Source organism: Methylocystis sp. NC52PC (genome assembly GCF_055698645.1).
The window spans coordinates 3,175,016-3,284,844 of the sequence record NZ_CP170127.1 but is presented as its reverse complement, the minus strand read 5'-3'; the positions used below and the strand labels follow the sequence as shown (position 1 = coordinate 3,284,844).

The following is a 109,829-nucleotide window of genomic DNA, read 5'->3' as shown; positions in this document are numbered from 1 at the left end:
CGGCCCGATCACGTTCAGCCGCACCAGCAGCACCGACAGGATGGCCACCGTCGCCGCAAAAACGGCGACGCTTTGGCTCCACAGGGCGGCGCGCGACCATGGCTCCGGCGGAAGGGTGCGACGCATGGACGTTAACGGCCTCGCTCATTCGCCGCGATGCGGCAGTCGGCGCATTTTTCGCCAAACCACAGGAGAAATGCAACGTGTCGCGCCGCCTCCTGAAAAACAACCAGCGCGTTAGCGCGGCGTTAAGCAAATGTGGCGAATTTGAGAAGGTGCATTTTGCTGTAGCAGCGTCCGCGTAGAGGTCCGTAATGTCGGAAGCAATCCCAGTCGAGTTGAACGAACCGCAAGCCGGCGGCCATCCCCATGATCTCCTCGCGCGGCTCTATCGCGAGATCGGCGTTTCCGCCGTCGCCGCCGCACTCGAAGCCGCGCAATTCTCCGACCCCGCCGGCGACTCGCAAGACGACGACGCCTGGGCGGCGCTTGGCGGCGAGATCGCAGCCTGAGACTGACCCCTCCGACCTGACCTTTGCCTTTTGGGTGTGAATGGGACCGCCGCGCTCTCTTGCGTCGCGATCGTCTTGTTTTCACCTCGGCGTCACGCGCTCTCGCGTGACGCCGAAGGAATGGCCCACGGCCTTCTCGCCGCCGATCGCCTTCCCGGACGACCACGCCTTGGCGTCGCTGCTTCCTATATGATGAGAAGCGCGCCCCGAGGAGAACGCATGCGCAAGATCATTTTGACGCTCGCCGCCGCGAGCGTTCTATCGTCACTTGGCGACGCCGGGGTCGCCGGCGAAAGGCGGCGCGCGGCGACCAGGACCGGGCGGGATGTCGGCTATTTCTCGAATGACCTCACCGGCACTGGCGGGACCAAGATCCCGCTGCGCGACTACCCGGGGTCCGCGACGGTCATTACGCGCCAGATGATGGACGATATTCAGGCCCGAAGCCTCTGCGACGCGCTACGCCTCGCGCCAGGGGTCACGGTCGGCAACTGCTGGTGATTTTAACTTATCTGGAAGGACGAGGCCGCAGCGCAGCCTTGTCGATAAAGAGAAAAGCGCGGCGAACCGCACTTTTCTCGGATTGGCGTCCTTACTCGATGATGCTGGCGACGACGCCCGCGCCGACCGTGCGGCCGCCTTCGCGGATGGCGAAGCGCAGCTTCTCCTCCATGGCGATCGGCACGATCAGGCTCACTTCCATCGTGACGTTGTCGCCCGGCATCACCATCTCGACGCCCTCGGGGAGCGTCACGATGCCGGTCACGTCCGTCGTGCGGAAGTAGAACTGCGGACGATAGTTGGTGAAGAACGGCGTGTGGCGGCCGCCCTCTTCCTTCGTCAGAATATAGGCCTCGGCCTTGAACTTGGTGTGCGGCTTCACCGAACCCGGCTTGCACAGCACCTGGCCGCGCTCCACGTCCTCGCGCTTCGTGCCGCGCAGCAGGCAGCCGACGTTGTCGCCCGCCTCGCCCTGATCGAGCAGCTTGCGGAACATCTCGACGCCCGTCACCGTCGTCTTCGTCGTCGGACGAATGCCGACGATCTCGACTTCCTCGCCGACCTTGACCACGCCGCGCTCGATGCGGCCCGTCACCACCGTGCCGCGGCCCGAAATCGAGAACACGTCTTCAACCGGCATCAGGAACGGCTGATCCTTCGGACGCTCCGGCTGCGGAATATAGCGGTCGACTTCCTGCATCAGCTTCAGGATCGCGTCATGGCCGATCTCGGGGGTCTTGCCCTCGAGCGCCGCCAGCGCCGATCCCTTGACGATCGGAATGTCGTCGCCGGGGAACTCGTACTTGGACAGCAGCTCCCGCACTTCGAGCTCGACGAGCTCGAGAAGCTCCGGATCGTCGACCATGTCGACCTTGTTCAGGAACACCACCAGCGCCGGCACGCCGACCTGACGGGCGAGCAGAATGTGCTCGCGGGTCTGCGGCATCGGGCCGTCGGCGGCGGACACGACGAGGATCGCGCCGTCCATCTGCGCCGCGCCGGTGATCATGTTCTTCACATAGTCGGCGTGGCCGGGGCAGTCGACGTGGGCGTAGTGGCGGTTCTGCGTCTCATATTCGACGTGCGCCGTCGAAATGGTGATGCCGCGCGCCTTCTCTTCCGGAGCCTTGTCGATCTGGTCATAGGCCGTAAACGTCGCGCCGCCCGTCTCCGCCAGAACCTTGGTGATCGCCGCCGTCAAAGACGTCTTGCCATGATCGACGTGGCCGATCGTCCCGATGTTGCAGTGCGGCTTCGTGCGTGAGAATTTTTCCTTGGCCATGGTCCCGTTCCAGTGAGGCGGGTCCACTACCCGCGCGCGGGCGTGCCTTTACGGCGGATGGAGAAATTCTGCAAGGGGCGTTCGAGTGTGTGACGAGGGGGTGAAATCACCCCCTACCCCCTCTCCCCGCTTGCGGGGAGAGGGTTGGGGTGAGGGGCCTGGGGCCTCTTTGCATCTTCTGGAGGATTGTATGCGCGGCCTGCGACTTCATGAAAGAACGCGCGCACGTGAACTCAGGCGCGCCCAGACGCCCGCCGAAGAGCGCCTCTGGAACAAATTGCGCGGGCGCCGGCTGGGCGGGTTCAAATTTGTCCGGCAAGCGCCCATTGGGCCGTTCTTCGCCGATTTTCTTTGCAGGGAGCAAGGATTAGTCGTCGAGATCGACGGCGCCACCCATTCGACCGACGAAGAGCTACAAAGAGACGCACGAAGGAGCGCGTTCATCGAAGCCCTGGGCTACCGAATTCTTCGCTTTCCGAACGCTGACGTTTTCGAGAATCTCGATGGGGTGTGTGAGACGATCCTTTTGATGCTCTGAAAATCTGTAACTCACCCCCTGGCCCCTCACCCTGCCCTCTCCCCGCAAGCGGGGAGAGGGTTCTCGTCCCCCTCTCCCCGCTTGCGGGGAGAGGGTTGGGGTGAGGGGCTGGGGCCTCTACGCTCTTGGATGACAATGCGAGTGGTCTGGCAAACTGGGTCGGCCAATGGGTTGAGAGGTCTGTGACTCACGCCTTGGCCCACTCCCCACTGCGGGGCGAAATCACTCAGCCTCGTCCCCCTCGTCCTCCGCTTCGCCCACATCCCCGATATGCTCGACCGACACCACGCGCTCGTCCTCGGCCGTGTTGAAGACGATCACGCCCTGCGTGCCGCGGCCGGCGATGCGGATGCCGTCGACCGAACAGCGGATCAGCTGGCCGCCGTCGGTGACGAGCATGATCTCGTCGCCCTGCTCCACCGGGAATGACGCGACGAGCTTGCCGTTGCGGGCGTTGACCGCCATGGCGACGATGCCTTTGCCGCCGCGTCCGGTGATGCGGTATTCGTACGACGACGTTCGTTTGCCAAAGCCGTTTTCCGAAACCGTCAGAATGATCTGCTCGGCCGCCTGCATCTCGTAGAAGCGCGCCTCCGAGAGTTCGACGGACGTCCCGGCGTCTTCCGTGTCGGCCCCCGTCTCCGGCGCGACGTCCTCGCCCATGCGGCGACGCAGGGCGCTGGCCTTTTTCAAATAAGCGCCGCGCTCGTCGCCGCTCGCCTCGAAATGCTTGAGGATCGACAGCGAGATCACCTTGTCGCCGGCGCCGAGCGATACGCCGCGCACGCCCATCGAGGTGCGGCCCTGGAAGACGCGCACCTCCGGCACGGCGAAACGAATGCACTGGCCGTCGCGCGTCGTCAGCAGAATGTCGTCGGCCTCGGTCGCCGTGGCCACGTCGACGATCGCCTCCCCGGCGTCGAGCTTCATGGCGATGAGGCCGTTGCGGCGCACGTCGACGAAATCGGAGAGCTTGTTGCGCCGCACCGTGCCGCCGGTCGTGGCGAAGATGACGTCGAGCGTCGACCAGCTCTCTTCATCCTCGGGCAACGGCATGATGGTGGTGATGCGCTCGTTCTGCTCCAGCGGCAGCATATTGACGAGCGCCTTGCCGCGCGCCTGCGGCGCCGCCAGCGGCAGGCGCCACACCTTCTCTTTATAGGCCTTGCCGAGCGAGGAGAAGAACAGCACCGGCGTATGCGTATTGGCGACGAACAGCCGATGGACGAAATCCTCCTCCTTCGTCTGCATCCCGGAGCGGCCCTTGCCGCCGCGCCTTTGCGCGCGATAGGTCGAGAGCGGCACCCGCTTGATGTAGCCGGCGTGCGAGACGGTCACGACCATGTCCTCGCGGGCGATGAGGTCCTCGTCCTCGACCTCGCCGTCGGCTTCGATGATCTGCGTGCGGCGCGGCGTGGCGTACGCCTCCTTCACCGCCAGCATCTCGTCCTTGACGATGCCGAAGAGCTTTTCGCGCGAGCCGAGAATCTCGAGATATTCCGCGATTTCCGCCGCGAGCTTGTTCAACGCCTCGGCGATCTCCTCGCGGCCGAGCGCTGTGAGACGCTGCAGGCGCAGGTCGAGAATGGCGCGCGCCTGCGCCTCGGAGAGACGGATCGTGCCGTCGTGGGAAAGCTTGTGGCGCGGATCGGCGATGAGTTCGACGAGCGGCGCCATGTCCTTCGCCGGCCAGTCACGCGCCATCAGCGCTTCGCGCGCCGCCGCGGCGTCGGGCGAATTGCGAATCAGGCGGATGACTTCGTCGATATTCGCCACTGCAATGGCGAGGCCGACCTGCAGATGCGCGTTGTCGCGCGCCTTGGCGAGGCGGAACTTGGTGCGGCGCGTGACGACCGTCTCGCGGAAGTCGATGAAAGCGCGCAGCACGTCGGTGAGCGTGAGCAACTCCGGGCGCCCGCCGTTGAGCGCGATCATATTGACCGCGAAGCTCGACTGCAGCGCGGTGTGGCGCCAGAGCTGGTTCAAGACCACGTCGGCGACCGCCTCGCGCTTCAACTCGACGACGATGCGCATGCCGTCGCGGTCGGACTCGTCGCGCAGATCCGAGATGCCCTCGATCTTCTTTTCCTTGACGAGCTCGGCAATGCGCTCGATGAGCGCCGCCTTGTTCACCTGATAAGGAATTTCCGTAAAAATGATCGCTTCGCGCTCTTTGCGCAATGTTTCGATGTCCGCCTTGGCGCGCATGATGATCGAGCCGCGGCCTGTGGCGTAGGCGTTGCGGATGCCGCCGCGGCCGAGGATCGTCGCCGCCGTCGGGAAGTCTGGCCCCGGCACGATCTCCATAAGCTCCGCGACCGTCATGTCGGGACGGTCGATCAATGCGATCGCCGCGTCGATGACTTCGCCCAAGTTATGCGGCGGGATATTCGTCGCCATGCCGACGGCGATGCCGCCCGCGCCGTTGACCAGAAGATTGGGGAAACGCGCCGGCAGGACCGTCGGCTCGTGCTCCTTGCCGTCATAGTTCGGCTGGAAGTCGACCGTGCCCTCGTCGATGTCCTCGAGCAGCGCGAGAGCGGGCTTGGCGAGACGCGACTCGGTGTAGCGCATGGCCGCCGGCGGATCGTTGTCGACCGAGCCGAAATTGCCCTGCCCGTCGACGAGCATGAGCCGCATCGAAAAGGGCTGCGCCATGCGCACCAAAGCGTCATAGATCGCGGCGTCGCCATGCGGGTGATATTTACCCATGACGTCGCCGACGACGCGCGCGGACTTCACATAGGGCTTGTCCGGCGTAATGCCGTTTTCATGCATCGAGAACAGAATGCGCCGATGCACGGGCTTGAGGCCGTCGCGCACGTCCGGCAGCGCGCGGCTCACGATCACGCTCATCGCGTAATCGAGATAGCTGCGCTTCATCTCGTCGGCGATGGATACGGGCCTGATGTCTGAACCGGGCTTGTCGGAACCGTCTTTTTTCGTGTCGTCGTCGGCCAAGGGCGCGCCAATCCGAGTGAATTTCAGCCTCTCGATCCTATAGGCGATTCTCGGCGCCCGCGCCAGTTTCTGAGAGGAAAGAACAGCAAATAAAAGCAATAAGTTAGGAAAATGGCGGTCAAAGCGGAGCTTTGGGCGCCGATCTGTGCCCGCGCTTTCTCTCGGGACGCCGCTCGTGGGGAAATGGACGGATTGTTGCGGGCGCGGTCCGGGGCCGTTCCTCCCGCCGGCCCCGCCTCCTTCGCCGCCGCCTCAGATTGAAGCGCAACGCTCTGATAAGGCGAGGGAAAGCCTCTCGAGCGAGGCCCCCCTCCGCAACGGCGTCACGTCGGAAGCGCCATGGTCTTGATTTACGCCATGGCCCGCCGGGCGCGGGCGGCGGCGATGGCCGCAGAGGCGGCGGCGTCGCCCGGCTCGATCAGGCTGAAATCTTCCTGGTCGACAGTCGGCGACGCGGGCGCGCGAGACGTGGTCGAGAAGTCGTCCGCCTCGCGGGCCGCCTGCGACGAGAACGGCGTCGTCATCTCCGCTTCGCCGGCGCCCTGCAGCGTCGCGTCGGCCGCGTCTCCCTCGTTGCTGTCGAGGATCACAGCGTTCAGATCGAAGTCTTCGGCGAGCGCCGGCGCGGCCCCGCCCATTCGTCGCCGCCGCAAGGCCCGCGCCGGGTCAACGGCGGGCGGCGGCGGTTCTTGCGGCCGGCGCATGCGGAGGGCGAATTTCCGAAGCACGGAAACCGGCTCCTTTGCGCCGTCGGCCGCGCCCTGGCTCCGCGTTTGCGGGCCGGAAGCTTCCGCCGCCAGGGCGGCGACAGTCGATGCGTCTTCCTGCTGCGCTGGCGTGGCCGCGGACGGGCGCGCAATTCTACGCGCAAGCCGCGCATGCAGCGTCGGCAGCAGGCGGGCGACAAGCGACGCAGGCGCGGCCGAGGGAGGCGCGCTCTTGACCTCTTGTGGGCGTTCGGTCGCGGGGTCGGAGGGTTGACCCTGACGCGAGCGTTTCGCGCGCATATAGAGAAGCAGCGCCCCGACGCCGATGAGCGGCAAATAGATCGTAATGAACTGGTCGAAGACCGACGTCTCGTTCGCCGCAGCCGCCGGCTCCGCCGGCTCGGGCGTCCTGGCGCTGACGTCGTGAATGAGCAGATCGGCGGCGCGATAGGGCGCGACCTTGTCGCCCGCAGCGTCGAAATCGTCGTAGCTGTCGTCGTGATTGAAGACGATCGTGCCGGCCAACGCCCTGATTTCGTTCTTGAGACGCTCCGCCTTCTCCGCCCCCTCGACCAGTCCGATCTTGATGGCCCCTGAGCGCCCCAACGCCCAGGCCTCGCAATGGAAGAACCGGTTGGGCGCGTTCGGCCCCTCGGCCGCGACCGCCACGCAGGCGGAAAGGCGGCGCTTCGCGTCGAGGGCCGGCGGCTCGAGCCAGCCCTCGAGCGTCACGGCGGGCTGCCCTGTGGCGGCGCGTTTGGCGTTTACCGCCGGCAGGCTGTCTCTGAAGGCCGCGAGCGCCCTCTCCGGGTCGAGCGACCCGGGGTCCCCAATCTCGATATGGCCATCGTCGAGAAGTTCGACCGGGGCCAACCAATCGAGCGCGCCGCTGGCCGGGGCGACAATCCCCTGCATGCCGCCTCGCCAGTCGAGGCCGACCTCCGCCGCGAGTTTGCGGGCGGCGTCCAGCGGGATGAAAATCCGGCCCGCCGGCAGCCACAGCGTCGCGCGGTCGGCGATCCGCGCCTCAACCGGGCCGACGAGGCCCTCGGCGAGAATCGCAGCGATACGCGCATCGGCGGGCGACTCGGCGGCCGGTTCGGCCGCAGCGGCCGTCTCGCGCGCAGGTTCGGCGGCGGGAGGCGCCGCATCGGCGACGGGGTCGAGCAGCGGAACGAGAGACGGCGCGTCGCCGCTTTGCAGCCCCGCCGACAAACTGAGCGTGCGCGCCGGCGCATTCGGCTCCTGGACGGCGATTCGAGCATTGAGCGCCACAGTTGGCAGGTCGCCGGATGCGGGGCCGCTGGTCGACGCCTCGGGACCCTTTGCGGCGAGTGCGACGGGCGACGGCGCAGATGGGTCCGACCCTGCCGCCGCGACAGTCTGCGGCTGCGGCGGCTGTGGCTCCGCCGGATTTGCAGCGGCGGACGTCGGCTGAGCCGCAACCGCCGCGGGCGGAACCGTCGGCCCCGCCTCGACGGCGGGCGACGCGCCCTTGTTCGCGAGGGCCGGCTTTTTCACGGGCGCGGCGGCGCCGGTCAGCGGCTTCAAAGGCGGCATGACAAAAACGAGGTCGTTGGCCTCCCGCGCCTGCCCCGCCGCCGCAAATGCGGCGAGAGCGGCGAGGAGAGCAAGGCTCGACGCGACGGCAGGCGGTTTGCTGAAAGACATTGGCGGCTCCACGCATAAACGCATGGCGGGAGCTTTGCCGTTGGTTACTGAAAAAAATGCTATTTACTCGACCGCCCGGCCGACAACGCGGCGGCAGGGTTAACGCCCTGTTGTCGCCGTCGACGACTGCGGCGAGAGGCGCTAGGCGGCGCCCAGAGCGGCTGGGTCAGCCGCTTTCAGCTCGACGCTTTCACCGCAGCCGCAGGCAGACGTCTGATTTGGATTTTCGAAGACGAAGGTAGAGGAAAACTGCGTGGTCTTCACGTCCATGCGCGTGCCCAGCAAATACAGCACCGCAGCGCCGTCGACGATTACGCGGCCTCCCTCGAATTCGATGACTTCGTCTCCCTTTTGCGGCTCGGCGAGGTCCATCTTGTAGGACATCCCCGCGCAGCCGCCCTTTTCGACTGAAATGCGCAGCCCGGCGCCCGGGTCGGCGTTGGCCAGAAGACCGCGCACGCGCTCGGCGGCGGCGGGACTGACTGTCATGACATCCAGTTTTGGCAGGGCCATTGCAGTTTTCTTCCTTCTCTCAATAATTCGCCCAGAGCCCTGGGGTCGCCAGTTCGACCAGATGGCCGTCTGGGTCGCGGAAATACAGGCTCTCGCCGCCGCGCGGCCATTTCATCCGCGCTTCTATCTCGACGCCGCATTCGGCCAGTCGCGCTTCCCACCCGGGCAAATCCGCCGCCTCCACCGAAAAGGCGAGATGCAGCGGCCCGCTCCCGTCATGTGGCGGGATGCGCCCGCCGGGAAGCTCCACCGCCTCCAGCGTTCCGCCGCGACGGAAGAGCAGCAGCACGCTCGCCGGCCCGCAGTCGAGCGCCCACATGCGGCTGTCCTGCGTCATGGGCTCGAGCCCGAGCGCCTCGCCGTAGAAGCGCCCGGCGCGGGCGAGATCGTCGACGTAAAGCGCCGTCTCCAGAACTTTGGGCCTTCTCTGCGGGACGCGCTGCATGGCGCCCTCCTCTCACCACATGTCGAGCGCCACTCGCGCCTCGTCCGACATCCGGCTTTGGTCCCATGGCGGATTGAACACCATGTTGACCTTGACGTCGCTGACGCCCGGCACGGCGCTCACCGCGTTCTTCACCCATATGGGCATTTCGCCGGCGACGGGACACCCCGGCGCCGTCAGCGTCATGTCGATCTCGACAACGCCGTCCTCCGAAATGTCGACGCGGTAAACCAGGCCGAGCTCATAAATGTCGGCGGGGATTTCGGGATCGTACACGGTCTTGAGCGCCTTGATGACGTCGTTGGTCAGGCGCTCGTTCTCCATGGCCTCGGCGGCGTCGCTGGTCTCCGCCGCGCTTTGCGTCCCGCTGGTGTTGAGAGCTTCGCTCATCAGCAAGAGAACCTCCTCACGCGAAAAGTTTTTGAGCTTTTAGCAAAGCCTCTGCCAACCGGTCGATCTCCTCGCGCGTGTTGTAGAGCGCGAAGGAGGCGCGGCATGTCGACGTGACGCCGTAATGCGTCAAGAGCGGCATGGCGCAATGCGTTCCGGCCCGCACGGCGACGCCGGATCGATCGATAATCGTCGCAATATCATGGGCATGGGCGGAAGCCATCTCGAAGGCCACGATCGGCCCCTTGTCGGGCGCGGCGCCAAAAATGCGCAGTCCGTCGATCTCGCCGAGGCGGCTCTGTGCATAAGCGGTGAGCTGCGCCTCATGAGCGCGGATGGCGCTCTTGCCGATCTTCTCGACATAATCGAGCGCCGCGCCGAGGCCGACCGCCTGCGCGATCGGCGGCGTGCCCGCTTCGAAGCGGTGCGGCGGCGCGTTATAAGTCACCGTCTCGCGGGTGACCGTCTCGATCATCTCGCCGCCGCCAGCGTAGGGAGGCAAATTCTCGAGCCATTTCCTCTTGCCGTAAAGGGCGCCGATCCCCGTCGGCCCGTAGAGCTTGTGGCCGGTGAGGATATAAAAATCCACGTCGAGCGCCTGCACGTCGACGTCGAGATGCACGGCCCCTTGCGAACCGTCCACGCAGATAGGGACGCCGTGCGCATGGGCGATGCGGGCGATCTGGGCGATCGGCGTCGGCGTCGCCAACACATTGGACATATGCGTCACCGAAACGATCTTGGTGCGCTCGGTGAACATCTTCTCGAAGGCGTCGAGATCGATCACGCCGTCGTCGTCCGGCTCGATCCATTTGATCACGGCGCCCTTGCGCTCGCGCAGGAAATGCCAGGGGACGATGTTGGAATGATGCTCCATCAGCGAGAGAATGATCTCGTCGCCTTCGCCGATATGCGGCAGCGCGTAGGAAGCCGCGACGAGATTCAGCGCCTCCGTCGCGCCTCTGGTGAAGATGATTTCGTCCGTGGACTCGGCGTTGAGGAAGCGCCGCACCGTCTCGCGCGCGCCCTCATAGCCCTCGGTCGCGGCGTTGGCGAGATAATGCAGGCCGCGATGCACGTTGGCGTATTCGTGTTCGTAGAAATGCGTCAGCCGCTCGATCACCGCGCGCGGCTTCTGCGCCGAGGCGGCGTTGTCGAGATAGGCCAGCGGCTTCCCGTAGGGACGCTCGGCGAGGATCGGGAAATCCGCGCGGATCGCCTCGACGTCATAGACCTTGAAGGGCGCGTTCTCGTTCATGCCGATCTCCCGGCAAGCCAGGCCGACACGCGCGCCGAGAGGAATTCGAGCAGCGCGAGATTTTCGAGCCCGGAGAAGGCTTCATTGGCGAAGCCCTCGATCAACAGCGACTCCGCCTCGCGACGGGGCACGCCGCGCGCCATGAGATAGAACAGCTGGTCGCGGTCGAGCCGGCCGCAGGTCGCGCCATGGCCGCACTGCACGTCGTCGGCGAAGATTTCGAGCTCCGGCTTGTTGTTCATCGTGGCGCCGTCGGTCAGGAGCAGCGCCTTCGACTGCATGGCGCCATCGGTTTTTTGCGCATGCGGCCGCACGACGACCTTACCCTGGAAGACGCCCGTTCCCTGTTCGTCGAGGATGTAGCGAAACCGCTCGCGGCTCGCGCCATGGGGCAGCGCGTGATCGACGACGAGCGTCGTGTCGACATGCTGGCGCCCGCGCGCCAGCGTCGCGCCGTTGAGGGAGACCTTCGCCTGCTCGCCGTCGAGCCGCGCGAAAATCTGCCGTCGCAACAGGCCCGCGCCTTCGAGAAGCGCATAAGAGGCGAGCGTCGCGCCCGCGTCGAGATGGGCGATCAGACTCATCACCCGCACGAGCGCGTCGCTCTTTCCGGTCGCATGCGTGACCAGATCGACCGTGGCCCCCAACGCAAGGCGCAGGATCAGCGCCTGATTGTCCTGCGCGGGCCCGGGGCCAAGCGCGCCGGCGCTCTCGACGATGGTCGCTTTGGCGTCCTTGCCGACGACGATGAGCGAGCGCGAGAAGCTCGATTGCGCCGTCTCGCCCGAGACCAGATTCGTCAATTCGATCGGCTTCGCCACCGTTACGCCGGCTGGGATGCGCAGGACGACGCCGTCCTGCATCAGCGCCGCGTTGAGCGCGACCATGGCGTCGTCGGCCTGCACGTCGGCGCTGGCGATCAGCGCCATCAGGCCTGGCGCGCCCTGGGCCAAGGCCTCTCGCAGCGGCTGCGCCTTGACGCCTTGCGGAAGCGCGGCGAGGTCGGAGAGGTCGGGACGGAAGGCGCCGTCGAGCGTGACGAGGCGGATCGTGTCCTGAGTGCGCGCGATTGGCGGCGCGCCGCCGACGCCGGGCGCAATGGGGGCGGGCTTTGCAAGCGCCGCTTTGAGATCGGTGTAATGCCAGGACTCCACGCGGCGGTTCGGCAGCCCCATGCGGGAGAAGCTCTCCCAGGCCGCTTCGCGAAAGGCGCTCGCCCCTTTGGCCTTCATCTCCTCGAAAAGCGAAGCGAAGGCGGCGTCGGTCTCTGTCGCGAGTTTGATCATGCGCCTACGCCGCCTCTTCGGCCAGATATTCGTGATAGCCGCGCTCTTCGAGCTCCAGCGCCAGCTCCGGCCCGCCCGAGCGCTGGATGACGCCCTTGGCCATGACATGCACCGTGTCGGGTTTAATGTAATCGAGCAGCCGCTGGTAATGGGTGATGACGAGGAAGGAGCGCTGCGGCGACCGCAGCGCATTGACGCCCTCCGAGACGACGCGCAGCGCGTCGATGTCGAGGCCGGAGTCGGTCTCGTCGAGAATGCCGACGGAAGGCTCGAGCAGCGCCATCTGCAGCACTTCCATGCGCTTCTTCTCTCCGCCGGAGAAGCCGGAATTGAGCGGCCGGCGCAGCATCTCCTGCGACACGCCGAGCTTCGCCGCGGCGTCACGCACGCGCTTCATGAAATCCGGCGTCTGCAATTCCGCCTCGCCGCGCGAGTGGCGCTGGGCGTTCATCGCCGCCTTGAGGAAAGTCATGGTGGCGACGCCGGGAATTTCGACCGGATACTGGAAGGCGAGAAACAGCCCTCGCGCCGCGCGCTCATGCGGTTCGAGCTCGAGGATGTTCTCGCCATTGAGCAGCACTTCGCCGTTGGTGATTTCATAGCCTTCGCGGCCTGCAATCACATAGGAGAGCGTCGACTTGCCGGTGCCGTTCGGTCCCATGATGGCGGCGACCTCGCCGTCCTTTACGGTGAGCGTCAGGCCCTTGAGAATCTCTCGGTCGCCGACCGAAACGTGGAGGTTTTTGATTTCGAGCATCTTCACGGCCTATTTTTCCTGGGGGCCAGCGTTGCTGACCATTCTTCGCTGACCATTCTTCACCACTTTTCGAGCAACCGGCTTACATCGCTCTTTAACCGTTCAATGTGTTCCTGGCGCCTGCACGCGTCGCCGCTCGGTGGGGATGCAATCGCGCCCGAGGCGGTCGGCTAACGAAACCGCGTTGCCGCGGAACTCAGCGTCTCGAACTCCAGAAACCGCGCTTTCAGGACGTGATCTGGAGGCAGCATATCGGCAAGCTGACGAATATTGTGCGTGGGGCCAACGGGCACGCCTTCCGCCTCCAGAACAGCACGCAGCAATTTCTCCACGCATTGTTACTGAAAGTAAGCCGCCTGCCGAGGCAACCTTGCGAGCAGCATGCCTGCCGCTCCAAACTCCTCCTCGGCGAGGGAGAGAAATGAAGCGATGCGTCGCCGCCGTTGCGCTTCTGCACTCATGGCGCACTGGCGTCATAGAGCTTCCTTCCCTGGCCGATGATGTGCGAAACAAACGAAGTGGGAAGTTCCGCGCCATCGTCAAAGTCTTCTGCGGAACACGGAACCACGTCGCAACCGACGCCCGAACCGGCCAGAGTCGCATCGACCAATTCGTAATCGTCCGAGCCGAAAGCGCCGCCGCGTTTCGCCACGACGAGAAGGTCGAAATCGCTATCGGGCCGCGCATCTCCACGCGCCCGACTGCCGAAAAGCCAGATTTCCTTCGGATCGAGCGCATCTCGCAGGCGAGCGACAATCGCCGCGAGAGCTGCGTCTTCGTTTGAAAAAACGCCGTGGTTCGGCCGCACGCGCATCACCCCACGCTCCCCTCAAGCGAGATCGAAATCAGCTTCTGCGCTTCGACTGCAAATTCCATCGGCAATTGCTGCAGCACGTCGCGCACGAAGCCGTTGACGATCAGCGCCGTCGCCTCTTCCGCCGACAGCCCGCGCTGCATCGCGTAGAAGAGCTGATCCTCGGAAATCTTCGAGGTCGTCGCCTCGTGCTCGAACTGCGCGCTCGGATTCTTCGACTCGATGTAGGGGACGGTATGCGCGCCACAGTCGTGGCCGATCAGCAGACTGTCGCATTGGGTGAAGTTGCGCGCGCCTTCCGCCTTGCGATGCGCCGAGACCTGCCCGCGATAGGTGTTCTGCGACTTGCCGGCCGAAATGCCTTTGGAGACGATGCGGCTCTTCGTATTACGGCCGAGGTGGATCATCTTTGTGCCGCTGTCGACCTGCTGATGGCCGTTCGACACGGCGATGGAATAGAACTCGCCCTGCGAGCCGTCGCCGCGCAGAATGCAGGACGGATATTTCCAGGTGATCGCCGAGCCCGTCTCCACCTGCGTCCAGGAGATGTGCGAATTGCGCCCGCGGCAGTCGCCGCGCTTGGTGACGAAATTATAGATGCCGCCCCTGCCCTCGCTGTCGCCCGGATACCAGTTCTGCACGGTCGAATATTTGATTTCCGCGTCGTCGAGCGCGACCAGCTCCACGACGGCGGCGTGCAACTGGTTCTCGTCGCGCTTGGGCGCCGTGCAGCCTTCGAGATAGCTCACATAGGAGCCTTCGTCGGCGATGATCAGCGTGCGCTCGAACTGCCCCGTCTTCTGCTCGTTGATGCGGAAGTAGGTGGAGAGCTCCATCGGACAGCGCACGCCCTTCGGCACATAGACGAAGGAGCCGTCGGAGAAGACGGCGCTGTTCAGCGTCGCGTAGAAATTATCGGTCACCGGGACGACCGAGCCGAGATATTTGCGCACCAGCTCGGGATGCGTCTGCACGGCCTCGGAGATCGGGCAGAAGATCACGCCCGCCTTAGCCAGCTCCTCCTTGAACGTCGTCGCCACCGAAACTGAGTCGAACACCGCGTCGACCGCCACTTTGCGCGTCTCGACGCCGGCGAGAATCTCCTGCTCGCGCAACGGAATGCCGAGCTTCTCATAGGTGCGCAACAGTTCGGGATCGACCTCGTCGAGCGACTTCGGACCCGGCGTCGATTTCGGCGCCGCGTAATAGTAGAGGTCCTGGTAGTCGATCGGCGGATAATTGACCCGCGCCCAGTTGGGCTCGCGCATGGTCAGCCAGCGGCGGTAAGCCTCGAGGCGCCATTCGGTCAGCCACTCGGGTTCGTTCTTCTTGGCGGAGATGAAGCGAACAATTTCTTCGCTCAGGCCCTTGGGCGCCTTCTCCGACTCGATATCGGTCGTAAACCCATACTTATAAGCGTCGACGTCGATTTCCTCGACGCGCGCAACGGTCTCCTGACGAGCCGCCATTTTCTCTTTCTCCTCGTCACGACGGGTTCAAGGCCCGCCGGCCGATCAGGTTCCGCCTCTTTTCAGGCGACGGAACGCCGCGACCTGATACGGTCCACGACTTCCGCAAGAACCATTCCAAACTGTTTTACATCCTCGTCGCGCGTAGACCAACCCAGACTGACGCGCAACGCCTCTTTTTCTTGCGCCCCCATCGCGGCGAGCACATGCGACTCGCGCACCTTGCCCGACGAGCAGGCCGAGCCGCTCGACACGGCGACGCCGGAAAGATCGAGCGCCATCAACAACGTATGTGCCGGCATGCCCGGTATCGCGAAGGCCGAGACGCAAGCCGCTCGCGGCGACCCGCGTCCGAAGAAGCGCGCCTGCGGGGCGATTGCGGCGACGCGCTCTTCCAAACGGTCGCGCAGCGGCCCGAGCCTCGCGGTTTCCGCCTCCCGCGACGTCAGCGCAGCCTCGAAAGCCGCCGCGAATCCGGTGATTGCGGGGACGTTCTCAGTCCCAGCGCGCCGGCCGAACTCCTGTCCTCCGCCGCGCAGCAGCGTTTCTCCTATGTGGAGATCATCTTGCGCCGCCGCAAGCGCCCCCGCCCCGGCGGGACCGCCGAGCTTGTGTGAGGAAAAGAACAAGAAATCGGATTGGGTTGTCGTGAATGTCGTCTCGATTCGGCCAATCGCCTGGGTGGCGTCGCAGACGACGAGCCCGCCCGCGGCATGGACCCGCGCGGCCGCCTCGCGAACCGGCTGAATGACGCCCGTTTCATTGTTTACCGCCTGAAGCGCGAGCATGAGTCGCCTGCCGGCATGGCGCGCCAGCGCCGCCTCGAGCGCCGGCAGAGACAGGGCGCCTTCAGGCGTGAACGCGACGCGCTCGATTGCGCCGGCCGCGAACCGTCCCCCCTGCAACACCGCCGGGTGCTCCCCCGCCCCGAGCAGCGCGACCTCGATCGGGCCTCCTTCCTTACCGCGATGCAACATCGGCGAGAGAACGAGAGTCGCGGCCTCCGTCGCGCCGCTGGTGAAGGTCACATTGCGCGCCGCGGTCCCGAGGCCCTTGGCGATCGTCGCGCGCGCCTGCTCCAGAACCCCTTTCGCCGCCCGCCCCTCGGCGTGAACGGCGGAGGCGTTGCCCGGCCCCTCCATCGCCGCCAGCATCGCCGCCCGCGCCTCGGGGCGCAGCGGCGAGGTGGCGTTATGGTCGAGGTAGATCCGATTGCTTGACATAGAGCAGATTTACGCTTTCCCGGTCCTCAGCGGGAGGGGTCGGCGGGTCATTTCCCCGCGCGGCGTCCAAATCCTCCGCCCCAGCCAGAATCCGAAACGCTGCGCCAGCAGCGCGAGCCCCAGCAGCGCGCCGATAAGCGCAAAGATCGCCTCGATCGCGGCGCTGGCGAGCCCGGCGAAGACCAGCGCCCCGCGCCCGAGCGTCGCAAGGATCGCCCGCGTCGCGCCGCCCCGCGCCGCCGCAAGACGCGCGGCCTTGCGCAGCTCTGCGCCATTTTCGGCGACAGCCACAACGTCCTTCACGCCCCGCGCGCCGGCGCGGCGATAGATCGTGGCGGCGTCCTCGCCGAGCGCGCGAAAGCTCGCCAGCGCGCCGGGACGCAAGACCCTGGCCGCGGCGGCGCGGGCGGCGGCGAGGTCGAAGCGGGCGGCGGCCCCCAATCCGGCCGTCAGCGCCTCGCGATCCACGGCCTTGCCGGCGGCGGCGGTCAACGATTTCGCGAGCGGCGCCGACAGGCGGCCGGCCTTCTGGGCGCCCTTGACGAGGGTGACGCCGGAGCGCGCCGGCAGCAAGGCGCCCACGCTCGACCATGTGGCGGCCGAGAGCGCGAGCCCCGCCGCCGCCAGGCCGACGACGAGTTCGTCCGCCTGTTCGCCGCGCCGGACCTTCTCGGCCTCGCTCAAGAGATCGCGCAGATCGCCGTAGCCGGTGAGGTCGCCGGCGAGCGCCCCGGCGAAGGCTGCGCCCGTGTCGCGCGACCCGTGCAGAAAGCCTTGCGCGAAATCCTCTGCGGCGGTCTCGCCCGCCTTGGCGCGCAGCGCCTCGAGCCGCGCCTGCTGCTCCGCCGTCGCCGACAGGCCGCGCATGCGGCCGAGCGTCACGAAGCTCTCGGCGAGGTCGGCGTCGCCAGCGGAAAGCGCCGCATCGAGCCCGGCCGAGAATCGCGACGGCGTCAGCGTCTGATCGAGCCGCGCGTCGGAGAGCGCGACGGGATCCTCTTTCCCGGCGGCAATGCGGAGCCCGTCATAGGCGGGCGCGACGTTCTTCGCCGCGAACCACAGGAGAATTGCGGCGAGAGCCAGGAAGACAGACGTGCGCGCGCGCGCCGGAGCAAGGGTCATAAGCGAGATGTAGGCGCGCCGGCGGCGCAGCGGGAGATGCGGCGAATCCGCGCCCGACGCAAACGCTGCTTCGCGTCGAATTCCCTTGCATTTCACTCGGTCAAGCGTGTTAAGAAGCCGGCCTGCCCGTTTCCACAGGGATTTCCCATGCCCGAAGTCATCTTCACCGGTCCGGCCGGCAGGCTCGAAGGCCGCTTCCATCAGTCCGCCACGCGGGGCGCGCCGATTGCGATCATCCTGCACCCGCATCCGCAGTTCGGCGGGACGATGAACAATCAGATTGTCTATCATCTCTACTATGCCTTCGCGGAGCGCGGCTTTTCGGTGCTGCGGTTCAACTTCCGCGGCGTTGGTCGATCGCAGGGCGCCTTCGACCATGGTTCCGGCGAATTATCGGACGCCGCCGCCGCGCTCGATTGGGCGCAGGCGGTGAACCCCGAAGCGCGCGCCTGCTGGATCGCCGGCGTCTCCTTCGGCTCGTGGATCGGCATGCAGCTTCTCATGCGCCGGCCGGAGATCGAGGGCTTCGTCTCGGTCGCGCCGCCGGCTAATCGGTTCGACTTTTCCTTCCTCGCCCCCTGCCCCTCGTCGGGCCTTTTCATCCACGGCGATCAGGACCGCGTCGCGCCGCTGAAGGAAGTGACCGGGCTGATCGAGAAGCTCAAGACGCAGAAGGGCATCGTCATCGAGCACGCGGTCGTCGAGGGCGCGAACCACTTCTTCGAGAACAAGGTCGAGCCGCTCATCGCCCATGTCGACGCCTATCTCGACAGGCGGCTGGGCAATCCGCCGCGGATCCAGATCCCCGCGCGCGGCGATTGAGCCTCGGTTTTTATCCTCTCTCCCCGCCGGCGGGGAGAGAGGGGCCGCGCCCCAGTCGCGGCGCAATTTCCGTGTCGACCACCGCCTCGGTCAGCCCTTCGTAGGTTGACCATTCTATGATGGGTCCCGGCCCGATCACAAAGGTCGCGGGCACGCCGCGCGCGCCCAACGCACGCTGAAGATAGGTCTCCGTATCCGCCCCGACCGCGGCGAAGGGATTGCCGTATTTCGCGAGAAAATAACGCGCGCGCGCCGGCGGGTCCTTGACGTCCACCCCGTAGATGGGGGCGAGATTGCGCTTCGCCAGCGCCATGAGATGCTTGTGCTCGTCCCGGCAGGTCGGGCACCAGGACGCCCAGAAGTTCAAAAGGCAGCGCTTGCCGGCAAGATTGGCGCTTGAGAGGCCCGGCAGCGGTTTGCCGCTGGCGTCCAGCAAGCCCTCGACCGGCGGCAGTTCGAAACGCGCGAGCGAGAACGGGTTGAAGAGCCGCGCCGTCATGTCCTTCTTCTTCCAGACATGTTCGACGACGGCGCCGCCGGCGCCCAAGCCCATGACGCCCATCGCTCCCAGAACAAGGCTGCGCCTTGTGGCGAACCATTCGACCTTCTTGGGCGCGTCTGCGGAGGCGGTCATCGGCAATGCTCACAGCATTTTGCCTGAGGCTTAGCCGGTAAGACCTAAGAAATTCCTATCACATGCTCGTGGCGGACTCATTGGCGGGCCGCGCCAGCCGCCCGCCGGGCATGGGCTCCGGCGCGCCGGTCGTCGTCGGGAAGGTGATCGGCAGCCCTTGCAGCATGCGCGCGGCGAGATAGGCGAAAGCCTGCGCCTCCATCGAGTCCGCCGACCAGCCGACGGCGTCGGCGGTCGTGACCTTGCACGGCAGGCGCATCACCAGTTCGCGCACGAGGATCGGATTGCGCGCGCCGCCGCCGCAGACGATCAGCAATTGCGGCTGCGTCGGCAGATGCGGGAAGAGCCGCAGCACCGATGCCGCCGTGAAGGCGGTGAGCGTCGCGGCGGCGTCCTCGGTCGGAAGCTTGGCGATCGGGTCGAGCGAAAATGCGTTGCGGTCCAGCGACTTTGGCGGGGGCTGATCGAAGAAGGGATGGGCGAGCATGCGCAGCAGCGCCGCCTCATTGACCCGCCCGCGCGCCGCCATATGGCCATCGCGGTCGATCGGCGCGCCGGTGCGTTGGAGCATGAGGTCGTCGATCAGCGCATTGCCGGGGCCGGTGTCGCAGGCGATCGGCGGCTCGCCGTCCGCGATGTAGGTCACATTGGCGACGCCGCCGATATTGAGCAGCGCGACCTCGCCTTTCATGCCGCCGCCCAAGACCAGAGCCCGGTGAAACACCGGCACGATCGGCGCCCCCTCGCCGCCCGCGGCGATGTCGGCGGCGCGGAAGTCATAGGCCACGTCGACGCCCAGCCGATCGGCGAGCGCCTGTCCGTCGCCGATCTGGATCGTGAGCTTCTGCTTGGGCTTGTGCAGTACGGTCTGGCCGTGGAATCCCACGATGTCGATCGAGCCCGGCTCGAGCGCATTGTCGCGCAGGAAAGTCTCGACCGCCTCCGCGTGCCGGTCCGTCACCATGCGCTCGGCGAAGGCGAGAACGCCCGGCCGCGCGTCGCGGTCCTCCAGGGTCGCGGCTTCCGCGAGGGCGTTGCGCAGCAGCGCGCGATCCGCGTCATTATAGGGGCAATGCCCCGTCGGCCCAAAGGACACCGCCGCGTCGCCGTCCGTCTCGATGAGCGCGACGTCGACGCCGTCCATCGAGGTGCCGGACATGAGGCCGATGGCGCGATAGGTGGGCAAGGGCGAATCTCCCGGGAAACGGGAGCACAATAGCAGGATGGGCCGCCCCTTACCTCCCCTTGTGCGGGGTTCCGGGGAGAGGCGTATTGCCGGGCGTTTGAATAGCGCCGATGCAGCGCTCATCCCTCCCCTTTACGGGGAGGGTGGCCCCGCCGTCAGGCGGGGTCGGGTGGGGTAAGCCCCAGCCACAGTCTGGCGGCGGAACCCCACCCGGCGGCGCGGCCTTAGGCCGCCGACCTCCCCGTAAAGGGAAGGCATTGCGCAGACACAGATGGCCGCTTTTCCTGAAACGCTGCGCAATCTCGGCGCTCAGCTCTGATGCGGCCCGAGCATCTCCTTGATGGCCGCCTCGATGCGCCGCCAGGTGGTCGCCTCGTCGGCTTTTCCCTGCTCTTCGAGAGCGCGCGCCTTCTGCGCCGCCTCAGCGGCGGCTTTGGGCCCATGCGCCTGAAACAATTGGCGGGCGAAATCGGCGACTTCCACTCCTTGCATGGCGATGCTCCATCTTCCCCTCGCGCCCCCTGTCCATATAGGGCGCGAGCGTGAGGAGAAGCCCGCCGGCGGGCTTTACCGCTTGCCTTCCCACGCCCAGGCTGTGACCACGACGCTCAGCAGGGCGAGCATCGCCCAGAGGCCGAGCCCCAGCGGCGCGGTCTCGACGCCGACGAGCGTCGAGGCCCCGGTCTGGCGGATGCCGATCCAGTCCGCGCCGCCATAGCGGCTGGCGTCGGTCATCTCCACGATGCGCGGCAGGGTCACGGCGTCGCTGCTCTTGCTCAGCCGCCGCACCGTGCCGCCCGTCGCCTCGGCGAGCGGCTGGAGTTTCTCCGTGGTCGAAGCCACCTCGCGGAATTCGCGCGGGTTCGCGGGCCCGACGTTGACGAGCGCCGTCAGCCCGTCGCTCTCGAAGCGCCACAGGCCCATTTCCTTGGCGTCGAGCTGCGCGCGCCACAGGCCCGGCTCGCTCTGGCGCAGCGTCAGCTGCTGCGTTGCGCCCGAGGGCGCGGTCGCCCTCACCGGCGCCGCTTCGTCCTTTAAGCTCTGGCGCTCGATCGTCACGTCGCGGCCCCGCGCCTGCGCGCGGAGCGCCTCTTCTTCGAGGTCCGGCTGCTTCATCAGCCAATGGGCGAGGCGGCGCGTGAGGTCGGCGTTGGGGCCGCCGCCGTCGAAGCCGCGCGCCCACAGCCAGATCTGGTCGGAGAGCAGCAGCGCCACCCTTCCCTTGCCTTCATGCGAGAGCACGAGCAGCGGTTTATCGCGCGCGCCGGAGAGGATCGAATTGCCCTTGAGCACGTCGGCGTCGACCTGCCGGAACCATTCGCCCCATTGCGGCGGATCGGCTTTCGCGCCCGGCAGCCCGCGCGTGACGGGATGCTTCTCGCCGTCCTTGCTCACGCGCGCCTTGAACGGCTGTTCGTAAAGCGCCCCATCGGGGCGCGCGGGCAGGATGTTTTCGAGCGGCGAGTAATAGAGCCCCTGAGCCGTGGCGTAATCCGGCCCTACCGCGGCCAGGAAGGCTCCGCCGTTTTCGACGAAGCGCGCGATATTGTCGAAGTAGATCGACGGCAGCAGCGTCTGGTTCGAATAGCGGTCGAAGATGATGAGGTCGAATTCATTGATCTTGCGGCCGAAGAGATCCGCGGTCGGGAAGGCGATGAGCGACAGTTCGGACGCCGGCGTCACGTCGAGCTTTTCCGGCGGGCGCAAAATCGTGAAATGGACCAGTTCGACGTTGGCGTCGGCGCGCAATAGATTGCGCCAGCTGCGCTCGCCGGGATGGGGCTCGCCGGAGACCAGCAGAACCTTCAGCCGGTCGCGCACGCCTTCGATCGACAGGACGGCCTTGTTGTCGGCGAGGGTGATCTCGCCCGGCGCCGGCGGGACTTCCAGTTCGACGATATTGGCGCCGCCGTGGGTGATCTTGACCGGGATGTTGACGACGTCGCCCGGCACGGGGCTATAGGTCGGGAGCTGTTCGCCGTCGCGGCGCACGGTGATCGGCGCGCGCGCGCCGTCGCCGCCGGTGTCGACGACGCGGGCGCGGACCGTCTGCTCCTTGCCGACGATGCCGAAACGCGGGGCCTCGACAAGTTCGATACGGCGGTCGCGCTCGCCCTCGCGGCCAGTGATCAGCGCATGCACCGGCGCCCGGAAGCCGAGGGCCTCGGCCTTCGCCGGAATATCGTGAACGACGCCGTCGGTGACGAGCAGCGCGGCGCCGACGCGCTCCGGCGGCACGTCTTTCAACGCCTGCTCGAGCGCGCCGAAGAGTTTGGTGCCGTCATTGCCGCTGGCGTCGTTCGTCACCGAAACGAAGCGCGTTTCGACGTCGCCGAATTTGGCGAGCGCCGCCTCGAGCCCCTTGCGCGCCTCCTCGGTCTGCGCGGCGCGGGCGCCGAAGTTCTGACTCTCGCTTCGATCCAGCACGACGGCCACGACGGACTTTTGCGGGTCGCGCTTCTCGCGCACGAGCGAGGGGTCGGTCATCGCGGCGAGCGCCAGCGCCAGCGCAAAGGCGCGAAAGAGGGTCGCGCGCTGCCCGAGGGTCGCCCCGAGAATGAGCGCCATTGTCGCGAGCAACGCCAGCGCGGCAAGCAGCGGCCAGGGGAGCAATGGCGCGAAGGTGAGGTTGAGGTCGGTCATCGGCGCTTCCCTGTCGCCCGCCCGTCACCGCGCCCGTCGGCGGCGTCAACGCCGAGAGGCCACGCCCTCATTCGGAGCGAGCCCGCAGCCGGCCCTCGCGGACGGCCGGGCCGAGCTTGGCCATAACGGGCGGAGATGCTGGCGTTCAGGACGATCACTGCCCCAGCCTCTCCAGCAGATCGCGCACATGCACCTGGTCGGATTTATAATTCCCGGTCAGCGTATACATCACCAGATTAACGCCCCCGCGCAGCGCCAATTCGCGCTGGCGGGCGCCGCCGGGCGTCAGCGGAAAGAGCGGCTGGCCGCGCCGGTCCATGGCCCAGGCGGCGGCGAGATCGTTCGAGGTGATGACGATGGCCGAGACGCTGTCCGTCGCGCGGACCGGCCGGGCGGCGTCATCCTTTGATTCCCGGGGCAACGCCTCCACCCATGTTTCGCCGCTCGCATAGCGGCCGACGAATCCATCGAGCAGGTAGAACGTCTTGGTGATCACATGATCGCGCGGCACGGCCTCCAGCTCCGGAACGTCGAGCCCCTTGGAGAAGTCCCGCAGCCATTGGCTCTCCGGCGTGGCGGGGCCGCCCGGCCGCTGGTTCAGGGCGTCGCGCGTGTCGAAGACGATGGTGCCGCCCTCCTTCATGTAAGCGGCGACTCGCGCCGTGGTCTTGGCCGAGGGCTGCGGCGCGCTGGCGACGACGGGCCAGTAAAGCATGGGATAGAAGGCAAGTTCGTCCTTCGCCGGATCGATCCCGACCGGGTCTCCAGGCGCAAAAGAGGTGCGCAAGGCGAGCGCCTTCGACAAAGCCTCGAGCCCGAGGCGAGACACTTCGTCGACCTTGGGATCGCCTGAAACGACGTAGGCTAAACGCGCCGTCAGCGCCGCCTCGCGATCGCGCTGGGTCGCGGCCGTGGCCGCCCGCGCGTCGGGGGGATTGGCCACGGCGGCGACGACCACGAGAACGCCCGCCATCGCCGCGAGCGGCCGCAGGCGCAGCTTTCCGGAAAGAACCAGCACAACGAGCGCGTCGACGACGAAGGCGAGGACCGCCGCGGCGAGCAGCGGCCCGCGAAAATCAACCGGCGCGCCGGAAGCGAGCGCGCTCGGCGAGAGGCCCGCCGCTGCGAAGTCGAAGCGCGTCAATTCGTCGGACGGCTGCAGGGTTTGCAGGGCGACGAAGGCGTCGCCGGCCCCATAGAGACCCGGCGGATGTTCGGCGCCGGCGCGTCCCGCGAAATGCGCGGGAATCGGTTGCGCGTTGGGTCCCGGCGCGCCAAGAACCCCGAAACCGTCGAGCGCCTCGAGCGGCGCGAGGACGCGGGCGTCGCTGGCGGCGGCTGCGTCCCCCTCCTCGGGCAGCGGCGTCGATTCTCCAGCCATCGCGAGAATGCGCTTCAACATGTCCACGAACAGGCCGGAGATCGGCAAATTCGACCAGCTGGTGTCGGCGTTGACGTGGAACAGCACGATCAACCCCTTGCCGCGCCGCTCGGCGGTGACGAGCGGCGTGCCGTCGGAGAGACGCGCCCAGGTCTTTTGCACGAGCCCGGGCTCCGGCTCAGCCAGCACCTGGCGCTGCACGCTCACATCCTTCGAGGCTGGCAGGCCGTAGAAAGGGCTCGCCGATTCGAATTCCGCCAGCGCCTTCGGCGTCTCCCAGGACATGGCGCCGCCGAGGACGCGGCCGTTGCGGCGCAGATGCACGGGCAGAAGATCGTCGGCGGCGTTGGCGAGGCGCGGCCCCGCGAAGCGCAACAGCGCGCCCCCTTCTTCGACGAAGCGGCTGAGCGCATCAAACGTGTCGCCCGGCGCAAGGCCGACGTCGGCGAGCGCGACAACATTGGGCCGATCGGCGAGCAGCGTCTGGATCGGATCGACCGCGCCCGGCCGGGTCTGGCGCAATTGCGCAACCGGCGCCAGCGCCTTGTCGAGGTAATAGAGCGGCGAGAGCAAGGGCTGCGCCTGGTCGAGGCCCGCCCCGCCAACGAGCGCCACACGCCGCACTTTTGAGCGCGCGTCGAGCAGCGCGACGGCGCCGGCGGAGTTTTCGCCGACGATGCGCAGGAGGCTCACGTCGTTGCGCAGCTCGACCGGCAGATCGAACCGGGCGCGCGCCCGCAGCGCCGCGCCGAAGTCGGCGCGCGCCTCGCCGATGATCTGGCCCTTCGAGTCGAAGGCCGCGACCGTCGCCGCGGCGGGGCTCGAGGGATCGGCGCGCAGGGCCTCGACGGAGAGGGTCGACGCGTCATTTTCGGGCGCAGCCAGCGCCAGCGGCGCATGGTCGTCGACCAGAACCTCCAAGCGCGCGCCGGCGCCGGCGGCGGCCTTTAATACATTGGCGAAAGCGGCCGCCTCGCCTTGAGCCAGCGCATCGGCGATCCAGACGATCCGGCTCTTGGGATGCGCCTTTACGAAGGCCGCCACCGCCTCGGCCGACGCGCGCCGGTCGGAGAGATAGGGCTTGGGCCTAATCGAGCGCAGCTTTTCGAGCGCGCGGGCGCCGTCGGCGAGGGCGGGCGCCGCGGTCTCGGAGACGGCCATGATGGCGACCGGCGCCCCCGCCCGCGCCGCGCTGTCGACGATGGCGCCCGCGGCGGCGACGCGCCGCTCCCAGGAAGGGGCCGCAGCCCAGCCGTCGTCGAGCGCAATCAGCGTCGCCGTCGAGGAAGCCGCCACGCTTCCTGTCGGGCTCCACACCGGCCCGGCCATGGCGAGGATGAGCGCCGCCGCCAGCGCGAGCCGCAACGCGAGCAGCCACGGCGGCGTCCGCGCCGGCGTCTCCTCCTCGGGACGCAGCTCGCGCAGGATTTTGGTTGGCGCAAAGACGATCTCGCGCGGACGCGGCGGCGTCACGCGCAGAAGCCAATAAATGAACGGCAGGCTGACGAGACCGATCAGCGCCAAGGGCGCGGCGAAGGAGAAGCCCATCAGTTCTCCTCCTCGACGCCGTGCAGTCCCATGGCGAGGGTCAATGCGGCCTCCGCCGCCGGCCGGTCGGTGTGATGCTGGAGAAAGAGAAAGCCCGTCTCGCGCGCGGCCGCGCGCACCGCCTCGCGATGCGCGTCGAAACGCCGGGCGTAGGCCTTGCGCAGACTGCCGGCGTCGCCTGCGCGAAAGGCGGGGCCGCCGTCGGGGTCGAGAAACATCGTCTCGCCCGTGAAGGGGAAGCTTTCTTCGCAGGGATCGATGACCATCAGCAGCGCGCCCGTAGCGCCGGAATCCGCAAATCGGTGCAGCCGGGCCGAGAGCGTTTCGATGTCGCTCAAGAAATCCGAGATCAATACGACGCGCGCGCGCGGGCGCAGCGCCGCGTCCGGCGGGACCTCGTCCCGCGCCGTCTCTTCAGCGTGCTCGTAGAGCGCGCGCGCCAGCCGGTCGATGACGTCGCGCGCGGAAATGGGCGCGGTGAGGCCCAGCGCGGCGACCCGCTCGCCGCCGCGCACCAGCACGTCGGCCAGCGCGAGGCCGAGCGTCACGCCACGCGCCAATTTGTCGTCCTGCGCCAGAGACGAGGCGAAAGCCATGGAGGGCGAACAGTCCATCCAGAGGAAATAATCGTGCGCGGCTTCCCACTCGCGCTCGCGCACATAGAGCTGATCGCCACGCGCGGAGCGACGCCAGTCGATGCGATGCGCCGCCTCGCCGGCGGTGAAAGGCCGATATTGCCAGAAGGTCTCGCCGAGCCCGGCGCGCTTGCGGCCATGGACGCCATAGGCGACGCTCGCGGCGATCTCATGCGCCCGGTGAACGAGCCGCGGCAGGCTGGCCGCGAGGTCGGCCGAGACGGCGCCGTCTATCGGCTTGCGCCGCGCGGGGTCGTAGGCGCGGGTTTCAATCGCGCGGATCATGCGCCCACTCCAGAGTGAGCGCCGCAAAGCGATGCAGCGCGGCGGCGGATATCAAATCCCTCCCCATTGCCGGGAAGGAGCCCCCACCCGTCGCGCTGCGCGCGCCACCCTCCCCGCAAGGGGGAGGGATGAGATCCGCACGACTTCTCTTCAAATTCCCGGGAAAGCCGTGCGCTGCCCATCACCCGATCCGCGACACGAGCTTCTCGATCAGATCCGCCACGCTCATTTCCCGGCGGGCGGCAAAGTTGAGCGCCATGCGGTGGCGCAGCACCGGGGCCGCCAGAGCCGCCACGTCGTCGAGCGAGGGCGCGAGGCGGCCGGTCACCAGCGCCCGGGCGCGGGTGGCGAGCATCAGCGCCTGCGCGGCGCGCGGTCCCGGCCCCCAGGCGACATGCGGCGCAATCTTCGGATCGCCGTCGCCTGGCCGGGCCGCGCGCACCAGATCGAGGATCGCGTCCACCACCTTGTCGCCGACCGGCATCCGCCGCACCAGCCGCTGCGTTGCGATCAGTTCCTCGGCGTCGAGCGCCTGCACGGGCTCCGCCGCAGCCTCTCCGGTCGTCGCCAGCAGCACGCGGCGCTCGCTCTCGCGGTCGGGATAATGCACGTCGATCTGCAAAAGGAAGCGGTCGAGCTGCGCTTCGGGAAGCGGATAGGTACCTTCCTGCTCCAGCGGATTCTGCGTCGCCAGCACGTGGAACGGGCTCGGCAGATCGTAGCGCTTGCCCGCAACGCTGACATGATGCTCCTGCATCGCCTGCAGCAGCGCCGACTGCGTGCGGGGCGAAGCGCGGTTGATCTCGTCGGCCATCAGAAGCTGCGCGAAAATCGGCCCCTTGATGAAGCGGAAGGAGCGCGAGCGGTCCGCCCCCTCCTCCAGAACTTCCGAACCGATGATGTCGGCCGGGAGCAGGTCCGGCGTGAACTGCACGCGCTGCTCGGCGAGGCCAAGAACTGTGCCGAGGGTCTCGACGAGTTTGGTCTTGGCGAGGCCGGGCACGCCGACCAGGAGGCCATGGCCGCCAGCGAGAATGGTGACGAGCGCCTGCTCGACGACCTCGTCCTGGCCGAAGATCACGGCTCCGATGGCGGCGCGGGCGCGCCCAATATGGTCGAGGGCGCGTTCGGCCGACTCGGCGGCGGCCGTCTCGAGAGGCGCGATATGGATCGAATTCATGGGCGCGGAAGGGTCCATCTGCCACGGTTGCAAGAGAAGATAGGGATCGGCGCCCGCGATTGCATCCATCCGGACGGCGCGCCATCTCATCGGGGGAAAACGCTTCCCTCGGGCGCGATTGTGGACGCTCGGCGGCCTCGGCGTCAAACGCGCGTCTGTTTGACCGCGTTTAACGCCCGAGCAAAAGAAAATCAATCGCTTCCGTCAATCGGGCGGGGAATGCGAAAAGAATGTATAAAGCGAGCGACCTGAATCGCCGGAAAGGCCCCCTCGCCCATGTGGCGCGCATTTCTCGAGACGACCCTTCTTTTTCTCAGCCCTTTCCTCGCCTATGTGGCGTTTCAGCTTCTGCAGCGCCGCTGGCCCTTCGTTGCTGAATTGTGGCACGGACGGATCGTCTCGGCGTTGACCATCTCGGGCTTGTTGCTCGCCATTGGCGGGATGGTGACGCTCGCTCTCACCTGGCGGGAACAGGGCGCTTACGTCCCGGCCCATGTCGAAAACGGCCGGCTCGTTCCGGGCGAGTTCCGATGAACGCCGAACGCCTTCTCGACGATCCGCGCCTCGCGACTCTCTTCGCCGCATTGGCCCGCACCGGGGCGGAGACGCGCGTCGTCGGGGGCGCCGTGCGCGACGCGCTCTTCGGCCTGCCGCCGCATGAAATCGACCTCGCGACGACCGCTTTGCCGGAGGCGGTGCTCGCCGCCGCCCGCGCCGCGGGGCTCAAGGGCGTCCCGACCGGGATCGAACACGGCACAGTGACGATCGTCGTCGCCGGCACGCCCTTCGAGGTGACGACGCTGCGCGAAGACGTCGAGACCGACGGCCGTTATGCGGTGGTGCGCTTCGGCGGCGATTTCGAACAGGATGCGCGGCGCCGCGACTTCACGGTAAACGCGCTCTCGCTTTCGCCCGACGGCGCGCTGCACGATTACACCGGCGGGCTGAAGGATATCGCCGAGAAGCGCATCCGCTTCATCGGCGACGCCGCGACCCGGATCCGCGAGGATTACCTCCGCGTCCTGCGCTTCTTCCGTTTCAACGCCTCGCATGGCGAAGGCGGCTTCGACCGCGAGGGGCTGCATGAGGCGATCGTCGCCAGAGACAATCTCGGCCGGCTCTCCCGCGAACGCATCCGCGCCGAAATCATCAAGCTGCTGCCGGCGCGACGGGCGCCGGAGATCATGCGCGTGATGTCGCAGGCCGGCGTCATCGAGGTGCTGCTCGGCATGGGCTATCCGGCTCGGCTGGAGCGCCTCGCCGCTTTCGAGGCCGCCCAGGGCAAGAAGGGCGACGCCATTTTGCGACTCGCCGCCTTCTCCGTGCTGATCGCCGAGGACGCCGACCGCCTGCGCGACCGGCTGCGGCTCTCGAACGAGGAACATGCGCGCCTTCGTGCAGCCGCCCGCGCGCTCGCGCCTCTGCACGGACGCGAGACGCCGCCGCCTGTTTCCCACTTACGCGAAATGCTGTTTCACTGCGGCTCCCGCGCCGCCGCCGACGCTCTGGCGCTGGCGTTCGCCGAAAGCGGCGCGGCGCCGGGCGATGCGCGCTGGCTGGAAGCGGCGAGATATCTCGAGCTGACGTCGGCGCCGGTTTTCCCGATCAAGGGCGCCGATCTCCTCGCGCGCGGCGTCTTGCCCGGCCGCGAACTGGGCGCGACGCTGAAAGCGCTTCAGGCAAAATGGATTCACGCCGGCTTTCCGCGCGACCCGGCGACAGTGCGGCAGCTGTTGGAAGAAGCCGTGCGAGAGCGCGATTGAGGAATAAGGAGAAAGAGGCCCGCTCCCTCTCCCCGCATGCGGGGAGAGGGTTGGGGTGAGGGGCCGGGGCTTTGGAGGTCGCGCTTTCAACGATGAGCAGCGTCGTCGCCGGCCCCCCGACCGTGGTTCATCCCTCGGCCCCTCACCCTGCCCTCTCCCCGCAAGCGGGGAGAGGGGGTCACCGGGGCCGGCTCCCTCTCCCCGCATGCGGGGAGAGGAGTCACGGCGCGCTGCTCTCCGACTCCGCCTTCGCCAGCCGATCGAACGCCCCCAGCACCATCGCCTTTTTGTCGAAGTTGAACACTTCCGTCTCACGGGCGAGGCTGCGGATGTCGTCCCAGGCGCGCGCGTAGCCAATGAGGCGCGTCGGCGGGGCGCGGGTTTGCGAGAGCGTTCTCACCCGCGTGTCCAAATGCTTTTCCAGCGCGCGCATAAAAGTCTCGTAGGCCGCTTCATTGTCGCGGCCGGTGAGCTTGTCGGCGAGCAGATGCACGCCAAGCCAGTCGACGCGCGGCAAGCCTTGCAGCAGGCGCGCGACAGCGGCGTCGAAGGCCATGGCGTCGCCGCCGAGCAGACGTAGCGTCTCGCGCACCGAACCTTCCGCGCGGGCGGCGGCGGCGGCGATCTCGTCGCCCCGCCCGCTCCAGGGCGCGCCCAGCGCCTCGACCGCCGCGATGGTTTCAGCCTGCGTCAACGCGCCGAGCATCAGCTTGCGGCAGCGCGAACGGATGGTTGGCAAGATGCGGCCAGGCTGATGCGCGATGAGCAGAAAAAGCGACCGCTCCGGCGGCTCCTCGATGAGCTTGAGCAAAGCGTTGGCGGCGCTGCGGTTGAGATCGTCGGCGCAGTCGATGACGGCGACGCGCCAGCCGCCGGCGCCTGAGCCCTGATGAAACGCCCGCGTAATCTCGCGAACATCGTCGACGCGGATTTCGGTGAAATGTTTCTTGGTCTTCTCGTTCCATTCGCGGCGCAGCAGAAAGATGTCCGCGAGCGCCAGCGTGGCGATGCGTCGGGCGGCCGTATGGCCTTCCGGCACGGCGAGCGACGTCGCGCCCTGCACGTCGGCCGCGGTGGGATCGGGATGGGCGAGGAGGAAGCGCGCGAAGCGCCAGGCGAGCGTCGCCTTGCCGATCCCCTCCGGCCCGCCGATGATCCAGGCCTGCGCAAGGCGGTTGCGCTGATAGGCGTCGAGCAGCTCGCGCTCGGCCGACGCATGGCCGAAGAGCGCAAGCGTCTCGCGCGGATGCGGCGCGTCCTCGAAGCGGTCGCTCTCCGGCGGCCCGGCGGGCTCCTTGCTCATTGGGCGGCGGCGGCCTGCGTTTCCAGGAAACGGGCGTCCACGATCTGGCGAATTGCCCGCGCGGTCTCCTCGAGCGGCTGGGACGCGTCGATGACGCAGCAGCGCTCCGGCTCCTGTTCGGCGATGGCGAGAAAGGCGCGGCGCAGCCCCTCGTGGAAGGCGGCGTCCTCGGCCTCGAAACGATCCGCCCTCAACCCTGTGGCCGCCCGCCTCTTGGCGGCGCGCGCCATCCCCTGCTCATGCGGCAGGTCGAGAATGATGGTCAGGTCGGGGCGCAGATCGCCGACCGCCGCCTGTTCGAGAAGCGCCAGCGTTTGCGGATCCACGCCGCCGCGGGCTCCCTGATAGGCCCGGGTCGAGTCAGTGAAGCGATCGCACAGGACGAAGACCCCGCGCGCCAGCGCCGGGGCGATCAGCTTGTCGACATGGTCGATGCGGGCGGCGGCGAAGAGCGCCGCCTCGGCGAGCGGACCGAGCGGCGCAATGCGGCCGGATAGCAGGACCTTGCGCAAGGCTTCGGCCTTCGGCGTGCCGCCGGGCTCGCGCGTCGTCACCACTTCGAGGCCGCAGGCGCGCAGATGCGCCGCGAGGCGGTCGAGCTGCGTCGACTTGCCGACGCCCTCGCCGCCTTCGAACGTGATGAAGCGGCCCCGCTCGGCTTCCGTCATTTCTTCGCCAACAGCTTCTCGTGGATTTTTGCGGCGGCATATTCGTAAACGGCGTCGAAGGCGCGGCGGGACAGCGACCCCTCCTCGACGGCCGCGCTCGCTTCGAGCGGCTGTTCGAGCACGACGCTCGATCCGCGCTTGATTTCGAGACGTCCGATTTTCTGCCCCTCCGCAACCGGCGCGATGACTGGTCCCTCATAAACGATCTTGCCGGTGAGCCGTTCGCTGGCGCCCCGCGGCAGCAGCACTTTGACGTCGGTTTTGGCCACGAGATCGATGGAGCCCTGCGTGCCGCCGTAGATCTGCGCCGGCCCCACCGGCTCGCCGGCCTTGAACAGCTCTTTCTCTTCGAAATTGCGGAACCCCCATTGCAGGAGCTTGCGCGCCTCCTCGGCGCGTTCCTTGGCGGTCTTGGCGCCGTAAACGGCGACGATCAGGCGGCGTCCGTCTTGGACGGCGGAGCCGACCATGCCGAAGTCGCCCTTTTCGATGTTGCCGGTTTTGAGCCCGTCCGCGCCAATGCTCATCGTGAGCAGCGGATTGCGGTTCTGCTGGCGGATGTTGTTCCAGGTGAACTCCTTCTCGCCGTAATACTTGTAATATTCGGGATAGGTCTGGATGACGTAGAGCGCGAGCTTGGCCATGTCGCGGGCCGTCACCTTCTGGTCGTCGCCCGCTTTGCCCCAGGGATTGCCGAAGCGCGATTTTGTCAGGCCGAGCTCCGCCGCGCGCTTGTTCATGCGAATGACGAAGGCTTCCTCCGAGCCGGCGAGGCCCTCCGCCAGAACCAGCGCGGCGTCGTTGCCGGACACGATCGTGAGGCCGCGCAGCAGGTCTTCGACGCTGGCGCTGCTGTTGACCTTGAGAAACATGGCCGACCCGCCCGCCGGCGCGCCGCCGTTGCGCCAGGCGTATTCCGACACCGGAAACTGGTCGGTAAGCTTGAGCCGGCCTTCGGCCAGCTCGCGGAAGACGAGCTCGGCCGTGAGGATCTTCACCGTCGAGGCGGGCGTGGCCAGCTCATCGGCGCCTTTTTCAAAAAGCACGGTATTGGTGGCGGCGTCGATCAAGATCGCCTGTGGAACGCTGGTCTGAAAAGGCTGAGCCAGGGCGCCAGAGGCCAGCGCGAAGGAGAAGCAAATGAAATAGGCGATCGATTTTAAAGGATTGCGGTCAAACAAGGCGCACGCTCCGCTCGCATGCGACGCCTTCACCCGGCGACGCGACAGAGAGAATGGCCTCCCAAGGGCGAAAATGCAACGAGACGGGGCGGGTTTGCGCCGGCTTTCAGTTCGCTGCGCGACGCATCGGCGGCTTCGGCGCAGCGGCGTGGGACGAACCGAAATCCGGGCGAACGGGCGGTAGCGGCGGAGCCCGGAACGACTTCGTCGACCCGCTCGGCGACGCCGCCGCGCTCGACTCGCCCTTCTCGTCCTCGACGCTGGCGGCCTGGCTCGGCGCAGCGACGGCCGCGCCCGTCTCCGACGCGGCGTAGGCCATCATCTCCACCTCGCCGACGACCGGCTGCGTCGCCGGCGAATTGTCCTCCTGGGCCCGGTCGGCGAGCGCAGCGGTCCGCACCGGCTCCTGCCTCGCGGCGACCATGACCGGCGCGCCGCCGTCGATCTGCGCCGGCTCGCCGTCGTCGCGCAAGGTGGCGAGGAGTTTGGCGTCGTCGTCGCCGGCGAGATTGGCCTTGCCGACCCATTCCACCTTCACCCGCGCCATGCCGACCGATCGGAAATCGAGCGCCTCCGCGACGCGCTGCGAAACGTCCATCACGCGGCCGCCGTGATAGGGGCCGCGATCGTTGACGCGGACGATGATCGAGCGGGAGTTCTTCATGTTGGTGACGCGGGCGTAGCTCGGCAGCGGCATGGTCGGATGCGCAGCCGAGATCGAGTCGCGGTCGAAAACTTCGCCGTTGGCGGTGCGGCGGCCGTGGAAGTCCGAGCCGTACCAGGACGCGGTGCCCGTCGCCGTATAGGGCCTTTCGCTCGGCACATAGGTGAGGCCGGCGATCCTGTAGGGCTTGCCGACCATGTAAGAGCCGCCGCCCTTCGGCACCTCCTCGCCGTCGGCCACGACGCGGGGGCTGGGCCGCACCCCGTATCGGGGGTCGACCTGACTCAGACTGGCGACGCTCGGGTAACGCGGCGCGGTCGCCGTCGAAGCGCAACCGGCGAGAGCCGCGAGCGAGAGGAATAACACCGACCGGCGCAGGGAGACGACCGTTTGCTTCACAGGGCTCAACAAGCAATCACGCTCCCGGGACACGGCAAATCTCATGCGAAACGGTCCTTGTCGAAGGCGACGTTCGGCGGCCGCTATCGGAAACTCGCCCGTGTCCGACTCATCCGCCGCGCTGGCGGTGGATCGGACCGCATGGCCTGCCCGGCCATGACGAAGCGAACGCCCGAAAGCTTCCTCCATAAGTCTAAAAACGGCGTTAACGACACGGTCAGGCTGCGGCCGCAAGGGGGCGGAAATCTGGCGAAAATCAGACATTGCCCAAAGCTTGCGACCTGCCGGCGTTTTCCGAAACAGCTGTGTCCAGGGCGCCACAGTTATCGTTAACGCTTTTCGGCGCGCGCAAGATCGACCAGACGGGCCTCCACCCGCTCGACGCCGCGGAAGCTTTTGGGCGAGAGCCTGGCCGCGACATGAAAAAGCTCGCCCCGCCCGTTGAGCAGCGCGTCGCCGAGCGGCGCGCCGACGCAGCGAAAGGCGATGGTCTCGATCGAGGCGCCGTCGCCCGAGCGCAGGCGGGCGCGGACGTGACGCTCGCCGACGACCATGGCGCCGGTCAGCCGTTGTTCCGGCAGCGCGAAAACGGGCTCCGGGTTTCCCTGCCCGAACGGGCCGGCCTTCTCGACCCGCCTCAGGAGCTCCAGATCGACGGCGCGCGCTGAAAGCGCGGCGTCGATCACCAGCGCGTCCGCGTCCCGCGCCGCGTCGACCGCCTCGGCCAGAACGTCGCCGAGGAAGGCTCGGAAGTCAGAGAGCTTATCGCGGGAGAGGGTGACGCCGGCCGCCATCGCATGGCCGCCGCCCTTGACGGCGAGCCCCAGATCGACGGCGCGCCGGACGGCCCGGCCAATGTCCACGCCACTTAAACTTCTACCAGAACCTGTTCCGGTTTCTCCATTAAAAGCAAATGCGAACGCTGGTAAGTTGAAGCGGTCCTTGAGCCGTGAGGCGATCAATCCGACGACGCCCGGATGCCAGTCGTCGGCCTCGACGACGAGGCAGGACAGGCGGTTCGATCTCGTGAAAGCCAGCTCCGCCTTCGCGATCGCCTCCTCCAGCGCCTGGCTTTCAATGACCTGCCGTTCGCCATTCAGCCGGTCCAGTTCGCGCGCGATGCGGGCGGCCTCCAGCGGGTCCGAGAGGGTCAGAAGCCGCGCCCCGAGGCCGGCGTCGCCGATCCGGCCGCCGGCGTTGATCCGCGGCCCGAGCGCAAAGCCAAGATGATAGGCGCGGGGCGGCCCATCCAATCGGGCGGCGTCCATCAGCGCCGCCAGTCCCGGCCGCGCGCGGTTATGCATGACGGCGAGCCCCTTGGCGACGAAGGCGCGATTGAGTCCCTTGAGCGGGGCGACGTCGGCGACGGTGGCGAGGCCGACGAGATCGAGCGACGCGAGAAGGTCGGGCGCGCGCCGCGCCTCTCCCCAGAACCCCTTCGCCCGCAGCCGCCGCGTGAGGCCCGCAAGCGCCAGAAAGACGACGCCGGCGGCGCAAAGACCGCCCTGCCCCGAGAGATCGTCCTGCCGGTTGGGGTTGACGATGATGGCCCGAGGCAGGTCTTCGGGGGCCTGATGGTGATCGAGAACGATCACGTCGAGGCCGCGTTCTCTCGCCACGGCGAAGGGCTCGTGGCTGACCGTGCCGCAGTCGACCGTCACCAGAAGCGTCGCCCCCTTGTCGGCGAGCATGCGAATGGCGTCGGCGTTGGGGCCGTAGCCCTCGAAGATGCGGTCGGGAATGTGCACCAGTGGTTGGGGCGCCCCGGCCGCGCGCCAATAGTCGACGATCAGCGCCGAGGAGCAGGCGCCATCGACGTCGTAATCGCCGAAAACGGCGATCTGCTCGCCGGTCTCGATGGCGTGCCCCAGCCGCTCAACCGCCTCGTCCATGGCGGTCAGGGTCGAGGGATCGGGCATCAGATCGCGCAGCGTCGGGTCGAGATAGCGCGCGGCCTCGGTCACGCTGACGCCGCGGCCGACGAGGACGCGGGCGAGAAGGTCGTCGAGCCCGTGCGTCTGGGAAAGCGCCAGAGCCGCCGCCTCGCCGGCCGCGTCGAGTCGCGCCCGCCAGGGACGGCCCAGAATGGAGCGCTCGACGCCGAGAAAGGCGCGCGGCGCAGCGATGATGTCAGACATCGGGCGGCTCGGCTGATCGCTGAGGTCCGGCGCAGCGGCCGGGCCGGAAGCCTTCGCCATAACCCACCGGCCGGGGGCCTTTTAAGGCCGCCCTGGGGAAATCCACAGGAAGCCGCCCCCTGGCCTTGCTACAGCACGACCTTGACCCCGTAGGCGCCGAGCGCGCCCATAATGCCGTTGAAGACCAGCGACACGCCCATGGCGGAGACGAAGAAGCCCACGATTCGGGTGACGGCGTCGATCCCGGCGCGCCCGAGCCACTTCACCAACCGCCCGGCGAAGGCGAGACAAAGATAAGTGATGAAGACGGCGAGCCCGCCAGCGGCGAGGATCGCGGCATAGGCCGAGAGTTCGCTCGGGAACTTCTCGATCGTCGCCACCATGCCCAGCACGGTGGCGATCACGCCGGGGCCGAACATGAGCGGCATCGCCAGCGGCATGAAGGCGATATTGGCGTCGGGGCCGGCGTCGAGGAAGGCGCTCTTGCCGGAATCCGAAGGGGTAAACAGTTCAAAGCCGATGCGGGTCAAAACGATGCCGCCGGCGATCCGCACCATGTGCAGCGACACGCCGAAAATCTCGAGCACCAGGACGCCGAAGAACAGAAAAAACAGGATCAGCAGGGCCGTATAGAGCGAGGCGAGAAAAGCGATCCGGCGACGCCCGGCGTCGTCCTTGTCGTGGGTGAGGGATAGAAAGACCGGCAGAACTTCGAACGGGTTGATGACAGCGAGCAGCGTTGTGAAGGATGTAAAAAACAACGGCAAGAGCTTGGTAGCCACGTTCGCTCCTCGAAAAATGAACCCCCGTAGCGCCGATGGGTTTTCGAGAGGCGACACTATCGGCGGCCCTGCCCTGTCTCAAGCCCGCGACGCGACAGGACCGTCCGGACATGCAAAGGTCAGGCAATGCGCGACGCGATTCTTCTCGAAGCCGACGGCGACAGCGCCGAAATTCTCCCCTTTGGCGCAGAGCTTTCCGCTTGGCGCGCCGATGGCGTCGACATGATCTGGGCCAACGACCCCAAAGTTTGGGACCGTACGGCGCCGGTTCTGTTTCCCGTCGTCGGCTGGACGCGCGACGGGCGCGTCGCCGTCGAGGGGAAGACCTATCCGCTGGCGCTCCACGGCTTCGCCTGGAAGAAATGTTTCGAAATCGCCGAGCGCCGGCCCGACTATCTGCGGCTCGTCCTGCTGGACGACGCCGAGACGCACGCGCTCTATCCCTTCGCCTTCCGATTCGAAGTGGAGTTTCAGCTACGCAAGGGCGCGCTCGAGAATAATCTCATCGTGACCAACACCGACCCGCGCCCCCTGCCCTACGCCTGCGGCCTGCATCCGGCCTTCCGCTGGCCGCTCGCGGGCTCGACAGCCGAGCATGCGATCATTTTCGAGAAGTCCGAAAGCCCGGAGGTCCCGGTCATCGGACCGGGGGGCCTCTTCTCCAAACCGGTGCGGAGGACGCCGCTCGAAGGCGCCCGGCTGCCGCTCGAGCCGTCGATGTTCGCCCGCGACGCCTTGTGCTTCCTGAATTTGAACAGCCGCAGCCTCGTCTTCGACAATGGCGCCGGCGCGCGGCTGAAGGTGACGCTCGACGACTTCCCGCATGTCGGTTTCTGGACGCTGCCGCCGGCGCCCTATCTCTGCATCGAGCCCTGGACCGGCTATGGCGATCCCGAGGATTTCCATGGCGACCTCTATCAAAAGCCGTCCATGCGCATTCTCGCGCCGGGGGCGCAAGCGCGCCACGGCGCCAGTTTTGCCTTTGAGCAGAGCGCCGCTTCCGGCTAGGAAAAGCCTCCCCGCCTCTACAGGAATCGTTTCATGACCATCGCCGCCAGCGTCATCGAGGCCATCGGCCGCACGCCGCTCATCGAATTGCGCGCCGCGTCCAAAGCCACCGGCTGCCGCATCCTGGGCAAGGCGGAGTTCATGAATCCCGGCGGCTCGGTGAAGGACCGCGCCGCCCTCTTCATCGTGGAGGACGCCATCGCCAAGGGCGCGCTCAAGGCGGGCGGCGTCATCGTCGAGGGCACGGCGGGCAACACCGGCATCGGCCTGGCGCTTGTCGCCAACGCCATGGGCTTTCGCACAGTGATCGTCATTCCCGAGACGCAGAGCCAGGAAAAGAAGGACATGCTGCGGCTGCAGGGCGCGCAGCTCGTCGAAGTGCCGGCCGTCCCCTACGCCAATCCCAATAATTATGTGAAGCTTTCCGGCCGCCTCGCCGAGCGGCTGGCGAAGGAAGACCCGGCGGGCGCGGTCTGGGCCAATCAGTTCGACAATGTCGCCAATCGCGAGGCGCATATCATCACGACCGGGCCGGAGATTTACGACGCCCTCGACGGCAAGGTCGACGGCTTCGTCTGCGCCTGCGGCACGGGCGGGACGCTCGCCGGTGTCGGCATGGCGCTGAAGGCGCGCAACCCCGAGATCAAGATCGGACTCGCCGACCCCTTCGGCGCGGCGCTGTATTCCTACTATACGAGCGGCGTGCTGAAGGCCGAGGGCTCTTCCATCACGGAGGGGATCGGCCAGGGCCGCATCACCGCCAATCTCGAAGGCGCACCCATTGACGTCGCCTATCAGATCCCCGACAGCGAAGCGCTGGACATCGTCTTCGCGCTCGCCGAAGAGGAAGGGCTGCTGCTCGGCGGCTCCTCGGGGATCAATGTGGCGGGCGCCATCCGCCTCGCGCGCGACCTCGGCCCCGGCCACACCATCGTGACCATCCTCTGCGACGGCGGCGCCCGCTATGCGTCGAAGCTGTTCAACATCGACTTCCTGCGCAGCCTGAACCTGCCGACGCCGAAATGGCTCGAGAGGCAGGTCGCGATCGATCCGGGGTTCGTGTGATCATGGCCCTCCCCAGCGACGGGGCTCAAAACTTGGCCAGAATTTCCTCCGCCCGCCCAACGTCCTCCGGGCGGTTGACATTGAAAAACGGGTCGTATGGCGCAACCGGCCAATCGACGGTCACATTGGAATAGCGCGCAATAAAAGCGGACACTTTCCGGACGTCCTCTTCGACGAGCGCCCGGCGCAGGTCCTCGCGCAGCGCCACGGGCCAAAGCGCCACCGCATGATGGACGCGCCCGCCCGACGCCGCCACGGCGATTTGAGCCCTCGCCGCCTGCCGCGCAGCGCCGAGACGCTCGACGAGGTCGGCGGGCAGAAAGGGCGTATCGGCCGGAGCGCTGAGGATATCCGTCACATGGGGGGAATTGGCGCGCGCGTGATCCATTCCCGCCAGCACGCCCGCGAGCGGACCTGCAAAGCCCACGACGCTGTCGGCGACGACCGGTAGACCAAAAGCGGAAAAGCGCGCCGGATCGCCGTTGGCGTTGAGGACCAGGGCAGCGCATTGCGGACGCAAGCGCTCGATCGCCTGCGCCAAAATCGGACGCCCGCCCAGCGCCAGCAGCGGCTTGTCGCCGCCGCCCATCCGCCGGGCGAGACCGCCCGCGAGAAGAACGCCGACACACCCCTTCATAACCTTCGCCGATCTTGCAAGAGACGCCTCGAGCCTCGATCTAACCTGAGACGCCCATTTTCGGAAAGGACCTCTTCATGCTGTCTCGCCGCGCCCTCCCCGCCTTTCTAGCCTCTTTCGCTCTTCTTGGCGCGCTCACTGGGGCTGTCGCCGCCGAGAAGGCGTTTTCGCAGCAAGCCTTTGCAGCCGCGCAGGGCGCCGGCAAGCCGATCGTCGTGCATGTCTACGCCCCCTGGTGCCCGACCTGCCGGGCCCAGGAGCCAATCCTCCACAAACTCGAAGCCGATCCCAAATTCTCGGGCGCGGAAGCGTTCCGCGTGGATTTCGACGGCCAGAAAGAGGCGGTGCGGGCGTTGAAGGCCTCCGCGCAGAGCACGATCATCGTCTTCAAGGGCGGGAAGGAAGTCGGCCGCTCGGTTGGCGAGACCAATCCCAAAGCCATCTCCGACCTGCTCGACAAGGCGCTCTGACATGGGCGCCGGCGCCCTCGGCCTCGCTTTTCTCGCCGGGCTGCTTTCGGCGCTCTCTCCCTGCGTGTTGCCGCTGCTGCCGCTCGTGCTGGGCGCGGCGGCGGCTGATCATAAATGGGCGCCGGCTCTGCTCGCCCTGGGGGTCGCGCTCTCCTTTGTCGTCATCGGGCTTTTCGTGGCGACGATCGGTTTTTCCATCGGCCTCGACGCCGACGTCTTCCGAGGCGCGGCGGCGGCCTTGATGATCGCTCTTGGCGTGCTTCTGCTCTTCCCGGTCCTACAGGCCCGGGTCGCCGCCGCGGCGGGGCCGATGAGCGACCGGCTCAACGCCGCCTTCGGGGATACGCCGTCGCGCGGCCTGTTCGGGCAATTTACCGTCGGGCTGCTGCTTGGCGCGGTCTGGAGCCCCTGCGTCGGGCCGACCCTGGGCGCGGCCTCGGTTCTGGCGGCGCAAGGCGAGGATATTCCCGCCGTCGGCGCGACCATGGGCGTCTTCGGCCTCGGCGCCGCCGCGCCCCTGCTCATTCTCGGCCTGCTGTCGCGCCAGGCTTTCGCGCGCTGGCGCGATCCGCTCCTTGCCGCCTCGAAGGGACTGAAACAGGCGCTGGGACTTCTGTTTCTGGCGCTCGGCGCATTGATCGTCAGCGGCGCGGACAAGTCTCTCGAAGCCGCGCTGGTGTCCGCCTCGCCGGAATGGCTCACGCAGCTGACGACGCGTTTTTGAGGCGGATCAACAAGCGGGGCCGGCGCCGCACCTTCTAACAATTGGTTTAAATCCATTCGCCTAAGCGTTTGGTCCTTTAGGCAAATATTAAAAGGGCTTGCGCTATAACGTCGCCACTGTGTGATTGTAGAGTTTGTGAGTTCGACGAAATGACCGAGACGCATCGTCCGCGTGTCAAATATGTGATCGGCCCCGACGGCAGCCCACTGACCATCGCCGACCTCCCCCCGCCGACGACAAAGCGCTGGGTCATTCGCCGCAAGGCGGAAGTCGTCGCCGCGGTGCGCGGCGGACTTCTCTCGCTCGACGAGGCGTGCAGTCGCTACACGCTTACGGTCGACGAGTTCTTGAGCTGGCAAATGTCGATCGACCAGCACGGCCTCGCTGGCCTGCGCACCACCCGCCTCCAGCAGTATCGCATCTGAGCGCTACCGGCGACGTCCAAAGCTTCCCCGTCTCTCCCCCTTGCAGGGAGGGATGTCCCGCGGCCTACGCAGGCGGCGGTCCTTCCGTCTCGCCCTCGACGGCGTGGCGCAGCTTTTCGACGAGCTTCTTGCGCTCGAACAGCGCCACGACGATGAGCGCCGCGAGCAGCGGAATGATGAGATAGAAAAGCCGCCAGACCAGCAGCGCGGCCAGCACCTGCAGGCGCGGGACGTCCGGCATCAGATTGATGAAGATGAGTTCGAAAACGCCGAGCCCGCCCGGCGCATGGGAGACGAGCGCCGCCGAGAAGGACAAAAGAAAGGCCCCGAGGACGACGATATAGCCTGGATTTCCCTGCTCGGGCAGCGCGAAATAGATGATGCCGGCGGCGCCGATCAGCTCCAGCGGCGCCGCGAACAGCTGCCGCACCATGATGTCGGGGCGCGGATAGAGAATCTCGAAGCGGCCGAAGCGGAACGGCCGGAAATGCATCAGCGAGCCCGCGATATAGAGCGCGACGAAACCAAGGCAGAGCAATCCGACCGTGCGGGCCGCGTGCGGATGCGTGAAGATATCCGGCAGGAAGCCGGACAGGCGCTGCATCATGCCCGGATCGTAGGTGAGCAGCAGCCCGCCAAGGAGAACATTGCCGAAGGCGAAAGTGTAGGAGCAGAGCACCACCAGCGCCGCGACCTGCGTCGCCGACAGGCCCTTCGTCGAATAGGCGCGGTACCGCACCATGGCGCCCGAGAAGACGCTCGCGCCGATATTGTGCGACAGCGCGTAAGTGGTGAAGGAGCACATCGAGATGAACATCCACGAGATGTGCTTCACCCCGAGATGCAGCAGCGCAATACGATCGTACCAAGCCAGAGCCGCATAGGCGACGAGCGTCGACAGAAAGGCGAAGAAATAGTCGGTCGTGGGGATGGCCTTTAGGTTGGCCCAGACTTCCGTTCCGACGGACTCGCCCTGAAACTCGTGGTAGAGCAGGTAGAACGATCCGACGACTGCGGCGAGCCCGACTACGGGCCAGAAGTATTCTGCCAGTTTTTTCATGCAGCCCGTCGGGTTAGACCTCATCGGTCATGCTTCGGAAGCGAGGCCGCTACTGGCCTGAGCACTCCCTCGCATGTAAGAAGGCCGCGGGCAAGCGCCAAGTGGCTGAGCAGGCGCCGTGGCCCCGCGGACCAATGAAAAGAGCCTGAAACCAATCGGATGGACGCTATGAAGGAGCTAATTTCGCGAGTCAAAGGCTTGATCCTGGCCCCGCAGAAGGAATGGGAGCTGATCGAGACGGAAAGAACGTCGATCTTCGACCTCTACCGTCGCTACATCGTCATTCTCGCGGCCATTCCGCCTTTCGCCAGCTTTCTCGGCGCCTGGCTCTTTGGCGCGCGCGGGCTTCATCCGACGTTCACCGCCGGGCTTTTCCGCGCAGCCGTCCAATATCTGTTGAGCCTGCCGGCCCTGTTCGTGGTCGCCTTCGTGATTTCCATGGCCGCGCCCCATTTCGACGGCAAGAGCGACGACCGGAGGGCGCTGACGCTCGCCGCCTATTCCTACACCCCGGCGTGGCTCGCGGCCGGCTTCGGTCTCGTGCCGGGGCTGCGCTTCCTCGACGTTCTCGGTTTTTATGGGGTTTACGTCTTCTCGCAGGGCCTCACCCGCATGATGCGCGTTCCCAAAGACAATCTGGACGTCTTCACGCTGGTGACGCTTTTCTTGACCGTGGCCATGGGCGCGCTGCACGCGTGGATCGTCTCGGCGATTGCGCCGCAGCAGCTTATTTGACAGGCTAGGAACCAGGCGGCGACTCCGCCCCGGCCGTCAACAGCCAATTTCGACGGAGCCGTCATCTCGGCGTTTTCGTCGCGTGTCCGCGCCATCTGAGGCGCCCGCCCTATTTGAAACGCTCGCAGCGCAGCCCTCGCCCCTCGACCACGCGAGGATCGCGCTTCGCGCCGGCGTCTCGATATAGCGCCACGCCAGATAAGACAGCCAGATCGTCAAAAGGATGAAGAGCGCGAACGCCATACTGTGCGGCAGCCCGCTGCTTCTCAAGATATAGCTCTGAATAATTTGATGAAGCATATAAATAGCGAAACTTATTTCGCCTGCGACGACGTAAAACCGCTGCGATAATATGCGAGAAAGCACACCTTTCTGCGCGGCAAATATCATAATGATAACGGCGAAGATTGGCGCCTCTCCCGATCGCTCCAACCAGAAACCAAGTGATGCGGGCAAAAGATGGCCGGGGTAGTGTTTTATGTAAAATTCCGTGTTCAGCGTGAGCGAAAGTCCAAATAGCGCGACGCCCGCCAGCTCTAGCCCGGTCCCGAGAAACAAGCCTTTTGGCGCCATGGGCGAGAAGCGTTCGAAGAGGACCGCCGCGCTCATCCCGAGGGTGAACTCGAACAACCGCGCCAGCGGATTAACGTAAAGAACGGTATCGAGACTGGCTGAGTGGCGGTCGACGACCGGCAAACTCAGTGAATTGGCGAGCCAAATCAGCGCGATGGCCGGGACGAGCCCGACGATCGGCAGGATGCGCCAGTGTCGGTCTCTGAGTTGCACGAGCCCGATGAACGCGACGTAGAAGAACGCCTCTACGGAAATGCTCCACGACACCGCGTTATAGCTCATATTGTAGCATGTATAGGGCGACCATGCCTGAAGCAGCGACAGATTGAGCACAGCAGCGGCGCTGCCTTCTGGAGTTGAAAGGTAGTGTGGAACCCAATCCAGCGCCCAGAACAAGGAGAAGAACGCGACAGCATGAAGGGGCCAAATTCGCGCAAATCGAGCCACCAAGAAGCGGCGGCTCTCCTCAAAGGATTTCAGGCGCGGATATCTCAATGTAAGTATAAAACCAGACAGAACAAAGAAAAAAGACACGCCCTGATAGGACGGGAATAGTCTTGTCCACTCTTGAGGAAGACCAAAGGTCCCATTCGAGTGTCCAATTACCACCATCGCAGCGGCGAAAAACCTCAGTGAGGTCAGCGTCGCAATGTCTTGACTTGTCAAACGGGACCCCAGCAATCGCCATAAAATAACACGACGGTGTGGCAAATGCTGTATAGCACAGTTCACGCCTGTTGCAAGCTAAGGTCAAGGCAGCGGTAGAGCCGCCCCTAGACCCGGGCGAAAGCGAAGGCCTTTGCAACGTCCTCCAGCGAGGCGGGCTTGGTCATGTGAAGATCGAACCCCGCTTCGCGCGTTTGGCGCCGCGTTTCTTCACCGCCCCACCCGGTGAGCGCGACAATGGTCGCCGACCTGCCGGCCGGGATGGCCCGCAGGCGGCGGGCCGTTTCGAAACCGTCGATTCCCGGCATGCCGAGATCGAGGAACACCAGCCCCGGCAGGAAGGTCTCGAAAGTCTCGATCCCGCGCGCGCCGTCATAGGCGGCGCGGACCTCGGCGCCCATGGCGCGCAATAACATCGCCATGCTGATGGCCGCGTCCTCATTGTCGTCGATGACGAGCACGCGCTCGGGCGGCGACGCCAGCTTGCCCTGCGATCCAAATTCCTGCGGGACCGCGCAGGCCGCGCCCTGCGACAGGGGGAGACGCAGGACGAAACGGCTGCCCCGCCCCAGCCCCGCGCTCTCGGCGGTCGCCTCGCCCCCATGCATGGTCACGAGCGTGCGCACCAACGCCAATCCGATCCCCAGCCCCCCTTGCGCGCGGTCGCGGGTGCGGTCGACCTGAGCGAAAAGCTCGAAGATATGAGGCAGCATCTCGGGCGGAATGCCCGCTCCGGTATCGGCGACGCTCACAACCGCCTGGTCGTCCCGGGCATGCGCCTCGATATCGACGCGGCCGCCGGCTTCTGTGTATTTCGCCGCATTATTGAGAAGGTTGCAGATGACCTGCGTCAGCCGCACAGGATCGGCCTCGATATGGAGCGGCCGGGTCGGCACGCGCACCGACAGGGCGATCCCGCTGGCGTCGAGGAAGGGCCGGCTCGCCTCTATGGCCTGGTGGATAATGGTGGGGACGTCGACGCGCTCCATCTTCAGCTCGATCTTGCCGCTGCGGATGCGCGACACTTCCATCAGGTCGTCAACGAGCCTGACGATATGGTCGACCTGCCGCGCCATCATCTCCTGAACGCGCGGCGCATTCGGGTCCTGCCTGTCGAACTGCCGCAATAGGTGCAGGCCGGTGCGGATCGGCGCGAGCGGATTGCGCAATTCATGCGCGAGCGTCGCCAGAAACTCGTCCTTGCGCCGCGCTGAGTCTCTCAGCGCCTGCTCCATTTTGAGCCGCGCCATCGCCATGGCGACGAGATGGCTGACCGCCTGCATGACCTCGATCTCGTCGAGCGTGAACGTCGGGCGGGATTTTGCGCCGAAAGACAGCGTGCCGATCAATTTGCCCTGCGAGAGCATCGGATGGCAGCAATAGGCTTCGACGCCCAAGGATTTCACCAGCGCCGTGCGCACGTCCTCGTGGCAGGAAATGTGTTCGGCAATGATGCGTTCGCCGTCGCGCGCGACACAACCGCAAATCGCAACGCCGAAATCCAGCCATTCGATCTGCGCGGCTTCCGCCTCGCCGATGCCCCCGCAGGCGTTGAGGCGCAGGCGCTTCGCGCTCTCGTCGACCACGAAGTTGAAAAAGACGTCGCAATTGATGAACCGCATCACCTCCGCGCAAAGCTCGGAGACGACGCCCTGGACGTCGCGCGACTGCAGAAGCCGGGCGGCGGTGTTCGAAAGAAGCTCGTTGCGGCGCACGCTCCATTGCAGCGCCGTTTCGACGGCTTTGCGGTCGGTTATGTCCTGTGTGATCCCAAAACCGCCGAGCAGATTACCGTTCGCGTCGAAGTCCAGATCGGCCTTTTCGCGGACCCATTTGACGGCGCCGTCGACGATGATGCGGTGCTCGAGGTCATACGGCTCGCCACGAAGCGCGGCGTTCCATCTCTCGTCGACATAGTCACGGTCGTCGGGATGGACCGCTTCGAGAAAGGTCTCGTAGGTCTGCGAGGCGCCGAGCGTTACGCCAAAGATCCGGTAATTCTCCTCGGACCAGGTCAAGACGTTCCGGCGCGTGTCGAGCCGCCACCAGCCGATCTGGCCAAGCTGCTGCGCGCGGGCGAAATTCTGGGAACGGTCGAGGCCCAGCGCCACGTCGACGGCGCGCCTCCCTTCGTCGGGACCGCAACCGACCACCACCTCGGCCATTTTACCCATGACCAGACCTGTACAGACGCCTCAAGCGTCGATTTTTCATACGACTTGACGGCGCAAGCAAGCTTGGCGCTGCTCCGCAACGCAAAAATTACGCGGGATTAATGGAAAATCACTCGGGATCCGACGACCAGCGCGCCGCCGCAGCGTCATCTTCTTTTTTCGCCGCCACCCAACCGCCGTCGGAGCCGTCGATGCGCCGCTCCTTTTTCCAGAAGGGCGCGCGGGTCTTGAGATAGTCCATCATGAATTCGGCGGCCGCGAAGGCTTCGCCGCGGTGGCGCGCCGCCGTGACGACGAGCACGATAGGTTCGCCGGGCCGAATGAGGCCGTGACGATGGATGACGGTGAGGCCAATGAGCGGCCACCGCGACAGCGCCTCTTGCGCGACGCGCGAGATCTCTTCCTCGGCCATGCCGGGGTAATGTTCGAGCTCGAGCGCGACGAGCGAACCGTCCTCGTCGCGGCAGAGACCCGTGAAGGCCACGACGGCGCCGACGTCGCGGCGTCCCTGCGTGAGCAGGGCTTCCTCTTTGGCGGGGTCGAACCCCTCGGCCTGAACCCGAACGGTGGGAGACGTCATCAACCGCCCGTCATTGGCGGGAAAAAGGCGACCTCGCGAGCGCTGGCGATGGGCGCGTCGGGGCCCGCGTGCGTCTTGTCGATCGCCGCGCGGATCGTCTTGGGATTGGCGAAGGCGGCGGCGTAGCCTTCGCCCCGTGCCGCCAGCCAGTCGACGAGCTGACGAACCGTTTCGACCTCGCGCGGCGGAGAGATTTCCTCTTCGGCGCGCCCGATCCGCTCCCGCACCCAGGCGAAGTAAACCGCCTTCATGATCCGTTTTCGTCCCCGAAGTGAGAGAAGGCCGCCTGCAGATAGTCTGCGCCCGTATAGAGCGTCAGCACGGCCGCGACCCAGAGCATGGCCGAACCGATCTTCACCGCTCCGGGCATCACTGTCTCGCCGGCCGGACCGGCGATGAAGAAGCCGAGCGCCACAAGCTGAAACGCCGTCTTCCATTTGGCGATGGCCGAAACCGGCAGCCGAACCTTGAGCTCCGCCAGATACTCCCGCAGCCCGGAGACGAGAATCTCGCGACACAGGATGATGATGGCGGCCCAGATCGTCCAGCCGACAAGGGTCTGGTTGGCCACGACGGCGAGGATCGTCGCCGCGACGAGCAGCTTGTCGGCGATGGGGTCGAGCATGCGGCCGATGGGGGACTGCTGTTGCCACGCCCGCGCCAGATAGCCGTCGAAGAAATCCGTCACGGCCGCAGCCGTATAGACGCTCAGCGCCGCCCAGCGCGTCCAGTCTTCGCTGGACGCGAGGAGAAAGCCCGCCACCACGGGCACGGCGAGACACCTCCCGTAAGTGAGCAAATTGGGCAGCGCCAGGGCGTGAGAACGGCGCTTGGTCGTGACGGCGGTCTCGGTCATGTCCGCAAGGGAATAGGTCAGGCGTCTCTCTTGTCAATAGACACGGCGGCGGCCTTGCTTGTGACACGTCGCTCGCGTGCGCCGCAATATGAACCTCACTCCCTGTCGAGCGCGAATTTCCCCGGTCCCGCGACCGCGAAGAATAGAAACACGAAACAATAAAGCGCCGCGAGTTCGCCCTTGTTCTGGATCGGCCAAAACGCCTGAAAGGCGTGGAATCCGAAATAGGCGACCGCCATCTCGCCCGACAGCACGAAGGCGGCCGGCCGCGTGAACAGGCCGAGAAGCAGCAAAATCCCGCCCACGACCTCGATGACGCCAGCGGCACCGAGGAAAGAGAAGAGCTTCAGGTCATTGAACATGTCGACATGCGGATAGCCGAAGAGCTTCGCCGCGCCGTGCTGCAAAAACAGCAAGGCCGTCGCAATTCTCAACACCCCCTGCACGTGCGGCAGGTAGCGCTCCGGTATGATTCGACGCGTCATGGCGAGCCTCAAATAATTTTGGCGATGTCCTCGAAAGCGAAGCGCGGGCCGCGGGGATAGAGCTTGGCGCTGTCCCCATAGCCGATATTGATCAGGAAATTGCTCTTCACGCGCGTGCCGGCGAAAAACTCGGCGTCCACCTTGGCTCTGTCGAAGCCGCTCATGGGGCCGGCGTCGAGCCCCACGGCGCGCAAGGCGAGAATGAAATAGCCGCCCTGCAGCGTGCCGTTGCGGACCGCCGTCTCCTCGATCAGCGTCTCATTGCCGGCGAACCAGGAGCGCGCGTCCGTCGCGGGATAGAGAAAGGGCAGATGCTCGTGAAAATCGAGGTCGTAGGCGACGATGGCCGTCGCTGGCGCCGCCATCGTCTTTTCGAGGTTGCCTTGTGACATGGCCGGCGCGAGGCGCTGCTTGGCCTCTGGCGTGCGCACGAACACGATGCGCAGGGGCGAACAATTGGCGCTGGTCGGCCCCCATTTGGCGTAGTCCACCGCCAGCTCGAGGAGATCGTCGGGGACTTCCTTGTCGATCCAGCCGTTGTGCGTGCGCGCGGCGGTGAAAAGCTGTTCCATCGCCTCCGGCGGGAGATGTTTTCCGTCAGTCACCTGGCTCTCCTTCGGCTCGCGCGCCGTCTTTCAGATTCCGCGCCCCTCCACGTCGAGGCGCAGGCGCTCCTCGTCGCGCTGAAGCGCCGCGTCCTTGGGAGAAATATCGAGCGCCTTGCGATAGGCGTCGAGGGCGCGTTTCTTGTTGCCGGTTTTTTCCGCTAGGGCCCCCAGCGCGGCGAGCGCGTCGAACCGCCTGGGCTCCAGCCGCGCGGCCGTCTCCAGATCCGCGAGGGCCCCTGCGTAGTCGCCTTCGCTCGCCGCCACGCGCGCGCGGCGCACGAAGGCCTCGGGCCAGCGGGGCGACAGGGCCACGACATAATCGAGCAAAGCCTTGGCGAGGGCGGGCGCGCCCGCCGTCTCGGCGACGAGCGCGCGGGCGGTCAGCAGGTCGATCGTGTCGGAACCCGACTGCGCCCAGCGGCGCAGGATGGCCGCGGCCGCGCCCTGCGCCTCGCGTTCGTCCTCGGCGTTGGCGAGGCGGGCAAAAAGACGGTTCAGGTCCCGCGCCTGCTGCGCCTCGGGGGAAAGCGGCGGCTCGGGGGCCGGCGGCCGCGCCCGCGGACCAAGCGCCCTCGGCGCGACCCCCTCCTCCGGCTCGGCGGGAAGCGACGGCGAGAAGCTGCGCGAACCCGGCGGCAACGGGATGCGGCCGATGCCGGGGATAAAGAGAAAACGTTGTCCGTCAGGATCTTCCGTGATCGTCGGGGGCGCGCTCTCCTGGGCGAAGGCGGCGATCGTCAGGGCTCCAGCGAAGGCCAGAAGCGCAAGCGCGCGGAACTTTTTCATGGGCCTGTCTTTTTGAGCAACGCCGCGGAAATCGCCCGCGCCGTCAACGTTTGATTAAGGCTACGATACATCAAATTTTATGAAAATGCCGGGCAATTCATTTTCGGTTCAGCAGCGGCGCCCCATTTCTTTCCTTGATATTCACGATTGTCCCCGACAATCGCGACGTCACTTCGAGCACAAGCCTCGGCCCGCGCAAGAATACTGGCGCGCGCCCCTGGAGTTGGACCGATGATCGAGACCATCCGGCGTCTTTTGCAAGAGAACGGCCGCCTGCATACCCCGATTGAGACGCTGTCCGACAGCGCCGATCTCTACGAGGCGGGGCTGACGCCATTCGCCGCCATCCGGACCATGCTTGCGATCGAGGAGGCTTTCGACGTCGAGTTTCCGGTCGCCATGCTCCGCCGTCAGAGCTTCGTTTCCGTCAACGCCATCGTCTCCTGCCTCAACGAGCTGGCCCCCCACGCCGACCGAAAGGCCGCTTAACTTCAGGACGCTCGCGCTCACAAGGCCCGAAGGCGGGCGCCACGCCTGGCGCGCTTTCGGGCCTGTGTTTTTACGACCCGTAGAGTTCGGAGAGCGCAAGTTCGACCCCCGGCGGATCGAGCTTCGCGGCGCCCTCGGTGAGAATGTGGCTCACCACTACGCCGTCAGCGCGGCGCTCGTGATGGACGACGAGCCGCTCGTCCGGGTCGACGATCAGATAATGGCGGATGCTCGGCACGGCGAAATAGCCGGCAAGCTTGCGCGTGTGGTCGTTGCGGCCCGTCGTCGGCGAGATCACTTCGACGACCGCCACGGGGTTCTCGACGAGAAGAGCGTCCCCCCGGAGCTTGGGGCCGCAATAGACCAGCGCATCCGGCTCATAGACCGTCGTGGCGCCGACGCGAACGCCCATGCCGTCGACCATCGCACGGCATTCCAGCCCTTTGGCGCGCAATGCGGTCATCAGGGCGACCGCGACGTTCAGCTTCATCTCCGCATGCGCGGCCCGCTCGGCGGCCTGGGCGTAGACGACGCCGTCGACCAGTTCGAAGCGCCCCTCCTGAGCTTCGCTCCAGGCGAGAAATTCCTCGACGGTCATGCGGTCTTTGGGTCGCGCGGACATGTCGGCAAGCATAACGCGTTTTCGCCCCCGGGCCATAGGAGCGTTCCGGGCCGCGGAGGTTGCGGGGGCGCGCGGGCTGGGCTATCGCCTTGTCTTAAAATTCCGCTCAGCAGGAAAGATTGCTCATGCCTCCGTATCGCTCACGCACCACCACCCATGGCCGCAACATGGCGGGCGCGCGCGGCCTCTGGCGCGCGACGGGCATGAAGGACGAGGACTTCGGCAAGCCGATCATCGCCATCGCCAACAGCTTCACCCAGTTCGTGCCCGGCCATGTGCATCTGAAGGACCTCGGCCAGCTCGTCGCCCGCGAGGTTGAGAAGGCGGGCGGCGTGGCCAAGGAATTCAACACCATCGCCGTCGACGACGGCATCGCCATGGGCCATGACGGGATGCTCTACTCCCTGCCCTCGCGGGAGATCATCGCCGACAGCGTCGAGTATATGGTCAACGCCCATTGCGCCGACGCCATCGTCTGCATCTCGAACTGCGACAAGATCACGCCCGGCATGCTGATGGCCGCGCTGCGGCTCAACATTCCGGCGGTCTTCGTCTCGGGCGGGCCGATGGAGGCCGGCAAGGTGGTGCTCGCGGGCAAGGAACATTCGCTGGACCTCGTCGACGCGATCATCGCCGGCGCCGATGACAAGGTGGCCGAGAGCGACGTCATGGCGATCGAGCGCTCCGCCTGCCCCACCTGCGGCTCCTGCTCCGGCATGTTCACGGCCAACAGCATGAACTGCCTCACAGAGGCGCTCGGCCTGTCGCTGCCCGGCAATGGCACGACGCTCGCCACCCACGCCGACCGCAAGCGGCTCTTCATCGAGGCCGGCCATCTCATCGTCGATCTCGCCCGCCGCTATTACGAGCAGGACGACGCAAGCGTGCTGCCCCGCTCGATCGCCAATTTTGAAGCCTTCGAGAACGCTATCGCCCTCGACATCGCCATGGGCGGATCGACCAATACGGTGCTGCATCTGCTTGCGGCGGCCTATGAGGCCGAGGTGCCCTTCACCATGGCGGACATCGACCGCATGTCGCGCCGCGTGCCGGTGCTCTGCAAGGTCGCGCCCTCCGTCCCGGACGTGCACATGGAGGACGTGCATCGCGCCGGCGGCGTCATCGCCATCCTCGGCGAGTTGCATCGCGCCGGCCTGCTGCATGGCGAGTCGCCAACCGTGCACAGCGCCACCATGGCCGACGCCATCGCGCGCTGGGACATTGGCGTAACGACGAGCGAGACGGCCAAGACCTTCTTCCGCGCCGCGCCCGGCGGCGTGCCGACGCAGGTGGCCTTCAGCCAGGAGCGGCGCTTCGACGACCTCGACGCGGACCGCGCCAAGGGCGCCATTCGAGACGCGACGCACGCCTTCTCGAAAGACGGCGGCCTCGCCGTGCTGTTCGGCAATCTCGCGGAGGACGGCTGCATCGTGAAAACAGCCGGCGTCGATGAATCGATCCTGAAGTTCTCAGGCCCCGCCCGCGTGTTCGAAAGTCAGGACGCGGCCGTCTCCGGCATTTTAACTGGCGCGGTGAAGGAAGGCGACGTGGTGGTGATCCGCTACGAAGGACCGCGCGGCGGCCCGGGCATGCAGGAGATGCTCTATCCGACGAGCTATCTGAAATCGAAGGGTCTCGGCAAAGCCTGCGCGCTCATCACCGACGGGCGCTTCTCGGGCGGCACCTCTGGCCTCTCGATTGGCCACGTCTCCCCCGAAGCCGCCGAGGGTGGGACCATTGCGCTGGTGCAGGACGGCGACCGCATCGAGATCGACATCCCGAACCGCAGGATTACGCTGGCCGTCGGCGAGACGGAACTCGCCGCCCGCCGCACGGTTCAGGCCGCGAAGGGCTTTGCCCCGGCAAGCCCGCGCTCCCGCAAGGTCTCCGCGGCGCTTCGCGCCTATGCGGCGATGACGACCAGCGCGGCGCGCGGCGCGGTGCGCGAGGTCCCAGAAGCGTAAGGGGCGGCTCCAGCGGGCGCCCGCTTGGGCGCGCCCGCTTTGGGCGTCGCGAGGCTAGCTTTTTTGACTTTGCAAGCGCATAAGATCGCCGCATAAGGTTCCTAGGGTCGCGCATGGCCGCGTCGAGACGGTTTCTGTCTTTCGAGACAGTCAGTCTGATTGCCGCTTTCGCCATTCTCGCATCGGCGGGCATGGCCACCATTCGTACGGAACAGCATCGACGCGAAAGCGGCGCCCTGGTGCGCCACGCGCTCCAGGTCGGAAGCGCCCTGCACCATCTCGAGGGGGAAATCCGCCGCGCCGAGAGCGACGAGCGCGGTTACATCATCACCGGCGATCCCAGCTATTACCGGTCGGAGCTCAACCTTGCCGAACATCTCAAGGGCGAGATGGCGGCGCTCGAAAAGCTCCTCGCCGACAATCCCCAGCAATTGCTTCGCCTGCAAAGGCTGCGTCCAATCCTCGAGGAACGGCTCGAACTCCTGCAGCGCAAGCTGGCCCTCATGAAGGACGGCCGCTCCGACGAGGCGGTGGAGGTCGTGCGCGGGGGGCGCGGCAAGGCGCTCACCGATCAGATCGAGGCGCTGATTGGAGAAATGATCGCCCAGGAGGAAGAACTCTACCGCATTCGCGACGAGCGCATGTCTCAGGCGACGGATTCCCTGGAAATGGCCATTGGCGTCATGATCGTCCTTTTGGGCTTCGTCGCCATGTTCGCGGTCCTTCAGGCGGAAAAGCAACTCAGCGCCTTGCGCAAGTCGGGCGAGTCCCTCCGCCGCGCCTATGACGAACTCATCGAGGAATCGACCAAGCGCGGCGCGCTGGAGGCGCAACTGCGCCAGTCGCAAAAACTCGAGGCGCTCGGCCAGCTCGCAGGCGGCATCGCCCACGACTTCAACAACATGCTGGGGGTCATCGTGGCGAGCCTCAATATCATGAGGCGCAAGCTCAAGCGTGACGACGATGGGATCCATCAGCTGATCAATTCAGCCATGGACGGAGCGGAGCGCGCCGCCGCGCTGGTGCGCAGGCTCTTGTCATTCTCCAGGATTCAGCCGCTCAATCCGACGCCGCTCGACGCCAATCAGCTCGTCACCGGCATGTCCGCGATCCTGCATCGCACGCTGGGCTCGCATGTGGAGCTCGACACCCGGCTCGGCAAAGACCTTTGGCCGGTCAAAGTCGACGCAAACGAACTCGAAAGCGCCATTGTGAATCTCGCGGTCAACGCCCGCGACGCGATGCCGGACGGCGGCACGCTCACGATCGAGACCGCCAATGTCGAACTCGGCGAGGAATTCGTCGAGGCGAACCCGGAAGTGCGGCCCGGTCTCTATGTCCTGCTCTCGGTCTGCGACACGGGAGAAGGGATGGCCCCGGAGGTCATTGCAAAAGCCTTCGATCCCTTCTTCACGACGAAACCCATCGGCAAGGGCACCGGGCTGGGGCTCTCCCAGGCGCATGGATTCGTCCGTCAATCCGGCGGGCACATCAAAATCTATTCGGAGACCGGCCACGGCACCTGCGTCAAGCTGTATCTGCCCCGCCACGTCGAAGAGTGCGAAGCGCCGGCCGCCGCGCCTCAGCGGAAAGAGGATGATTTCCCGCGCGGCCGGCCGGAAGAAATCGTGCTTCTCGTCGAAGACGACGAGCAGGCTCGGCGCGTGACCGCCCAGGGCGTGCGCGAACTCGGCTACACCGTGCTCGAAGCGGCAAGCGGCAAGGAGGCGATTCAAATCATCCGCACGCGGGCCGACATTTCGCTCATGATCACGGACGTCATCATGCCGGGAATGGACGGGGCGCGGCTTGCGCGAGAAGCCGTGTTCCGTCGGCATGCGCTGCATGTGCTGTTCATCACCGGCTACTCGCAGCACGCCATCGTTCGCAACGGCATTCTCGATCCTAACGTCAATCTGCTGACGAAGCCCTTCACCCTGGCGCAGATTGCGACAAAGATTCGCGAGGCGCTCGACGCGCGCGCCGATCTGTCGAAGGGGAACGCTTAGTCGCTCCGACCCGGCCCGCCTCTGGTTTCTAACTCTCCGCCTTGAGCGGGCGCATGAGCAGCGCGTCGATGGCGGCGTCGACGCTGAGCCGCGCCGCAAGGATGTCGTCCACCGCTTCTGCGATCGGCATTTCGACGCCCGCGGCCTTGGCCATTTCGACGAGCACATGCGCGGTGAAGGCGCCTTCCGTGAGCTTGCCGCCACTGGCGTCCTTGGCGGCCGCGCCGCGCCCGAGCCGCTGGCCGAAGGCGAAATTGCGCGACTGCGCCGAACCGCAGGTGAGCACGAGATCGCCGAGGCCGGAGAGGCCCATCAGCGTCTCGCTGCGCGCGCCGAGCGCCCGGCCGAGGCGCGTCAATTCGGCGAAACTGCGGGCGATCAACGCGGCCTGCGCGCTCGCGCCGAGCTCGCGCCCGGAGGCCATGCCGGCGGCGATGGCGAAGACATTCTTGGCGGCGCCGCCGATTTCGACGCCGAGCACGTCGGTTGAGCGATAAGGACGGAAGGTCTTGGTCGAGAGCGCCTCGCAGAGCCGCTGCGCCAGCGACTCTTCCTGCGCCGCGAGCGTCACGGCGGTCGGCAGGCCCTTGCAGACGTCGGCGGCGAAGCTCGGACCCGAGAGAACGGCGGGCTTCGCTTGCGGCAGCTCCTCCGCCACGACCTCGCTCATGAAGCGGCGTCGATCGCGCTCGATGCCCTTGGCGCAGATAACGAAGGCGGCGCCGTCGGCGAGATGCGGCCGCGCCGCCCGCGCCACATCGCGCATCGCCTGCGCCGGCACGACGGCGAGCACGATTTCCGCGCCGCGAATGCAAGCGAGATCGGCGGTCGGCGTGACCGCGCAAGCGAGCGGCAGACCCGGCAAGTGCCGGCGATTTTCGCGATGTTGCTCCAGCGCCGCCACATGAGCGGCGTCATGCGCCCAGAGCGGCACGCGGGCGCGGCCCTGCGCCGCCACATTGGCGAGCGCCACGCCCCACGCCCCGGCGCCGAGAACTGCAATGCTGTCGCGCGTCATGATTCCAGTCCAAAAAGCGGCGCATTGAATGTGCGAGGCGCCCTCGGCTCTCTATAGCGAGCCCATGTCGCGCCTCAAAGACGGTCAGCGCAAGCCGAGCTTCTGATTGTCGGGACGCGACCAGAGTCGCTCGAACGCCTCGCGAAAGCGCGCCGCCGCCTGCGGGCTTTCGACCACGATGAGGTCGTTGTCCTGATGAACTTCGCCCGAGACCGAGAAGTTCGCCGAGCCGCTGCGCAAAACGCGGCCGTCGACCTGATAGCTCTTGAGATGCATCAGATCGCGCCCCCGCCCCTTGCGGCGCACGTCGAGATTGGGCGCGTCGGCGATGTCGAGGATCGCCGCCGATCGGTTGAGCTCCTCGCCGTCGAGATAGACCCTGACTTTCACGCCGCGCATGGCGGCGCGACCGAGGGCCGCGACAAGCGCGCGGTCGGTGAGCACATAGGCGGCCATGTCGAGCGAACGCCGCGCGCCATTGATGAGGCGGGCGTCCACCGACTCGAAGTCCTCACCGGGGCCATAGAAAATATGCAGCCCCGCGACGAGCGGCTCCTGCGAGAGCGGACCCGCCGCCTGCGGCTCTGGGGTCAGCGTCAGCGCAGCAAGCGCCGCGAGGAAGGTTCGCCGCAAGGGGTCAGGCCTTGCCGTGATGGGCTCCGCTGGCGACGGCGTCGAGCGGCCAGCGCGGCCGCGGGGCGAAGCCGAGATCGCTGGTGTAGCCGCATTTCAGACGCTCGAGCCCCGCCCAGGCGATGATCGCGCCATTATCGGAACAGAGATTGGCGGGCGGCGAGATGAATCGCAGGCCGCTTTCGGCGCAAAGACGCGTGAGCGCGCGGCGGATCGCGCCATTGGCCCCGACGCCGCCGCCGATCACGAGTCCGCTCGGGCGTCCCTCGCTTTCGCTGAACAGGCGAATGCCGCCGCGCACGCGGTCGACGATGACGTCGACGATGGCGGCCTGGAAGGAGGCGGCCAGGTCTTTCTTGTCCTGCTCGCTCAAGGTCTGAATCTTGAGGACTTCCTGCCGCACCGCCGTCTTGAGTCCGGAGAGCGAGAAATCCGCGCCGCCGCGCCCGACCATTGGACGGGGGAAATCAAAGCGATGGGAATCGCCTTCCTGGGCGAGGTCCTCAATCTGCGGGCCGCCGGGATAGGGCAGCCCGAGCATTTTCGCCACTTTGTCAAAAGCTTCGCCCGCCGCGTCGTCGACCGTCGAGCCGAGGCGGCGATAGTCTCCGACGCCGCGCACGGCGACGAGCTGCGTGTGCCCGCCGGAGACCAGGAGGGCGATAAAGGGAAATTCAAGATGGTCGGTCAGCCGCGCGGTGAGCGCGTGCGCCTCGAGGTGGTTCACGGCGATGAAGGGCTTGCCGAGAGCAAGCGCCAGCCCCTTGGCGGCGGTCAATCCCACCAGCACTCCGCCAATGAGGCCCGGCCCCGCCGCGGCGGCGATGGCGTCAATGTCCTTGAGGTCGACCTTGGCGTTGGCGAGGGCGCGGACGATGAGACGGTCGAGCGAGTCGATATGGGCGCGAGCCGCGATTTCCGGCACCACGCCGCCATAGGCGGCGTGCTGGGCGATCTGGCTCAGCACCTCGTTGGAGAGAATGTCGCCGCCGTCCCCGCCCAAGCGATCCGACACGACGGCGACGGCCGTCTCGTCGCAGGTGGTTTCGATGCCGAGAACGCGCATGCACACTCCTTGGCGCAACGCGCCGTCTTGAACGCCCGCAGGCTGTAGCCCCGCGGGGAGCGGACCGCAACTGACGAAAGCTTTATTCCATTATGGTTTGCGAAGCGTTTACGCGAGCCGTCCTATTCGGGCGCCACATCCGGCGTCCGCCAGGCGAGATGCTGGCCGCTGTCGACCGCGATCATCTGGCCGGTGACGCTCTTCGCTTTTGAGAGAAAGATCACCGCGTCCACCACCCCCGAGACATCCGCGGCATGGCCGAGCGGCACGCCGCTGGCTTCGATCTCGAACTCGCGGTCGCCCAGCGCTTCGTTCGGAAACACCGGCCCCGGCCCCACGGCGTTGACTCGGATTCTCGGCGCATAGGCCTGAGCCATTGTGCGCGTCGCCGTCCACAGCGCGGACTTGGCGAGGGTATAGCTGAAATAACGCGGCGTCAGGCGCCAGACCCGCTGGTCGATCATATTGACGACGGCGCCTTCCACGTCCCTCGGAAGTTGCGCGGCGAAATCGCGGGCGAGCAGCAGCGGCGCGCGGAGATTGATCGCCATGTGCCGTTCGTAGCTGTCGAGCGAGAAGTCATGCGCCTCGTCGACCTCGAAGATGGACGCGTTATTGACGAGAAGCGTCGGCGGCCCGAAGGCGCGTGCGGCAAAGCCGATGAGACGCTGCGTCTCCACGGCGTCGGCGAGATCGGCGACGGCGACGACAGCTTCGCCGCCGCGCGCGCGGATCGCTTCCGCCGCAAGCTCCGCCTCGTCGGCCGAGCGGCGTGAAGAATGCAGCACGACGGGTCGCCCCTCGCGCGCGAGACGCCCGGCGATGGCGAGGCCGATGCGCCGCGCCGCACCCGTCACCAGCGCCGGCCCGCCGGGCGTCTCCTTACTCTCGCTCATCGCCGCTCTCCTCTCGGGTCGGGCCGCTTCTCACGATGCGCGCTCAGCGTCAACGAAGGCCGGCCCAGCGCCGCATATAACGCCTCTAAGCTCTTCACCCGTCGAAAAATCCGCGCGCACGGGTGTTAAGCTGAGCGGCAGCGCCTAGATTAGGTCGGCGGGGGCAAAAATCCGGTTTTGTCAGAGGAGAGTTTTCATGGGCATCTTCGACTTTTTCACCGGCAAGAGCAAAGCAGCGCCCGCGGTCGCCGGCGCGACCGACAATGCGGCGGCCCCGGCCGACGCGCTCGCAAAGGAGCTGCAGGGCTACGGCTTTGACGTCTCGGGCGTGGACATCGAGGTCAACGGCGACACGGTGACTCTGAACGGCGCGGTCAACTCCCGCGCCGAGCTCGAAAAGATTGTTTTGGCTGTGGGCAATAGCAAGGGCGTGGCCAAGGTCGAGAACAATCTCATCGCCCCCGACCACGATCCGACGCAGCCATCTGGCATACATGTCGTCGTCGCCGGCGACACCTTGTGGAAGATCGCCGAAGCCCATTACGGCGATGGCGCGCGCTACGAAGAGATCTTCGAAGCCAACAAGCCGTTGCTCAAACATCCCGACAAGATCTACCCCGGCCAGCGTCTGCGAATTCCGGGCGCGAGCGGCTCTGCGCTCGCACAGGCCGGCGGCTGGGCGCCCCCGGCCGAAATTGCCGGCAAGGCGTAAGACAGGCTTACGCTTTGGTCGCCTCGAAGGCGGGCGTGTTTGTCTCGAAGTCCGAAAGCCAGGCGACGAGCTTCGGATGCGTCGCGCGCCAGGCGCCCTCGAAGCGCAGATCCAGATAGCCGAGCGCGCAGGCGACGGCGATCTGGCCCACGTTGACGGTCCCCTCCGGGGGCGCGGCCTCGAGCACGGCGAGCGCGCGGTCGATCTTGCCCTGCTGCAGATCGATCGCGTCCTGGTCGCGAAGTTCCGGACGGCGCGTCGCCGTCTCATAGCGAATGAGCAGCGCCGCGTCATTGATCCCGTCGCCGAGCGCCTGAAGCCGCAACACGTCGAAGCGGCGAAGCGGATCGGCGGGGATCAACTGATGACCGCCGAGGTAATCGAGATAATCCACGATCACGCGGCTGTCATAGAGGGCCGTTCCATCCTCGAGCAGCAGCGTCGGAATTTTGCCGAGCGGGTTTTGCTGACGCAGCGAGTCGTTTGGGTCCGTGGTGCTCGCCGCGACAACCTCGATGCGTGACGAGAGCCCCAGAAGCTCCGCGGCGATACGGATCTTGCGCGCATAGGGGGAGGCGGCGGAATAGCGAAGGATCATCATAAGCTTTTGTCTTTCGTCGGTGAGCGTTCCACTGTCAATCAGCCGGGGCGGGACGGCTGCCGCCGATGACGCCCCTATTCCCCCGTCAGCCGCTCCAGGTCAAAGCCCGCGCCGGGGCCTTGCGCCAATTTCGGCGCCAGATACGCCAGGATGCGGCGCGCCTCGTCCTCGAAGACGAAAGGCGGATTGACGACGACCAGCCCCGTGCGGCGCAAGCCCTCGCCGCCGCCGGCGACGGCGAGCGACAGGCGCAAGGCGCGCTTCACGCCCTCGCGCTTGAAGCCGTCGAGGAAGTCGCGCTCGCCCTGTGCGTCCTTCGAGGGATGCCACAGCGCGTAAACGCCCGTCGGCCATTTTTGATAGGCCGCGAGAAAGGCTGAAAACATCGCCGCAAATTCGTCCGTGCGCTCGAAGGGCGGATCGATGAGGACGAGGCCGCGCCGCTCTTTCGGAGGCACATAGGCGGAAAGGCCGGTATAGCCGTCGATATGAATCGTCTTGACGCGCGCGTCGCGACCGAAGCGATAGCGCAGCGCCGCGAAGGCGTCCGGGCGGAGTTCGCAGAAAATGGCGCGATCCTGCGGGCGCATCAGCCGCGCGGCGATCAGCGGCGAGCCGGGATAAAGCGCGGGTCGCCCATCGGCGTCGAAGGCGCCGAGACACGCGAGATAGGGCGCGAGCAGATCGCGCGTCTCGTCATCGGCGGCGGAAAGATCGGCGAGCCGCCCGACGCCGTCGCGCCATTCGAGCGTGCGCTCGGCTTCCTCGGCGGCAAGATCATAAGCGCCTTCGCCGGCATGCGTGTCGATGACGCGAAACGGGGCGTCCTTCCGCGTCAGATACAGGAGCAGCCGCGCCAGCAATGCGTGCTTGAAGACATCCGCAAAATTGCCGGCGTGGAAGCCGTGTCGGTAGTTCATGCGTTACAGCGGCGCGGGCGCCGCGATCTCCCGCTGACGGCAGCCACGGCGGACGACGTCCGGACAGGCGCGAAACTCACGCAGATCCTTGGAGAGGCAGATGCGCACGCCCTCCAGCACGTCGCGTCGGCAGGCGACCGCCATCATGCCCGGCCGCAGGCGCGGATTGGCGTCGTAGAAAGCGCGCTCCACGTCGATGGGCGTGAAGGTCTGGTCGCGCGTCGGCTTGACGAAGGGCTGCGGGATCGTCACCGCCTCGCGCGCGCGGGCGACGTCGGCGAAGAAGTCGCTGGGGCTCTTGCCTGAACAGGTCCCATGCTTGCGCCATTCGTAACGCGCCAGCCGTTCGTCGGGAAAGACGCCATTGGCGCGCTCGAGCGCAATACGCGAGGGCGAGCGCGGCCCGGGACAATCGCTCGGATAGCCCTGCTCATATTGGGGCCAGAGGCCGTGCACAACGAAGCCCTGCCCTTTTCCCGGTTCGCACTGGTCATGCGCGCCGCCGACATGCTCGCAGAACCCCGGCGACCAGCTCAACGCCAGAACATAGAAGTCGAAGTCCCGCGCGGGCGCGCCGCCGCGAAAGCCGGCGTCGGCCTTCTCGGGCTCGGGCGCGGGCGTCTCGCTTGGCGCCTTGGGGCCCGAGCGATCGGCGCAGCGATCGAGAATACAGTCCGCATCCTTCGCCTGAGCGGGGACTGCGAGGGCGGACCCCCATAGAGCGGCGACGAGCGGCAAAGCGCGCGCGAGGGCGGCGACGTTGAAACCAAACATGAGAGACCTCTGGCTGCAGCGGCGGCCCAGATCAAGGTCCGGCCGCGCGGCAATTCGGACTGAACGCATGGTTGCGGTCAAGTCCGACGATGCACCATGTCACGCCCGAGCCAATGCCGATGAAGCCGAGCGCCTCCGCAATATTATAGACCACGCGGCGGCGCAGGCCGTCGTTGAACAGCGCGTCCGCCTGACAATAACGGCGCGGAATGTAGCTCAAACCATCGGTGCGATAGCCGTATTCGAACGGGGGGTAGAACGAGTCGATTTCGAGGCCCGACCCCCAATACTCCCACTCGCGTCCCTTGAAGCTCCAGGAAATCTCGGCCAGCACGCCCGGATCGTTGCAGGCCGGCAGCGCGCTTCTAAAGGGGGGGTAGCGCTCTTCGGCAAGCGGGCGGTCCTGCTCGCCATAGGTGACGATCCCCGCGGCCGCGGCGCCGCCGCAGGCAAGGGCCGAAACGACGAGACCCACGGCGACGCGTCCCAAAGCGAAGTTTCGCATGCTTTCCTTCCCGCACCCGACTCGGAGCGGGATTGGGCCCCGAAGCCTCCCTCCGCGTCAAGTCGCGATTTGCACGACGAACCGCCACGCCCTTATAGTGCGGCCATGGCGAAGAATTTCAGAGCAAGAGCCGTTCTTTCGCGCCTCTTGGCGATCGCGGCGATCGCGCTCGCCGCCGTTCTCGCGGCCGCGCCGAGCGCCCATGCGCAAGACCCCTTCTCCGATTTCTTCGAGGGCATTTTCGGCGGGCCGAGGCGCGCGGCGCCGTCCCGCGCCACTGAGCAGCCGCGCGTGCGGCGCATCATGCCGCATCAGGAAAACCGCCCGCCGACCTATTGGCGCAGCGGCGACGCCAGCCGCGCCGCGAAGCGCTCCAAGCGCGGCGAGCCGACGGACTCGGCGGCGCCGGAGAAGCCCGACCTCGCGGCAAATTATTTCGTCGCCGTGATGGGCGACAGTTTCGGCGTGCTGCTCGGCAATGGGCTCGAGGAGACCTTCGCCGACAAGCCGGAAATCGGCGTCGAGAAAAAGGCCAAGGAAAATTCCGGGCTGGTGCGCGAGGATTATTTCGACTGGCCGAAAGCCGCCAAGGACATCGCCAGCGGCCCGCAGAAGGTCGATGTCGCGGTCATCATGATCGGCTCGAACGACCGTCAGTCGCTGCGTGACGGGACCAAAAGCGAGGAGCCGTTTTCGCCGCGCTGGCGGGAGCTCTATCAGGCGCGCGTCGACGCCATGCTGGCGCCGTTTCGCGAGAAGAAGATCACGGTGGTGTGGGTCGGTCTGCCGATCATGAAGAATGAGAGCTTTTCGGCCGATATGGCGAAGCTCAACGACATTTATCGCGCCGCCGTCACAAAGGACGGCGGTGTCTTTGTCGATTTGTGGGAGGCTCTCGCCGATGAGCGCGGCCAGTTCAGCGCCTTCGGGCCGGACATCAACGGCCAGATCGTGAAGCTGCGCACGGCCGACGGCGTGCATCTCACCGACGCCGGCGCGCTGAGCGTCGCGCATTTCGTCGCGAATGAAATCAAGAAGCTCTACGAGGGCAATCACCCCGTCGCGCCCGAACAGCAGCCGACGGCGACGGCGCCCGCCGAAACGCCCGCGCAGGCCGCCGCGCCGCCGGCCCCCGGCGCGCCCATCGTGTTCCGGTCTCCCGTCAATCCGGCGGCTTCCAACGCCCCCGCGCTCCCCGAGCGACCCGCGATTGGTCCGGTTCAGACGTTGAGCGGATCGGCGGCGGCCGCGAGCGCCGAACTGGCGCGCCCCGCGCCGAAAACGGGCGCTTCGGGCGCCGATGCGCAGGCGCTCGCCCGGCACGTGTTCGTCGACGGCGGCGATCAGCCGTCGCGCCCCAATCGCGCCGACGACTCGTCGTGGAGGGCGCCAGCCCAATGATGGCGCCCTTCCATTAACCCTTGTGTCGACATTTGGGCAAAAATTTTGAGGGTTGCCTGGTTTCCAGTGGAACCCTCAGTCAGGCTCACGCATTTCCCGCCAAGGAATATTCGGAGCCATGAAGATGCCGCATTTTGCCAAGGGCCCTCGTCGCTTTCTCTCGATTGCCGCTTTCTCGCTCGTTGGGATCGCGTTTTCGACCCCGTCGTCGGCCGACGGACGCGGCTTCTTTGCGCTCTTCGACAATGAACCCGCGCCCGATGCGCGCAACATGACGGCTTATTATGGCGAGCCTCAGCAGACGGCGCCGGCAGACATGCAGGACGAAACCCGTCTCGGCCGCGAATATCCGGCGACGACCCGCGAGCGCATCGCCGATCCGACGGGCGAGCGCGCCGGCGTCATTACGGTCGACACGGCCAATCGTTATCTCTATCTCTCGCTCGGCAATGGCGAGGCGATGCGCTACGGCATTGGCGTCGGTCGTGAGGGCTTCACCTGGAAGGGCCGCGTCCGCATCGGCCGCAAGGAATCCTGGCCGGATTGGACGCCGCCGAAGGAAATGCTGAAGCGCCGTCCCGATTTGCCGCGCCACATGGCCGGCGGCCAGGACAATCCGCTCGGCGCCCGCGCGATGTATCTCTATTCCGGCGAGCGCGACACCATGTTTCGCATCCACGGCTCCAATGAGCCCTGGACGATCGGACAGGCCGTCTCCTCCGGCTGCATCCGCATGACCAATGACGACGTGAGCGACTTGTTCAGCCGGGTGAAGGTCGGAACAACGGTTGTGGTGCTCTGATTGTTTGAGAGTTGGCCCCTCGTGCTTCGAGACGCCGCCTGCGGAGGCGCCTCAGCGTGAGGGGCTTTTTCTTCTCTAATCAATCCAGATTGCAGCTAAACACGAAATTGGTCAGCGCCGAGAAGGACACTGTCACCGCGATCCATATCCCGATCAGGGTCCAGCCGAGTCTCTTCTTATCGCGCCCGTAGAGAAAAGCGCCGACGAGCGGCAGCACCAGAAAGAAGAATTGCCACGGCTGAGAGACGAAAGTGTCGCAGTACCAGAGATTGAGCTTCTCGCTGATCATTTTTCCTCACCTTGGCAGATTTGTTTCGCCCATCAGGTGAAGATCGACCGCATGGGCGCATTGGCGTCCCTCGCGAATGGCCCACACCACGAGCGATTGTCCGCGCCGCATGTCTCCGCACGCAAACACTTTTTCCCGCGACGATTTATAAGCGCGGGTGTCGGCCGCGACATTTCCGCGGTTATCGAGATCCACGCCCGCCCCTTCGAGCAGCCCTTTGCGCAACGGCGACACGAAGCCCATGGCGAGGAGGATGAGATCGGCGCGGATGGTGAAGGAGCTCTCCGGAACTTCCTGCATCTTGCCGTCGACGCGCACGCAGCGCAGGCCCTTCACGACGCCGCCCTCGCCGACGAACTCCTTCGTCAGCACGGAGAATTCACGGGCCGACCCTTCTTCGTGCGACGAGGAGGTGCGCAGCTTCAACGGCCAATCCGGCCAGGTGAGCAGCTTGTTTTCCTTCTCCGGCGGACGCGGCATGATTTCGAGCTGCGTCACCGACAACGCGCCATGGCGCACCGAAGTGCCGATGCAGTCGGAACCCGTGTCGCCGCCGCCGATCACGACGACATGCTTGCCGGTCGCCAGGATCGGCTCATTGGTCGGCAGCGGCTCGCCGGACACGCGGCGGTTCTGCTGCGTGAGGAAGTCCATGGCGAAATGCACGCCCCGAAATTCGCGGCCGGGGATCGGCAGATCGCGGGGGGCCTCGGCGCCGCCTGCGAGAACGAGGGCGTCGTGGCCCGCGACGAGCTCGCGGACATTCACGTCCACGCCAACATTGACGTTGTAGTGGAAGATGACGCCTTCGGCCTCCATCTGCTCGACGCGGCGGTCGACGAGATGCTTCTCCATCTTGAAGTCGGGAATGCCGTAGCGCAGCAGGCCGCCAGCCTTGGCCGCCTTTTCGAAGACATGGACGTCATGGCCGGCGCGCGCGAGCTGCTGGGCGGCGGCGAGGCCCGCCGGGCCCGAGCCGACGACCGCGACGCGGCGGCCGGTCTTGCGCTTCGGCGGCTCGGGCACGACCCAGCCCTCAGCAAAGCCGCGGTCGACGATAGCGCATTCGATCGACTTGATCGTGACCGGCTGGTCCTGGAGGTTCAGCGTGCAGGACGCTTCGCAAGGCGCGGGGCAGATGCGGCCGGTAAATTCCGGAAAGTTGTTCGTTGAATGGAGATTGGCGAGCGCCTTCCTCCAGTCGCCGTGATAGACCAGGTCGTTCCAGTCGGGGATCTGGTTATTGACCGGGCAGCCGTTGTGGCAGAACGGGATGCCGCAATCCATGCAGCGCGAGGCCTGATTGCGGGTGGCCTCTTCGGAAAGGGGGATGACGAATTCGTCGTAATGGCGAATTCGGTCGGCCGCCGGCTTGTATTTGCGGTCCTGACGGTCGATTTCGAGAAAGCCCGTGACCTTGCCCATGAGTAGCTTCCCAACCTTTCGCATCGGGCTCCGGCCATGACCGGAACTTAACTGTGCTCCGTTCCCACCGCCGGATTCAAAGGCGAATTCCGCCAGCCTGTCGACAACCGCCGCCACAGCGGGATTTCGCAACGTTTTTTCAAACCGTCAAGCGATCCGCCTGACGTGCGCTCGGCGCGAAGCTTTTGACGGCTCCGCGCCGCTTTGGCCCGAAAGGGCCGGCCGGTCCTATTCGCCGGCCGCCGCGAGACGTTTCGGCTGCGCCTTCTTCGCCGCCATTTCCGTGAGCGCGCGGCGATATTCGATCGGCATGACCTTGCGGAATTTCGGCCGATAGACCGCCCAATTGTCCAGAATGTCGCGGGCGCGGGTCGAGCCCGTGTAACGCAGATGATTCTGGATGAGCTGGCGCAGGCGCTCGGCGTCGAAACGCGTCATGTCGGCGAGGATGTCGACCTTGCCATGCGTCTCGAGGTCGCCGGACTGGTGATAGGTCTCGGTCATCGCCGTCTCCTCGGCGCCCACGGGTTCGAGATCGACCATGGCGAGGTTGCAGCGCGTCGCGAACGTATCGTCCTCGTCGATGACATAGGCGATGCCGCCGGACATGCCGGCCGCGAAATTGCGGCCCGTCTGCCCGAGCACCACCACCACGCCGCCGGTCATATATTCGCAGCCATGGTCGCCCACGCCCTCGACGACGGCGACGGCGCCCGAATTGCGCACGGCAAAACGCTCGCCCGCGACGCCGCGGAAATAGCACTCGCCCGCAATGGCGCCGTAGAGCACGGTATTGCCGACGATGATCGAGTTCGACGGATCGATCTGCCTGGCGTTGCGCGAGGGATAGACGACCAGCTTGCCGCCGGAGAGACCCTTGCCGACATAGTCGTTGGCCTCGCCCTCGAGCTGGAGCGTGACGCCGCGCGCGAGGAAAGCGCCGAAGCTCTGCCCCGCCGTGCCCGTGGCGCGTATGCTGATCGTATCTTCCGGCAGGCCGGCGTGGCCGTAGATGCGCGCGACTTCGCCGGAGAGCATCGCGCCCGTCGTGCGGTCGACGTTCTTGATCGGCGTCTCGATCGAAACCTTCGCGCCGCGATCGAGCGCGGGACGCGCCTCGGCAATGAGCTTGTTGTCGAGCGCCTTGTCGAGGCCGTGATCCTGCGATTGCGAATGACGGATCTTGGGGCCCTCGCCCGCCGGCTTGTGGAACAGCTTCGAGAAGTCGAGGCCCTGCGCCTTCCAATGGGCGACGGCCTTCGTCTTGTCGAGCATCTGCATCTGTCCGACGAGTTCGTCGAAGCGGCGGAAGCCCATCTCGGCCATCAACTCGCGCACTTCCTCGGCGACGAAGAAGAAGTAGTTGATGACATGCTCCGGCTGGCCGACGAAGCGCTTGCGCAGGACGGGGTCCTGCGTCGCCACGCCGACCGGGCACGTGTTGAGATGGCACTTGCGCATCATGATGCAGCCGGCCGCAATCAGCGGCGCGGTCGAGAAGCCGAACTCGTCCGCTCCGAGCAGGGCGCCGACGACCACGTCGCGGCCCGTGCGCAGACCGCCGTCCACCTGAACCGCGATGCGCGAGCGCAGGCCGTTGAGCACCAGGGTCTGATGCGTCTCGGCGAGGCCGATCTCCCACGGGCTGCCGGCGTGCTTGATCGAGGTCAGGGGCGAGGCGCCGGTGCCGCCCTCGAAGCCCGAGATCGTCACATGGTCGGCGCGGCCCTTGGAGACGCCGGCCGCGACCGTGCCGACGCCGACCTCGGAGACGAGCTTCACCGAAATCGCGGCTTTCGGATTGACGTTCTTCAAATCGAAGATGAGCTGCGCCAAATCCTCGATCGAGTAAATGTCGTGATGCGGCGGCGGCGAGATCAGGCCGACGCCCGGCGTCGAATGGCGCACCTTGGCGATCACCGCGTCGACCTTGTCGCCCGGCAGTTGCCCGCCTTCGCCGGGCTTCGCGCCCTGCGCCATCTTGATCTGGATCATGTCCGCGTTGACGAGATACTCCGTCGTCACGCCGAAGCGGCCCGAGGCCACCTGCTTGATCGCCGAGCGCATGGTGTCGCCGTTGGGCAGCGGCTTGAAGCGATCCGGCTCCTCGCCGCCCTCGCCCGTATTCGACTTGCCGCCGATGCGGTTCATGGCGATGGCGAGCGTCGTGTGGGCCTCGCGCGAGATCGAGCCGAAGGACATGGCCCCCGTTGCGAAGCGCTTGACGATCTCGCTCGCGGGCTCGACCTCGTCGAGCGGCGCGGGCTTGCGGCCATCTTCCTCGGCGCCCTTGATGCGGAACAGCCCGCGCAGGTTCAGCAGGCGCTCGTCCTGCTCGTTGAGCGCCTTGGCGAAGGCGCGATATTGCTCCTGCGCATTGCCGCGCACCGCGTGCTGCAGCAGCGACACCGTCTGCGGGGTCCAGCTATGCGCCTCGCCGCGAATGCGGAAGGCGTAGTCGCCGCCGACGTCGAGCGCGTCGCGATAGACGGGCGCGTCGCCGAAGGCGAGCCGGTGGCGTCGCACCGACTCCTTGGCGATCTCGTCGAGGCCGACGCCTTCGACGCGGGTCGTCGTGCCGGTGAAGAATTCGTCGACGAAGAGCTGCGCGAGGCCCACGGCGTCGAAAATCTGCGCGCCGCAATAAGACTGGTAGGTCGAAATGCCCATCTTGGACATGACCTTCAAGAGGCCCTTGCCCACCGCCTTGATGTAACGCTTGATCGCCGTCTCGGCGTCGACGTCCTTGGGGAACTCCGAAACCGACGCTTCGAGCGTGTCGAAGGCGAGATAGGGGTTGATCGCCTCGGCGCCGAAGCCCGCGAGACAGGCGAAGTGATGCACCTCGCGCGCCTCGCCGGTCTCGACGACGAGGCCGACCGACGTGCGCAGACCCTTGCGGATCAGATGATGGTGCACGGCGGCCGTCGCGAGCAGCGCGGGGATCGGAATGCGGTCCGGCCCGACCATGCGATCCGAGAGAATGATGATGTTGTATTTGCCGCTGACCGCTTCTTCCGCGCGCTGGCACAGGCGCTGAATGGCGCCGCGCATGCCGGCCGCGCCCCTGCTCGAATCGTAAGAGATTTCGAGCGTCTTGGTGTCGAAGCTGTCTTCGACCATGCCGATCCAGCGGATCTTCTCCAAATCCTCGTTGGTCAGGATCGGCTGGCGCACTTCGAGTCGCTTCTTATTGGCCGAGCCCTCGTGATCGAGAATGTTCGGGCGCGGGCCAATGAAGGAGACAAGGCTCATGACCAGCTCTTCGCGGATCGGGTCGATCGGCGGATTGGTCACCTGCGCGAAGTTTTGCTTGAAGTAAGTGTAGAGCAGCTTCTCCTTGTCGGAGAGCGGCGACACCGGCGTGTCCGTGCCCATGGAGCCGACGGCCTCCTGGCCGGTGACCGCCATGGGATACATCAGGAGATAAAGGTCTTCCTCGGTGTAGCCGAAGGCCTGCTGGCGATCGAGGAGCGTGACGTCGGCGCGCGCCGGGCGCGACTCGACGGGCTTCAGCTCCTCGAGCTGGATCTGCGTGCGCGCCAGCCACTCCTTGTAGGGATGGGAGAGCGACAGCTCTTTCTTGATCTCGTCGTCGGAGATGATGCGGCCCTGCTCCAGATCGACGAGCAGCATCTTGCCCGGCTGCAGGCGCCACTTCTGGACGATTTTCTCTTCCGGGATCGGCAGCACGCCCATTTCCGACGCCATCACCACGAGACCGTCGTCGGTGACGAGATAGCGCGCCGGACGCAGGCCATTGCGGTCGAGCGTCGCGCCGATCTGGCGGCCGTCGGTGAAGGCCATGGCGGCGGGGCCGTCCCACGGCTCCATGAGCGCGGCGTGGTGCTCATAGAAGGCGCGACGATCCTCGTCCATCAGCGGATTGCCCGCCCAGGCCTCCGGAATCAGCATCATCACAGCATGGGCGAGCGAATAGCCGCCGCGCACCAGAAATTCGAGCGCATTGTCGAAACAGGCTGTGTCGGACTGGCCCTCATAGGAGATCGGCCAGAGCTTGCTGATATTATCGCCAAAGAGCGGCGAGGAGACCGCCGCCTGACGCGCCGCCATCCAGTTGAGATTGCCGCGCAGCGTATTGATTTCGCCGTTGTGGGCGACGAAGCGGTAAGGGTGAGCGAGCCGCCACGACGGGAAAGTGTTGGTCGCAAAGCGCTGGTGCACGAGCGCGATCGCCGAGACGAAGCGCTCGTCCTTGAGGTCGAGGAAATAGCTGCCGAGCTGGGAGACCAGCACCATGCCCTTGTAGACGATGGTGCGCGTCGAGACCGAGACGGAGTAAAATTCGCGGCCGCCTTCGAGCTTGTAGATCTCGTTTGAGGACGACTTGCGCGCAAGATAGATGCGCCGCTCGAAATCGTCCGAATCTTTCACATCCGGGCCGCGGCCGATGAAAAGCTGGATGTGATGCGGCTCGACGTCGCGAACGGCGTCGCCAAGGTCGCTCGAATCGACGGGAAGATCGCGCCAGCCGAGCACGACGACGCCCTCGTCGCGCATCTGCTCTTCGAGAATAGCTTTGGCTTGCGCGCGCACTTCCGCGTCGCGCGGCATGAAGAACTGGCCAATCGCATAGTCGCCGGGGGCGGGAAGATCGAATCCGAGCTTCCGGCACTCCGCCTTGAAGAACTCATGCGGGATCTGGACGAGAATGCCGCAGCCGTCGCCGAGCTTGGGGTCCGCCCCGACCGCGCCGCGATGGTCGAGGTTGAGCAAGATCTGCAGGCCCATCTCGACGATGGTGTGCGTCTTCTGGTTATGCATGTTGGCGACGAAGCCGACGCCGCAGGAATCGTGCTCCTGCGCCGGATCGTAGAGGCCCTGCGCCGCGGGCAGCGCGGGATCTCGGCCAAGGGCGACCTCCTGCTGCCGGGCCTCCTGCATGGCCTTCATATCAACGACCTTGGTCATGGCGGCGTCTCCCCGACGCGGCGCGGCGCGCAAGCGGCCGGCGTCCCGTCATATCTTCGTTTCAAACTGCATAGAGCAAGACCAGGACGGATAGAAGCGCCCACGCGCTTCGTCCAGTCCCCGCTCGCGCCCGGCCAATCGCTTCGGCCGCCTTTAATTCTCTCGCGCCTGCCCCGGCCCGGCCGCCGCGCCCTCAGGCAAAAGGCGCGCCAGACTCCCAGCGTCGTCGGCCGCTCGCCCCCAGCCGCCGCGTTCGGCAGGCGGGAAAGGGAGTCGGGCGGCAGGCGAAGGACGAACGGCGTCAAAAGGTCAGCAGCACTGACATATTGACGCCCGAGATTGTTGCCAGATTTATGCCCCGGTGACAAGCAACCGCCCAATATCGAGGCGGTTCCAAACGCACATTTGCGGCCTAAGCGTCCAACCCTCGCCGCAATCGGGGAGAAGATGGCCTGACGCGCGGGGGCGACGCGTCTCATGGAACAAACACATGTCTTCTGCCTGGCCGAAATGGCGCAAGCCGCTCGCGCTCGGACTTCTCCTCGCCGTCGGCGTCGCCGACGCGGCGACCGCGCAATTCTTCTTTAGGCCCTACTTCCACAGCTGGCGCTATGACTTCCCGCCCGACGAGGACGATCTGCCGCGCTATGGGTCGCGTCGCGCCGTCGCGCGCATTCTCGCAGGCGCGGGCTATGAACTCGTCGGCCCGCTCGGGCGTCGGGGGGATCAGATCGTCGCGACGGGCGTGAGCCGGCGCGCGGGCGAAGCGCGCTTCATCATCGATCCGTACGAGGGCGAGATCGTTCGCGCCACGCGGTTGGGGCCAGCCGCGGAGGGCCGGCGCTGGGACGAAGAGCGACTGGGGCCCGCTGACGGATCGCGGCCGCCGCCGGCCCGCGAGGGGCGCGCCGTCGAGACGCCGCGCCGCGCCGCGCGCGCCGCCCCACAGCCTCTGGTTGAAAAGGCTCCGCCGGGACGCAGCGAGGCGGTCGCGCCGAGCCCGAATCGGGCGACGCCGGGGCCAGCTAAACCGCTAGAGGCTGCAAAGCCTCTCGAGGCCGCGAAACCCCCCGAGCCGTCGAAGCCGGCAGACGTGGCGAAGCCCGTTGAGATTCAGCCCCCGCCGCCCGGGCAGACGACAAAATCACAGGACGAAGCGCCGCAGAAACCAGCCGAGGCGGCCAAAGCGGAGGCTAGGCCCGCCGCTCCGGCCACGACCCAGAAGGCCGCGCCGACGCGCCCCGTGGCGGCGCGCTCGACCGGCTCCTCGCATCGGGCGATCGTTCCGCCCAAGCAGGCGGAGGGAACGACTGCGGTGACGCCCTCGGCGCCGTCGACGTCGACGGCGCCGGCGGCAAGCGCACAAACGCCCGCGAGCGTCGCCATGCCCAAGAGCGCGCAATAGACAAAAAAGAGGCGCCCGAAAGGGGCGCCTCGCTAAGACCTCGCGCTCTCTTAGAGATTACGCGGCCTTGGACTCCACGACCTTGGCGGTCGCGACGCCGCCGCCAATCTCGATGCGGCGGGGCTTCTGGGCCTCCGGGATTTCGCGCACGAGGTCGACATGCAGCAAGCCGTTGACGAGGCTCGCGCCCGTCACGACGACATGGTCCGCCAGCTGAAAGCGACGCTCGAAGGCGCGGGCGGCGATGCCCTGGTGCAGCATCTCGCGGCCCTCGGCGGGCGCGGTCTGCTCCTTGGAGCCTTTGATCGAAAGGGTGTTTTCGCGGGTCTCGATCGTCAGCTCGTCACGCGAGAAGCCAGCGACCGCAAGCGTGACCCGATAGGCGTTTTCGCCAGTCCGCTCAATGTTGTAGGGCGGATAGGAAGAGGCGCCGTCGACGCCGCTCGCCTGATCCAGAAGATTGAAGAGGCGATCGAAGCCGACCGTTTGACGATAGAGAGGCGAAAGATCGAAGTGACGCATGACATATCCTCCGTATGAAGCGACATGCGGCGCGCTGCGTTACGCGCCGCGCCTGTTTGCGCGTCCATTCCGGCCCGCGCTGGCTTCGATCTGGGAACGGGGGGAGCGAAGTTCAAGGGGGCGATGACAAGGACCCGCTCCCAACCAGCCGCTTTGGCCAAACGACAAGGAAGAACAATATGGTGCGCATATTCATCCTCTTGCTGTGTCTGGCTCTCGCGCCGGCGGCGGTCCGCGCCGAGATCCTCGGCATGCAGGTCCCGCGCATGGTGAGCGAAGAGGAGATGAAAGCCTCGCTCCGCGCGGTGGAGCTCGTCGACGAAAGAGGCGCCCCGCTCGATCTGTCGGCTTTGATGGCCAGCGGCAAGCCGACGCTCGTCTCGCTCTGGGCCCATTGGTGCCCGAATTGCCTTGCTGAAATTCAGGGCTACAAGGCCATCGCCAAGGCCTGTCCGCAGCGCTGGAACGTCGTCTTCGTCTCGGCGCGCGCCAGCGATTATCCAAGGGACCTCGCCAAGTTCCGGAGCTACGGCCTCCCGTGGAAATTCTACCGGGTGGGCGACGCGGCGCGGAGCGATCCGACCAAGGCCCGCGCCGCGCGCGCCTTTTACGGCGAGACGACTCAGGGCGGGGTCGTGACGCCGATGCATTATCTGGTCAATAGTCGCGGCGCCGTCGAGGCGATCGTCGCCGGCAGGATGGACTTTGCCGATCCCGAGCGGCTGGCCGCCTTCTGCAGACGCTGAGGCGCGCCCCGCCAGTTCGGCCCATGGATTAAAATGCACTATCCTAGCGCGAAGAATCGGGCTCGAGCGCCACGGAGACAACATGCGCGAACTGGTCGCGACGCCAGACAATCCGATCCCCGAGGGCGCCGTCGTCCATCACCTGCGCACACCCGACGGCCGGCGCCTGCGCGCGGCGAGCTTCCCCTGCCCCGTGAAGCCGCGCGGGACGGTCGCGGTCTTTCAGGGCCACAATGAATTCATCGAGAAATATTTCGAGACCATCGAGGCGCTGCGCCAGCGCGGCTTCGACGTCGTCGCGCTGGACTGGCGCGGACAGGCGGGCTCGGAGCGCGAACTCGACGATCCGCGCAAGGGCCATATCGACGATTTTTCGCAATATCAGCGCGACCTCGACGTGTTTTGCGCCGAGGTTTTGAGTCCGCGGCCGCAGCCCTGGTTTGCGCTCGCCCACTCCATGGGCGCGGCGATCATGCTCGACATGGCGCATGCGACCCGGCCGCCCTTCGAGCGTCTCGCGCTCACCGCGCCAATGATCGACCTGCACAATCTTCGCTTCCCCCGCGGTGCGCGCTGGCTCGCCGACACGCTCGACATGTTGGGCCTCGGCGGCTGGTTTATTCCCTTTGGAAAAGGCCGCTCCTTTTATGAGGGACCCTTCGAGGGCAATAAGCTCACGACCGATCCCATCCGTTTCGCCCGCACCGCCCGCATCGTCGAGGCCGCGCCTCGGCTCGTCATCGGCGATCCCACGATCGGCTGGGTCAACGCCGCCTTTCGAATGATGAAGCGGTTCGAGGCGCCCGAATATGCACGCCACATTCGCGCGCCGATATTGAGCTTCGCGGTTGGACGCGAAGAAGTCGTCTCCAACCGGGCGATCGAGCGCTTCGCGCAAAATCTGAATAATTACGCGCTGATCAACGTCCCCGGCGCAAAGCACGAACTGCTGATGGAGCGCGACGAATACCGCGCGCAATTCTGGCGCGCTTTCGACGCGTTCATTCCGGGGAGCGGGGTTTGACGCGGGGTCGAATCTGACGCCGTGAGCTCCCCGCGCCCCGCCCCCTAACCGGCCAGCAACCTCACCGCCGCTTCATGGAGCGCCCGGTCTCCCGCCGCGATGATGGCCCCGCCCTTCGCCGCGTCGCCGCCGTCCCATGTGGTGACGACGCCGCCGGCGCCTTCGACGATCGGGATCAAGGCGACGATGTCATAAGCGTTCAGCCCCGACTCGATCACGAGATCGACATGGCCGGCGGCGAGCGCGCAATAGGCGTAGCAGTCGCCGCCATAGCGCGACAGACGCACTTTCTCTTCGACGCGAAGGAACTTGTCGCGTAATTCGGGCTCGATCAGCAGCGGCGACGTCGTCATCAACGTCGCCTGCCCCAGCGTCGGACAGGGCCGCACGACGAGCTTGCGGCGTTCCTCGCCGCCCTTGCCGAGACGCGACGGCCCGCGCCAGAAGGCGGCCTCGCCGTCGCCGTGGAAACGCTCGCGGGTGAAGGGCTGATTCATCATCCCGTAACAGGGTCGGCCCCGGTGCGAGAGGCCGATCAGCGTGCCCCAGGTCGGGAAGCCGGAGATGAAGCTTTTCGTGCCGTCGATCGGGTCGAGCACCCAGACATATTCCGCAGCCTCGTCACGCGAGGCGAATTCCTCGCCGATGACGCCGTGGCTCGGAAAGGTGCGCTGGATCAGTCGGCGCATGGCGAGCTCGGCGGCGCGGTCGGCCTCCGTCACCGGATCGAAGGCGCCGCCATGCGCCTTATCGTCGGCGGCGATGGCGGTGCGGAAAAAGGGCATGATGGCCTCGCCCGAGACTTCCGCCAGCTCCTCGACGAATTTTTCGAAATCGACGACGGTCATTCCTGCTCCAGCGCCGGAAAGCCGCTGATTATTCGGCGGCCATCCGGCGCGGGCCGCCAAAGATTTTGTCACAGTCCTGCGCGAGGCCCGCGACGACCCCGGCGAGATCGGCGGCGATGGCCGCAAAGCGCGGACCCCTCTCCAATGTCGCCTCGTCCATGTAAAGGCCGCGTGAAACCTCGATCTGAATCGCGTGCCACCCCGCAGCCGGACGGCCGAAATGCTCGGTGATGAATCCGCCCGCATAGGGGCGGTTGCGCTGGACATGATGGCCGCGCGCGCGCAGCCGCTCCTCGACCCCCTCGACCAGTCCCGGCGCGGCGCTCGCCCCGTAGCGGTCGCCGATGACGAAATCGAGACGGCGCTTGTCGCCCCGGGCGGCGAGCGACGGCTCGCGCGCGCTGCTCGAGGGCATGGAATGGCAATCGACCAGAACGGCCACGCCGAAGCGCTCCTGCGCCCGCTCCATCAGCCCGCGCAGCGACGCGTGATAAGGCTTGTAGAGCGATTCGATCCGGCGCAGCGCCTCGTCGACCGACAGGCGGCGCGCGTATATTTCCCGCGCATCCGCCACGACGCGCGGAATGGTTCCCAGTCCCGCGGCGACGCGAAGCGAGCGCACATTGGCGAAGGGCGGCAGCTCGCCCTCGAAAAGCTTGGGATCGAGCTCGTAAGGCTCGCGATTGAGGTCGAGATAGGCGCGCGGGAAATGGGCGCGCAGCAAGGGCGCGCCGACCGCGGTCGCCGCTGCGAACAGCTCGTCGACATAGGCGTCCTCGGAGCGACGCAGCGCCGCGGCGTCAAGGCGCGCGGCGGCGAGAAACGCCGCAGGATAGACCCGGCCCGAATGCGGCGAGGAAAAAACCAGCGGCGAGGCGAGTTCGCGGGGCTCGAGCACCTCGAAGGGGGAGGCGAATTCGCTCTCGAGCGGGGCCTCGGGTTCCTGCATGCGTCGTGAATCAGACCCGGTCATTCGATCGTCCCGACTTGCGTTCCAGAGCCTGGGAGCCCGATCCCGCCCCTTTGCAAGCTTTGCGCATTATCCGTTATGTAATGGCCTAAGTTAACTTGGTGCGACCCAAGTTTCACCTGATATTTACGAAGCTGCGGCTCTATGGGCAAAAAGACGCGAGGATGGCGATGAACGATCGGATGACGGCGAAGATTCTGCTGGCGGAAGACGACAACGACATGCGTCGTTTCCTGGTGAAGGCGCTTCAGCAGGCCGGCTTTTCCGTCACGTCCTTCGACAACGGCCTCTCGGCCTATGATCAGCTGCGCGTCGAGCCTTTCGAGCTGTTGCTGACAGACATTGTCATGCCCGAGATGGACGGAATCGAATTGGCGCGCCGCGCCACCGAGCTCGACCCCGACATCAAGGTCATGTTCATCACCGGATTCGCCGCCGTCGCGCTCAATCCCGACAATCAGGCGCCGCGTCAGGCCAAAATCCTCTCCAAGCCGTTCCATTTGCGCGACCTCGTGAGCGAGGTTCAGCGCATGCTCGCCGCCTGAGGGCGCCCGCCCCCGCCGCGGCCTTGCCGAACGGGGCGCATTGCGCTAAGAGCGCAGCCAAATCGCTAATTCAACCAGCCGCCCCGCGCTGAAAAAGGCGTCACGGGGTCGCGCTCGTTCAAAGATCGCAGGAAGGACGCGTGCAATGAAAAAGGATATCCATCCCGACTATCACACGATCAAGGTCGTGATGACCGACGGCTCCGAGTATCTGACGCGCTCGACCTGGGGCAAGGAAGGGGACACGATGAACCTCGACATCGACCCCAAGACCCATCCGGCGTGGACCGGCGGCTCGACGCAGCTCCTCGACCGCGGCGGCCGTCTGTCGCGCTTCAACTCCCGTTTCGGCGGTCTGAGCTTCGGCAAGAAGTAAGCAGCCGCGCAGCTTTCAAGAAATGCAAAAACGCCGAAGCGCCTGTCGCTTCGGCGTTTGCTTTGTTGGGAGGCTCGTGACGCGGCCTCGTTCTGCGAGACGCGGCGCGACGCGCCGAGAGCGTCGCCGCCTCGAAAGGAGGCAAAGCCCGGTCATGAGCGGGGGTCTCTACTGCGTGAAGGCGTCCCGGAGCCTGGCCAATTGCTCCTGCACGGGGCTGGCCGTGGGCGCCGATTGCGCCGTCGCCGCCTCGGGTCCGGCGTAGATCAGCTGGTCGAGATGAATAATGCGCGCCTGAAGCCGCAGCGAGTGCAGCGCGAGCTCGCGCAGGCGCTGCGGAAGGCGCTGGAACATGTCCGGCGCGGAGGCCAATTCCTGGTGCTGGAGCTTGACCCGATGGCGGTCGCTGGCCGCCTGCGTCCGCGTCAGCTCGCCCTGATTGACGGCGCGCTGAAGCAGCAGCCAGGAGGCGACTTGCATCAACCTCGTGGTGAGACGCATGCTTTCCGCCGCATAGGCCAGAGCCTCGGTGCGCGGCAGAGCCTTGGCCTCGTCGCGGCCGTCGCCGTCGAGATAGGCGGCGGCCTCTTCGACGAGCCCCATGCCCTCCTTGAACATTGCGCCGAAAGCTTCCGAACCCGCAAGCTTTTCGACAAAGGAAACGGGCTGGCTCTGCTCGCCCCGATTATCACTCACACGACCCATGCCACGCTCACGCTTGCTGCGGGGCTCAAAAGCCCGCGGACTCGATACAAGGGGAACATTAGCGCACCCGACCCCGGCGCGCCTCATTAGCCGACTTTTAACCTTAACTGCACAACGCTGGATTTGAACACAAAAAAAGAGCCGCAAATGCGGCTCTGAAGGCGTGACAGGGAGGCATCAAGGACGAGTGGAAGAGAAAAGGCCACTCGGGGCCCACGCTTTGGGCAACGTCAAGCTAGGCGCGAGTTGGTTAAAATACTGTTAAGAAGTCCATGCGGCGGCGTTTCGATGCGCCGTCTTTTAGGCCCTCGCCTGCAAAGCGGCGACCGCGCCGCTCGCGGGCGACTTCTCGGCGCGGGGAAGCTGGGACACGCCGATGCAAAGGCCGACGAGGAAGGCCGTCCGGGCCAGCTGCCCTGGATTGATGCGGCAGAATTTCGGGCGAGGCCGCGCCGGACGCACGGTTTGCGCGGTTTCGCGCGTGCGGGCGGGATTGAAAGGCGCGGCGGGCCTGACCGCCGCCGCACGATAACCAAGCTCGATATGCGCCATGGAAGGCTCTCCGAAACCATTATTGTTAAGGTTTGGGGTAAATGCTTAATTTTCTGTTAATCACGCTAACCCCGCGCCGCTGCTTGACGCGCCGCCGGTCGGGATGCATTTGAACCCTCCCCCTTCTCCCCGAGGCCTTTCCGAGATGATTCGTTCCGCGTTGATGAATGTCATGACCGCCGCCGCCATAAAGGCGGGCCGCGGCCTGAAGCGTGATTTCGGCGAGGTCGAAAATCTGCAGGTTTCGGTCAAAGGCCCGGGCGATTTCGTCACCGCCGCCGATAAGCGCGCCGAAAAGACCCTCTTCGAGGAGTTGTCCAAGGCGCGGCCGGGCTATGGCTTTCGGCTCGAGGAAAGCGGCGTCGTCGAGGGTTCGGACAAGAGCCATACTTGGCACATCGACCCGCTCGACGGCACCTCGAACTTCCTGCACGGCGTGCCGGTGTTCGCGGTTTCCATCGCGGTGGAGCGCGAGGGCCAGCTGGTCGCCGGCCTCGTCTACAATCCCGCGAGCGACGAGATGTTCGTCGCGGAAAAGGGCCAGGGCGCCTATTTCAACAATCGCCGGATGCGCGTCGCCGCGCGTCGCTCCCTCGCCGAGTCGATGGTGGCCTGTGGCATCCCGCCGCTGGCGCGGCTCCGAGATCACGAATCCTTCAAGCGCGAGCTCGCCGCTGGAATGGCCAAGATCGGCAATATCCGCCGCATGGGCGCGGCCGCCATGGACCTCGCCATGGTCGCCTGCGGGCGCTTCGACGGCTATTGGGAACGCGGCATCAATAGTTGGGACGTGGCGGCCGGCGTCGTGCTGGTGCGCGAGGCCGGCGGCTTTGTCTCCGACCTCACGGGGGGCGGCGACATACTGGCCAAGGGCGAAATCTGCGCCGGCAATGAGACGATCCACCGCCTGCTTCTCGACGTGATGAAGAAGGCGTGAAGCCGTGACCGACGCCGTGACGACCGCCTCCGAAACCGCGCCCCCCGGGGCGGCGGCCGAGCCCCTGCTGCGCCGGCGCGACGACGCCGACTGGCCGGCATTGCTGGACCTCTGGGTCGCCGCTTGGCGCGCCACCTATCCCGACATCGACTTCGAGGCGCGGCGCGGCTGGCTGACCCGGCAGATCGCCAAGCTGGAAGCGGAGGGCGCGGTCACGCTCTGCCTTTTCCCGGATGAAGCGACCGCGCTGGCGGGTTTTGTCGTGATCCATCCGCAAACGGGCTGGCTCGATCAGATATGCGTCTCGCCCGCCTGCAAAGGCGCCGGCTATGGCGACAGGCTGATGGCGGCGGCGCGCGCGGCTTCCCCCGGCGTCGTGCGGCTCGACGTCAACGCCGACAATTCTCGAGCCATTCGCTTCTACGAGCGCGGCGGATTCATGCAAATCGGCCGGGGCGCCAACACGCTGTCCGGCCGCGCAACGATCATGATGGAGTGGCGTCAGCGATAACTTCCAAGTTGGCGCTTTCTTTCTTTGCGGAAAACCCCATATTGGCGGAATCGGGTTTCGGCCGGAACGTTCTTGCTCTCTCGTCTCAAGACGTCGGCGCCTGACATTCTTCCAAAATTCGATGAGAAGACGCCGCACCCTGCGGCCGTCCGTTCATGTCTCGAAAGGACACGCCAATGCAGACTGGCGCCGTGAAATGGTTCAATGCACAAAAAGGCTTCGGTTTTATTCAGCCTGACGCCGGCGGAAACGACGTTTTCGTCCACATCAGCGCCGTCGAGCGCGCGGGCCTGCGCGATCTGGCCGAGGGCCAGAAGGTCAGCTACGAGATCGTTGTCGACAAGCGCAGCGGCCGTTCGTCGGCCGACAATCTCCAGATCAAGAACTGATCGAAGAAAGGGGGCCGCCGGCCCTCTCTGACGGATTGACGCCCCTCGTGCTTCGAGACGCCTGCTCCGCAGGCGCCTCAGCATGAGGGGCTTCTTTTTGAGGCGCCTCGCCGCGGGTCGAAGACGCGGCCGCCTGGGGAAACCGGACCGCGCCGACCCTTTTACGACCCCTCGCCCGCCTGCCTCGCCTCTTCGCCCACATGGGCGATGCGAATCATATTGGTCGCGCCCGGCGAGCCGAAGGGCATGCCCGCGACGATGATGATGCGGTCGCCATCCTCGCCGAAGCCTTCGCTCTTGGAATATTCGCAGGCGCGCTTCACCATGTCCTCAATGTCGACGGCGTCGCGCGTCTCCAGCGCGTGAACGCCCCAGACGAGCGCGAGGCGGCGCGCCGTGTCGCGCTTCGGGGTCAAAGCCAGAATGGGGGACTGGGGACGCTCGCGCGCGATGCGCAGCGCCGTCGAGCCCGATGACGTCCAGGCGCAAATCGCCTTGCAGTGCAGCGTCTGCGCGACGTCTCGCGCCGCGACCGCGATGGCGTCGGCGGAGGTCGGATCCGGAAGCTCGCCGCGCTGGGCGTTGATGATCGATCGGAAGAAGGCGTCGGTCTCGACCTCCTCCGCGATCCGGCTCATCGTCGCGACCGCGTCCTGCGGATATTGGCCAGCGGCGCTCTCCGCAGAGAGCATCACGGCGTCCGCGCCCTCGAAGACGGCGGTTGCGACGTCGGACACTTCGGCGCGCGTCGGCAGCGGCGAGAGAATCATCGATTCGAGCATCTGCGTCGCGATCACGACCGGTTTGCCGAGACGGCGCGCCGACCGGTTGATCCGCTTCTGCAGGCCCGGCACGCGTTCGAGCGGCACTTCGACGCCGAGATCGCCGCGGGCGACCATCAACGCGTCCGAGACCTCGATCACCTCTTCCAGTCGGTGGATGGCCTGCGGCTTTTCGATCTTCGCCATCACTAGGGCGCGGCCCTTGGTGATCTGCTTGACCTCGATCACGTCCTCCGGGCGCTGCACGAAGGAGATCGCGACCCAGTCGACGCCCTCCTTGAGGGCCGCTTCGAGATCGGCGCGGTCCTTGGTGGTCATGGAGGTGATGGGGATCTCGGTGTCGGGCAGGCTCACGCCCTTGCGGTTCGACAGGCGGCCCGCCACGTCGACGACTGCATGAGCGCGCTCGGGCGTCGTCTCGACGACATGCAGACGTACGCGGCCGTCGTCGATCAGAATCGTGTCGCCGACTTTGAGCGCCGCCAGAATTTCAGGATGCGGCAGCCGCACGCGGGTGACGTCGCCGGGCTTGGGATCGGAATCGAAGACGAAGACGTCCCCCTTGCGCAGATGCACCGAGCCTTCCTCGAAGGCGCCGATGCGCAGCTTCGGGCCCTGGAGATCGACCAGAATGCCGATGGCGCGCGACATCTCGGTTTCGATCTCGCGGATCGTACGGACATAAGCCGCGAGCCCCGCGTGATCAGTGTGGCTCATGTTGATGCGGAACACGTCGGCGCCCGCGCGCACGAGCCCGGCGATGATCGCCTTGTCGACTGTCGCCGGTCCCAGCGTGGCGATAATCTTGACGCGCCTGAGCCTTCTCATTTCCGTTCCCAAATCCTTATGCCTGGAGCCGCTATAGCACGGCGTCCGTGTCACTGCGCCGACGCATTGGGGTCCGTGAGCTGCACCGTCCAGCTTTTGGCGTCGCGCCCTGTGTCGATCTCGAAGAATCCGGTCCTGTCGTAGCCGCGCGCGAAGCAGTCGTCGCGTCCGTCGATGCGAAACTCCCGGTCGCGCGTGCACATGAAAGCCTTGCCTTTCCACTCGCCGCCGCGCTCGTCCATCGCATAGACATAGTAAAATTGCGCGGCGAGCGGTCCGCGCAGCAACGTCTCGCAGGCGGTCGGCCGCAGGTTCCACCACCCTTCCGAAAGCCAGCTTTTCCCATCCGTATAGGCGATGGCGACGCTCACGCGCGTGCTCGTGTTGTTGCACAGGCGGAAATCGGCGCGCGCCGGCGCCGTCAGGGCCAGCCCCGTCAGAACGGCGGGAAGGAGAAGGCGTCGAATCATTGGCAGGAGCGAAACCGAAAGGACCATCGGCGGCGGCCTAGAAGCGCCGCCGCTTTGCGGAAGGCAAACCACGTGAGGCCGTGTTTGTCCACCCCGACCGCGCAAAAGTCCAGGTCGACAGCGCTGCGCCGTTGAACCGCTTGGCCTTTGGCTCCAGTTTAGAGAGAGTCAGGCGCAGGGGAGGCTCACATATGGCCAGGCGGATCGCGATTATCCAGGGACACCCGGACCAGAGGCCCGAGCGCTTCTGCCGGGCGCTCGCCGAGGCCTATGCGAGCGGCGCTGCGCAAGGCGGTCACGAGACGCGCCTCATCGACGTCGCTGCGCTGGATTTCCCCCTGATCCGCACCCAGGCCGAGTTCGAGAGCGGCGCGCCGCCCCGCGCCATCGCGTCGGCGCAGGAGACGCTGCGCTGGGCCGATCATTGGGTGATCGTCTATCCGCTGTGGCTCGGCGACGCGCCGGCCCTGTTCAAAGCCTTCGTCGAGCAGACATTCCGGCCGGGTTTCGCGCTGCGCTACCGAGAGGGGCGCCTGCCCGAAGGCCTTCTGAAGGGAAAAACCGCGCGGGTCATCGTGACGATGGGCATGCCGGCGCTCGTCTACCGCTTCTTCTTCTTCGCGCACGGCCTGCGCAATCTCAAACGCAACGTCCTCAATTACGCCGGCGTCTCGCCCGTGCGCGACACGCTGATCGGATCGATCAAGGACATGGACCGCGCGACGGGCGAACAATGGCTTCGGCGCGTGGAAGCGTTGGGGCGCATGGCGCGCTGACGCCTCCCCTATTCGCGCAGCAGCGCCGCCGCGCGCGGCGCGAAATAGGTCAGAACCCCCGCGGCGCCGGCGCGCTTGAAGGCGAGCAAGCTCTCCATCATCGCCCGCTCCTCGTCGAGCCAGCCGTTGCGCGCCGCGGCCATGATCATCGCATATTCGCCCGAGACCTGATAGGCGAAGGTCGGCGCATGGAAAGTCTCGGCGACGCGATGAATGATGTCGAGATAGGGCATGCCGGGCTTCACCATCACCATGTCGGCGCCCTGCTCCAGATCGAGCGCGACTTCGCGAAGCGCCTCGTCGGTATTGGCCGGGTCCATCTGATAGGCGCGCTTGTCGCCGCGCAGCGTCTTGTTGGTGCCGATGGCGTCGCGGAACGGCCCGTAGAACGCCGAAGCGTATTTCGCCGCATAGCTCATGATCTGCACGTTCTGGAAGCCCGCCGCGTCGAGCGCCGCGCGAATGGCGCCGACGCGCCCGTCCATCATGTCGGAGGGCGCGATGATGTCGGAGCCTGCGCGCGCCTGCGTGACCGCCTGCTGGGCCAAGACCGCAACCGTCTCGTCATTGACGATTTCGTCGCCCCGCAAAATCCCGTCATGGCCGTGGCTCGTGTAAGGATCGAGCGCGACGTCGGTGATGACGCCAATCTCGGGCGCCGCCGCCTTGATGGCGCGGCAGGCGCGGCAGACGAGATTTTCCGGATCCAGCGCAACGCTCGCCGTCTCGTCCCGCAATGTCGGATCGGTGTTGGGAAAGAGCGCCACGGCCGGGACGCCGAGCGCCGCCGCTTCAACGATCGATTGAACCGCAAGATCAATCGACAGGCGGAAAACCCCGGGCATGGAGCCAACAGGATCTCGCCGCCCGTCTCCCTCCGTCAAAAACACCGGCCAGATCAAATCCGAAACGTCGAGCGTGTTTTCGCGCACGAGACGGCGGGACCAGTCGCTCTTGCGATTGCGGCGCGGACGCTGGATAAGCGTGAGCCGCGTCGGTGAAGTCTCCCTGTCCGTCATGGTCGCCTCCTTTTGAAAGGACGCTTATCACGCGCCCTTCCGGCTTTCGACTCCTGGAAGCGGCGCCGTTATACATATGGCGCGTTCGTTCCGCTCGCGGAAGGAAAGAAAAGATGGTCGCCGCGGGCCTGTGCTCTCCACTCACCACGATCGCCGCAGCTTTGCTCGCCACGGCTTGTAGCATCGGGCTCGCCGGGCCGGTCCTTGCGCAGCAGGATGCGGCGCCGGCGACGCGCGCAGCCCCGGCGCAAACCACGCCCAAGCCGACGACGGCGAAAGCAGCGAAGCCCGCGCAGCCGGCGCCGCCAAAGCCACAAAAGTTGGAAAGCGGCCCCATGCCGAAAGCGCCCGCGGCGAAGAATGCGCCGGGATCGCCTTCATTGCCCGCGCTCCCGGCGCCGCCGCCCGCGAGGCTCCAGCCGTTGCCGCCCATCGACACGTCGACGCCGCCGCCGCTGTTGCCGCGCGCGTCTCGGGAGCGCATGCGCGCCTGTGCGGAAGAATGGGATCAGATGAAGCGCCGCGGGACCGCCGGTCTACCGACCTGGCGCGAATTCGCAACGCAATGCCTCACGCGCCAGAGCCGCGGCGAAGAGGAACAGGCCCAGTAGCAGAGCCCTCTCGAACAATTTCGCCCGAGGCGCGCCACGTAAGCGCTTCCCCGGGCGGTGAGGTCTTGACGCCGGGCGCATTCACGACGCACGACCCTTCGATCACGCGTGGCGAAGACGCCTCCCTTCAGGCGCCCTCGTTCGTCGGGGTGGCTGGCGGCGCCACCTTTACTTTCCGCGGCGAACGCTTCTTGGCGGTGGCCTTTTTCGTCGTCGCCTTCTTGGTCGCGCGCTTTTTCGTCGCCGCCTTCTTCACCGTGCCACGCTTCTTCGTCGCCGTCTTCTTCACGACGCGCTTCTTCGTCGCAGCCTTGCGGACGCTCTTCTTGGCGGTCGCCTTCTTCGTCGCGCGCTTCTTGGTCGCCGCCTTCTTGGTCGCGGTTTTACGCGCGCCCTTCTTCGCCGCCGCCTTCTTGGCCGGCTTACGCTTTGTAGTAGCTCTCGCCATAATAAGTCCCCTTGATCCGAATTGCCGGAACTATGGTCGACCGACAATACGCTCAACTAGCGTAACGTGGTTAATCACTGGTTCAAGTGGCGCCGCGCGCAGTTGAGCGTTTCAACGCGCGTCTCATCCTCTCGCGGCAGGCGTCGACAAAGAAGAAAAGCGCCGCATTCACCTGTCGAAGTCTTGCGCGAGTCGCTTCTCGACGAACTGCCGCGCACTGGAATGGAACGCACGCGCTGAGCGGCCGTCACGCGCTCGCGACGGTCGACGCACAGACGCCGACGCGTCGCGCAGCACGGGCGCATGCATTTTCAAATTCTTGTTTTTCTTGAACATGCTCGCATTTGCCGAATGACTGCCCGATCGTCCGCGACAGGGCGCGACGCAATGACCGCCTGCATCGTCGCGCGTCGATCGCATCATTGCCTGCATCGCCGCGGACGGTGGCGCATGCGCTTTCGCGGTTCGAACGAGCATGGCGCAGCGACGCGTCTGTCGCCGGCGCGACACGTCGAAAAAAAATTGTGCGCGACGCTCGAAAAAAGCAAAAAAATGTCGGCCGGGACGATGCGCGTGACAAAAAATCGCGCATGTCCGGGCCGACTCGATTCGTCGGAAAGCGATGAAGGGCGTCGCTCAGACGCCCAATTTGCTCTTCAGCAGCTCGTTCACGGCCTGCGGATTCGCCTTGCCGCCGGTCTGCTTCATCACCTGTCCGACGAACCAGCCGAGCATGGTGGGCTTCGCCTTCGCCTGCTCCGCCTTGTCCGGATTGGCGGCGATGACGGCGTCGACTGCGGCTTCGATCGCGCCCGTGTCCGTGACCTGCTTCATGCCGCGGCGCTCGACAATCTCCTTGGGATCGCCGCCTTCGGTCCAGACGATCTCGAACAGATCCTTGGCGATCTTGCCCGAGATGACGTTCTCGGAGATGAGGTCGATGATGGCGCCGAGCGCCTGCGCCGAGACCGGCGAGCGCGTCACGTCCAACCCTTCCTTGTTCAAGCGGCCGAAGAGTTCGTTGATCACCCAATTCGCCGCAAGCTTCGCGTCGCGTCCTTTCGCGGTCTCTTCGAAGAAATCGGCGCTGGCGCGCTCCATCACCAGCACGCCCGCGTCATAGGGCGGCAAGCCATATTCGGCGATGAATCGTGCGCGCTTGGCGTCAGGCAACTCTGGCAGCCCGGCTTTCAGCGCGTCCACATAGGGCTGGTCGAACTCGAGCGGCAGCAGGTCCGGATCTGGGAAGTAGCGATAGTCGTGCGCCTCCTCCTTCGAGCGCATCGAGCGCGTTTCGCCCTTGCCTGGATCGAAGAGCCGCGTCTCCTGATCGATCTTGCCGCCGTCTTCGAGGATGCCGATCTGACGGCGCGCCTCGACCTCGATGGCCTGGCCGATGAAGCGGATCGAGTTCACATTCTTGATCTCGCAGCGCGTGCCGAGCGGTTCGCCCGGGCGGCGCACGGACACATTGACGTCCGCGCGCAGCGAGCCCTGCTCCATATTGCCGTCGCAGGAGCCGATGTAGCGCAGCAACGCGCGCAGCTTCGTGACATAGGCGCGCGCTTCCTCGGCCGAGCGCATGTCGGGCTTGGAGACGATCTCCATGAGCGCGACGCCGCTGCGATTGAGGTCGACGTGACTCTCGCCGGGAGAGAGATCGTGCAACGATTTGCCGGCGTCCTGCTCGAGGTGCAGACGCTCGACGCCGACCGTGATGCGCTCGGTAGGCGAGACGTCGACGATCACCGCGCCCTCGCCCACGATCGGGTGTTTAAACTGGGAAATCTGATAGCCCTGCGGCAGATCGGGATAGAAATAGTTCTTGCGGTCGAAGATGGAGCGCAGATTGATCTTGGCCTCGAGCCCCAGGCCCGTGCGGATCGCCTGCTTGACGCATTCTTCGTTGATGACGGGCAGCATGCCCGGCATCGCCGCGTCGACGAGCGAGACATGATTATTTGGCGCGCCGCCATACTCGGCCGAAGCGCCGGAGAAGAGCTTGGCGTTGCTCGTGACCTGCGCATGGATTTCCATGCCGATGACGACTTCCCAGTCGCCGGTCGCGCCTTTTATGAGTTTGGAGGGAGCCGCCTGTGTCGCCATATTTTCCTCGCTAAACCTACGCCTTCCATATAGACCACGGCGCGCGCCAGCGGAACGGGCGACGTGAAAGAGGAGCGGCCACAAAAATGGTCCGAAACGACGCCCCAGAGAAGGACGACGGCGCGAAGAGCCGCAACAATGGGATCCTTGCCCGCATACGCGCGGCGCCAAGTTACGTTGGCGTCCCCGTCGGCGTCAGCTTCATCCTCGGGGGCACCCTCCTCGCGCCCCTACCCTTTTTCGGCGTCTGGATGGTTCCGCTCGGCCTCGCGATCCTCGCGCCGCACTCGCCCGGCGCGCATCGCCTCACGCAGCGCCTGTATTGGCAGAAGCTACGATTCCTGCGTTGGGCGATCCGCCGCGGTTTCGTGCGCGTCAGACGGGTCGAGCGCAAGAAGGACGAAACGGTAGGGTGATTGCGAAATCTCGATCGCAAGCGGCGCCTTAGAAAGGATCAAGCCGAGCGTATCGAGCGTCGTGAACCGCCTCGCCTTTGCGATCCGCGGCGGGTTCTCGATCGACAGGCTCAGTCGCCCTTCGGCGCCCGATCCCCCATCAGACGCTCTTCGTACTGGATCGACCATTCGATGATGGTCGTCCAGAGATTCATCGCGACTTCCACCGACAGGCCCTCGCGCCGCGCGGCGCCGAGCACGCGCGCCAGCACTTCGTCGACACGCTCCGGCACGCGCGCTGGAATGCCGAGGGACGGCTTTACCTTTGCAGCCCGCTCGATCTGTCGCTGTCGCTTCGCAAGCAACGCGACGAGTTCGTCGTCGAGTTCGTCGATGACGCGGCGAACGTCGGACATTTCGTCCTGCATCGACTTGAGATCGGGTTCGACTGCGGCCTTGTTCATCTTCAGGCCTCGCGCCACCAGGGTTGCGGGAAGTCGATTTTCGGCGCCGCCTGCTCCAGCGCCGCGGCGAGCGAGAACAGCGTCTCCTCGTCGAAGGGGCGCCCAATGAGCTGCAGCCCGAGCGGCAGACCATTGGCGGCGAGGCCGCCGGGCACGGCGACGCCCGGCAGGCCCGCCATATTCACCGTCACCGTAAAGACGTCGTTCAAATACATCTCAACCGGATCGGTCGAGCCCTGCTCGCCCTGCGCGAAGGCGGTCGAGGGCGTCGCGGGCGTCAGCACCGCGTCGACGCCGGCGGCGAAGGCCTCATCGAAATCGCGCTTGATGAGGCTGCGCACCTTCTGCGCGCGCACGTAATAGGCGTCGTAATAGCCCGCCGACAGCACATAGGTGCCGATCATGATGCGACGACGCACTTCGGCGCCGAAGCCCTTGGCGCGGGTCTTCTCATACATGTCGACGATGTCGCGGCCCTGCTCGCGCATGCCGTAGCGCACGCCGTCATAGCGCGCGAGATTGGACGAGGCCTCCGCCGGCGCGATGATGTAATAGGTCGGCAGCGCATACTTCGTATGCGGCAGGGAAATGTCCACGATCTCCGCGCCCGCGTCCTTCAGCCAGGCGACGCCCTGTTCCCACAGCGCGGCGATCTCGGCCGACATGCCGTCGAGGCGGTATTCCTTCGGCACGCCGATGCGGCGCCCCTTCACCGAGGCGCCGACCGCGGCCTCGTAATCCGGCACCGACGCGTCGACGCTCGTCGTATCCTTGGGATCGTGGCCGGCCATGGAGCGCAGCATGATGGCGGCGTCGCGCACCGTGCGCGCGATCGGACCCGCCTGATCGAGCGACGAGGCGAAAGCGACGATGCCCCAGCGCGAACAGCGCCCATAGGTCGGCTTGACGCCGACCGTGCCGGTAAACGCCGCCGGCTGGCGTATGGAGCCGCCCGTATCGGTCGCCGTGGCGCCAAGACAAAGATGCGCGGCGACCGCCGCCGAAGAGCCGCCCGACGAACCGCCGGGAACGATCTTCGCATTCGGATCGCCCTTGCGGCGCCATGGCGAAACGACGGGGCCAAAGGCGCTCGTCTCGTTCGAAGAGCCCATGGCGAACTCGTCGAGATTGAGCTTGCCAAGCGTCACCGCGCCGTCGCGCAGCAGATTGCCGGAGACAGTCGATTCATAGGTCGGCGTGAAATCGTCGAGGATGCGGCTCGCCGCCGTCGTGCGCACGCCTTTGGAGCAATAAAGGTCCTTGACGCCGAGCGGCAATCCTTCGAGCGGGCCGGCTTCGCCGCGCGCGAGCTTCGCGTCGCTCGCCTCCGCCTGCTTCAACGCCAGTTCCGGCGTCTCGGTGATGAAGCAATTGAGGGCGCGCGCCCGCTCGATCGCGGCGAGATGCGCCTTGGTCAACTCGACCGCCGAGATTTTTTTCGACGTCAGCGCGTCGCGCGCGTCGGCGAGGGAGAGATGCGTCAGATCGGACATCGAGTCTCTTTATATAACGGAAGCGGGAGGCTGTGCGGCGTCGCGGGCGCCTTACTCGACCACCTTGGGAACGACGAAATAATGATCCTCGCGGGCCGGCGCATTGGCGAGGATGTCATCGGCGATGCCGCCGTCGCTCACGACGTCGACGCGCTTCTTCATCTGCATCGGGAGAACGGAGGCGATGGGCTCGACGCCCTCGACATTCACTTCGCCGAGCGTCTCCACGAAAGACAGAATGGCGTTGAGTTCGCCGCGCAGCCGCTCGACCTCATTCTCCTCGACGGCGATGCGCGCGAGATGGGCGATGCGGCGTACCACCGCTGAATCGACAGACATGGGAGAGCTCCGCCGGATGAAACTGTTACGGCGCTATAGCAGCCGGAGACGGCGGCGCGCAATGCGGGCGCGGCCGCTGTAACGTTTCGGCGGCGTTTCGGCCGCGCCCCTCCGCCCGGCTGGACGCGCTCAGCGCGCCCGGCAACCGTAGAAGCGCAGCTCCCAACGCGAGCAGGCGACGCCGCCCGGGACATTGTGCCAGCGCACGCAAACCCGGCGGCTTCCGTCGCAGACGAGCCGCGAAGGCGGGACAATAACGCGGCTGGCGATTTGTTCCACGCCGCCCTGGCTGGTCTCGCCGAGCGGCGCAATCGGCGCCGCGATAACCGCCTCGGCTCCGCCGATAAAGGAGACCGCGACAAGGAAAAACGCGCGTCCACGCCTGCAAATCGCTTTCATAACCAGCCCCTCCGATTGGCCGACAAATGCTAAGCTTACGGCTTGCGGCGTCAAGGGTGCGCTCGCGCATTCCGTCGGAGGCTGATATGCGAGGCGCAAGATGACGCTTGACACCCCACTGGATAAGCTTGCGGCCGAGCTCCCGCCGCGCGGCCGTCTCATGGGCCTCGACCTCGGGACGAAGACCATTGGCCTCGCATTGTCCGATGTCGAGCGCCGGCTCGCTTCGCCGCTCGACACCATTCGACGCGTGAAGTTTTCGCAGGACGCTGAAGCGCTGCTGAAACGCGCAGCGGAATTCGAGGTTCAGGCGCTCGTCTTCGGCCTGCCGCTCAACATGGACGGCACGGAAGGCCCCCGCGCCCAGGCGACGCGCGCCTTCATGCGCAATCTGCGCAAACTGACGCCCCTGCCCTTCGCCTTCTGGGACGAGCGCCTCTCGACGGCGGCGGTGACCCGCGAGCTCATCGCCCAGGACGCCTCCCGCGCCAGACGCGCCGAGGTCGTGGACCGCATGGCCGCGGCCTACATTCTGCAGGGCGCGCTGGATCGATTGCGCCGCCTCAAGCCGTGAACGCTTGCTCCCGTCATGACGCTGACGCGCGTGTTTGCGCTCTTTGAAGCTTGACTTCCTTAACCTGTGCTTTAAGAGAAATACATCTTACGGTTGCGTTCAAGCTGCGGAAGACCCAGATTGACGGAGACACGCCTCATGGCCCGACCAGCCGCCACGCCGTCGCAGGCGCGCAAAGCCAAACCACCCGTCCCCGCGCGTCGCGCCGAGGAGGACGCCGCGGCCATGGCGAGCTACATTGCCGATATGTCGTCGGAGCTCTCCCAACTGGCGGCGGGGGCGGACCTCGAGATGGTCGCCTATTTTCTCAATCTGGCGCGCGTCGAGGCCGAAATCCGCGCCCGTGAGATGGGCGGCCCGGTTATTCGCCGCGAGACGTAGGGCCCGCGCCCGCGGCGTAGAGGAGCGAGACGGCGTTCGGCCCGTGCCGCTCGAGACGGCCATCGAGATCAAGCTCCATCAAGGCCCCGTGCACGTCGCGGGCGGGAAGACCGGCCATCCGGATCAGTTCGTCTACAGGAACGGGCGCGGGGCCAAGCAACTCCAGAAGAATCTCCCGGGCGTTTTCCGCTGGTGGGGGCCGGGACGGCCGTTCGGCCGCTTCAGAGTCGGCCGAGACGAAGCCGGACTCCTCCGGCCCGCTCTCCTCGAACGCGAAAATGCCCTGAGCGGGGAAGAGGTCCAATTCGTCGAACAAGGGTTCGACGTCTTCGCCGATCGTCGCTTCGTCGGATAGCGCCCCCGGCGTCACGGGACCGCCGGCGGCCAGCGAGTCGAGCACATCTTCGGGCCTGGCGCAGAGCGTCGCCCCCTGGCGGAGAAGATCGTTCGTCCCTTCCGCGCGCGGATCGAGCGGCGACCCGGGCACGGCGAACACCTCCCGCCCCTGCTCATTGGCGAATCGCGCCGTGATCAGCGAGCCGGATCGGCGCGCCGCCTCGACGACCACAGTCGCGCGGCTCAGGCCTGAGATGATGCGGTTGCGTCGCGGAAAATCGCGCCCGCGCGGCTCCCATTCGAGCGGCATTTCGGAGACGAGCAGCCCCTGCGCGGCAATTTCGGCGACGAGCCGCTCATGCTCGGCGGGATAGGGCCGCGCCTGTCCGCCGGCCAGCACGGCAATCGTTCCCGTCTCCAGACTGGCGCGATGAACGGCGGCGTCGACGCCGCGCGCCAGGCCGGAGACGACCACATAGTCCGCGCGCCCGAGGCTGCGCGCCAACCGCTCCGCGAAGGCGAGCCCCGCCGCCGAGGCGTTGCGCGAGCCGACGAGCGCGACCGCGTCGCGCTGCGCCAGGGCCGCGCCGCCGCGCAGCGAAAGCACCGGCGGCGCATCGTGAATCTGTCGCAACAGCGGCGGGTAGCCGGGATCGCCCGTCGTGACGAAGCGCACGCCCATGGCGGTCGCTGCGTCGATCTCGCGTAGGACCTCGTCGCGCTCGGCGATGCGGATCGTGCGGCCGCGCAGCGTCTTCCTGGCGAGTTCGGGCAAAGCTTCGAGCGCCGCGCGGGCGCCGCCAAAGCGGTTGATCAGCTCCCGAAAAGTGCGCGGGCCAATGTTTTCGCTGCGGATCAGGCGGAGCCAGTCGACGAGCTGCTCGTCGCTCAGGGAGGCGCCCGATCCTGCGTTCATGCCTTCTGCCCTATCCGGCTCTCTGTCCCGGCGCGCAGCCGTGCGATGTTTTCCGCGTGCTTGCGCCACAGCAAAGCGGCCATGGCCCCGACGACGAAGGCCTCGCCGCCCCGCCCAACCGTAAAGAGCACGAGCGGCGCGGCGGCGCTGGCGACGAGCGCAGAAAGCGACGAATAGCGGGTCGCCGCCGCGACGGCGAGCCAGACGCCGCAGAAGGCGAGCCCTGCCGGCCAATAGAGGCCGAAGAGACAACCGAGGAAGGTGGCGACGCCCTTTCCGCCCTTGAACTTCAGCCAGACCGGCGCGACATGTCCGACGAAGGCCGCAAAGCCGGCGATCACGGCCCCTTCGGGCGAGAGCTGCGCGCCGATCAGCACGGCGGCCGTTCCCTTGAGCGCATCGAGCAGCAGAGTCGCGGCGGCGAGATCCTTGCGGCCGGTGCGCAACACATTGGTCGCGCCGATGTTGCCGGAGCCGATGGCGCGGAGATCCGTCGTGCCGGCGCCGCGGGTGAGCAGCAGGCCGAAGGGAATCGAGCCGAGAAGATAGCCAATGGCGAGCGCGAGGACGTCGGGCAGGAAGGAGATCATGACGGAAACGCTTAGCTCTGCTCTTCGAGACACGCCGGCACAGCGCGGCGGATGCTAGCGGAGGCTTGACCGGACCGCAACAAGCGCCCCTGGGCAAAGCCGCCGCCGCCTTCTTCCTTGGCCAAACCGCGGTTGGCAGACAAGCGTTTTTCAAAGAAGTCATCATGACGCTCCCGCTTCGCGGCCTAAAGCTGCTAAAGGGGGATCACGAAAATCGGGACCGGAGCACATGAGCGAGTCAGAGCGCAATGTCGAGCGCAATCCAGAACGCAGACCCCGCCCGCGCGCCTTCCGCCTGAGCGGCGACGAGACCGTCACCTCGAAGCCTGCGCCCGAGGTCATCGAACCGGAGGTCGACGTTTTCGCCGAGGCCGTCGAACTCGTCGAAGGCGCGCCGGGCGGCGAGGCGGCCGTCGCGGAGGCGCGCGCAAAGGGCGTGCTCGACCGCTTCATTCTCTCGCCAGGCGGCATGTTTCTGTCTGCGCTCAGCGGCCTCCTCACTCTGGCGGTCAGCGTTTGGGCGTGGAATCTCGTTGAGGATCTCTTCCGCCACTCCACTCTGCTCGGCACGATCGGCCTTGCGCTGGCGATCGCCGCCCTTTTCGCCGCGCTCGTCTTCCTTGCGCGCGAAGCCCGCTCGATCATGCTGCAAAATCGCGTGGCGAAGCTGCACGCCGCATTGGCCCAGGCGCGCGCCGCAAATGACGCCGATGCGGCGCGCGTCCATGTGAAGGAGCTGTGCGCGCTCTATGAGCGCCGCCCCGATCTCGCGCGGGCGCGCGCGCTCATGGGCGACTACGGCAAGCAGATCATCGACGGCAAAGACCTCATCGATCTCGCCGAGCGCAATCTCGTCGCGCCGCTCGACGGACAGGCGCGACGGGAAATCGCCGCCGCGGCGAAGCGAGTCTCGGTCGTCACCGCCGTGAGCCCGCGCGCCGTGCTCGACGTGATCTTCGTCGCCGGACAGGCGATCGTGCTCATGCGGCGCATTGCGGAAATTTACGGCGGTCGCCCGGGCTTGCTTGGCTTCTTCAAACTCCTGCGCTCCGTCGGCGCGCATCTTGCCATTACCGGCTCGGTCGCGGTCGGCGACACGCTCCTTCAGCAGGTGCTCGGGCATGGAATCGCCGCGCGTCTCTCCGCGAAACTCGGCGAGGGCGTGCTCAATGGCCTGCTGACCGCGCGCGTCGGCCTCTCCGCCATGGCGGTGTGCCGTCCCACTCCCTTCGTCACGGAGAAGCAGCCCGGCGTCAAAGACGTCGCGCCGTTTCTCTTCGGCGACAAAAGCAAGGCCTGACAGCGTTGAAGATCACGACCTGGAACATCAATTCCGTGCGTCTGCGCATGCCGCTCGTCGCGCATTTCCTGAAGACCGCCGCCCCCGACGTCCTCTGCCTTCAGGAGACGAAGTGCCGCGACGCCGAATTTCCCATGAAGGACTTCGCCTCGCTGGGCTACAAACACGCCGCGATCAACGGCCAGAAGGGCTATCACGGCGTCGCCGTGATTTCGACGAAGCCGCTGCGCCTCGTCGAGAAGCGCGACTTCTGCGAAAAGGGTGACGCGCGTCATATCGCGGTCGAGATAGAGAGCAAGGGCGGTCCGATCACGCTGCATAATTTCTACGTCCCGGCCGGCGGCGACGAGCCCGACGTCGAGGTCAATCCGAAATTCGCCCACAAACTGAGTTTCCTCGACGAGATGACGAGCTGGGGCGCGGATGGCGCGGCCAAGGGGCGCGTCGCGCTCGTCGGCGACCTCAACATCGCGCCGCTCGAACATGACGTTTGGAGTCACAAGGCGCTACTGAAAGTCGTGAGCCACACGCCGGTCGAAGTCGAGAAACTCGAAAAGGTGTTTCGCGCCGGCAAATGGATCGACGCCATGCGCCATTTCGTGCCGTCCGATGAGAAGCTCTACACTTGGTGGAGCTATCGCGCGGCGGATTGGGCGGCGTCCAATCGCGGTCGGCGCCTCGATCACATCCTTGTCAGCGAAGCGCTCGGCGGCGCGCTGCAGCGGCTCGACGTGCGCACCGAAGCGCGCGGCTGGGAGCGCCCCTCCGATCATGTTCCGGTAACGATTGAACTGTCAGAATAAGTGGGGACCATGCGGGGACCCGAATGATTGCTTGCGACCTCATGCAGCGCCGCTTCGTCTATGTGACGGCCGACGCAGACGTCGATTATGTCGCAAAAGCGCTCGCCGAGTCGTCCGTCGGCGTGGTGCCGGTCGTCGACGACGATCTCACGCCGATCGGCATCGTCACGCGCAGCAACCTCGAAAAAGCGCTTCCGGCGCTCCCCGTCGATCTCGGGCCGATCCCGCCCTTTCTGCTGCGTAACCGGCCGAAGGCGCCGTTCCACGGCAATGGCGCGGCGCTGCGCGAGATCATGACCGCGCCGCCGATCTATGTGCCCAGCGACGCGCGCATCGCCGAGGTCGAACGGATCATGGCGGCGCACCGCCTCAAGCGCATGCCCGTCGTCGAAGGGCACAAGCTCGTCGGTCTTTTGCTGCATCGCGCGGTGCTGGAAGCCATCGCCAAGGCCGCCGGGCACGCGGACAGGCCGACGCTCGCCATGACGCAGCCGGAGCCAGCCTTCTGCGACATTGTGAGCGCCTCGGAGTTTCGCGAGCTCGTCGGCGCGCATGAGCGTCAGATCGCAATCGAGCGCATCGAGCAGCACAGGGCCGCCACGGCCTTACGCGAACAGCGCATTCGTGAGCTCGCGGCGCGCCGCCTCACCGACGCGCAATGGCGGGGGATGCTCTCTCAGGCGCGCGCGGCGGCGCAGAGCGGATTGACCGAATACATGCTCATTCGTTTTCCCGCGCAGCTTTGCGTCGACGGCGGCCGGGCGATCAACGCGCCGGACCTGCATTGGCCCGAGACGTTACGCGGCGAGCCGGCGGACGTCTATCGACGCTGGCGCAACGAGCTTCATCCGCGCGGCTTCAAGATTGCGGCGCAGATCATCGATTTTCCCGACGGGCTGCCGGGAGACGCCGGCTTGTTCCTGATCTGGGGCAAGAGCGCCAACGCCTAGCGCTGGCGAAGCGTCGTATCCGCCTTCAGCGCCGCAAGCGACGGATAACGCTGTACGCCCTCGGCGCTGTGCACCTCGACCGAACCGTCGGACATCATGACATACGTCGCGTCTCCCGCCGTATAACGGTCGACCTCAGACGGCGGGGTGGCGGGCTCCGCTTTTGGCTCCGCGTGCTGTTGCGGATTCAGCAGCGCGGCGAAATCGGGCGGTTGCGTCTCTGATTTCGAGCCGACCGCCCGCTCATCGGGCTGCGCTGCGCCCGAGGGCGGAACGACGAACCGCGGCGGCGGCGACGCAGGGCGCAGCGGCGCGCCTTCGGCCTTGGCCGGCTTGTCGTCGTCGCGCGCGGCGATCTGCGTCTCGACGAGCTTTGCAAGCGGCTTGGAGAGCGGCGGTCTGGATGACGGCGGTTTCGCGAGCGGCTGGTTGGCGAGCGGCGGCTTGGAAGGCGAGGGCTTAACCAGTGGCGGCTTCGAAGGCGCGGCCTTGGCGGCCGCGCTGACTGCGGCCTTCTCTTCCGCGACCGCCTGCTCCGGCGGCGCTTCCTCGCGCCCATTTTGCGACGGTTCCGCGATGGCGACGGGCGCGGGGCTTGCAGCGACGGCGGGCAGCGCCGTCAAGTGCGCCGTCGCCGGAGCGATGCGCGCCAGATGCGCGACGACGCGTCCGAGCGCCATTGTCACCACGCCCCCAGAGATGGCCACCGCGCCGGCGATGAACATGCTCCAGCCGCGTTCCAGCAGGATCATGTCCCAGCCCGTCCACATCGCATAAGCGCCGGCGCCGGCAAGCAGCAGGCCGCCAACGGTTACGTCCCAACCGGACAGATTGCGCGTCATATCCCTTCCGTCGCTAATTTAGCGCCCTGCGAGCCAATCCCCCGCAGAGTCGCCTCAGCGGCCTTGGATTGCGCAGTCGCATCGCTTTTTAACATGACAATTACTCAAACGCACAATCCCGAGAATTATAGGGCAAAAGGATGTGAGAATTACTTTCGTCTACAATTGTTCACAGCGACGCCGCGACCAACGCGTTTTCTATATATATGGGGTTTTGGCCACTGAAATTCAATATGTAGCGTCTCGATCTTCGGAGGCGTCCCCTCCGGCTTACTCAAAGCTGAACAAATTCAAAATCTTGAAATACACATGAAGAGTGCGGCTCGATGCCGCATAGTAAAACGTGGTCGCAATACAAAGCTCTTGTCAACGGCTGGAAGAGCGGCGGGCGGCGGCGTGGGAGCCGCCGGACCACACGGCCAGAATCATGTCTTGATGAGGAGACGAGCATGAAGGGTTTGTTTCGGCGCGGCCTCTTGGCTGCGGCGTTTGGTTTTGTCTCTGCTTTCGGCCTCCTGCCCAGCGGGGCGCAGGCGCATGGCGGCGTCAAACTGGAGCAGGACGAATGCGTGATGCGCGTTGGTCCGAGCACCATGCATTTCATTGGCTATCAGCGCTCGGGCGAGGAGCAGGAATTCTGCCAGGACATCGCCCAGACGGGTCCAACCGTCATCGCTCTAACCGCGGTCTCTCCGGAGCTGCGCGATATGGCGATCGGCGCCCGCATCGTGAAAGACACGGGCGCGCCTGTGGCCAAGGATAATCTCGAGGCGCTGACCGTCGCTCATTATGAGCCGAAGGTCTATCGCAACGGGATCATGACCTTCGAACATGATTTCAAGGATTCCGGTCGCTATGTCGCGATCGTGACAGTTCGGGACGATCTCGGTAATGAATGGGTGTCGCAGTTCCCCTTTACGGTGGGGCTCTACACCTTCTGGGGGATGCTCGAATACATCCTCTACGGGGTCGCCTTCTTCTCGCTGGTCGGCGTCATGTGGCTGGCGCTGCGCGCCAAGTCCAACAAGTCGGTTGAAGCGGCGAACGCTCCGGCCTGATCCCGAAACGAAATCCTGCGCCTCTTCAATGGCCCGGCCCGCGCCGGGCCATTTTGCTTGCCGCGCCTGCCGTCGAGGACTCGTTATTGCTTATTGCCGCGCAATGGCGCCGGGTCTAGTTAAACGCGGGGCCAGCGAGTCCCGTTTCTGTCAGGAGACGATTGATGTCCTTCACGCTTGAAGATCTCCCCTACGCTTACGACGCCCTTCAGCCCTATTTGTCGCGCGAATCCTTTGAGTATCATCACGACAAACATCACGCGACTTATGTCACGAACGCCAATAATCTGATCAAGGGCACGGAGTTCGAGGGCAAGCCCATAGAGGACGTGATCGTCGGCTCCTTCGGCAAGAACACGCCGATCTTCAACAATGTCGCGCAGCACTACAATCACCACCATTACTGGAAGTGGATGAAACCGAATGGCGGCGGCGCGGCGCCCGCCAGGATCGAGAAGCTCATCGTCGATTCCTTCGGCTCCTTCGACAAGTTCAAGGAAGAATTTCAGAAGGAAGGCCTTGGCCAGTTCGGCTCAGGCTGGGTGTGGCTCGAACTCAAGGACGGCAAGGCCGCCATCCGCAAGACGCCGAACGCGGAAAATCCGATCGTCCACGGCGCGCAGCCGCTGCTCGTGGCCGACGTGTGGGAGCACTCCTATTACATCGACTACCGCAACCGCCGCGCCGACTATCTGAAGGCCTTCCTCGACCATCTGGTCAATTGGGAACATGTCGAGGAAATGTTGGACGCCGCCAAGTAAGCCTGGCGCGTTGCAAGGCATGCGCGCGGCGGCAGGGCCTGCCGCGCGCCAAAATTTAGCTACAAACCGTCCGGCGGACCCCACGGACCCAGACCGTGCGGCAAACGCGCGCCGGGGCGACAGGGCGGCGAACAACCGCGGCGCCGCGATAGCCGGCGCAGCCGGCGCGATAGGGTCCCGCCGCACACACGACGGCGCCCGCCTCGCGCGGCTCGATCGTCAATGTCGCGGCGAAAGTCGCGGCTGCAAGTCCGGCCATTAGCAAATGTCTCATTATGATAGCTCCTTAAGTCGAGATGGCGTCCCGACTCGCACAGAGCTATGCTTCGGCCGGAGCTTCCACAAGCGTTTTCAGATTGGCGAGGCCCTGCTCGAACTGGCCGCCGACCGCCCGGTCCATGTTCATGAAGGCGTGCACCGCCTTGGCCATGAACTCATTCTTGCCGGACATGGTCCAGACCACTTCCGTTCGCGTCTCGTCGATGGGCTTCAAATCGAACTGGACGTCGTGGATCGCCTTCATCGGCTTCAGGAACTGGATCTTGATGCGAATTCGTTCATTCTGGCTGCTCTCGGCGATCTTCATCTTTCCCGCGCCGACCTTGCTGTTGCCGGACCAGGACATGACGGCGCCGGCGCCGAGCGGCGAGCCGTCGTAGGCGACGACCTGGGCGGGGTCGAGTTTCGACCAGGGCGACCAGCGCTCCCAATGATGCAGGTCGTTGATGAGCGGATAGATGCGCTCCGGCGGCGCGTCGATCACGGCCGAGCGCGCAATGCGGAAGGTGTTGGGCTGAAGCGAGACATAGGCGATCAGCGCGCTCAAACCCGCGAGCACGATAAGCAGAAAAAGGGTCATGGCGACGTCCCTCCGCGGCGCAGATCGGGGGCCTGCGCTTTTTCTTTATTCTAAGGCGCGGGGAGGAAGCGGGTAAAGCGTGGAGAGCGCCCCACCCTCTCCCGCTTGTGCAGGGCCTAGAGGGAGGGGGCGGCGCCCTTTATGTCAGGCTTGCGCAGAAAGACTGGATCTTCGCGCAGGCCTTTTCCAGCGTCAGCGCCGAGGCGGCGTAGGAAACGCGGAAATTGGGGCCCGTCCCGAAGGCCGAGCCATGCACGACGGCGACGCCCTCCGCCTCCAGGAGCTCGGTGACGAAATCCTCGTCCGTTGCGATCACCTTGCCGCTCGGGGCCTTGCGGCCGATAGCGCCGGCGCAGGAGGGGAAGACATAGAAGGCGCCCTCCGGGGTCGGGCACTGCAGAAATTTCGCCTGGTTGAGCATGGACACCACGAGGTCGCGCCGTTCCTGAAACGCCTTGCGGAAGGCGCCGAGATGCTCCTGCGGCCCGTCCAACGCCTCGACCGCCGCCCATTGCGCGATCGAGCACGCGCCGGAGGTCTGCTGACCCTGCAAAAGGTCCATGGCCTTGATGAGCTGGCTCGGCCCGGCGGCGTAGCCGATGCGCCAGCCAGTCATGGCGTAGGCCTTGGAGACGCCGTTCATGGTCAGCGTGCGATCCATCAGATTGGGCTCGACCTGCGCGGGCGTCACGAATTTGAAGTCGCCGTAGACGAGATGCTCGTAAATGTCGTCGGTGAGCACATGCACCTGCGGATGGCGCAGCAGCACGTCCGTCACCTTCTTCATCTCGTCGTGGCTATAGGCGGCGCCGGACGGGTTGGACGGCGAGTTCAGCACGAGCCATTTGGTCTTGGGCGTGATGGCGGCCTCGAGCGCTTCCGGCTGAAGCTTGAAGCCGTCTTCCATTTTCGTGTCGACGAAGACCGTCTTGCCGCCGCAGATGGCGACCATTTCCGGATAGCTCACCCAATAGGGCGCGGTCACGATCACCTCGTCGCCATGGTTGATCGTGGCGAGGAAGGCGTTGAACAGAATGTGCTTGCCGCCGGTCGCGACGATCGTGTCCGAGGCTTTGTAGTCCAGCCCGTTCTCGCGCTTGAACTTGCGCGCCACGGCCTCGCGCAGCGGCGGGATGCCGAGCACGGGCGTGTAGCGCGTCTCGCCGCGGTCGATCGCCGCCTTGGCGGCGTTGCGGATGTGTTCGGGCGTGTCGAAGTCGGGCTCGCCGACCGAGAGGCTGATCACCTCCCGGCCCTGCGCTTTGAGGTCGCGCGCCTTCTGCGTCACGGCGATCGTGGCGGAGGGTTTGACGCGCGAGAGAGCGTGGGCGAGGAAGGTCATTGCCGTTCATTCCGTTAGGGGGAGTGTGCGTCGCACCATAATTTGCGGACCGCCGCCCGGCAATGAAAATCCGCAGGTCAAGCCCGCGTGTCGGCGCCTCCCATTAACCCGCCTTCCGTTATTCCTGCAAAGTCACGCTGAAGGTGGAGGAGGGAGCGATGTTGGCGACGCTGCGCGATGGAGACTGGGCGACGCCGGAGCGGCTGAAAACCTATCCGCTCGTTCTGCTGACGTTTTCCGTGGGGGCCGCCGTCGTCGCCGTGGCCACCTCCCGGGGCGGGATCGGGCCCAATGATCTGCCGCTCGGCGCCGACTTCAGCCAGGTGTGGGTCGCCGGTAAGGAGGCGCTGGCCGGGCATCCCGAAGCGCCCTTCGACATCGCGCGTCATGCAGCCGCCCAGCGCGCCGCCTTCGGACCGGACACAGGCGTCTTCGGCTGGCACTACCCGCCCTATTTCCTCGGCGTGGCGGCGCTGCTCGCGCGCCTGCCCTATCTCCACGCGCTCGCCGTTTGGCAATTCTCGACCCTTGCGCTCTATCTGATTTCTATCCTCGCGCTGCTGGATGGATCCGGCCTGAGCCGACGCGCCGTGGTCGTCGCCGCCCTCGCCTTCCCGGCCGTCTTCGTCAATCTGGGTCACGGGCAGAACGGCTTCCTGACCGCCGCCCTGCTCGGCGGCGGATTTCATCTTCTGGAGCGGCGGCCCGCGGTCGCCGGCGCGCTTTTCGGCCTGCTCGCCTATAAGCCGCAATTTGCGCTGCTGCTGCCGCTCGCATTGCTCGTCGGCCGTCACGGGCGCGCCCTCGCAGGCGCCGCTGCATCCATTGCGCTGATGACCGCGGCGAGCATCGCCGCCTTCGGCGTCGCCAGTTGGCGCGCCTTCTATGACAGCCTCGGCTTCACCCGCGCCATTGTCGAACAGGGGGCGACCGGCTTCGAGAAGATCCAGAGCGTCTTCGCCGCCGTTCGACTGATCGGCGGGAGCGTGCCGGCTGCCTGGTTCTGGCAGGGGCTCGTGACCGTTTGCGCCGTGGCGGCGGTTCTCGCCCTGCTGCGATCCGGCGCCGACACGCGCGTCAAAGCCGCCGGCGTGATCGCCGCCCTGTTCCTCGCGACGCCCTACTCGCTCGATTACGACATGATGGCGCTGGCGCCGGCCATCGCCTTGCTGCTGGCGCACGGGCTCGAGAACGGGTTTCGCCCTTACGAAAAGTCAGCGCTCGCCCTCGTCTATGGCGCGCCGCTCTTCGCCCGCCCGCTTGCGACGCTGCTGGCGGCGCCGCTGGGTGTCGTCGCCGTCGTCGCGCTCCTTGTCGTGACGATCCGCTATGTTTTCGTCGAGGAAAAACAGCCCGATGGTCGGTCCGGCTGCGCGTCTGCCAACCCGCAAAAGTTGCAATTTGAGTGATCCGCGTCGCCGTCCGTTAACTCTGAAGTGAAAAAAAGTTAATTTTTTATGAATTTTTGAGCTGCCGATGCAACTTTTTGGCTTGTTGATAGTTACCCGAGCAAAGGCAAAGACCGGAGGGGGTCGAGCCTGGGCCGCGTCGGTTTTAGGGAGGCCGCCGCGGTGGGAGAAAAAGGGCGTTTTAGCCGAGAGGAAGACTGACTATGTCGCTCGTTGATAAGTTCGACGACCAAATTGAGCCCGCGTATTCGCGCAGTTTCGACCGCGAGTCAGCCCGTCGTCAATTCCGCGTTTCAATTCTTCTTGTCGCAGCCATGGCGCTCGCCGCCTTCATTCTTGGCTTTGCCCTGCCCATCAACCCTACGCAGAATGCGTCGCCGGTTGCCGATCAGGCGCAGTTTACGGGACGGCTCGTTAGCGTCGACCACTGATCCAACGAGAACAACGCTCCGCTACGCGCGCCTACGGCGCGCGTTTTGCGTTTTTGCCTCGCATGGCCGCCGGCGGGTTTGTCGGCGAACGCGCATGAGCGCCCCTCGCGCTTCGGGACGTGTGGCGCCCGAGCGCTAAATGCGCCCGGGCCTCGCGCCCGTCTATTTCGCGCCTTCGGGCTTCTCCGAATGGTGGTGGCCCTCATGGCCATGATGCCCTTCGTGGCCGGCGCTTTCCTTCGGCCCGGAGGTGTCTTTATTGTGAGCCTTCTCCCAGCGCTCCATGGCTTCGGCGTCATGCGCGTGCTTGGCGTCCGGCGCATCGATTGCGGCGTCGACGACGACTTCGCCGGCCTTCTCGAAAACGAGCGTCATTTCCAGACCCCAGCCGATTTCGAGATGCTTTTTCGCGTCGAGCAGCGCGACATAAACGCCGCCCGGCGCCAAGGTGACCTTCGACTTCGGCGGCAGGACCACGGGCGTCTCGAGCTCGAGATTTTTCGCGTCGCCGTGAACGACGGCCTTGCCGAATTTCTCGACCTTCACTGCGACGAGCTTGTCGGGCGTATCGCCGGCGTTATGCAGGAACGCGTAGAAGGAAGCGTTCTTCTCGCCATCGGCGGGGGCGCGCAGCCAGGGATGCTCAACCTTGAGCTTGCCGACGTCATACTCATGGGCCAGCGCGGACCGCGCCGGAATGAAACCGAGAGCCGCGCCGGCGAGCAATGAGCCGCCGGACGCCAAAAGATCACGCCGCCTGATCACCATTTTTCTCTCCCTGAAAAAAGCCGGCTGCTCAGCCGGCTTATAAATCCTGCGCTTTTAGTGCGAGTGCAGGTTGATCTCCACGATGGGCTCCTGCGCCATCATCGCCGCCTGTGCGGCAAGTTGCGTGGCGCTGCCGTCGTCCTCGCCGAACTGCTTGAAGCGCGCGCGCACATAACCCGAGCGGTCGATCAGAAAATGCGCCTGCGCGATCTCGCTCGTGTAGGGCACGTTAGGGTAGCGGTTGATGATCGAATAGGCCTTCTCCACCGCCGCGGGGTGCAGCGCTTCCCGCGCCTTGGCCGCCGCGGGGCAGTCGCCGGTATAGACCGTCACATGATTCGCCCCGGCGGCTTTGGCCGCTTCGGCCGCTTTGAGAAGACTGGCGTCGAGTTCCTTTTTCTCGTCGCCGGTCGCGGTGCAGCGCGCGAAGGAAAGGAGCGTCGGCTTGCCGCGCAGCTTGAAGAAAGTGGTGATCTCTTCCCTCGGATCGATCAAAGCGAAATCCGGCGCGATGAGCCATTGAATCATCGCCTGCGGGGCGATGAAGCGCGAGCGATTGGTGCTCGAGAGCATGAGAAGATAATTGATCATGTCCCAGCGATCGTCGACGTCGAGCACATGGCTGAAGCTCGGCATGACCCCGCTCTGGCCGCCAAAGGTCAGCCAATGGAAGATGTCGCCGATCGTATGGGTGCCGACATGGGGCGCCGTCAGGTCCGCGGGGTCGACTTTCACGCCCTGCGCGTTCTTGAGGTCCTTGGACATGGGACCGTTGCCCTCGCCCATCGGACCGTGGCAGGCGACGCAATTGTCCTGAAACGCCGACATGCCGCGCGCAACTGACTCGGCCGTGAAATCCTGCGTCGGATCATTGTAGGTATCGACGTAGGCTTCCGTCGAAAAGGACACGGCCAGACAAAACAGCGCGGCGATCGTCACGGCCGGCGTGGCGTAAAGGCGTTTCTCACGCGTCGCCGGGGTCCACCAGAGCAGCGCCGCGACGGCCGCCAGCACAACGGCGGCGATTGCCCACCACCAGATCGGCGAGGGGAACGCCGGCTTCTGGCCCCAGGTCGCGATATAGGAGAGGCGGAAGGGCAGAGGCCAGTAGATATTCGTTTCATGGGAGGCCGGCGTGATCACCGCAATGTAACCGGCGATCGCCAGGAGCCCCAGGCCAAAGACCGCCTCGAGACTACCGACCTTTCCGACCCAGTCGACATTGAAGCCGTCGCCCGCCGGGCGGCTGTGCATGTAGCGCACGATGGCGAGCGCGCACAGCAACACGGCGCAAAGCAAGAGAAGCTTCAGGGTCAGCAGTCGCCCATAAGGCGTCGCAAGCATGTTCGGAACGCTGCCGACGTTCTCATAGGCCATGGCGACGCCCGTCACCGCCACGAGCCCGACGGCGACCTTCGCGACCAGCGACCAGCGTTCAGCGAGCCGCGCGGCCACTTCCGGAGGCTTCTTGTGCGCGGTGAACATCCACCAAATCAGGCCGAGAAGGCCCCCGAGCCACGTGAGACCCGCCGCCGTGTGCAAAAGGAAGCTCGCCTGCGTCCAAACGGGCAGACCGTCGTCGATCGCATGGCCGGTGACCGAGACGACGGCAAGGACGCCGACGCCCGTCCACAGCGTAATGCGGTCGAGAAGATCGGAAGCGACGAACAGCCGTGCGACGGCGAGCCCCGCGAAGGCAAAAGCGACGAGCTGGGTAAACACCCAAGCTTTGCCGACGCTCGTGCCGAATGTGAACTCCCAGAGCAGAGCCGAGTCGATCGGCCGTTCCGCGGGGACGATCGCGCGCGCGATGAGATACAGCAGCGCGAAGCCGAGCAGCGCCCGGAACACGGCCGCCGCTGCGACCGGAACTTTGAACCGCCCGCCGTCTTCGCCGATCAGACGCGGCATCAGCAGCAAGCCGACGGCCAAAGCCGACGGCAGGCTTTCGAGGAAGCGAATGAATGCGAGAGAAAGATACATCGTTCGGTTCTCGCTCCTGGCCCTTTCCGCCCTTTTCAGACAGAAAGCCGTCGATCACGCCAAGGGTAGCGGCGAGCCGCGCGCCCGTCAGCGCGGGCGCCATTCGCCGCCGTCAAAGGTTGCGCGCCTTACTTGGGATCGACTGTGAATTCGTAGTTGCCTTCGACAACGTGCCCGTCCGTCGACAGCACCCGGTAGCGCACGACATATTTCCCGGGGGCCAGTTCAGGGGACTCCATCGACAGTTCGCGCGGCTTGTCGGGGGCGCCGATCGCCCCCTCCCCGAGAACCTTGCCCTCCGCATTCTCGACCGTCAGCTTCGAGTATTTCGGCTCGACGCCGCCGCCGAAGCGCAGCTTGATCGTCTTGGGCGAGGTCGCAACGTGGTCCTTCGACGACGGCGTCGCTTCGACAAGGAAGGAATGCGCAAGAGCCGGCGCCGCGCCGACGAGGACGGCCAACGCGCCTCCCGCTAGAAGGCCGGAAAGGCGACGAGACAAGCTACCCATTCCCTTCATGACATTTCCCCCGAGGCGCCGAGCCTCTTTTGCTTTTTTGGTTGTCTTCGAGATGATTTCGATTGCGTCGAACGTCAAGACGCAACGGGCTCGGCGGGCTCCTTCTCCTTCTTCTTCGACGAAGGATGCGTGTGCTTCCAATAGACGAAGACCATGCCGGCGATGAGCACCGTGCCGGCGATCTGAGGCACCCAGGCCCAAAGCGTCTCGCCGACCATGAATTTGAACTGCTCGGTTTCCTGCTGGCCGTTCTCGCGCGTGAGTGTGACGAGGCCGATATAGTGGCCGTTATTCGCGAAGTTATGCTCCAGGCTGAACGTGCCCTTGGTATATTTCTTGGCCGGCAGATGCAGCTCGGTCAGCGGTTCGAGATCCGTGTCCTTGGTGATCGGCGTCAGCGGATCGCGAATGATGCGCAGTTCGAGCGGCAGATCGCGGAAAGCCGGCGTCTCGATGTCGAAGACCATGATCGTGCGGCCCGTCGCCGGAATTTCGCTGCAATACTCGCTGCGCGACTTGTCGGGCTGGAAGACGGTGATGTGGATCATGTCATAACCGAACATGACCATGCACATGTTTCCCATGGACATGGCTTCCGGCCCCGCGCCGCCCTCGGCCCGCGCAGGCTGACCGACGCTGAGCGAAAGAACGGCGCCAAACATGGCGGCGGCAAGGCTACGCCAATTCATCATTTCCATCCCTCGATTCTTTCCCTGCGCCTTTTTTTCCGACGCAGTTTTGTCTGGCCGTCAGCTCGGGCCATACCGGCAGGCGGCCAATCCCCGGCGCACCAGACCGCGCCGCTCGCAGTCTTCCTTAGCCTAAGCGTCCCTTTTCAGCGAGACCTCGCATGCGCGAGGTCGTCGATCTCCGGGCGCTACTTTGCATCCAAAACAGGCGTTGGCGCGAGCAAAAAGCCTTGACGCAATTTGCGTCTAAAGGACGCACCGATTGATATTGAGCAAGACAGCGCCTGCCCGTGGGGCCAAAGCGAAACCGGCCGGATCTTTCGATCCGGCCGGCTTTTTTAGGTTAGCGATCGTTGTTCGCTCAGGGCATGTCGCCGGCGACGAACTTCGGAATCACCGGGCCGCCGATTTCAGCCGCGAAGCGCTTGCCGTCGGGCGTGAAGAAGAACAGCAGGCCGCCGATCTGGCTGTCGGTGTCGTAAGCCAGGTCAGACAGACGCTCGATGTCCCAACGCGCGTCCTGGATCTTCACCGTGATCTCCTTCGACTCGCCGGGCGCGATCGTGTCGTCGTTCGACAGGCCGCGGTCGGCAAGCAGGTAGTCCGGGAAGTCAGGCTTCGAGGTGAACACCGACGGGTTCAGGAAGCGCAGGCCAGCGGCGGTGTATTCGCCGAGGCGCACCGGCTGAGACGTGCCGTTCTTCACCTTCACGTTGATCGTCAGCTCACGGCCCGGAACCTTGTAGACGCCGCCGTTCAGCTCGGTCGTCACCTGCTCCTTGCCCACGCCAGCCGTGCCTTCCGTCTCGATCGGCGTCAGCGGCTTCTGCAAGCCGGCCTGAAGCGGGATCGTGCGCGGGAAGGTCGAGTTCGTCACGGCGTAGCCGACGATGGTCGCCAGGATCGTCAAAGCGAGAACGATCGCGCCGATACGACGGTCGTCATCGCCGATGACGTCATCAGGACGGCCTTCCGCGACCTTGACGTAGGACGCGATGATGCCCTTCCGGATGAACCAGAACAGGATCCAGGCGGCGCCAACCGCCATCCACGGCAGATGCCACGCATAAACGCGGCTGATGCCGTAGTGCTCGAGGTCAATGGTCGACCCGTCGAGGAGCGTCACCGGGTCGGTGAAGTCCTTCATGTCGCCCTTGATCTCAATCCACTGGCCGGGGCCGATGATCGGGCCGCCGCCTTCAACGTTGATCTGGGCGTGGACGTGCCAACGGCCCGCGCGACGGCCGCGCAGGTTGATCGAGAAGGCGTAATCCTTGCCGATCTCCAGCGACACCGAACGCGGCGCAAACTGCTCGCCGATGAACTGCGCCGTGCGAACCAGAACCGGGCCGGGCTCGCCGGCGTTCAGGAACGACACGCGCGGATTGGCGACCGCCTGCGGCCACGCCGAGAAGACGTGGACCTTGCCGGACAGAACCATGTCCTCGTTGACGTTGACCGTCGTCTTCGACCACTGAACGTCATACCAGTTCAGCGTGCGCATGCGAAGGAACGCCTGCTGCGACTTCTCGCCGTGCGCCGAAGCCGGAGCAACCGCTCCAAGCGTCGCCGCCACAGCAGCCGCCGCGCCAATGGCGGCGAGCTTGACTAGCTTTTTCATGAACAAACCTCCCAGGTTCCTCTTCCGGCCGGCGCCTCGCGCGCCAGCCGACTTTTTTCCTCGCAAGCCGTGAAGCCAAATCATCGACCCGGCCGCATGCGGACCTGCGTTCTTTTCCTCTTCGAGACAGGCCGCGACCCGTTTCAAAACCGCGGCCCAGCCCGCATTAGATGGAGTCGATGACCTTGGTCGTGGAATACCAGCGACCCATGAACCACCACAGGAAATACACCATCATCGAGACGAAGCCCGAGAAGAACGCCGCAACCGGCACAACGTCCTTACCGAACGTGCGCAGCGTGCCGCGCTCGACCATGCGGATGTATTCCGGCATCGACGTGCGGACGTAGTGGAGGCCGATCAGGTCGGCGAGGGTCATCAGCTGACCATGCTGCTCGGTCGCCTGGTGGAAGGCGGCGATCGCCGGCCAGTTGTTCGGGTAGAACAGCAGACCCCAGCCCAGCGAACCGACAACCGCCGTGATCACATAGGAGCCCGACAGAAGCAGGATCACGTCGAGCCAGATCGCCGGAACGATCAGAGCGGACGGGAACACAAGGCTGATCGGGAAGTAGGTCCAGCCCCAGAAGTTGACGTAGCGGTTGATCCACTCGCCAATCAGGAGGCCGAGAGCCGCGAACACCGCGCCGAACGGCAGACGGAAGTTCACCCACCAGAAAGCCTGCGACGCCGCGCAGAAGGTCACGCCCAGAATCGGCACGACCGTCGGCCACATACGACGATCCTTCCAGTCAACCCAGAAGTCCCAGTCGCCCGCCGTCAGCATGAAGTGGACGTGATAGCCGCCCAGAACGGCGAAAAACAGCAACACAAGAAGCATCCAGTCCGTCGTCTGAACGCAACCCGCCGCCTCGGCGACGGAGTTGAACGGACCGACCGCCCCCCGCTTTTCGATTGTGACATCACTCTTCTCCTTGGTGTTTCTCGGAAAGCCATCGTGGGCTCCGAGCTTTCTTTTTGCCGCAGGACGGAACGAAAGCCCCGGACCCGCGTCCAAACCCGATGCGCCCTCTCGAAACGCCCGCGTTCGGTTTTCTTTTGCGCAACGCGAAACGTGCGCCGCGAAACCTTCCCCTTCCCGAGCCGGGGGCGAACCCCCCGAGCCGCGACACGAAAAACCAGCCCCCGCCGAAAGTCACGGCAGATCAAAAGCCTTCTCGTGTCAGTGGTGTAAGCGAAAATCCCGCCGGAACCGTCCGCCCGCGCCAACCGGGCGCGGGCGGCCTTTGTCCGATTACTCGGTCAGGAGGGCGACGCCTTCCTTGCCGATCAGCGCATGAATGCGCATCAGGATCTGCAGCACGACGCCGAAGACGCCCAGGGCCATCCAGCCGAAGAACACGAAGCCCCAGTGCAGCGGAGCGACGAACAGCTCTTCCATGAACCAGAAGGTGTGGCCCCACTCGTTCAGGCCGACGTTCGGGATGATCATGAACGGGCCGATGG

General features: G+C 65.8%; 114 protein-coding genes (2 of these 114 running past the window's edge). 38 read left to right on the top strand and 76 right to left on the bottom strand.

Annotated elements, in window-relative coordinates; genetic code table 11:
* Window positions 1-126, bottom strand: partial view of a DUF1499 domain-containing protein gene (locus tag ACETII_RS18005; protein ID WP_363348262.1) — the 5' portion only. Its footprint begins 651 nt before the window's first position; 126 of the gene's 777 nt are visible here — the first part of the coding sequence; it begins with the start codon at window positions 124-126; its stop codon lies beyond the left edge, outside the window.
* 188 nt (window positions 127-314) lie between these two features.
* Here ACETII_RS18005 and ACETII_RS18000 point away from each other — a divergent pair, with 188 nt between their 5' ends.
* Window positions 315-512 (top strand): hypothetical protein, encoded by a 198-nt coding sequence (locus tag ACETII_RS18000; protein WP_472786424.1) that lies wholly within the window; start codon window positions 315-317, stop codon window positions 510-512.
* Between the two features lie 219 nt (window positions 513-731).
* On the top strand, window positions 732-1,013 hold the full coding sequence (locus ACETII_RS17995) for a TonB-dependent receptor plug domain-containing protein (protein WP_472786423.1): 282 nt from the start codon (window positions 732-734) through the stop codon (window positions 1,011-1,013).
* 91 nt (window positions 1,014-1,104) lie between these two features.
* Here ACETII_RS17995 and tuf read toward each other — a convergent pair whose 3' ends face one another.
* Window positions 1,105-2,295 carry an elongation factor Tu gene (tuf, locus tag ACETII_RS17990; RefSeq protein ID WP_363348256.1) on the bottom strand — a complete coding sequence of 397 codons (1,191 nt, stop codon included), beginning with the start codon at window positions 2,293-2,295 and terminating at the stop codon, window positions 1,105-1,107.
* A gap of 190 nt (window positions 2,296-2,485) precedes the next feature.
* Between tuf and ACETII_RS17985 the strand changes: the two genes are divergently transcribed.
* Window positions 2,486-2,833, top strand: a complete 348-nt coding sequence (locus ACETII_RS17985) for an endonuclease domain-containing protein (RefSeq protein WP_472786422.1) — start codon at window positions 2,486-2,488, stop codon at window positions 2,831-2,833.
* 222 nt (window positions 2,834-3,055) lie between these two features.
* Here the strand turns inward: ACETII_RS17985 and gyrA are convergent, their stop codons facing one another.
* From gyrA to ACETII_RS17925, 12 genes are all read right to left on the bottom strand, one after another.
* Window positions 3,056-5,794, bottom strand: a complete 2,739-nt coding sequence (gene gyrA, locus ACETII_RS17980) for a DNA gyrase subunit A (protein WP_472786421.1) — start codon at window positions 5,792-5,794, stop codon at window positions 3,056-3,058.
* Between the two features lie 350 nt (window positions 5,795-6,144).
* Window positions 6,145-8,172 (bottom strand): DUF2167 domain-containing protein, encoded by a 2,028-nt coding sequence (locus tag ACETII_RS17975; protein ID WP_472786420.1) that lies wholly within the window; start codon window positions 8,170-8,172, stop codon window positions 6,145-6,147.
* 141 nt (window positions 8,173-8,313) lie between these two features.
* Window positions 8,314-8,685, bottom strand: coding sequence for a HesB/IscA family protein (locus ACETII_RS17970; protein WP_472786419.1), 372 nt, complete (start codon window positions 8,683-8,685; stop codon window positions 8,314-8,316).
* Between the two features lie 19 nt (window positions 8,686-8,704).
* Window positions 8,705-9,130, bottom strand: a complete 426-nt coding sequence (locus ACETII_RS17965) for a VOC family protein (RefSeq protein ID WP_472786418.1) — start codon at window positions 9,128-9,130, stop codon at window positions 8,705-8,707.
* A gap of 12 nt (window positions 9,131-9,142) precedes the next feature.
* Window positions 9,143-9,454 carry an SUF system Fe-S cluster assembly protein gene (locus tag ACETII_RS17960; RefSeq protein WP_363351381.1) on the bottom strand — a complete coding sequence of 104 codons (312 nt, stop codon included), beginning with the start codon at window positions 9,452-9,454 and terminating at the stop codon, window positions 9,143-9,145.
* 82 nt (window positions 9,455-9,536) lie between these two features.
* The gene (locus tag ACETII_RS17955) at window positions 9,537-10,778 is read right to left on the bottom strand and encodes a cysteine desulfurase (RefSeq protein ID WP_472786417.1); all 1,242 of its coding nucleotides are present in this window, start codon (window positions 10,776-10,778) and stop codon (window positions 9,537-9,539) included.
* Window positions 10,775-12,064, bottom strand: coding sequence for a Fe-S cluster assembly protein SufD (gene sufD, locus ACETII_RS17950; protein ID WP_472786416.1), 1,290 nt, complete (start codon window positions 12,062-12,064; stop codon window positions 10,775-10,777). The genes ACETII_RS17955 and sufD overlap by 4 nt, the downstream gene beginning before the upstream one ends.
* Before the next feature lie 4 nt (window positions 12,065-12,068).
* Window positions 12,069-12,821, bottom strand: coding sequence for a Fe-S cluster assembly ATPase SufC (gene sufC / locus ACETII_RS17945; RefSeq protein WP_472788186.1), 753 nt, complete (start codon window positions 12,819-12,821; stop codon window positions 12,069-12,071).
* A gap of 457 nt (window positions 12,822-13,278) precedes the next feature.
* Window positions 13,279-13,635, bottom strand: a complete 357-nt coding sequence (locus tag ACETII_RS17940; RefSeq protein ID WP_363348238.1) for a nucleotidyltransferase domain-containing protein — start codon at window positions 13,633-13,635, stop codon at window positions 13,279-13,281.
* The gene (gene sufB / locus ACETII_RS17935; protein ID WP_363348236.1) at window positions 13,635-15,104 is read right to left on the bottom strand and encodes a Fe-S cluster assembly protein SufB; all 1,470 of its coding nucleotides are present in this window, start codon (window positions 15,102-15,104) and stop codon (window positions 13,635-13,637) included. The genes ACETII_RS17940 and sufB overlap by 1 nt, the downstream gene beginning before the upstream one ends.
* Before the next feature lie 62 nt (window positions 15,105-15,166).
* Window positions 15,167-16,327 carry a cysteine desulfurase family protein gene (locus ACETII_RS17930; protein ID WP_472786415.1) on the bottom strand — a complete coding sequence of 387 codons (1,161 nt, stop codon included), beginning with the start codon at window positions 16,325-16,327 and terminating at the stop codon, window positions 15,167-15,169.
* 9 nt (window positions 16,328-16,336) lie between these two features.
* Entirely contained in the window at window positions 16,337-17,449 is a 1,113-nt protein-coding gene (locus tag ACETII_RS17925) for a hypothetical protein (protein ID WP_472786414.1), read from the bottom strand.
* Between the two features lie 147 nt (window positions 17,450-17,596).
* Here ACETII_RS17925 and ACETII_RS17920 point away from each other — a divergent pair, with 147 nt between their 5' ends.
* Entirely contained in the window at window positions 17,597-18,271 is a 675-nt protein-coding gene (locus ACETII_RS17920; RefSeq protein WP_363348230.1) for an alpha/beta hydrolase, read from the top strand.
* Window positions 18,272-18,281: 10 nt separating this feature from the next.
* On the opposite strand, the gene ACETII_RS17915 is transcribed toward ACETII_RS17920, so the two are convergent.
* The 7 genes from ACETII_RS17915 to ACETII_RS17885 all read right to left on the bottom strand — a co-directional run bounded on the left by ACETII_RS17915 (window position 18,282) and on the right by ACETII_RS17885 (window position 27,763).
* A complete protein-coding gene (locus ACETII_RS17915) occupies window positions 18,282-18,905 on the bottom strand; it encodes a redoxin family protein (protein ID WP_472786413.1) in 624 nt (207 codons plus the stop codon).
* Between the two features lie 58 nt (window positions 18,906-18,963).
* Window positions 18,964-20,091: an anhydro-N-acetylmuramic acid kinase gene (locus tag ACETII_RS17910; protein WP_472786412.1), complete on the bottom strand. Its 1,128-nt coding sequence runs from the start codon at window positions 20,089-20,091 to the stop codon at window positions 18,964-18,966.
* Between the two features lie 309 nt (window positions 20,092-20,400).
* A complete protein-coding gene (locus ACETII_RS17905; protein WP_363348223.1) occupies window positions 20,401-20,583 on the bottom strand; it encodes a hypothetical protein in 183 nt (60 codons plus the stop codon).
* 75 nt (window positions 20,584-20,658) lie between these two features.
* On the bottom strand, window positions 20,659-22,734 hold the full coding sequence (locus ACETII_RS17900; RefSeq protein WP_472786411.1) for a hypothetical protein: 2,076 nt from the start codon (window positions 22,732-22,734) through the stop codon (window positions 20,659-20,661).
* Window positions 22,735-22,888: 154 nt separating this feature from the next.
* Window positions 22,889-25,663, bottom strand: a complete 2,775-nt coding sequence (locus ACETII_RS17895) for a DUF4159 domain-containing protein (RefSeq protein WP_472786410.1) — start codon at window positions 25,661-25,663, stop codon at window positions 22,889-22,891.
* Window positions 25,663-26,583: a DUF58 domain-containing protein gene (locus ACETII_RS17890; protein WP_363348217.1), complete on the bottom strand. Its 921-nt coding sequence runs from the start codon at window positions 26,581-26,583 to the stop codon at window positions 25,663-25,665. Before ACETII_RS17890 ends, ACETII_RS17895 begins: the two co-directional genes overlap by 1 nt.
* Before the next feature lie 181 nt (window positions 26,584-26,764).
* On the bottom strand, window positions 26,765-27,763 hold the full coding sequence (locus ACETII_RS17885; RefSeq protein WP_472788185.1) for an AAA family ATPase: 999 nt from the start codon (window positions 27,761-27,763) through the stop codon (window positions 26,765-26,767).
* 276 nt (window positions 27,764-28,039) lie between these two features.
* Here ACETII_RS17885 and ACETII_RS17880 point away from each other — a divergent pair, with 276 nt between their 5' ends.
* A complete protein-coding gene (locus ACETII_RS17880; RefSeq protein ID WP_472786409.1) occupies window positions 28,040-28,297 on the top strand; it encodes a DUF6111 family protein in 258 nt (85 codons plus the stop codon).
* Window positions 28,294-29,526, top strand: a complete 1,233-nt coding sequence (locus tag ACETII_RS17875; protein WP_472786408.1) for a CCA tRNA nucleotidyltransferase — start codon at window positions 28,294-28,296, stop codon at window positions 29,524-29,526. The genes ACETII_RS17880 and ACETII_RS17875 overlap by 4 nt, the downstream gene beginning before the upstream one ends.
* 220 nt (window positions 29,527-29,746) lie before the next feature.
* Here the strand turns inward: ACETII_RS17875 and ACETII_RS17870 are convergent, their stop codons facing one another.
* From ACETII_RS17870 to ACETII_RS17845, 6 genes are all read right to left on the bottom strand, one after another.
* A complete protein-coding gene (locus ACETII_RS17870) occupies window positions 29,747-30,829 on the bottom strand; it encodes a DNA polymerase III subunit delta' (protein ID WP_472786407.1) in 1,083 nt (360 codons plus the stop codon).
* Window positions 30,826-31,497 carry a dTMP kinase gene (tmk, locus tag ACETII_RS17865; protein WP_472786406.1) on the bottom strand — a complete coding sequence of 224 codons (672 nt, stop codon included), beginning with the start codon at window positions 31,495-31,497 and terminating at the stop codon, window positions 30,826-30,828. Before tmk ends, ACETII_RS17870 begins: the two co-directional genes overlap by 4 nt.
* A complete protein-coding gene (locus ACETII_RS17860; protein ID WP_472786405.1) occupies window positions 31,494-32,678 on the bottom strand; it encodes a D-alanyl-D-alanine carboxypeptidase family protein in 1,185 nt (394 codons plus the stop codon). The genes tmk and ACETII_RS17860 overlap by 4 nt, the downstream gene beginning before the upstream one ends.
* Before the next feature lie 106 nt (window positions 32,679-32,784).
* The gene (locus ACETII_RS17855) at window positions 32,785-33,786 is read right to left on the bottom strand and encodes a septal ring lytic transglycosylase RlpA family protein (RefSeq protein WP_472786404.1); all 1,002 of its coding nucleotides are present in this window, start codon (window positions 33,784-33,786) and stop codon (window positions 32,785-32,787) included.
* A gap of 284 nt (window positions 33,787-34,070) precedes the next feature.
* Window positions 34,071-35,879, bottom strand: coding sequence for a single-stranded-DNA-specific exonuclease RecJ (recJ, locus tag ACETII_RS17850; protein ID WP_472786403.1), 1,809 nt, complete (start codon window positions 35,877-35,879; stop codon window positions 34,071-34,073).
* Between the two features lie 128 nt (window positions 35,880-36,007).
* Window positions 36,008-36,661: a MarC family protein gene (locus tag ACETII_RS17845; RefSeq protein ID WP_472786402.1), complete on the bottom strand. Its 654-nt coding sequence runs from the start codon at window positions 36,659-36,661 to the stop codon at window positions 36,008-36,010.
* A 126-nt stretch (window positions 36,662-36,787) separates the two neighbouring features.
* On the opposite strand from ACETII_RS17845, the gene ACETII_RS17840 reads away from it, so the two are divergent.
* Window positions 36,788-37,669 (top strand): aldose 1-epimerase family protein, encoded by an 882-nt coding sequence (locus tag ACETII_RS17840; RefSeq protein WP_472786401.1) that lies wholly within the window; start codon window positions 36,788-36,790, stop codon window positions 37,667-37,669.
* Between the two features lie 33 nt (window positions 37,670-37,702).
* On the top strand, window positions 37,703-38,734 hold the full coding sequence (locus ACETII_RS17835) for a cysteine synthase A (RefSeq protein ID WP_472786400.1): 1,032 nt from the start codon (window positions 37,703-37,705) through the stop codon (window positions 38,732-38,734).
* 25 nt (window positions 38,735-38,759) lie between these two features.
* Here the strand turns inward: ACETII_RS17835 and mobA are convergent, their stop codons facing one another.
* Entirely contained in the window at window positions 38,760-39,371 is a 612-nt protein-coding gene (gene mobA, locus ACETII_RS17830; RefSeq protein WP_472786399.1) for a molybdenum cofactor guanylyltransferase MobA, read from the bottom strand.
* A 77-nt stretch (window positions 39,372-39,448) separates the two neighbouring features.
* Here mobA and ACETII_RS17825 point away from each other — a divergent pair, with 77 nt between their 5' ends.
* The 3 genes from ACETII_RS17825 to sciP all read left to right on the top strand — a co-directional run bounded on the left by ACETII_RS17825 (window position 39,449) and on the right by sciP (window position 40,990).
* On the top strand, window positions 39,449-39,841 hold the full coding sequence (locus ACETII_RS17825; protein ID WP_363348195.1) for a thioredoxin family protein: 393 nt from the start codon (window positions 39,449-39,451) through the stop codon (window positions 39,839-39,841).
* A 1-nt stretch (window position 39,842) separates the two neighbouring features.
* Window positions 39,843-40,565 (top strand): cytochrome c biogenesis CcdA family protein, encoded by a 723-nt coding sequence (locus ACETII_RS17820; protein WP_472786398.1) that lies wholly within the window; start codon window positions 39,843-39,845, stop codon window positions 40,563-40,565.
* A gap of 149 nt (window positions 40,566-40,714) precedes the next feature.
* Window positions 40,715-40,990 carry a CtrA inhibitor SciP gene (gene sciP, locus ACETII_RS17815; RefSeq protein WP_363348192.1) on the top strand — a complete coding sequence of 92 codons (276 nt, stop codon included), beginning with the start codon at window positions 40,715-40,717 and terminating at the stop codon, window positions 40,988-40,990.
* Window positions 40,991-41,054: 64 nt separating this feature from the next.
* On the opposite strand, the gene ACETII_RS17810 is transcribed toward sciP, so the two are convergent.
* A complete protein-coding gene (locus ACETII_RS17810; protein WP_363348190.1) occupies window positions 41,055-42,050 on the bottom strand; it encodes a lysylphosphatidylglycerol synthase domain-containing protein in 996 nt (331 codons plus the stop codon).
* A 168-nt stretch (window positions 42,051-42,218) separates the two neighbouring features.
* Between ACETII_RS17810 and ACETII_RS17805 the strand changes: the two genes are divergently transcribed.
* Entirely contained in the window at window positions 42,219-42,785 is a 567-nt protein-coding gene (locus ACETII_RS17805; protein ID WP_363348188.1) for a Yip1 family protein, read from the top strand.
* 36 nt (window positions 42,786-42,821) lie between these two features.
* Here ACETII_RS17805 and ACETII_RS17800 read toward each other — a convergent pair whose 3' ends face one another.
* From ACETII_RS17800 to ACETII_RS17765, 8 genes are all read right to left on the bottom strand, one after another.
* Window positions 42,822-44,024: an acyltransferase family protein gene (locus tag ACETII_RS17800; protein ID WP_472786397.1), complete on the bottom strand. Its 1,203-nt coding sequence runs from the start codon at window positions 44,022-44,024 to the stop codon at window positions 42,822-42,824.
* 107 nt (window positions 44,025-44,131) lie between these two features.
* Window positions 44,132-46,198 (bottom strand): hybrid sensor histidine kinase/response regulator, encoded by a 2,067-nt coding sequence (locus tag ACETII_RS17795; protein ID WP_472786396.1) that lies wholly within the window; start codon window positions 46,196-46,198, stop codon window positions 44,132-44,134.
* A gap of 109 nt (window positions 46,199-46,307) precedes the next feature.
* Entirely contained in the window at window positions 46,308-46,778 is a 471-nt protein-coding gene (locus ACETII_RS17790) for a molybdenum cofactor biosynthesis protein MoaE (protein ID WP_472786395.1), read from the bottom strand.
* Window positions 46,778-47,029 (bottom strand): molybdopterin converting factor subunit 1, encoded by a 252-nt coding sequence (moaD, locus tag ACETII_RS17785; RefSeq protein ID WP_363348181.1) that lies wholly within the window; start codon window positions 47,027-47,029, stop codon window positions 46,778-46,780. Before moaD ends, ACETII_RS17790 begins: the two co-directional genes overlap by 1 nt.
* On the bottom strand, window positions 47,026-47,634 hold the full coding sequence (pgsA, locus tag ACETII_RS17780; RefSeq protein ID WP_363348179.1) for a CDP-diacylglycerol--glycerol-3-phosphate 3-phosphatidyltransferase: 609 nt from the start codon (window positions 47,632-47,634) through the stop codon (window positions 47,026-47,028). Before pgsA ends, moaD begins: the two co-directional genes overlap by 4 nt.
* A gap of 95 nt (window positions 47,635-47,729) precedes the next feature.
* A complete protein-coding gene (locus ACETII_RS17775) occupies window positions 47,730-48,119 on the bottom strand; it encodes a DoxX family protein (protein WP_363348177.1) in 390 nt (129 codons plus the stop codon).
* A gap of 8 nt (window positions 48,120-48,127) precedes the next feature.
* Window positions 48,128-48,724: a malonic semialdehyde reductase gene (locus ACETII_RS17770; protein ID WP_363348175.1), complete on the bottom strand. Its 597-nt coding sequence runs from the start codon at window positions 48,722-48,724 to the stop codon at window positions 48,128-48,130.
* Between the two features lie 30 nt (window positions 48,725-48,754).
* Window positions 48,755-49,513, bottom strand: a complete 759-nt coding sequence (locus ACETII_RS17765) for a tetratricopeptide repeat protein (RefSeq protein WP_363348173.1) — start codon at window positions 49,511-49,513, stop codon at window positions 48,755-48,757.
* Between the two features lie 231 nt (window positions 49,514-49,744).
* Between ACETII_RS17765 and ACETII_RS17760 the strand changes: the two genes are divergently transcribed.
* The gene (locus ACETII_RS17760) at window positions 49,745-50,002 is read left to right on the top strand and encodes an acyl carrier protein (protein ID WP_363348171.1); all 258 of its coding nucleotides are present in this window, start codon (window positions 49,745-49,747) and stop codon (window positions 50,000-50,002) included.
* 70 nt (window positions 50,003-50,072) lie between these two features.
* Here ACETII_RS17760 and ACETII_RS17755 read toward each other — a convergent pair whose 3' ends face one another.
* On the bottom strand, window positions 50,073-50,624 hold the full coding sequence (locus tag ACETII_RS17755; RefSeq protein WP_472786394.1) for a Uma2 family endonuclease: 552 nt from the start codon (window positions 50,622-50,624) through the stop codon (window positions 50,073-50,075).
* Window positions 50,625-50,749: 125 nt separating this feature from the next.
* Between ACETII_RS17755 and ilvD the strand changes: the two genes are divergently transcribed.
* Both ilvD and ACETII_RS17745 read left to right on the top strand, forming a co-directional pair.
* Window positions 50,750-52,588, top strand: a complete 1,839-nt coding sequence (ilvD, locus tag ACETII_RS17750) for a dihydroxy-acid dehydratase (protein ID WP_472786393.1) — start codon at window positions 50,750-50,752, stop codon at window positions 52,586-52,588.
* Window positions 52,589-52,701: 113 nt separating this feature from the next.
* The gene (locus ACETII_RS17745; RefSeq protein ID WP_472786392.1) at window positions 52,702-54,597 is read left to right on the top strand and encodes a CHASE3 domain-containing protein; all 1,896 of its coding nucleotides are present in this window, start codon (window positions 52,702-52,704) and stop codon (window positions 54,595-54,597) included.
* A gap of 28 nt (window positions 54,598-54,625) precedes the next feature.
* On the opposite strand, the gene ACETII_RS17740 is transcribed toward ACETII_RS17745, so the two are convergent.
* The 4 genes from ACETII_RS17740 to ACETII_RS17725 form a co-directional block, all read right to left on the bottom strand.
* On the bottom strand, window positions 54,626-55,615 hold the full coding sequence (locus ACETII_RS17740) for an NAD(P)H-dependent glycerol-3-phosphate dehydrogenase (RefSeq protein ID WP_472786391.1): 990 nt from the start codon (window positions 55,613-55,615) through the stop codon (window positions 54,626-54,628).
* A gap of 84 nt (window positions 55,616-55,699) precedes the next feature.
* Complete coding sequence (locus ACETII_RS17735; protein ID WP_363348161.1) at window positions 55,700-56,248, bottom strand: phospholipase D-like domain-containing protein; 549 nt, start codon at window positions 56,246-56,248, stop codon at window positions 55,700-55,702.
* Between the two features lie 4 nt (window positions 56,249-56,252).
* Window positions 56,253-57,314, bottom strand: coding sequence for a tRNA (adenosine(37)-N6)-threonylcarbamoyltransferase complex transferase subunit TsaD (tsaD, locus tag ACETII_RS17730; protein ID WP_472786390.1), 1,062 nt, complete (start codon window positions 57,312-57,314; stop codon window positions 56,253-56,255).
* A 122-nt stretch (window positions 57,315-57,436) separates the two neighbouring features.
* Complete coding sequence (locus ACETII_RS17725; protein WP_363348157.1) at window positions 57,437-58,210, bottom strand: SDR family oxidoreductase; 774 nt, start codon at window positions 58,208-58,210, stop codon at window positions 57,437-57,439.
* Window positions 58,211-58,406: 196 nt separating this feature from the next.
* Here ACETII_RS17725 and lysM point away from each other — a divergent pair, with 196 nt between their 5' ends.
* Window positions 58,407-58,922, top strand: a complete 516-nt coding sequence (gene lysM / locus ACETII_RS17720) for a peptidoglycan-binding protein LysM (protein ID WP_363348155.1) — start codon at window positions 58,407-58,409, stop codon at window positions 58,920-58,922.
* A gap of 7 nt (window positions 58,923-58,929) precedes the next feature.
* On the opposite strand, the gene ACETII_RS17715 is transcribed toward lysM, so the two are convergent.
* The 4 genes from ACETII_RS17715 to ACETII_RS17700 form a co-directional block, all read right to left on the bottom strand.
* A complete protein-coding gene (locus tag ACETII_RS17715) occupies window positions 58,930-59,523 on the bottom strand; it encodes a glutathione S-transferase (RefSeq protein ID WP_472786389.1) in 594 nt (197 codons plus the stop codon).
* Window positions 59,524-59,597: 74 nt separating this feature from the next.
* Window positions 59,598-60,443, bottom strand: a complete 846-nt coding sequence (locus tag ACETII_RS17710; RefSeq protein WP_472786388.1) for a 23S rRNA (adenine(2030)-N(6))-methyltransferase RlmJ — start codon at window positions 60,441-60,443, stop codon at window positions 59,598-59,600.
* Between the two features lie 3 nt (window positions 60,444-60,446).
* Window positions 60,447-61,217 (bottom strand): ribonuclease T2 family protein, encoded by a 771-nt coding sequence (locus ACETII_RS17705; RefSeq protein WP_472786387.1) that lies wholly within the window; start codon window positions 61,215-61,217, stop codon window positions 60,447-60,449.
* A 31-nt stretch (window positions 61,218-61,248) separates the two neighbouring features.
* Window positions 61,249-61,722 (bottom strand): hypothetical protein, encoded by a 474-nt coding sequence (locus ACETII_RS17700; protein ID WP_363348147.1) that lies wholly within the window; start codon window positions 61,720-61,722, stop codon window positions 61,249-61,251.
* A gap of 105 nt (window positions 61,723-61,827) precedes the next feature.
* Between ACETII_RS17700 and ACETII_RS17695 the strand changes: the two genes are divergently transcribed.
* On the top strand, window positions 61,828-63,123 hold the full coding sequence (locus tag ACETII_RS17695) for an SGNH/GDSL hydrolase family protein (protein ID WP_472786386.1): 1,296 nt from the start codon (window positions 61,828-61,830) through the stop codon (window positions 63,121-63,123).
* Between the two features lie 118 nt (window positions 63,124-63,241).
* Window positions 63,242-63,925 (top strand): L,D-transpeptidase, encoded by a 684-nt coding sequence (locus ACETII_RS17690; protein ID WP_472786385.1) that lies wholly within the window; start codon window positions 63,242-63,244, stop codon window positions 63,923-63,925.
* A 79-nt stretch (window positions 63,926-64,004) separates the two neighbouring features.
* Here ACETII_RS17690 and ACETII_RS17685 read toward each other — a convergent pair whose 3' ends face one another.
* The 3 genes from ACETII_RS17685 to gltB form a co-directional block, all read right to left on the bottom strand.
* Entirely contained in the window at window positions 64,005-64,214 is a 210-nt protein-coding gene (locus ACETII_RS17685; protein WP_363348141.1) for a hypothetical protein, read from the bottom strand.
* A 6-nt stretch (window positions 64,215-64,220) separates the two neighbouring features.
* On the bottom strand, window positions 64,221-65,639 hold the full coding sequence (locus ACETII_RS17680; protein WP_363348139.1) for a glutamate synthase subunit beta: 1,419 nt from the start codon (window positions 65,637-65,639) through the stop codon (window positions 64,221-64,223).
* Between the two features lie 228 nt (window positions 65,640-65,867).
* Window positions 65,868-70,553 carry a glutamate synthase large subunit gene (gene gltB, locus ACETII_RS17675; RefSeq protein WP_472788184.1) on the bottom strand — a complete coding sequence of 1,562 codons (4,686 nt, stop codon included), beginning with the start codon at window positions 70,551-70,553 and terminating at the stop codon, window positions 65,868-65,870.
* 508 nt (window positions 70,554-71,061) lie between these two features.
* On the opposite strand from gltB, the gene ACETII_RS17670 reads away from it, so the two are divergent.
* Entirely contained in the window at window positions 71,062-71,976 is a 915-nt protein-coding gene (locus ACETII_RS17670) for a hypothetical protein (protein ID WP_472786384.1), read from the top strand.
* Window positions 71,977-72,033: 57 nt separating this feature from the next.
* Here ACETII_RS17670 and ACETII_RS17665 read toward each other — a convergent pair whose 3' ends face one another.
* Complete coding sequence (locus ACETII_RS17665) at window positions 72,034-72,498, bottom strand: Hsp20 family protein (protein ID WP_363348135.1); 465 nt, start codon at window positions 72,496-72,498, stop codon at window positions 72,034-72,036.
* Window positions 72,499-72,677: 179 nt separating this feature from the next.
* Here ACETII_RS17665 and ACETII_RS17660 point away from each other — a divergent pair, with 179 nt between their 5' ends.
* A complete protein-coding gene (locus tag ACETII_RS17660) occupies window positions 72,678-73,244 on the top strand; it encodes a TlpA family protein disulfide reductase (protein WP_472786383.1) in 567 nt (188 codons plus the stop codon).
* 82 nt (window positions 73,245-73,326) lie between these two features.
* A complete protein-coding gene (locus ACETII_RS17655; protein ID WP_472786382.1) occupies window positions 73,327-74,268 on the top strand; it encodes an alpha/beta fold hydrolase in 942 nt (313 codons plus the stop codon).
* Between the two features lie 44 nt (window positions 74,269-74,312).
* Here ACETII_RS17655 and hisN read toward each other — a convergent pair whose 3' ends face one another.
* Together hisN and ACETII_RS17645 are read right to left on the bottom strand one after the other, a co-directional pair.
* The gene (hisN, locus tag ACETII_RS17650) at window positions 74,313-75,116 is read right to left on the bottom strand and encodes a histidinol-phosphatase (RefSeq protein WP_363348129.1); all 804 of its coding nucleotides are present in this window, start codon (window positions 75,114-75,116) and stop codon (window positions 74,313-74,315) included.
* Window positions 75,117-75,144: 28 nt separating this feature from the next.
* Window positions 75,145-76,089, bottom strand: coding sequence for an N-formylglutamate amidohydrolase (locus ACETII_RS17645; RefSeq protein WP_472786381.1), 945 nt, complete (start codon window positions 76,087-76,089; stop codon window positions 75,145-75,147).
* Window positions 76,090-76,268: 179 nt separating this feature from the next.
* Here ACETII_RS17645 and cpdR point away from each other — a divergent pair, with 179 nt between their 5' ends.
* Together cpdR and rpmE are read left to right on the top strand one after the other, a co-directional pair.
* Window positions 76,269-76,631: a cell cycle two-component system response regulator CpdR gene (gene cpdR, locus ACETII_RS17640; protein ID WP_341108785.1), complete on the top strand. Its 363-nt coding sequence runs from the start codon at window positions 76,269-76,271 to the stop codon at window positions 76,629-76,631.
* Between the two features lie 145 nt (window positions 76,632-76,776).
* Window positions 76,777-77,007: a 50S ribosomal protein L31 gene (gene rpmE / locus ACETII_RS17635; protein WP_363348127.1), complete on the top strand. Its 231-nt coding sequence runs from the start codon at window positions 76,777-76,779 to the stop codon at window positions 77,005-77,007.
* Window positions 77,008-77,175: 168 nt separating this feature from the next.
* On the opposite strand, the gene rcdA is transcribed toward rpmE, so the two are convergent.
* Entirely contained in the window at window positions 77,176-77,712 is a 537-nt protein-coding gene (gene rcdA / locus ACETII_RS17630) for a protease adaptor protein RcdA (protein WP_363348125.1), read from the bottom strand.
* 300 nt (window positions 77,713-78,012) lie between these two features.
* On the bottom strand, window positions 78,013-78,264 hold the full coding sequence (locus tag ACETII_RS17625) for a hypothetical protein (RefSeq protein ID WP_472786380.1): 252 nt from the start codon (window positions 78,262-78,264) through the stop codon (window positions 78,013-78,015).
* 145 nt (window positions 78,265-78,409) lie between these two features.
* On the opposite strand from ACETII_RS17625, the gene ACETII_RS17620 reads away from it, so the two are divergent.
* From ACETII_RS17620 to ACETII_RS17610, 3 genes are all read left to right on the top strand, one after another.
* Window positions 78,410-79,201, top strand: a complete 792-nt coding sequence (locus tag ACETII_RS17620) for an inositol monophosphatase family protein (protein WP_472786379.1) — start codon at window positions 78,410-78,412, stop codon at window positions 79,199-79,201.
* Window positions 79,202-79,205: 4 nt separating this feature from the next.
* Window positions 79,206-79,712, top strand: a complete 507-nt coding sequence (locus ACETII_RS17615; protein WP_472786378.1) for a GNAT family N-acetyltransferase — start codon at window positions 79,206-79,208, stop codon at window positions 79,710-79,712.
* 176 nt (window positions 79,713-79,888) lie between these two features.
* On the top strand, window positions 79,889-80,101 hold the full coding sequence (locus ACETII_RS17610; RefSeq protein WP_363348118.1) for a cold-shock protein: 213 nt from the start codon (window positions 79,889-79,891) through the stop codon (window positions 80,099-80,101).
* A gap of 161 nt (window positions 80,102-80,262) precedes the next feature.
* Here the strand turns inward: ACETII_RS17610 and pyk are convergent, their stop codons facing one another.
* Window positions 80,263-81,711: a pyruvate kinase gene (pyk, locus tag ACETII_RS17605; protein ID WP_363348116.1), complete on the bottom strand. Its 1,449-nt coding sequence runs from the start codon at window positions 81,709-81,711 to the stop codon at window positions 80,263-80,265.
* Window positions 81,712-81,761: 50 nt separating this feature from the next.
* Window positions 81,762-82,181 (bottom strand): DUF1036 domain-containing protein, encoded by a 420-nt coding sequence (locus tag ACETII_RS17600; protein ID WP_363348114.1) that lies wholly within the window; start codon window positions 82,179-82,181, stop codon window positions 81,762-81,764.
* Between the two features lie 191 nt (window positions 82,182-82,372).
* Between ACETII_RS17600 and ACETII_RS17595 the strand changes: the two genes are divergently transcribed.
* Window positions 82,373-82,957, top strand: coding sequence for an NAD(P)H-dependent oxidoreductase (locus tag ACETII_RS17595; protein WP_472786377.1), 585 nt, complete (start codon window positions 82,373-82,375; stop codon window positions 82,955-82,957).
* A gap of 8 nt (window positions 82,958-82,965) precedes the next feature.
* On the opposite strand, the gene hemB is transcribed toward ACETII_RS17595, so the two are convergent.
* On the bottom strand, window positions 82,966-83,976 hold the full coding sequence (hemB, locus tag ACETII_RS17590; protein WP_363348110.1) for a porphobilinogen synthase: 1,011 nt from the start codon (window positions 83,974-83,976) through the stop codon (window positions 82,966-82,968).
* A gap of 113 nt (window positions 83,977-84,089) precedes the next feature.
* Here hemB and ACETII_RS17585 point away from each other — a divergent pair, with 113 nt between their 5' ends.
* A complete protein-coding gene (locus ACETII_RS17585) occupies window positions 84,090-84,587 on the top strand; it encodes a hypothetical protein (RefSeq protein WP_472786376.1) in 498 nt (165 codons plus the stop codon).
* Window positions 84,588-84,714: 127 nt separating this feature from the next.
* Here the strand turns inward: ACETII_RS17585 and ACETII_RS17580 are convergent, their stop codons facing one another.
* Window positions 84,715-85,035, bottom strand: a complete 321-nt coding sequence (locus tag ACETII_RS17580) for a hypothetical protein (RefSeq protein ID WP_363348107.1) — start codon at window positions 85,033-85,035, stop codon at window positions 84,715-84,717.
* A gap of 636 nt (window positions 85,036-85,671) precedes the next feature.
* Window positions 85,672-87,141 (bottom strand): Asp-tRNA(Asn)/Glu-tRNA(Gln) amidotransferase subunit GatB, encoded by a 1,470-nt coding sequence (gene gatB / locus ACETII_RS17575; RefSeq protein ID WP_472786375.1) that lies wholly within the window; start codon window positions 87,139-87,141, stop codon window positions 85,672-85,674.
* A gap of 86 nt (window positions 87,142-87,227) precedes the next feature.
* Between gatB and ACETII_RS17570 the strand changes: the two genes are divergently transcribed.
* On the top strand, window positions 87,228-87,557 hold the full coding sequence (locus tag ACETII_RS17570; protein ID WP_363348102.1) for a PGPGW domain-containing protein: 330 nt from the start codon (window positions 87,228-87,230) through the stop codon (window positions 87,555-87,557).
* Between the two features lie 110 nt (window positions 87,558-87,667).
* Here the strand turns inward: ACETII_RS17570 and ACETII_RS17565 are convergent, their stop codons facing one another.
* From ACETII_RS17565 to ACETII_RS17550, 4 genes are all read right to left on the bottom strand, one after another.
* Complete coding sequence (locus tag ACETII_RS17565) at window positions 87,668-88,000, bottom strand: chorismate mutase (protein ID WP_363348100.1); 333 nt, start codon at window positions 87,998-88,000, stop codon at window positions 87,668-87,670.
* A 2-nt stretch (window positions 88,001-88,002) separates the two neighbouring features.
* Window positions 88,003-89,493: an Asp-tRNA(Asn)/Glu-tRNA(Gln) amidotransferase subunit GatA gene (gene gatA / locus ACETII_RS17560; protein ID WP_472786374.1), complete on the bottom strand. Its 1,491-nt coding sequence runs from the start codon at window positions 89,491-89,493 to the stop codon at window positions 88,003-88,005.
* Window positions 89,494-89,544: 51 nt separating this feature from the next.
* Window positions 89,545-89,832: an Asp-tRNA(Asn)/Glu-tRNA(Gln) amidotransferase subunit GatC gene (gene gatC, locus ACETII_RS17555; RefSeq protein ID WP_472786373.1), complete on the bottom strand. Its 288-nt coding sequence runs from the start codon at window positions 89,830-89,832 to the stop codon at window positions 89,545-89,547.
* Between the two features lie 129 nt (window positions 89,833-89,961).
* On the bottom strand, window positions 89,962-90,231 hold the full coding sequence (locus ACETII_RS17550) for a hypothetical protein (RefSeq protein ID WP_472786372.1): 270 nt from the start codon (window positions 90,229-90,231) through the stop codon (window positions 89,962-89,964).
* 100 nt (window positions 90,232-90,331) lie between these two features.
* Between ACETII_RS17550 and ruvX the strand changes: the two genes are divergently transcribed.
* Together ruvX and ACETII_RS17540 are read left to right on the top strand one after the other, a co-directional pair.
* A complete protein-coding gene (ruvX, locus tag ACETII_RS17545; protein WP_363348093.1) occupies window positions 90,332-90,805 on the top strand; it encodes a Holliday junction resolvase RuvX in 474 nt (157 codons plus the stop codon).
* A 138-nt stretch (window positions 90,806-90,943) separates the two neighbouring features.
* Complete coding sequence (locus ACETII_RS17540; protein ID WP_472786371.1) at window positions 90,944-91,186, top strand: hypothetical protein; 243 nt, start codon at window positions 90,944-90,946, stop codon at window positions 91,184-91,186.
* On the opposite strand, the gene dprA is transcribed toward ACETII_RS17540, so the two are convergent.
* Window positions 91,167-92,438: a DNA-processing protein DprA gene (dprA, locus tag ACETII_RS17535; protein WP_472786370.1), complete on the bottom strand. Its 1,272-nt coding sequence runs from the start codon at window positions 92,436-92,438 to the stop codon at window positions 91,167-91,169. The two genes, ACETII_RS17540 and dprA, sit on opposite strands and share 20 nt — an antisense overlap.
* A complete protein-coding gene (plsY, locus tag ACETII_RS17530) occupies window positions 92,435-93,028 on the bottom strand; it encodes a glycerol-3-phosphate 1-O-acyltransferase PlsY (protein ID WP_472786369.1) in 594 nt (197 codons plus the stop codon). The genes dprA and plsY overlap by 4 nt, the downstream gene beginning before the upstream one ends.
* Before the next feature lie 229 nt (window positions 93,029-93,257).
* On the opposite strand from plsY, the gene ACETII_RS17525 reads away from it, so the two are divergent.
* The 3 genes from ACETII_RS17525 to ACETII_RS17515 are packed head-to-tail and all read left to right on the top strand — an operon-like array spanning window position 93,258 to window position 96,081.
* Window positions 93,258-94,328, top strand: coding sequence for a YcjF family protein (locus tag ACETII_RS17525; protein ID WP_363348088.1), 1,071 nt, complete (start codon window positions 93,258-93,260; stop codon window positions 94,326-94,328).
* A gap of 5 nt (window positions 94,329-94,333) precedes the next feature.
* Entirely contained in the window at window positions 94,334-95,131 is a 798-nt protein-coding gene (gene xth, locus ACETII_RS17520) for an exodeoxyribonuclease III (protein WP_472786368.1), read from the top strand.
* Between the two features lie 23 nt (window positions 95,132-95,154).
* Window positions 95,155-96,081 (top strand): CBS domain-containing protein, encoded by a 927-nt coding sequence (locus ACETII_RS17515; protein ID WP_472786367.1) that lies wholly within the window; start codon window positions 95,155-95,157, stop codon window positions 96,079-96,081.
* Here the strand turns inward: ACETII_RS17515 and ACETII_RS17510 are convergent.
* Window positions 96,078-96,923 carry a ribosomal eL19 family protein gene (locus ACETII_RS17510; protein ID WP_472786366.1) on the bottom strand — a complete coding sequence of 282 codons (846 nt, stop codon included), beginning with the start codon at window positions 96,921-96,923 and terminating at the stop codon, window positions 96,078-96,080. The two genes, ACETII_RS17515 and ACETII_RS17510, sit on opposite strands and share 4 nt — an antisense overlap.
* A 449-nt stretch (window positions 96,924-97,372) precedes the next feature.
* Between ACETII_RS17510 and ACETII_RS17505 the strand changes: the two genes are divergently transcribed.
* Window positions 97,373-97,981 carry a hypothetical protein gene (locus ACETII_RS17505; protein ID WP_363348080.1) on the top strand — a complete coding sequence of 203 codons (609 nt, stop codon included), beginning with the start codon at window positions 97,373-97,375 and terminating at the stop codon, window positions 97,979-97,981.
* Between the two features lie 164 nt (window positions 97,982-98,145).
* Complete coding sequence (locus ACETII_RS17500) at window positions 98,146-98,742, top strand: superoxide dismutase (protein WP_363348078.1); 597 nt, start codon at window positions 98,146-98,148, stop codon at window positions 98,740-98,742.
* A 55-nt stretch (window positions 98,743-98,797) separates the two neighbouring features.
* Here ACETII_RS17500 and ACETII_RS17495 read toward each other — a convergent pair whose 3' ends face one another.
* The 3 genes from ACETII_RS17495 to ACETII_RS17485 form a co-directional block, all read right to left on the bottom strand.
* Window positions 98,798-99,016 carry a hypothetical protein gene (locus tag ACETII_RS17495; RefSeq protein WP_472786365.1) on the bottom strand — a complete coding sequence of 73 codons (219 nt, stop codon included), beginning with the start codon at window positions 99,014-99,016 and terminating at the stop codon, window positions 98,798-98,800.
* A 45-nt stretch (window positions 99,017-99,061) separates the two neighbouring features.
* Complete coding sequence (locus ACETII_RS17490) at window positions 99,062-99,601, bottom strand: SRPBCC family protein (RefSeq protein WP_472786364.1); 540 nt, start codon at window positions 99,599-99,601, stop codon at window positions 99,062-99,064.
* A gap of 139 nt (window positions 99,602-99,740) precedes the next feature.
* Window positions 99,741-100,943: a pyridoxal phosphate-dependent aminotransferase gene (locus ACETII_RS17485; protein WP_472786363.1), complete on the bottom strand. Its 1,203-nt coding sequence runs from the start codon at window positions 100,941-100,943 to the stop codon at window positions 99,741-99,743.
* 158 nt (window positions 100,944-101,101) lie between these two features.
* On the opposite strand from ACETII_RS17485, the gene ACETII_RS17480 reads away from it, so the two are divergent.
* Together ACETII_RS17480 and ACETII_RS17475 are read left to right on the top strand one after the other, a co-directional pair.
* Complete coding sequence (locus ACETII_RS17480; RefSeq protein ID WP_472786362.1) at window positions 101,102-102,352, top strand: glycosyltransferase family 87 protein; 1,251 nt, start codon at window positions 101,102-101,104, stop codon at window positions 102,350-102,352.
* Window positions 102,353-102,555: 203 nt separating this feature from the next.
* Window positions 102,556-102,783, top strand: coding sequence for a hypothetical protein (locus ACETII_RS17475; protein WP_363348068.1), 228 nt, complete (start codon window positions 102,556-102,558; stop codon window positions 102,781-102,783).
* Between the two features lie 162 nt (window positions 102,784-102,945).
* Here the strand turns inward: ACETII_RS17475 and ACETII_RS17470 are convergent, their stop codons facing one another.
* From ACETII_RS17470 to amoC, 7 genes are all read right to left on the bottom strand, one after another.
* Window positions 102,946-103,551 (bottom strand): copper chaperone PCu(A)C, encoded by a 606-nt coding sequence (locus ACETII_RS17470; RefSeq protein WP_472786361.1) that lies wholly within the window; start codon window positions 103,549-103,551, stop codon window positions 102,946-102,948.
* A 54-nt stretch (window positions 103,552-103,605) separates the two neighbouring features.
* Window positions 103,606-105,534: a CopD family protein gene (locus tag ACETII_RS17465; RefSeq protein ID WP_472786360.1), complete on the bottom strand. Its 1,929-nt coding sequence runs from the start codon at window positions 105,532-105,534 to the stop codon at window positions 103,606-103,608.
* 128 nt (window positions 105,535-105,662) lie between these two features.
* Complete coding sequence (locus tag ACETII_RS17460; protein ID WP_363348062.1) at window positions 105,663-105,995, bottom strand: copper resistance CopC family protein; 333 nt, start codon at window positions 105,993-105,995, stop codon at window positions 105,663-105,665.
* A gap of 131 nt (window positions 105,996-106,126) precedes the next feature.
* A complete protein-coding gene (locus ACETII_RS17455) occupies window positions 106,127-106,750 on the bottom strand; it encodes a hypothetical protein (protein ID WP_472786359.1) in 624 nt (207 codons plus the stop codon).
* Window positions 106,751-107,102: 352 nt separating this feature from the next.
* The gene (gene amoB, locus ACETII_RS17450) at window positions 107,103-108,362 is read right to left on the bottom strand and encodes a bacterial ammonia monooxygenase, subunit AmoB (protein WP_363345982.1); all 1,260 of its coding nucleotides are present in this window, start codon (window positions 108,360-108,362) and stop codon (window positions 107,103-107,105) included.
* Between the two features lie 166 nt (window positions 108,363-108,528).
* Window positions 108,529-109,203, bottom strand: coding sequence for a bacterial ammonia monooxygenase, subunit AmoA (amoA, locus tag ACETII_RS17445; protein ID WP_472786358.1), 675 nt, complete (start codon window positions 109,201-109,203; stop codon window positions 108,529-108,531).
* 414 nt (window positions 109,204-109,617) lie between these two features.
* Window positions 109,618-109,829: the final stretch of a bacterial ammonia monooxygenase, subunit AmoC gene (gene amoC, locus ACETII_RS17440; RefSeq protein ID WP_363345979.1), read on the bottom strand. 556 nt of this gene lie beyond the right edge of the window; only the last 212 of its 768 coding nucleotides appear in the window; its start codon lies beyond the right edge, outside the window; the stop codon is at window positions 109,618-109,620.

Excerpts from the sequence above, each read along its gene's own strand:
- pgsA (WP_363348179.1), bottom strand. The coding sequence starts at position 47,634 with ATGACCGAGACCGCCGTCACGACCAAGCGCCGTTCTCACGCCCTGGCG.
- ACETII_RS17840 (WP_472786401.1), top strand. The coding sequence starts at position 36,788 with ATGCGCGACGCGATTCTTCTCGAAGCCGACGGCGACAGCGCCGAAATT.
- gatB (WP_472786375.1), bottom strand. The coding sequence starts at position 87,141 with ATGGCGACACAGGCGGCTCCCTCCAAACTCATAAAAGGCGCGACCGGC.
- ACETII_RS17580 (WP_363348107.1), bottom strand. The coding sequence starts at position 85,035 with ATGGCGAGAGCTACTACAAAGCGTAAGCCGGCCAAGAAGGCGGCGGCG.
- ACETII_RS17610 (WP_363348118.1), top strand. The coding sequence starts at position 79,889 with ATGCAGACTGGCGCCGTGAAATGGTTCAATGCACAAAAAGGCTTCGGT.
- sufB (WP_363348236.1), bottom strand. The coding sequence starts at position 15,104 with ATGGCGGCTCGTCAGGAGACCGTTGCGCGCGTCGAGGAAATCGACGTC.
- amoA (WP_472786358.1), bottom strand. The coding sequence starts at position 109,203 with ATGCTTCTTGTGTTGCTGTTTTTCGCCGTTCTGGGCGGCTATCACGTC.
- ACETII_RS17745 (WP_472786392.1), top strand. The coding sequence starts at position 52,702 with ATGGCCGCGTCGAGACGGTTTCTGTCTTTCGAGACAGTCAGTCTGATT.
- ACETII_RS17760 (WP_363348171.1), top strand. The coding sequence starts at position 49,745 with ATGATCGAGACCATCCGGCGTCTTTTGCAAGAGAACGGCCGCCTGCAT.
- ACETII_RS17475 (WP_363348068.1), top strand. The coding sequence starts at position 102,556 with ATGTCGCTCGTTGATAAGTTCGACGACCAAATTGAGCCCGCGTATTCG.
- tsaD (WP_472786390.1), bottom strand. The coding sequence starts at position 57,314 with ATGCGCGTTCTCGGCATCGAAACCACCTGCGACGAGACGGCCGTCGCC.
- sciP (WP_363348192.1), top strand. The coding sequence starts at position 40,715 with ATGACCGAGACGCATCGTCCGCGTGTCAAATATGTGATCGGCCCCGAC.
- ACETII_RS17485 (WP_472786363.1), bottom strand. The coding sequence starts at position 100,943 with ATGACCTTCCTCGCCCACGCTCTCTCGCGCGTCAAACCCTCCGCCACG.
- ACETII_RS17710 (WP_472786388.1), bottom strand. The coding sequence starts at position 60,443 with ATGAACTACCGACACGGCTTCCACGCCGGCAATTTTGCGGATGTCTTC.
- rcdA (WP_363348125.1), bottom strand. The coding sequence starts at position 77,712 with ATGGGTCGTGTGAGTGATAATCGGGGCGAGCAGAGCCAGCCCGTTTCC.
- ACETII_RS17690 (WP_472786385.1), top strand. The coding sequence starts at position 63,242 with ATGAAGATGCCGCATTTTGCCAAGGGCCCTCGTCGCTTTCTCTCGATT.
- ACETII_RS17465 (WP_472786360.1), bottom strand. The coding sequence starts at position 105,534 with ATGTATCTTTCTCTCGCATTCATTCGCTTCCTCGAAAGCCTGCCGTCG.
- ACETII_RS17880 (WP_472786409.1), top strand. The coding sequence starts at position 28,040 with ATGTGGCGCGCATTTCTCGAGACGACCCTTCTTTTTCTCAGCCCTTTC.
- ACETII_RS17600 (WP_363348114.1), bottom strand. The coding sequence starts at position 82,181 with ATGATTCGACGCCTTCTCCTTCCCGCCGTTCTGACGGGGCTGGCCCTG.
- ACETII_RS17870 (WP_472786407.1), bottom strand. The coding sequence starts at position 30,829 with ATGAGCAAGGAGCCCGCCGGGCCGCCGGAGAGCGACCGCTTCGAGGAC.
- ACETII_RS17775 (WP_363348177.1), bottom strand. The coding sequence starts at position 48,119 with ATGACGCGTCGAATCATACCGGAGCGCTACCTGCCGCACGTGCAGGGG.
- cpdR (WP_341108785.1), top strand. The coding sequence starts at position 76,269 with ATGACGGCGAAGATTCTGCTGGCGGAAGACGACAACGACATGCGTCGT.
- ACETII_RS17705 (WP_472786387.1), bottom strand. The coding sequence starts at position 61,217 with ATGTTTGGTTTCAACGTCGCCGCCCTCGCGCGCGCTTTGCCGCTCGTC.
- sufD (WP_472786416.1), bottom strand. The coding sequence starts at position 12,064 with ATGATCAAACTCGCGACAGAGACCGACGCCGCCTTCGCTTCGCTTTTC.
- ruvX (WP_363348093.1), top strand. The coding sequence starts at position 90,332 with ATGACGCTTGACACCCCACTGGATAAGCTTGCGGCCGAGCTCCCGCCG.
- ACETII_RS17480 (WP_472786362.1), top strand. The coding sequence starts at position 101,102 with ATGTTGGCGACGCTGCGCGATGGAGACTGGGCGACGCCGGAGCGGCTG.
- ACETII_RS17975 (WP_472786420.1), bottom strand. The coding sequence starts at position 8,172 with ATGTCTTTCAGCAAACCGCCTGCCGTCGCGTCGAGCCTTGCTCTCCTC.
- ACETII_RS17550 (WP_472786372.1), bottom strand. The coding sequence starts at position 90,231 with ATGAAAGCGATTTGCAGGCGTGGACGCGCGTTTTTCCTTGTCGCGGTC.
- ACETII_RS17905 (WP_363348223.1), bottom strand. The coding sequence starts at position 20,583 with ATGCAAGGAGTGGAAGTCGCCGATTTCGCCCGCCAATTGTTTCAGGCG.
- tuf (WP_363348256.1), bottom strand. The coding sequence starts at position 2,295 with ATGGCCAAGGAAAAATTCTCACGCACGAAGCCGCACTGCAACATCGGG.
- ACETII_RS17900 (WP_472786411.1), bottom strand. The coding sequence starts at position 22,734 with ATGACCGACCTCAACCTCACCTTCGCGCCATTGCTCCCCTGGCCGCTG.
- ACETII_RS17510 (WP_472786366.1), bottom strand. The coding sequence starts at position 96,923 with ATGACGCGCAATCTGTCCGGTTGGGACGTAACCGTTGGCGGCCTGCTG.
- rpmE (WP_363348127.1), top strand. The coding sequence starts at position 76,777 with ATGAAAAAGGATATCCATCCCGACTATCACACGATCAAGGTCGTGATG.
- ACETII_RS17655 (WP_472786382.1), top strand. The coding sequence starts at position 73,327 with ATGCGCGAACTGGTCGCGACGCCAGACAATCCGATCCCCGAGGGCGCC.
- ACETII_RS17595 (WP_472786377.1), top strand. The coding sequence starts at position 82,373 with ATGGCCAGGCGGATCGCGATTATCCAGGGACACCCGGACCAGAGGCCC.
- gatA (WP_472786374.1), bottom strand. The coding sequence starts at position 89,493 with ATGTCCGATCTGACGCATCTCTCCCTCGCCGACGCGCGCGACGCGCTG.
- ACETII_RS17740 (WP_472786391.1), bottom strand. The coding sequence starts at position 55,615 with ATGACGCGCGACAGCATTGCAGTTCTCGGCGCCGGGGCGTGGGGCGTG.
- hemB (WP_363348110.1), bottom strand. The coding sequence starts at position 83,976 with ATGACGGACAGGGAGACTTCACCGACGCGGCTCACGCTTATCCAGCGT.
- ACETII_RS17585 (WP_472786376.1), top strand. The coding sequence starts at position 84,090 with ATGGTCGCCGCGGGCCTGTGCTCTCCACTCACCACGATCGCCGCAGCT.
- ACETII_RS17930 (WP_472786415.1), bottom strand. The coding sequence starts at position 16,327 with ATGTCAAGCAATCGGATCTACCTCGACCATAACGCCACCTCGCCGCTG.
- ACETII_RS17505 (WP_363348080.1), top strand. The coding sequence starts at position 97,373 with ATGAAGGGTTTGTTTCGGCGCGGCCTCTTGGCTGCGGCGTTTGGTTTT.
- ACETII_RS17620 (WP_472786379.1), top strand. The coding sequence starts at position 78,410 with ATGATTCGTTCCGCGTTGATGAATGTCATGACCGCCGCCGCCATAAAG.
- tmk (WP_472786406.1), bottom strand. The coding sequence starts at position 31,497 with ATGACGGAAGCCGAGCGGGGCCGCTTCATCACGTTCGAAGGCGGCGAG.
- ACETII_RS17495 (WP_472786365.1), bottom strand. The coding sequence starts at position 99,016 with ATGAGACATTTGCTAATGGCCGGACTTGCAGCCGCGACTTTCGCCGCG.
- ACETII_RS17565 (WP_363348100.1), bottom strand. The coding sequence starts at position 88,000 with ATGAACAAGGCCGCAGTCGAACCCGATCTCAAGTCGATGCAGGACGAA.
- ACETII_RS17755 (WP_472786394.1), bottom strand. The coding sequence starts at position 50,624 with ATGTCCGCGCGACCCAAAGACCGCATGACCGTCGAGGAATTTCTCGCC.
- ACETII_RS17685 (WP_363348141.1), bottom strand. The coding sequence starts at position 64,214 with ATGATCAGCGAGAAGCTCAATCTCTGGTACTGCGACACTTTCGTCTCT.
- ACETII_RS17955 (WP_472786417.1), bottom strand. The coding sequence starts at position 10,778 with ATGAACGAGAACGCGCCCTTCAAGGTCTATGACGTCGAGGCGATCCGC.
- ACETII_RS17795 (WP_472786396.1), bottom strand. The coding sequence starts at position 46,198 with ATGGGTAAAATGGCCGAGGTGGTGGTCGGTTGCGGTCCCGACGAAGGG.
- ACETII_RS18000 (WP_472786424.1), top strand. The coding sequence starts at position 315 with ATGTCGGAAGCAATCCCAGTCGAGTTGAACGAACCGCAAGCCGGCGGC.
- ACETII_RS17665 (WP_363348135.1), bottom strand. The coding sequence starts at position 72,498 with ATGCGTCACTTCGATCTTTCGCCTCTCTATCGTCAAACGGTCGGCTTC.
- ACETII_RS17895 (WP_472786410.1), bottom strand. The coding sequence starts at position 25,663 with ATGGGCTTCTCCTTCGCCGCGCCCTTGGCGCTGATCGGTCTCGTCAGC.
- lysM (WP_363348155.1), top strand. The coding sequence starts at position 58,407 with ATGGGCATCTTCGACTTTTTCACCGGCAAGAGCAAAGCAGCGCCCGCG.
- hisN (WP_363348129.1), bottom strand. The coding sequence starts at position 75,116 with ATGACCGTCGTCGATTTCGAAAAATTCGTCGAGGAGCTGGCGGAAGTC.
- ACETII_RS17715 (WP_472786389.1), bottom strand. The coding sequence starts at position 59,523 with ATGATGATCCTTCGCTATTCCGCCGCCTCCCCCTATGCGCGCAAGATC.
- ACETII_RS17625 (WP_472786380.1), bottom strand. The coding sequence starts at position 78,264 with ATGGCGCATATCGAGCTTGGTTATCGTGCGGCGGCGGTCAGGCCCGCC.
- ACETII_RS17455 (WP_472786359.1), bottom strand. The coding sequence starts at position 106,750 with ATGGAAATGATGAATTGGCGTAGCCTTGCCGCCGCCATGTTTGGCGCC.
- ACETII_RS17695 (WP_472786386.1), top strand. The coding sequence starts at position 61,828 with ATGGCGAAGAATTTCAGAGCAAGAGCCGTTCTTTCGCGCCTCTTGGCG.
- ACETII_RS17790 (WP_472786395.1), bottom strand. The coding sequence starts at position 46,778 with ATGACGTCTCCCACCGTTCGGGTTCAGGCCGAGGGGTTCGACCCCGCC.
- ACETII_RS17915 (WP_472786413.1), bottom strand. The coding sequence starts at position 18,905 with ATGACCGCCTCCGCAGACGCGCCCAAGAAGGTCGAATGGTTCGCCACA.
- ilvD (WP_472786393.1), top strand. The coding sequence starts at position 50,750 with ATGCCTCCGTATCGCTCACGCACCACCACCCATGGCCGCAACATGGCG.
- ACETII_RS17515 (WP_472786367.1), top strand. The coding sequence starts at position 95,155 with ATGATTGCTTGCGACCTCATGCAGCGCCGCTTCGTCTATGTGACGGCC.
- ACETII_RS17885 (WP_472788185.1), bottom strand. The coding sequence starts at position 27,763 with ATGAATTCGATCCATATCGCGCCTCTCGAGACGGCCGCCGCCGAGTCG.
- mobA (WP_472786399.1), bottom strand. The coding sequence starts at position 39,371 with ATGAAGGGGTGTGTCGGCGTTCTTCTCGCGGGCGGTCTCGCCCGGCGG.
- ACETII_RS17645 (WP_472786381.1), bottom strand. The coding sequence starts at position 76,089 with ATGACCGGGTCTGATTCACGACGCATGCAGGAACCCGAGGCCCCGCTC.
- ACETII_RS17825 (WP_363348195.1), top strand. The coding sequence starts at position 39,449 with ATGCTGTCTCGCCGCGCCCTCCCCGCCTTTCTAGCCTCTTTCGCTCTT.
- ACETII_RS17470 (WP_472786361.1), bottom strand. The coding sequence starts at position 103,551 with ATGGTGATCAGGCGGCGTGATCTTTTGGCGTCCGGCGGCTCATTGCTC.
- ACETII_RS17765 (WP_363348173.1), bottom strand. The coding sequence starts at position 49,513 with ATGAAAAAGTTCCGCGCGCTTGCGCTTCTGGCCTTCGCTGGAGCCCTG.
- plsY (WP_472786369.1), bottom strand. The coding sequence starts at position 93,028 with ATGATCTCCTTCCTGCCCGACGTCCTCGCGCTCGCCATTGGCTATCTT.
- gatC (WP_472786373.1), bottom strand. The coding sequence starts at position 89,832 with ATGTCTGTCGATTCAGCGGTGGTACGCCGCATCGCCCATCTCGCGCGC.
- ACETII_RS17970 (WP_472786419.1), bottom strand. The coding sequence starts at position 8,685 with ATGGCCCTGCCAAAACTGGATGTCATGACAGTCAGTCCCGCCGCCGCC.
- ACETII_RS17995 (WP_472786423.1), top strand. The coding sequence starts at position 732 with ATGCGCAAGATCATTTTGACGCTCGCCGCCGCGAGCGTTCTATCGTCA.
- amoB (WP_363345982.1), bottom strand. The coding sequence starts at position 108,362 with ATGAAAAAGCTAGTCAAGCTCGCCGCCATTGGCGCGGCGGCTGCTGTG.
- ACETII_RS17725 (WP_363348157.1), bottom strand. The coding sequence starts at position 58,210 with ATGAGCGAGAGTAAGGAGACGCCCGGCGGGCCGGCGCTGGTGACGGGT.
- ACETII_RS17805 (WP_363348188.1), top strand. The coding sequence starts at position 42,219 with ATGAAGGAGCTAATTTCGCGAGTCAAAGGCTTGATCCTGGCCCCGCAG.
- moaD (WP_363348181.1), bottom strand. The coding sequence starts at position 47,029 with ATGAAGGCGGTTTACTTCGCCTGGGTGCGGGAGCGGATCGGGCGCGCC.
- pyk (WP_363348116.1), bottom strand. The coding sequence starts at position 81,711 with ATGAGAAGGCTCAGGCGCGTCAAGATTATCGCCACGCTGGGACCGGCG.
- ACETII_RS17875 (WP_472786408.1), top strand. The coding sequence starts at position 28,294 with ATGAACGCCGAACGCCTTCTCGACGATCCGCGCCTCGCGACTCTCTTC.
- dprA (WP_472786370.1), bottom strand. The coding sequence starts at position 92,438 with ATGAACGCAGGATCGGGCGCCTCCCTGAGCGACGAGCAGCTCGTCGAC.
- ACETII_RS17820 (WP_472786398.1), top strand. The coding sequence starts at position 39,843 with ATGGGCGCCGGCGCCCTCGGCCTCGCTTTTCTCGCCGGGCTGCTTTCG.
- ACETII_RS17525 (WP_363348088.1), top strand. The coding sequence starts at position 93,258 with ATGAGCGAGTCAGAGCGCAATGTCGAGCGCAATCCAGAACGCAGACCC.
- ACETII_RS17570 (WP_363348102.1), top strand. The coding sequence starts at position 87,228 with ATGGTCCGAAACGACGCCCCAGAGAAGGACGACGGCGCGAAGAGCCGC.
- ACETII_RS17985 (WP_472786422.1), top strand. The coding sequence starts at position 2,486 with ATGCGCGGCCTGCGACTTCATGAAAGAACGCGCGCACGTGAACTCAGG.
- ACETII_RS17855 (WP_472786404.1), bottom strand. The coding sequence starts at position 33,786 with ATGAGATTTGCCGTGTCCCGGGAGCGTGATTGCTTGTTGAGCCCTGTG.
- ACETII_RS17925 (WP_472786414.1), bottom strand. The coding sequence starts at position 17,449 with ATGACCCTTGCTCCGGCGCGCGCGCGCACGTCTGTCTTCCTGGCTCTC.
- ACETII_RS17810 (WP_363348190.1), bottom strand. The coding sequence starts at position 42,050 with ATGAAAAAACTGGCAGAATACTTCTGGCCCGTAGTCGGGCTCGCCGCA.
- ACETII_RS17965 (WP_472786418.1), bottom strand. The coding sequence starts at position 9,130 with ATGCAGCGCGTCCCGCAGAGAAGGCCCAAAGTTCTGGAGACGGCGCTT.
- ACETII_RS17660 (WP_472786383.1), top strand. The coding sequence starts at position 72,678 with ATGGTGCGCATATTCATCCTCTTGCTGTGTCTGGCTCTCGCGCCGGCG.
- ACETII_RS17500 (WP_363348078.1), top strand. The coding sequence starts at position 98,146 with ATGTCCTTCACGCTTGAAGATCTCCCCTACGCTTACGACGCCCTTCAG.
- ACETII_RS17890 (WP_363348217.1), bottom strand. The coding sequence starts at position 26,583 with ATGATCCGCGCGATTGAAACCCGCGCCTACGACCCCGCGCGGCGCAAG.
- ACETII_RS17540 (WP_472786371.1), top strand. The coding sequence starts at position 90,944 with ATGGCCCGACCAGCCGCCACGCCGTCGCAGGCGCGCAAAGCCAAACCA.
- ACETII_RS17680 (WP_363348139.1), bottom strand. The coding sequence starts at position 65,639 with ATGGGCAAGGTCACGGGCTTTCTCGAAATCGACCGTCAGGACCGCAAA.
- ACETII_RS17920 (WP_363348230.1), top strand. The coding sequence starts at position 17,597 with ATGCCCGAAGTCATCTTCACCGGTCCGGCCGGCAGGCTCGAAGGCCGC.
- recJ (WP_472786403.1), bottom strand. The coding sequence starts at position 35,879 with ATGTCTGACATCATCGCTGCGCCGCGCGCCTTTCTCGGCGTCGAGCGC.
- ACETII_RS17670 (WP_472786384.1), top strand. The coding sequence starts at position 71,062 with ATGTCTTCTGCCTGGCCGAAATGGCGCAAGCCGCTCGCGCTCGGACTT.
- ACETII_RS17835 (WP_472786400.1), top strand. The coding sequence starts at position 37,703 with ATGACCATCGCCGCCAGCGTCATCGAGGCCATCGGCCGCACGCCGCTC.
- sufC (WP_472788186.1), bottom strand. The coding sequence starts at position 12,821 with ATGCTCGAAATCAAAAACCTCCACGTTTCGGTCGGCGACCGAGAGATT.
- ACETII_RS17960 (WP_363351381.1), bottom strand. The coding sequence starts at position 9,454 with ATGGAGAACGAGCGCCTGACCAACGACGTCATCAAGGCGCTCAAGACC.
- ACETII_RS17700 (WP_363348147.1), bottom strand. The coding sequence starts at position 61,722 with ATGCGAAACTTCGCTTTGGGACGCGTCGCCGTGGGTCTCGTCGTTTCG.
- ACETII_RS17490 (WP_472786364.1), bottom strand. The coding sequence starts at position 99,601 with ATGACCCTTTTTCTGCTTATCGTGCTCGCGGGTTTGAGCGCGCTGATC.
- gltB (WP_472788184.1), bottom strand. The coding sequence starts at position 70,553 with ATGAAGGCCATGCAGGAGGCCCGGCAGCAGGAGGTCGCCCTTGGCCGA.
- ACETII_RS17940 (WP_363348238.1), bottom strand. The coding sequence starts at position 13,635 with ATGCGCGTGCGGCCGAACCACGGCGTTTTTTCAAACGAAGACGCAGCT.